Annotated in this window: 113 protein-coding genes, 3 tRNA genes and 1 other RNA gene (1 of these 117 running past the window's edge); 52 read left to right on the top strand and 65 right to left on the bottom strand. The window is 66.4% G+C overall.

Annotated elements, in window-relative coordinates:
- Together AC07U1_RS19910 and AC07U1_RS19905 are read left to right on the top strand one after the other, a co-directional pair.
- On the top strand, positions 1 to 95 hold the 3' end of the coding sequence (locus AC07U1_RS19910; protein ID WP_495177792.1) for a DUF4328 domain-containing protein. It extends 562 nt beyond the left edge of the window; only the last 95 of its 657 coding nucleotides appear in the window; its start codon lies beyond the left edge, outside the window; it ends in the stop codon at positions 93 to 95.
- A 77-nt stretch (positions 96 to 172) separates the two neighbouring features.
- On the top strand, positions 173 to 1246 hold the full coding sequence (locus AC07U1_RS19905; RefSeq protein WP_495177793.1) for a hypothetical protein: 1074 nt from the start codon (positions 173 to 175) through the stop codon (positions 1244 to 1246).
- On the opposite strand, the gene AC07U1_RS19900 is transcribed toward AC07U1_RS19905, so the two are convergent.
- From AC07U1_RS19900 to AC07U1_RS19870, 7 genes are all read right to left on the bottom strand, one after another.
- Positions 1224 to 1568, bottom strand: coding sequence for a DUF2794 domain-containing protein (locus tag AC07U1_RS19900; RefSeq protein ID WP_495177794.1), 345 nt, complete (start codon positions 1566 to 1568; stop codon positions 1224 to 1226). The genes AC07U1_RS19905 and AC07U1_RS19900 overlap by 23 nt on opposite strands.
- Entirely contained in the window at positions 1568 to 2272 is a 705-nt protein-coding gene (gene cysE / locus AC07U1_RS19895) for a serine O-acetyltransferase (RefSeq protein ID WP_056350717.1), read from the bottom strand. Before cysE ends, AC07U1_RS19900 begins: the two co-directional genes overlap by 1 nt.
- An 83-nt stretch (positions 2273 to 2355) precedes the next feature.
- Positions 2356 to 2991, bottom strand: coding sequence for a hypothetical protein (locus tag AC07U1_RS19890; RefSeq protein ID WP_495177795.1), 636 nt, complete (start codon positions 2989 to 2991; stop codon positions 2356 to 2358).
- A 134-nt stretch (positions 2992 to 3125) separates the two neighbouring features.
- Positions 3126 to 4520, bottom strand: coding sequence for a pyruvate dehydrogenase complex E1 component subunit beta (locus AC07U1_RS19885; RefSeq protein WP_495177796.1), 1395 nt, complete (start codon positions 4518 to 4520; stop codon positions 3126 to 3128).
- Complete coding sequence (locus AC07U1_RS19880) at positions 4510 to 5118, bottom strand: hypothetical protein (protein ID WP_187142072.1); 609 nt, start codon at positions 5116 to 5118, stop codon at positions 4510 to 4512. Before AC07U1_RS19880 ends, AC07U1_RS19885 begins: the two co-directional genes overlap by 11 nt.
- The gene (gene pdhA, locus AC07U1_RS19875; RefSeq protein WP_495177797.1) at positions 5118 to 6200 is read right to left on the bottom strand and encodes a pyruvate dehydrogenase (acetyl-transferring) E1 component subunit alpha; all 1083 of its coding nucleotides are present in this window, start codon (positions 6198 to 6200) and stop codon (positions 5118 to 5120) included. The genes AC07U1_RS19880 and pdhA overlap by 1 nt, the downstream gene beginning before the upstream one ends.
- 247 nt (positions 6201 to 6447) lie before the next feature.
- Positions 6448 to 6774, bottom strand: a complete 327-nt coding sequence (locus AC07U1_RS19870; protein WP_056350710.1) for an FtsB family cell division protein — start codon at positions 6772 to 6774, stop codon at positions 6448 to 6450.
- Between the two features lie 96 nt (positions 6775 to 6870).
- Between AC07U1_RS19870 and AC07U1_RS19865 the strand changes: the two genes are divergently transcribed.
- Both AC07U1_RS19865 and AC07U1_RS19860 read left to right on the top strand, forming a co-directional pair.
- A complete protein-coding gene (locus AC07U1_RS19865; RefSeq protein ID WP_495177798.1) occupies positions 6871 to 8802 on the top strand; it encodes a S9 family peptidase in 1932 nt (643 codons plus the stop codon).
- Between the two features lie 88 nt (positions 8803 to 8890).
- On the top strand, positions 8891 to 9355 hold the full coding sequence (locus AC07U1_RS19860; RefSeq protein WP_187142074.1) for a hypothetical protein: 465 nt from the start codon (positions 8891 to 8893) through the stop codon (positions 9353 to 9355).
- 77 nt (positions 9356 to 9432) lie between these two features.
- Here AC07U1_RS19860 and eno read toward each other — a convergent pair whose 3' ends face one another.
- Positions 9433 to 10707: a phosphopyruvate hydratase gene (gene eno / locus AC07U1_RS19855; RefSeq protein ID WP_495177799.1), complete on the bottom strand. Its 1275-nt coding sequence runs from the start codon at positions 10705 to 10707 to the stop codon at positions 9433 to 9435.
- 216 nt (positions 10708 to 10923) lie between these two features.
- Between eno and AC07U1_RS19850 the strand changes: the two genes are divergently transcribed.
- From AC07U1_RS19850 to AC07U1_RS19830, 5 genes are all read left to right on the top strand, one after another.
- Positions 10924 to 11457, top strand: a complete 534-nt coding sequence (locus AC07U1_RS19850; RefSeq protein ID WP_187142077.1) for a hypothetical protein — start codon at positions 10924 to 10926, stop codon at positions 11455 to 11457.
- A gap of 16 nt (positions 11458 to 11473) precedes the next feature.
- Positions 11474 to 11923, top strand: coding sequence for a phage holin family protein (locus AC07U1_RS19845; protein ID WP_495197782.1), 450 nt, complete (start codon positions 11474 to 11476; stop codon positions 11921 to 11923).
- A 44-nt stretch (positions 11924 to 11967) separates the two neighbouring features.
- Entirely contained in the window at positions 11968 to 12309 is a 342-nt protein-coding gene (locus AC07U1_RS19840; RefSeq protein ID WP_262408051.1) for a hypothetical protein, read from the top strand.
- On the top strand, positions 12293 to 12655 hold the full coding sequence (locus tag AC07U1_RS19835) for a hypothetical protein (RefSeq protein WP_056350698.1): 363 nt from the start codon (positions 12293 to 12295) through the stop codon (positions 12653 to 12655). The genes AC07U1_RS19840 and AC07U1_RS19835 overlap by 17 nt, the downstream gene beginning before the upstream one ends.
- Before the next feature lie 93 nt (positions 12656 to 12748).
- Positions 12749 to 12964, top strand: a complete 216-nt coding sequence (locus AC07U1_RS19830) for a DUF4170 domain-containing protein (protein WP_056350696.1) — start codon at positions 12749 to 12751, stop codon at positions 12962 to 12964.
- Between the two features lie 110 nt (positions 12965 to 13074).
- Here AC07U1_RS19830 and AC07U1_RS19825 read toward each other — a convergent pair whose 3' ends face one another.
- From AC07U1_RS19825 to AC07U1_RS19810, 4 genes are all read right to left on the bottom strand, one after another.
- Positions 13075 to 13353 carry an ETC complex I subunit gene (locus tag AC07U1_RS19825; RefSeq protein WP_495177801.1) on the bottom strand — a complete coding sequence of 93 codons (279 nt, stop codon included), beginning with the start codon at positions 13351 to 13353 and terminating at the stop codon, positions 13075 to 13077.
- A gap of 148 nt (positions 13354 to 13501) precedes the next feature.
- Positions 13502 to 15967, bottom strand: a complete 2466-nt coding sequence (gene hrpB / locus AC07U1_RS19820; RefSeq protein ID WP_495177802.1) for an ATP-dependent helicase HrpB — start codon at positions 15965 to 15967, stop codon at positions 13502 to 13504.
- Complete coding sequence (locus AC07U1_RS19815; protein ID WP_262408052.1) at positions 15964 to 16350, bottom strand: DUF1801 domain-containing protein; 387 nt, start codon at positions 16348 to 16350, stop codon at positions 15964 to 15966. Before AC07U1_RS19815 ends, hrpB begins: the two co-directional genes overlap by 4 nt.
- Positions 16351 to 16359: 9 nt before the next feature.
- A complete protein-coding gene (locus tag AC07U1_RS19810; protein ID WP_056350689.1) occupies positions 16360 to 17373 on the bottom strand; it encodes a polyprenyl synthetase family protein in 1014 nt (337 codons plus the stop codon).
- A 104-nt stretch (positions 17374 to 17477) separates the two neighbouring features.
- Between AC07U1_RS19810 and AC07U1_RS19805 the strand changes: the two genes are divergently transcribed.
- Genes AC07U1_RS19805 through AC07U1_RS19795 form a run of 3 tightly spaced genes read left to right on the top strand, consistent with a single transcriptional unit; the run spans position 17478 to position 18894 of the window.
- Positions 17478 to 17765 carry a chorismate mutase gene (locus AC07U1_RS19805; RefSeq protein ID WP_187142082.1) on the top strand — a complete coding sequence of 96 codons (288 nt, stop codon included), beginning with the start codon at positions 17478 to 17480 and terminating at the stop codon, positions 17763 to 17765.
- Entirely contained in the window at positions 17762 to 18451 is a 690-nt protein-coding gene (locus AC07U1_RS19800) for a glutathione S-transferase N-terminal domain-containing protein (RefSeq protein WP_495177803.1), read from the top strand. The genes AC07U1_RS19805 and AC07U1_RS19800 overlap by 4 nt, the downstream gene beginning before the upstream one ends.
- 41 nt (positions 18452 to 18492) lie before the next feature.
- On the top strand, positions 18493 to 18894 hold the full coding sequence (locus tag AC07U1_RS19795) for a hypothetical protein (protein ID WP_495177804.1): 402 nt from the start codon (positions 18493 to 18495) through the stop codon (positions 18892 to 18894).
- A 20-nt stretch (positions 18895 to 18914) separates the two neighbouring features.
- Here AC07U1_RS19795 and AC07U1_RS19790 read toward each other — a convergent pair whose 3' ends face one another.
- From AC07U1_RS19790 to AC07U1_RS19740, 11 genes are all read right to left on the bottom strand, one after another.
- Positions 18915 to 20219 carry a sensor histidine kinase gene (locus AC07U1_RS19790; RefSeq protein ID WP_056352194.1) on the bottom strand — a complete coding sequence of 435 codons (1305 nt, stop codon included), beginning with the start codon at positions 20217 to 20219 and terminating at the stop codon, positions 18915 to 18917.
- Positions 20220 to 20318: 99 nt separating this feature from the next.
- Entirely contained in the window at positions 20319 to 20984 is a 666-nt protein-coding gene (locus AC07U1_RS19785; protein ID WP_056350680.1) for a response regulator transcription factor, read from the bottom strand.
- A gap of 95 nt (positions 20985 to 21079) precedes the next feature.
- Positions 21080 to 21388, bottom strand: a complete 309-nt coding sequence (locus AC07U1_RS19780; protein ID WP_056350678.1) for a hypothetical protein — start codon at positions 21386 to 21388, stop codon at positions 21080 to 21082.
- Positions 21389 to 21463: 75 nt separating this feature from the next.
- Positions 21464 to 21538 (bottom strand) — tRNA-Val (locus AC07U1_RS19775).
- A gap of 175 nt (positions 21539 to 21713) precedes the next feature.
- Positions 21714 to 21986, bottom strand: coding sequence for an HU family DNA-binding protein (locus AC07U1_RS19770; RefSeq protein WP_037510426.1), 273 nt, complete (start codon positions 21984 to 21986; stop codon positions 21714 to 21716).
- Positions 21987 to 22143: 157 nt separating this feature from the next.
- The gene (gene lon, locus AC07U1_RS19765; protein ID WP_056352192.1) at positions 22144 to 24540 is read right to left on the bottom strand and encodes an endopeptidase La; all 2397 of its coding nucleotides are present in this window, start codon (positions 24538 to 24540) and stop codon (positions 22144 to 22146) included.
- A gap of 126 nt (positions 24541 to 24666) precedes the next feature.
- The gene (locus AC07U1_RS19760) at positions 24667 to 25002 is read right to left on the bottom strand and encodes a YbaB/EbfC family nucleoid-associated protein (protein ID WP_056350676.1); all 336 of its coding nucleotides are present in this window, start codon (positions 25000 to 25002) and stop codon (positions 24667 to 24669) included.
- Entirely contained in the window at positions 24999 to 26711 is a 1713-nt protein-coding gene (locus AC07U1_RS19755) for a DNA polymerase III subunit gamma/tau (protein WP_495177805.1), read from the bottom strand. Before AC07U1_RS19755 ends, AC07U1_RS19760 begins: the two co-directional genes overlap by 4 nt.
- 44 nt (positions 26712 to 26755) lie before the next feature.
- Positions 26756 to 26853: signal recognition particle sRNA small type (gene ffs / locus AC07U1_RS19750), an RNA gene on the bottom strand.
- 153 nt (positions 26854 to 27006) lie between these two features.
- The gene (locus AC07U1_RS19745; RefSeq protein ID WP_187142085.1) at positions 27007 to 27345 is read right to left on the bottom strand and encodes a 2Fe-2S iron-sulfur cluster-binding protein; all 339 of its coding nucleotides are present in this window, start codon (positions 27343 to 27345) and stop codon (positions 27007 to 27009) included.
- Positions 27342 to 28433: a cysteine desulfurase family protein gene (locus tag AC07U1_RS19740; RefSeq protein WP_495178463.1), complete on the bottom strand. Its 1092-nt coding sequence runs from the start codon at positions 28431 to 28433 to the stop codon at positions 27342 to 27344. Before AC07U1_RS19740 ends, AC07U1_RS19745 begins: the two co-directional genes overlap by 4 nt.
- Positions 28434 to 28621: 188 nt before the next feature.
- On the opposite strand from AC07U1_RS19740, the gene AC07U1_RS19735 reads away from it, so the two are divergent.
- Positions 28622 to 29278 carry an alpha/beta hydrolase gene (locus AC07U1_RS19735; RefSeq protein ID WP_037510410.1) on the top strand — a complete coding sequence of 219 codons (657 nt, stop codon included), beginning with the start codon at positions 28622 to 28624 and terminating at the stop codon, positions 29276 to 29278.
- A gap of 3 nt (positions 29279 to 29281) precedes the next feature.
- Here AC07U1_RS19735 and AC07U1_RS19730 read toward each other — a convergent pair whose 3' ends face one another.
- Together AC07U1_RS19730 and AC07U1_RS19725 are read right to left on the bottom strand one after the other, a co-directional pair.
- The gene (locus tag AC07U1_RS19730) at positions 29282 to 29980 is read right to left on the bottom strand and encodes a DUF3667 domain-containing protein (RefSeq protein WP_495177806.1); all 699 of its coding nucleotides are present in this window, start codon (positions 29978 to 29980) and stop codon (positions 29282 to 29284) included.
- The gene (locus AC07U1_RS19725) at positions 29977 to 30168 is read right to left on the bottom strand and encodes a hypothetical protein (protein WP_187142088.1); all 192 of its coding nucleotides are present in this window, start codon (positions 30166 to 30168) and stop codon (positions 29977 to 29979) included. The genes AC07U1_RS19730 and AC07U1_RS19725 overlap by 4 nt, the downstream gene beginning before the upstream one ends.
- A gap of 112 nt (positions 30169 to 30280) precedes the next feature.
- Here AC07U1_RS19725 and rpiB point away from each other — a divergent pair, with 112 nt between their 5' ends.
- The 7 genes from rpiB to AC07U1_RS19690 all read left to right on the top strand — a co-directional run bounded on the left by rpiB (position 30281) and on the right by AC07U1_RS19690 (position 34224).
- Positions 30281 to 30745 carry a ribose 5-phosphate isomerase B gene (gene rpiB, locus AC07U1_RS19720; RefSeq protein WP_492739254.1) on the top strand — a complete coding sequence of 155 codons (465 nt, stop codon included), beginning with the start codon at positions 30281 to 30283 and terminating at the stop codon, positions 30743 to 30745.
- The gene (gene glyA / locus AC07U1_RS19715) at positions 30742 to 32049 is read left to right on the top strand and encodes a serine hydroxymethyltransferase (protein WP_187142090.1); all 1308 of its coding nucleotides are present in this window, start codon (positions 30742 to 30744) and stop codon (positions 32047 to 32049) included. Before rpiB ends, glyA begins: the two co-directional genes overlap by 4 nt.
- Positions 32050 to 32053: 4 nt before the next feature.
- A complete protein-coding gene (locus AC07U1_RS19710; RefSeq protein WP_056350661.1) occupies positions 32054 to 32272 on the top strand; it encodes a hypothetical protein in 219 nt (72 codons plus the stop codon).
- Positions 32273 to 32275: 3 nt separating this feature from the next.
- Complete coding sequence (nrdR, locus tag AC07U1_RS19705) at positions 32276 to 32740, top strand: transcriptional regulator NrdR (protein ID WP_056350659.1); 465 nt, start codon at positions 32276 to 32278, stop codon at positions 32738 to 32740.
- 89 nt (positions 32741 to 32829) lie between these two features.
- Entirely contained in the window at positions 32830 to 33477 is a 648-nt protein-coding gene (locus AC07U1_RS19700; protein WP_235535800.1) for an RNA methyltransferase, read from the top strand.
- A gap of 33 nt (positions 33478 to 33510) precedes the next feature.
- On the top strand, positions 33511 to 33786 hold the full coding sequence (locus AC07U1_RS19695; protein WP_056350655.1) for a hypothetical protein: 276 nt from the start codon (positions 33511 to 33513) through the stop codon (positions 33784 to 33786).
- A 195-nt stretch (positions 33787 to 33981) separates the two neighbouring features.
- Positions 33982 to 34224: a hypothetical protein gene (locus AC07U1_RS19690; protein WP_056350653.1), complete on the top strand. Its 243-nt coding sequence runs from the start codon at positions 33982 to 33984 to the stop codon at positions 34222 to 34224.
- A 10-nt stretch (positions 34225 to 34234) separates the two neighbouring features.
- Here AC07U1_RS19690 and AC07U1_RS19685 read toward each other — a convergent pair whose 3' ends face one another.
- Positions 34235 to 34552: a chorismate mutase gene (locus AC07U1_RS19685; protein WP_056350652.1), complete on the bottom strand. Its 318-nt coding sequence runs from the start codon at positions 34550 to 34552 to the stop codon at positions 34235 to 34237.
- 201 nt (positions 34553 to 34753) lie between these two features.
- Here AC07U1_RS19685 and rpsD point away from each other — a divergent pair, with 201 nt between their 5' ends.
- A complete protein-coding gene (gene rpsD / locus AC07U1_RS19680; protein ID WP_056350649.1) occupies positions 34754 to 35365 on the top strand; it encodes a 30S ribosomal protein S4 in 612 nt (203 codons plus the stop codon).
- Between the two features lie 339 nt (positions 35366 to 35704).
- On the opposite strand, the gene AC07U1_RS19675 is transcribed toward rpsD, so the two are convergent.
- The 3 genes from AC07U1_RS19675 to AC07U1_RS19665 form a co-directional block, all read right to left on the bottom strand.
- Positions 35705 to 35884, bottom strand: coding sequence for a hypothetical protein (locus tag AC07U1_RS19675; protein WP_056350647.1), 180 nt, complete (start codon positions 35882 to 35884; stop codon positions 35705 to 35707).
- Positions 35884 to 36783 carry a MerR family transcriptional regulator gene (locus AC07U1_RS19670; RefSeq protein ID WP_495177807.1) on the bottom strand — a complete coding sequence of 300 codons (900 nt, stop codon included), beginning with the start codon at positions 36781 to 36783 and terminating at the stop codon, positions 35884 to 35886. Before AC07U1_RS19670 ends, AC07U1_RS19675 begins: the two co-directional genes overlap by 1 nt.
- 162 nt (positions 36784 to 36945) lie before the next feature.
- The gene (locus AC07U1_RS19665) at positions 36946 to 37092 is read right to left on the bottom strand and encodes a hypothetical protein (RefSeq protein ID WP_156377793.1); all 147 of its coding nucleotides are present in this window, start codon (positions 37090 to 37092) and stop codon (positions 36946 to 36948) included.
- 611 nt (positions 37093 to 37703) lie between these two features.
- On the opposite strand from AC07U1_RS19665, the gene AC07U1_RS19660 reads away from it, so the two are divergent.
- The 4 genes from AC07U1_RS19660 (at position 37704) to AC07U1_RS19645 (ending at position 42116) form a co-directional block, all read left to right on the top strand.
- Positions 37704 to 39392 (top strand): M28 family metallopeptidase, encoded by a 1689-nt coding sequence (locus tag AC07U1_RS19660; protein WP_200938071.1) that lies wholly within the window; start codon positions 37704 to 37706, stop codon positions 39390 to 39392.
- Between the two features lie 136 nt (positions 39393 to 39528).
- Positions 39529 to 40512, top strand: a complete 984-nt coding sequence (locus AC07U1_RS19655) for an agmatine deiminase family protein (protein ID WP_495178464.1) — start codon at positions 39529 to 39531, stop codon at positions 40510 to 40512.
- A gap of 58 nt (positions 40513 to 40570) precedes the next feature.
- The gene (gene aguB, locus AC07U1_RS19650; protein WP_495177808.1) at positions 40571 to 41422 is read left to right on the top strand and encodes an N-carbamoylputrescine amidase; all 852 of its coding nucleotides are present in this window, start codon (positions 40571 to 40573) and stop codon (positions 41420 to 41422) included.
- Positions 41423 to 41450: 28 nt separating this feature from the next.
- On the top strand, positions 41451 to 42116 hold the full coding sequence (locus AC07U1_RS19645; protein ID WP_495177809.1) for an FABP family protein: 666 nt from the start codon (positions 41451 to 41453) through the stop codon (positions 42114 to 42116).
- Between the two features lie 179 nt (positions 42117 to 42295).
- On the opposite strand, the gene AC07U1_RS19640 is transcribed toward AC07U1_RS19645, so the two are convergent.
- The 22 genes from AC07U1_RS19640 to AC07U1_RS19535 all read right to left on the bottom strand — a co-directional run bounded on the left by AC07U1_RS19640 (position 42296) and on the right by AC07U1_RS19535 (position 71649).
- A complete protein-coding gene (locus AC07U1_RS19640; protein WP_495177810.1) occupies positions 42296 to 45997 on the bottom strand; it encodes a DUF6519 domain-containing protein in 3702 nt (1233 codons plus the stop codon).
- Between the two features lie 11 nt (positions 45998 to 46008).
- Positions 46009 to 48282 carry a hypothetical protein gene (locus AC07U1_RS19635; RefSeq protein ID WP_495177811.1) on the bottom strand — a complete coding sequence of 758 codons (2274 nt, stop codon included), beginning with the start codon at positions 48280 to 48282 and terminating at the stop codon, positions 46009 to 46011.
- Entirely contained in the window at positions 48275 to 51322 is a 3048-nt protein-coding gene (locus AC07U1_RS19630) for a putative baseplate assembly protein (protein WP_495177812.1), read from the bottom strand. The genes AC07U1_RS19635 and AC07U1_RS19630 overlap by 8 nt, the downstream gene beginning before the upstream one ends.
- Positions 51322 to 53844, bottom strand: coding sequence for a baseplate J/gp47 family protein (locus AC07U1_RS19625; RefSeq protein ID WP_495177813.1), 2523 nt, complete (start codon positions 53842 to 53844; stop codon positions 51322 to 51324). Before AC07U1_RS19625 ends, AC07U1_RS19630 begins: the two co-directional genes overlap by 1 nt.
- Complete coding sequence (locus AC07U1_RS19620) at positions 53841 to 54200, bottom strand: GPW/gp25 family protein (protein ID WP_056350629.1); 360 nt, start codon at positions 54198 to 54200, stop codon at positions 53841 to 53843. The genes AC07U1_RS19625 and AC07U1_RS19620 overlap by 4 nt, the downstream gene beginning before the upstream one ends.
- Positions 54197 to 54535, bottom strand: coding sequence for a hypothetical protein (locus AC07U1_RS19615; RefSeq protein WP_056350627.1), 339 nt, complete (start codon positions 54533 to 54535; stop codon positions 54197 to 54199). The genes AC07U1_RS19620 and AC07U1_RS19615 overlap by 4 nt, the downstream gene beginning before the upstream one ends.
- A complete protein-coding gene (locus AC07U1_RS19610) occupies positions 54532 to 55050 on the bottom strand; it encodes a phage baseplate assembly protein V (protein ID WP_187142185.1) in 519 nt (172 codons plus the stop codon). The genes AC07U1_RS19615 and AC07U1_RS19610 overlap by 4 nt, the downstream gene beginning before the upstream one ends.
- Positions 55047 to 56204, bottom strand: a complete 1158-nt coding sequence (locus AC07U1_RS19605) for a hypothetical protein (protein ID WP_492739242.1) — start codon at positions 56202 to 56204, stop codon at positions 55047 to 55049. The genes AC07U1_RS19610 and AC07U1_RS19605 overlap by 4 nt, the downstream gene beginning before the upstream one ends.
- The gene (locus tag AC07U1_RS19600) at positions 56201 to 56506 is read right to left on the bottom strand and encodes a hypothetical protein (RefSeq protein ID WP_495177814.1); all 306 of its coding nucleotides are present in this window, start codon (positions 56504 to 56506) and stop codon (positions 56201 to 56203) included. Before AC07U1_RS19600 ends, AC07U1_RS19605 begins: the two co-directional genes overlap by 4 nt.
- Before the next feature lie 13 nt (positions 56507 to 56519).
- Entirely contained in the window at positions 56520 to 57173 is a 654-nt protein-coding gene (locus AC07U1_RS19595) for an SH2 domain-containing protein (RefSeq protein ID WP_056350620.1), read from the bottom strand.
- Complete coding sequence (locus tag AC07U1_RS19590; RefSeq protein WP_495177815.1) at positions 57170 to 60688, bottom strand: eCIS core domain-containing protein; 3519 nt, start codon at positions 60686 to 60688, stop codon at positions 57170 to 57172. Before AC07U1_RS19590 ends, AC07U1_RS19595 begins: the two co-directional genes overlap by 4 nt.
- Positions 60685 to 60939: a hypothetical protein gene (locus AC07U1_RS19585; protein ID WP_495177816.1), complete on the bottom strand. Its 255-nt coding sequence runs from the start codon at positions 60937 to 60939 to the stop codon at positions 60685 to 60687. Before AC07U1_RS19585 ends, AC07U1_RS19590 begins: the two co-directional genes overlap by 4 nt.
- Positions 60936 to 62828, bottom strand: a complete 1893-nt coding sequence (locus tag AC07U1_RS19580) for an ATP-binding protein (protein ID WP_495177817.1) — start codon at positions 62826 to 62828, stop codon at positions 60936 to 60938. Before AC07U1_RS19580 ends, AC07U1_RS19585 begins: the two co-directional genes overlap by 4 nt.
- On the bottom strand, positions 62825 to 64102 hold the full coding sequence (locus tag AC07U1_RS19575; protein WP_495177818.1) for a Pvc16 family protein: 1278 nt from the start codon (positions 64100 to 64102) through the stop codon (positions 62825 to 62827). Before AC07U1_RS19575 ends, AC07U1_RS19580 begins: the two co-directional genes overlap by 4 nt.
- Positions 64099 to 65022 (bottom strand): hypothetical protein, encoded by a 924-nt coding sequence (locus tag AC07U1_RS19570; protein WP_495177819.1) that lies wholly within the window; start codon positions 65020 to 65022, stop codon positions 64099 to 64101. The genes AC07U1_RS19575 and AC07U1_RS19570 overlap by 4 nt, the downstream gene beginning before the upstream one ends.
- A complete protein-coding gene (locus AC07U1_RS19565; RefSeq protein WP_495177820.1) occupies positions 65019 to 65702 on the bottom strand; it encodes a hypothetical protein in 684 nt (227 codons plus the stop codon). Before AC07U1_RS19565 ends, AC07U1_RS19570 begins: the two co-directional genes overlap by 4 nt.
- 3 nt (positions 65703 to 65705) lie before the next feature.
- A complete protein-coding gene (locus AC07U1_RS19560; RefSeq protein WP_056350605.1) occupies positions 65706 to 66239 on the bottom strand; it encodes a phage tail protein in 534 nt (177 codons plus the stop codon).
- A gap of 19 nt (positions 66240 to 66258) precedes the next feature.
- Complete coding sequence (locus AC07U1_RS19555; protein ID WP_495177821.1) at positions 66259 to 67845, bottom strand: phage tail sheath family protein; 1587 nt, start codon at positions 67843 to 67845, stop codon at positions 66259 to 66261.
- Between the two features lie 54 nt (positions 67846 to 67899).
- The gene (locus AC07U1_RS19550) at positions 67900 to 68280 is read right to left on the bottom strand and encodes a hypothetical protein (RefSeq protein WP_495177822.1); all 381 of its coding nucleotides are present in this window, start codon (positions 68278 to 68280) and stop codon (positions 67900 to 67902) included.
- A 267-nt stretch (positions 68281 to 68547) separates the two neighbouring features.
- Positions 68548 to 70371 (bottom strand): DUF885 domain-containing protein, encoded by a 1824-nt coding sequence (locus tag AC07U1_RS19545; protein WP_495177823.1) that lies wholly within the window; start codon positions 70369 to 70371, stop codon positions 68548 to 68550.
- Positions 70372 to 70628: 257 nt separating this feature from the next.
- Entirely contained in the window at positions 70629 to 71207 is a 579-nt protein-coding gene (locus AC07U1_RS19540; RefSeq protein WP_495177824.1) for a PilZ domain-containing protein, read from the bottom strand.
- 357 nt (positions 71208 to 71564) lie between these two features.
- A tRNA-Leu gene (locus AC07U1_RS19535) sits at positions 71565 to 71649 on the bottom strand.
- Between the two features lie 102 nt (positions 71650 to 71751).
- Between AC07U1_RS19535 and AC07U1_RS19530 the strand changes: the two genes are divergently transcribed.
- Positions 71752 to 72849 carry an AI-2E family transporter gene (locus AC07U1_RS19530; protein ID WP_495177825.1) on the top strand — a complete coding sequence of 366 codons (1098 nt, stop codon included), beginning with the start codon at positions 71752 to 71754 and terminating at the stop codon, positions 72847 to 72849.
- Positions 72850 to 72957: 108 nt separating this feature from the next.
- On the opposite strand, the gene AC07U1_RS19525 is transcribed toward AC07U1_RS19530, so the two are convergent.
- The gene (locus tag AC07U1_RS19525) at positions 72958 to 74412 is read right to left on the bottom strand and encodes a coniferyl aldehyde dehydrogenase (RefSeq protein ID WP_495177826.1); all 1455 of its coding nucleotides are present in this window, start codon (positions 74410 to 74412) and stop codon (positions 72958 to 72960) included.
- 198 nt (positions 74413 to 74610) lie between these two features.
- On the opposite strand from AC07U1_RS19525, the gene AC07U1_RS19520 reads away from it, so the two are divergent.
- The 4 genes from AC07U1_RS19520 to AC07U1_RS19505 all read left to right on the top strand — a co-directional run bounded on the left by AC07U1_RS19520 (position 74611) and on the right by AC07U1_RS19505 (position 77650).
- Positions 74611 to 75165, top strand: a complete 555-nt coding sequence (locus tag AC07U1_RS19520) for a DUF2939 domain-containing protein (protein ID WP_495177827.1) — start codon at positions 74611 to 74613, stop codon at positions 75163 to 75165.
- 96 nt (positions 75166 to 75261) lie between these two features.
- On the top strand, positions 75262 to 76449 hold the full coding sequence (locus tag AC07U1_RS19515; RefSeq protein WP_495177828.1) for an acetyl-CoA C-acyltransferase: 1188 nt from the start codon (positions 75262 to 75264) through the stop codon (positions 76447 to 76449).
- A gap of 191 nt (positions 76450 to 76640) precedes the next feature.
- Complete coding sequence (locus AC07U1_RS19510) at positions 76641 to 77117, top strand: hypothetical protein (protein WP_495177829.1); 477 nt, start codon at positions 76641 to 76643, stop codon at positions 77115 to 77117.
- 137 nt (positions 77118 to 77254) lie between these two features.
- On the top strand, positions 77255 to 77650 hold the full coding sequence (locus AC07U1_RS19505; RefSeq protein WP_492739226.1) for a hypothetical protein: 396 nt from the start codon (positions 77255 to 77257) through the stop codon (positions 77648 to 77650).
- A gap of 93 nt (positions 77651 to 77743) precedes the next feature.
- Here AC07U1_RS19505 and AC07U1_RS19500 read toward each other — a convergent pair whose 3' ends face one another.
- Complete coding sequence (locus tag AC07U1_RS19500) at positions 77744 to 78202, bottom strand: SH3 domain-containing protein (protein WP_495177830.1); 459 nt, start codon at positions 78200 to 78202, stop codon at positions 77744 to 77746.
- Positions 78203 to 78327: 125 nt separating this feature from the next.
- On the opposite strand from AC07U1_RS19500, the gene AC07U1_RS19495 reads away from it, so the two are divergent.
- Complete coding sequence (locus AC07U1_RS19495; RefSeq protein WP_495177831.1) at positions 78328 to 79326, top strand: 2-hydroxyacid dehydrogenase; 999 nt, start codon at positions 78328 to 78330, stop codon at positions 79324 to 79326.
- A gap of 117 nt (positions 79327 to 79443) precedes the next feature.
- Here the strand turns inward: AC07U1_RS19495 and AC07U1_RS19490 are convergent, their stop codons facing one another.
- The 4 genes from AC07U1_RS19490 to AC07U1_RS19475 all read right to left on the bottom strand — a co-directional run bounded on the left by AC07U1_RS19490 (position 79444) and on the right by AC07U1_RS19475 (position 83329).
- Positions 79444 to 79746 (bottom strand): GIY-YIG nuclease family protein, encoded by a 303-nt coding sequence (locus AC07U1_RS19490; protein ID WP_187141489.1) that lies wholly within the window; start codon positions 79744 to 79746, stop codon positions 79444 to 79446.
- Positions 79747 to 79790: 44 nt separating this feature from the next.
- Positions 79791 to 81194, bottom strand: coding sequence for an NAD(P)H-dependent flavin oxidoreductase (locus AC07U1_RS19485; RefSeq protein WP_495177832.1), 1404 nt, complete (start codon positions 81192 to 81194; stop codon positions 79791 to 79793).
- Between the two features lie 99 nt (positions 81195 to 81293).
- Complete coding sequence (locus AC07U1_RS19480; RefSeq protein WP_495177833.1) at positions 81294 to 82442, bottom strand: glycosyltransferase family 4 protein; 1149 nt, start codon at positions 82440 to 82442, stop codon at positions 81294 to 81296.
- Positions 82439 to 83329 (bottom strand): alpha/beta fold hydrolase, encoded by an 891-nt coding sequence (locus AC07U1_RS19475; protein WP_056352173.1) that lies wholly within the window; start codon positions 83327 to 83329, stop codon positions 82439 to 82441. Before AC07U1_RS19475 ends, AC07U1_RS19480 begins: the two co-directional genes overlap by 4 nt.
- A gap of 221 nt (positions 83330 to 83550) precedes the next feature.
- Here AC07U1_RS19475 and astD point away from each other — a divergent pair, with 221 nt between their 5' ends.
- From astD to AC07U1_RS19440, 7 genes are all read left to right on the top strand, one after another.
- Positions 83551 to 84996: a succinylglutamate-semialdehyde dehydrogenase gene (gene astD / locus AC07U1_RS19470; RefSeq protein WP_495177834.1), complete on the top strand. Its 1446-nt coding sequence runs from the start codon at positions 83551 to 83553 to the stop codon at positions 84994 to 84996.
- A 169-nt stretch (positions 84997 to 85165) separates the two neighbouring features.
- Positions 85166 to 85954: a uroporphyrinogen-III C-methyltransferase gene (gene cobA, locus AC07U1_RS19465; RefSeq protein WP_495177835.1), complete on the top strand. Its 789-nt coding sequence runs from the start codon at positions 85166 to 85168 to the stop codon at positions 85952 to 85954.
- Positions 85951 to 86247 carry a DUF2849 domain-containing protein gene (locus AC07U1_RS19460; protein ID WP_056350575.1) on the top strand — a complete coding sequence of 99 codons (297 nt, stop codon included), beginning with the start codon at positions 85951 to 85953 and terminating at the stop codon, positions 86245 to 86247. Before cobA ends, AC07U1_RS19460 begins: the two co-directional genes overlap by 4 nt.
- Before the next feature lies 1 nt (position 86248).
- A complete protein-coding gene (locus AC07U1_RS19455) occupies positions 86249 to 87880 on the top strand; it encodes a nitrite/sulfite reductase (RefSeq protein ID WP_495177836.1) in 1632 nt (543 codons plus the stop codon).
- Positions 87873 to 88286 carry a DUF934 domain-containing protein gene (locus tag AC07U1_RS19450; protein WP_056350571.1) on the top strand — a complete coding sequence of 138 codons (414 nt, stop codon included), beginning with the start codon at positions 87873 to 87875 and terminating at the stop codon, positions 88284 to 88286. The genes AC07U1_RS19455 and AC07U1_RS19450 overlap by 8 nt, the downstream gene beginning before the upstream one ends.
- Positions 88279 to 89070: a phosphoadenylyl-sulfate reductase gene (locus tag AC07U1_RS19445; protein WP_495177837.1), complete on the top strand. Its 792-nt coding sequence runs from the start codon at positions 88279 to 88281 to the stop codon at positions 89068 to 89070. Before AC07U1_RS19450 ends, AC07U1_RS19445 begins: the two co-directional genes overlap by 8 nt.
- A gap of 58 nt (positions 89071 to 89128) precedes the next feature.
- Positions 89129 to 89419, top strand: coding sequence for a GIY-YIG nuclease family protein (locus AC07U1_RS19440; protein ID WP_495177838.1), 291 nt, complete (start codon positions 89129 to 89131; stop codon positions 89417 to 89419).
- Positions 89420 to 89469: 50 nt separating this feature from the next.
- On the opposite strand, the gene AC07U1_RS19435 is transcribed toward AC07U1_RS19440, so the two are convergent.
- A complete protein-coding gene (locus tag AC07U1_RS19435; RefSeq protein WP_495177839.1) occupies positions 89470 to 90981 on the bottom strand; it encodes a replicative DNA helicase in 1512 nt (503 codons plus the stop codon).
- Positions 90982 to 91226: 245 nt separating this feature from the next.
- Between AC07U1_RS19435 and AC07U1_RS19430 the strand changes: the two genes are divergently transcribed.
- The 9 genes from AC07U1_RS19430 (at position 91227) to AC07U1_RS19390 (ending at position 98300) form a co-directional block, all read left to right on the top strand.
- A complete protein-coding gene (locus AC07U1_RS19430) occupies positions 91227 to 91724 on the top strand; it encodes a UPF0262 family protein (RefSeq protein WP_056350565.1) in 498 nt (165 codons plus the stop codon).
- Positions 91725 to 91726: 2 nt separating this feature from the next.
- Positions 91727 to 92488, top strand: coding sequence for a glycoside hydrolase family 25 protein (locus AC07U1_RS19425; RefSeq protein ID WP_492739216.1), 762 nt, complete (start codon positions 91727 to 91729; stop codon positions 92486 to 92488).
- A complete protein-coding gene (locus tag AC07U1_RS19420) occupies positions 92485 to 92940 on the top strand; it encodes a cytidine deaminase (RefSeq protein WP_495177840.1) in 456 nt (151 codons plus the stop codon). Before AC07U1_RS19425 ends, AC07U1_RS19420 begins: the two co-directional genes overlap by 4 nt.
- Positions 92941 to 92979: 39 nt before the next feature.
- Positions 92980 to 93534, top strand: a complete 555-nt coding sequence (dcd, locus tag AC07U1_RS19415) for a dCTP deaminase (RefSeq protein WP_056350559.1) — start codon at positions 92980 to 92982, stop codon at positions 93532 to 93534.
- A 166-nt stretch (positions 93535 to 93700) separates the two neighbouring features.
- Positions 93701 to 95437 carry a cellulase family glycosylhydrolase gene (locus tag AC07U1_RS19410; protein WP_495177841.1) on the top strand — a complete coding sequence of 579 codons (1737 nt, stop codon included), beginning with the start codon at positions 93701 to 93703 and terminating at the stop codon, positions 95435 to 95437.
- Positions 95438 to 95489: 52 nt separating this feature from the next.
- Positions 95490 to 95648, top strand: a complete 159-nt coding sequence (locus AC07U1_RS19405) for a hypothetical protein (RefSeq protein WP_495177842.1) — start codon at positions 95490 to 95492, stop codon at positions 95646 to 95648.
- 85 nt (positions 95649 to 95733) lie between these two features.
- Positions 95734 to 96246, top strand: a complete 513-nt coding sequence (locus AC07U1_RS19400; protein WP_495177843.1) for a DoxX family protein — start codon at positions 95734 to 95736, stop codon at positions 96244 to 96246.
- A gap of 73 nt (positions 96247 to 96319) precedes the next feature.
- On the top strand, positions 96320 to 97492 hold the full coding sequence (locus AC07U1_RS19395; protein ID WP_495177844.1) for a saccharopine dehydrogenase family protein: 1173 nt from the start codon (positions 96320 to 96322) through the stop codon (positions 97490 to 97492).
- Between the two features lie 7 nt (positions 97493 to 97499).
- Positions 97500 to 98300 carry an acyl-CoA thioesterase gene (locus AC07U1_RS19390; RefSeq protein ID WP_495177845.1) on the top strand — a complete coding sequence of 267 codons (801 nt, stop codon included), beginning with the start codon at positions 97500 to 97502 and terminating at the stop codon, positions 98298 to 98300.
- Between the two features lie 96 nt (positions 98301 to 98396).
- On the opposite strand, the gene AC07U1_RS19385 is transcribed toward AC07U1_RS19390, so the two are convergent.
- From AC07U1_RS19385 to AC07U1_RS19375, 3 genes are all read right to left on the bottom strand, one after another.
- Positions 98397 to 99746, bottom strand: coding sequence for an ATP-binding protein (locus AC07U1_RS19385; RefSeq protein WP_495177846.1), 1350 nt, complete (start codon positions 99744 to 99746; stop codon positions 98397 to 98399).
- A complete protein-coding gene (locus AC07U1_RS19380) occupies positions 99743 to 100477 on the bottom strand; it encodes a response regulator (protein ID WP_056350548.1) in 735 nt (244 codons plus the stop codon). Before AC07U1_RS19380 ends, AC07U1_RS19385 begins: the two co-directional genes overlap by 4 nt.
- 128 nt (positions 100478 to 100605) lie before the next feature.
- The gene (locus AC07U1_RS19375; protein WP_056350546.1) at positions 100606 to 101226 is read right to left on the bottom strand and encodes an EF-hand domain-containing protein; all 621 of its coding nucleotides are present in this window, start codon (positions 101224 to 101226) and stop codon (positions 100606 to 100608) included.
- Between the two features lie 221 nt (positions 101227 to 101447).
- Between AC07U1_RS19375 and AC07U1_RS19370 the strand changes: the two genes are divergently transcribed.
- Positions 101448 to 103271, top strand: a complete 1824-nt coding sequence (locus AC07U1_RS19370; RefSeq protein WP_495177847.1) for a DUF885 domain-containing protein — start codon at positions 101448 to 101450, stop codon at positions 103269 to 103271.
- A 155-nt stretch (positions 103272 to 103426) separates the two neighbouring features.
- Here AC07U1_RS19370 and AC07U1_RS19365 read toward each other — a convergent pair whose 3' ends face one another.
- Positions 103427 to 103600 carry a DUF1328 domain-containing protein gene (locus AC07U1_RS19365; protein WP_082545186.1) on the bottom strand — a complete coding sequence of 58 codons (174 nt, stop codon included), beginning with the start codon at positions 103598 to 103600 and terminating at the stop codon, positions 103427 to 103429.
- A gap of 190 nt (positions 103601 to 103790) precedes the next feature.
- A tRNA-Gly gene (locus AC07U1_RS19360) sits at positions 103791 to 103864 on the bottom strand.
- A gap of 100 nt (positions 103865 to 103964) precedes the next feature.
- On the opposite strand from AC07U1_RS19360, the gene dinB reads away from it, so the two are divergent.
- Positions 103965 to 105095: a DNA polymerase IV gene (gene dinB / locus AC07U1_RS19355; protein ID WP_495177848.1), complete on the top strand. Its 1131-nt coding sequence runs from the start codon at positions 103965 to 103967 to the stop codon at positions 105093 to 105095.
- A gap of 92 nt (positions 105096 to 105187) precedes the next feature.
- Here the strand turns inward: dinB and AC07U1_RS19350 are convergent, their stop codons facing one another.
- Entirely contained in the window at positions 105188 to 106786 is a 1599-nt protein-coding gene (locus AC07U1_RS19350; RefSeq protein WP_492740604.1) for a peptide chain release factor 3, read from the bottom strand.
- Between the two features lie 111 nt (positions 106787 to 106897).
- Here AC07U1_RS19350 and AC07U1_RS19345 point away from each other — a divergent pair, with 111 nt between their 5' ends.
- The gene (locus AC07U1_RS19345; RefSeq protein WP_495177849.1) at positions 106898 to 107431 is read left to right on the top strand and encodes a hypothetical protein; all 534 of its coding nucleotides are present in this window, start codon (positions 106898 to 106900) and stop codon (positions 107429 to 107431) included.
- Here AC07U1_RS19345 and AC07U1_RS19340 read toward each other — a convergent pair.
- The gene (locus AC07U1_RS19340; RefSeq protein ID WP_495177850.1) at positions 107406 to 108845 is read right to left on the bottom strand and encodes a transglutaminase domain-containing protein; all 1440 of its coding nucleotides are present in this window, start codon (positions 108843 to 108845) and stop codon (positions 107406 to 107408) included. The genes AC07U1_RS19345 and AC07U1_RS19340 overlap by 26 nt on opposite strands.
- A gap of 162 nt (positions 108846 to 109007) precedes the next feature.
- Between AC07U1_RS19340 and AC07U1_RS19335 the strand changes: the two genes are divergently transcribed.
- Together AC07U1_RS19335 and AC07U1_RS19330 are read left to right on the top strand one after the other, a co-directional pair.
- Positions 109008 to 109694 (top strand): hypothetical protein, encoded by a 687-nt coding sequence (locus AC07U1_RS19335; RefSeq protein WP_495177851.1) that lies wholly within the window; start codon positions 109008 to 109010, stop codon positions 109692 to 109694.
- A gap of 125 nt (positions 109695 to 109819) precedes the next feature.
- On the top strand, positions 109820 to 110620 hold the full coding sequence (locus AC07U1_RS19330) for an enoyl-CoA hydratase-related protein (RefSeq protein ID WP_056350503.1): 801 nt from the start codon (positions 109820 to 109822) through the stop codon (positions 110618 to 110620).
- Positions 110621 to 110728: the final 108 nt, after the last annotated feature.

Genomic DNA, 110728 nt, shown 5'->3' with positions numbered 1-110728 from the left:
CCAACCTGGCCCTTTACCCGCTCGCGCTGCGTCTCGTCGCGCGCCTTACCGAGGCGCAGCGCGACCGCCTGACCGCAGCGGGTATCTTTACCTGATTTATCGTATTGCATCACTAACACAGCTGTGCCATAAGCGCAGCGGGGCAAGGGGATCGGACAGAAGGACGACCCCAATGTATAGCGAAAGCGACCTGCAAGCAGCGGTCGACGCAAAGGTGATGACGCCGGAGGCCGTAGCGGCCTTCCGCAACCATATTGCGTCGGTGCGCGCCGCTCCCGGAGCGGATGAGGAATCATTCCGCCTCATCACCGGCTTCAACGACATCTTCGTCAGCATCGCTGCAGTGATCCTGCTCGTCGCGGTGGGCTGGATCGGCCAGTCGATCCATCCGGCGCTCGCCGGCATCGGCGTCGCCGCGACCGCCTGGGGCCTCGCCGAATATTTCACCCGCCAGCGCCGCATGGCGCTGCCCAGCATCGTCCTCGTCCTCGCCTTTGCGGCGGGCGTCTTCGGCTCAATGGTGGGTTTCCTCGTCAAGCATGGCGAAGCGATTTTCGGCAACCATCCCGCTGAAGCGACCATGGCGATCGTCGCCGCAGGCATGGCGCTCGTCACCGCGGGCGCGACCTGGTTCCACTGGAAACGCTTCATGGTGCCGATCACCGTCGCCGCGGGCAGCGCCGCGCTCGCCGGCACCGCGGTGGCGCTTGTCCTCGCGATCGTCGGCGGCAGCGAACCGCCGGTGAACCTGTTCATGACGCTGGTGCTCGTCGCCGGGCTCGGCATCTTCGCGCTCGCCATGTGGTGGGACCGCAGCGACCGGGTGCGCCAGACGCGGCGCAGCGACGTCGCCTTCTGGCTCCACCTGCTCGCCGCCCCGATGATCGCGCACCCGATCTTCCACCTGCTCGGCGTGACACAGGGCAACGACATCGGCAGCGCCGCCGCGGTGATGGTGATCGCCATCTATATCGCCTTCGGCCTGATCGCGCTCGCGATCGACCGCCGCGCGCTGCTCGTCTCGGCGCTGGCCTATGTGCTGTTCGCGCTGACCCAGTTGTTCCAGACCTTTGGCGCGGTCGAACTCAATGTCGCGCTCACCGCCTTCGTCATCGGTTCGGCGCTGCTGCTGCTCTCGGCCTTCTGGCAGAATGCGCGGAGCGTGGTGGTCGGGTTCCTGCCCACGGGCCTCGCGGACCAGTTGCCCGCGACGGTCCGGCCGGTCAGTCCGATACCAGCTTCATAAGCTTGCGTTCGACGGGGGCGAGCACATTGGCAAGCTCGTCCCCGCGCTTCAAAATCGCCCCGGCTTCGGAGACCAAGGCCCACATGCCTTGCCGGCTCCGCAAGGCGGGGCGTTTTTCTATGCGATATTCGGGGCGTTCCGATGCGCGGCGAAAGCAGGAAAACACCGCGACGTCGCGCTGGAAATCCATCGCATAGTCGCGCCACTTCCCCGCCGCGACCATGCGGCCGTAAAGATCGAGGATGCGGGTCAGTTCGCGGCGGTCGAACGCCGTCTGCTGCGGCAAGGAACTGGTATAGGGCCAGGGGGTAACGATCCCCATCAGGCGCGGCTACGTCCCTTGCGCGGAGCCGGCTCGGCGGCGACGTCCCGTTCGGCGACCAGCGCGGCGAGCTGTTTCTGCAGCTGTTCGAGCTGGCACTGGAGCAGTTCGACCTTTTGCGTCGCGGGATCGAAGGTCTCGTTGCACGTCCCATAGGGGACGAACTCGCGGGCATATTCGGTGGCGTCGACCAAAGTCGAGCGTGCCGGGATGCCGACCATCACCGCACCTTCGGGAACATCCTTGGTCACCACCGCATTGGCGCCGATGCGCGCGCGCGGGTTGACCATGACGGGACCCAATATCTGCGCGCCCGATCCGACGATGACGTCGTTCGCCAGCGTCGGGTGACGCTTGCCGCCGATGCCGTTGGCGGGATCGGTGCCGCCCAGCGTCACGCCCTGATAGATCGAGACATTGTCGCCGATCTCAGCGGTCTCGCCGATCACGACGCCGAAACCATGGTCGATGAACAGATGTTGCCCGATCTTTGCGCCCGGATGGATGTCGATCGCGGTCAGGAAGCGGGCGAAATGATTGACGAAGCGCGCGAGGAAAAACAGGTCGGCCTCGAACAGCCAGTGCGCGATACGGTGCATGCCGACCGCGAGCAGTCCCGGATAGAGCAGGATTTCCCAACGCGAGCGCGGCGCGGGGTCGCGCGCCTTGATCGAATCGAGATAGGCGACCAGCCCGTTGAACATCAATCGTCCCCTGCGACCCTATTATGTACCGCACAAGATAGATGTTTGGCGGCGCCATTTCCAGCCCCGGCGCATTTTATTCGTCAGCGGCCGATCAGCCCGACGCGAAACAGCAACAGTCCCTCGCTCCGCCAGCGCCGTTCGCCGTCCGCGGCGGCGATGGCGGCGGCCCAGCGGTCGAGCATCAGCAGGGCGCGCCGGCCCACGAAAGCGGCGCCGGTCGGAACGGGTGCCGCGCGCGCCGCGGCGAAGAGATAATGCGCATCCTCTTCCTCCGACTGCACCACCGCCCCCCACAGCAAGCCCCAGCGCGTACCGGGGCCACCGCCCGACAAGGTGAACAGCGCCGTGCCGAACGCCATCGCCGCCGCGCCGCGCGATGCTTCATCCTCGGCAAGCAACATCGCCTCGGCCGCGTCGGCGAGCGTATCGAGCCCGCCCTGCCCCGCCCAGGTCGCCTGCAGTTCGGCGAGCAAAGGTTCGCCCTTCGGCAGCGCCACCGGATCGGCGGCGAGCAGGACCATCATGTCGCGCCACCAGGCGAGCTTGATCTGTCCGATCAGCGGCTCGCGCGTTTCGATCAGCAAATTGGTGAGCCGTTCGGCCAATCCCCACAGCGCCGTCATCGCCGCACGCCGGTCGCGCGGCACCGCGACCATCACGCGCGGATCGCGGATGTCGGGGTAGAGCAGAAATTCGGGAGCAGCGGCGTCGGTCATGCGACGCGCGCTACCACCACCGCATCGTCATTGCGAGCGAAGCGAAGCAATCCAGGGCGGTTTACGCCTGCTCTGGATTGTTTCGTTCCCCCGGATCAAGTCCGGGGTCCTCGCAATGACGAGGATTCAGGCGGTCAACGGTTACAAACCGCCTTCACCGCCGCGATGACGCGCGGCGTGTCGACCAGCGCGAGCTTTTCGAGGTTCGCGGCATAGGGCAGCGGCACATCCTCGTTGCACACGCGCGCTACCGGGGCGTCGAGGTCGTCGAAGCCATGTTCCATCGCGACCATCGCGAGTTCGCTGGCGATCGAGCAGGTCGGCCAGCCTTCCTCGACGACAACCAGCCGGTTGGTCTTCTTGAGGCTGGCGAGCACGGTGACGGTGTCGAGCGGGCGCAGCGTGCGCAGATCGATCACCTCGGCATCGATGCCCTCGGCGGCGAGCGCGTCGGCAGCCTCGAGCGCGAGCCCGACGCCGATCGAGTAGCTGACGATGGTGACGTCGGTCCCCGCACGCATGATCCGCGCCTTGCCGATCGGCAGGACGAAATCGTCGACCGCCGGCACGTCGAAGCTGCGGCCGTAGAGCAGCTCATTCTCGAGGAAAACCACCGGGTCCTCGCTGCGGATCGCCGCCTTCATCAGTCCCTTGGCATCGGCCGAGTCATAGGGCGAGATCACGATCAGGCCGGGGACGCTGGCGTACCAGGGCGCGAAATTCTGGCTGTGCTGCGCGGCGACGCGGCTCGCGGCCCCGTTCGGCCCGCGGAACACGATCGGACAGCGCATCTGGCCGCCCGACATATAGTTGGTCTTGGCCGCCGAGTTGATGATGTGGTCGATCGCCTGCATCGCGAAGTTGAAGGTCATGAACTCGATGACCGGCTTGAGCCCGCCCATCGCGGCGCCCGAACCGAGGCCGGCAAAGCCATATTCGGTGATCGGGGTGTCGACGACACGGCTAGCGCCGAATTCCTCGAGCAACCCCTGCGTCACCTTGTACGCGCCCTGATATTCGGCGACTTCCTCGCCCATCACGAAGACGCGGTCGTCCTTGCGCATTTCCTCGGCCATCGCGTCGCGCAACGCTTCGCGGACGGTGGTCTTGACCATCGCGGTGCCCTCGGGGATCGCGGGGTCGGAGGCGCGCTCGACCGCGGCGGGCTTTTCCGCCGCAGGCGCGGGTGCGGGTGCCGGGGCCGGCGCAGCGGCCTTGGCTTCCTCGACCGGAGCAGGCGCCGGAGCGGCAGCCGCGGCAGCCGCGGCAGGCACCGCCGCTTCCTCGCCCTCGCCCGAAATCGTCGCGATCACGGTGCCGACCTTCACATTGTCGGTGCCCTCGGCGATCAGGATCGACGCGATCGTGCCCTCGTCGATCGCTTCATATTCCATCGTCGCCTTGTCGGTCTCGATCTCCGCGAGGATGTCGCCCGACTTCACCGTATCGCCCTCCTTGACCAGCCACTTGGCGAGCGTGCCCTCTTCCATCGTCGGCGACAGCGCCGGCATTTTCAGTTCAATTGCCATTGGAAACCTCGGTCATCGCTTGATCTTCTTTCATCGCTACCAGCGCCGTCATGGTCCCGTCGGCCAAGCGGAGACATTTCGACAATACCGCACCCGGCGGCAATTTCATTTCGCTACACTCGGACATCGGCAGCGTCTCCGAGCCAACCGGTCCGTCAAAGGTTCCCTGAGGCGGTGGCCCCGGGTCGGGCAGGACGGGAGCGGCCTGAATGGCGGCCGCCACCGCCTTGTAGTTTAGGCGTGCACCATGGGCGTCAGCCTGCAAGGCGCCGATGATGATCGCCGGGGCACCAACTGCCGAACCGTAGATGCCATGCCGGTTCATATACTGGACGAGCGGCGTTTCGGGATCGCGCAATTTCCACTGCACCCGCAGCATTTCATCGAGATGTCCGCGGAATCGCCTCGAGGCCTCTCGGTCGGCCAGCATCGTGAAATCCGCCGGAGACAGCGTGGACTTCAGGCATGCGACGGCTTCGTCTACTGTTTGCGGCACGCAAGCTGCAACCTTCTCCGCGTCGTACGACGCCGGCAGCTCGGCCATGGCGGGAACAGCACCCGCCAAACCAACCACCGCCGCAATGACGAAACGGTGCATCAATATTGCTCCACCAGCACGTCGGTATAAAGTTCATGCAACTCGGGTTCGGGCGCGCTCTCGGCGAAGTCCGCCGAGTCCGCGACGACCTGCCGGATTTCCTTGTCGATATCCTTGATCTTGTCCTCGCTGATCCCGGCGTCGAGCATCAGCTTTTTCAGATGCTCGATCGCATCGCTCTTGTCGCGCACCGCCTGCACTTCCTCGCGGCTGCGATATTTGGCGGGGTCGGACATCGAGTGACCGCGATAACGATAGGTCTTGAGTTCCATCAGCACCGGCCCCTTGCCGCTGCGCACCCAGTCGAGCGCCGCCTCGGCCGCGCCGCGCACCGCGAGCACGTCCATGCCGTCGACCTGCATGCCCGGAATGCGGAAGCTTTCGCCGCGGCGATAGAGCTGGTCTTCGGCCGACGAACGGTTCACCGAGGTGCCCATCGCGTACTGGTTGTTCTCGATCACGAAGATGATCGGCAGCTTCCACAGCTCGGCCATGTTGAAGCTTTCATAGACCTGCCCCTGGTTCGACGCGCCGTCGCCGAAATAGGCCATGGCGACCCCGCCGTCGCCGCGATATTTGTGCGCGAAGGCGAGCCCGGTGCCGAGCGACACCTGCGCCCCGACGATGCCGTGGCCGCCATAGAATTTATGCTCGACGCTGAACATGTGCATCGAGCCGCCCTTGCCGCGCGAGATCCCCGCGGCGCGGCCGGTCAACTCCGCCATGATGACCTTGGGATCGATGCCGTATGCGAGCATATGGCCATGGTCGCGGTAACCGGTGATGACGCTGTCCTTGTCGCCGTCGAGCGCCGACTGAAGCCCGACCGCGACGGCTTCCTGGCCGATATAGAGGTGGCAGAAACCGCCGATCAGCCCGAGCCCGTACAACTGTCCCGCCTTTTCCTCGAAGCGCCGGATCAGCAGCATTTCGCGGTAGAATGTCTCCAGCTCCGCCGGCGTCGCGTCATAGGGCGCGGGGTCTTGCGGGCGGTCGCGATTGGTCGCGGGCGCGGGGGTTGCGGCAGCATTTGGGGCGGGCTTTTTCGGCGCAGCAGTCTTGCGCACGGGTGCTTTGGCCAAGGCGGGTTCCTTTGCGGTTAGCCGTTACGGCAGGGCTTCCCTATAGGAGAGCCGCGCCGCACTTGGCAACGCCCGCTTGGCCCCCAAGGGGTCCAAGGATAGCTATGCAACAAGGGTGCAGCAATCGAGCCGACCCAACACCCGTCATTGCGAGCGGAGCGAAGCAATCTACAGCTCGCAGCCTTGCGCAATGCCGGCGGCTGGAGATTGCCGCGTCGCCTTCGGCTCCTCGCAATGACGGCAGCAATCAGGGCTTTTCGGCGGGGTCCATCGGAATAATCACCTCGTCGGGGTGATAGGCGCCGAGTTTCTCGCGCACATATTCCTCGGCCAGGTCGGGATCGACGCGGCGCCGGTCGAGCAGATTGACCCGGTTCTTCAGCTCATTCTGCTTCTTGGTCAGCTCGGCGAGGACGACGCGCTGCTTCTCGACCGACTGGCCGTAATCGCCCCAGGCATAGAGCCCGGTCGGACCGAAGATCGCATAGCCGATCATCGCCAGCACCGCGATCACGGCGACGGTGGGACCTATGGCCCGGTTCACCGATTTCCGTACTTTGTGGCGCTGCGTCATCCCGGCCCTTGAATCACAAGTGATTCGCCGGGTCAAGCGGCTATACTTTGCTTTTCCACACGATAGTCTGCGCATCATATAACAGGGAGTTCACCGATGCGCTCGATTCTCACCGCCATGCTGCTCGCCACCGCCGCGCCCGTCTTCGCCCAGGTCGCGACCCCCGACCGTCCGGTCACCGATCCGCGGACGATCGCCTCGCCCGCCAATCCCGACGCGAAGCCGGTGCCGCTCGACGATATCGGCGTCACCCGCGCGCTGTACGATGCGGTGTGGAGCGCCGACGGCAAAAATATCTTCATCGCCACCGACCTGACCGGCCGCGTCAACATCTGGCGCATGGATGCGAACGGCAGCTGGCCGGTGCAGCTGACCCAGTCCGACGACGCGCAATCGGGGCTGGCGACGACGCGCGACGGCCAGTGGCTCTATTTCACGCAGGATGCCGGCGGGAACGAATATTACGACATCTATCGCGTGCCCACCGTCGGCGGCGCGGTCGAGAATCTGACCAACACGCCCGACCGCAGCGAAAGCGGGCTGCTCACCGGCCCGACCGGCGGCCTCGTCGCGCTGTCGACCAAGCTCAAGAGCGAGGGGCAGAGCAATCTCGCGGTGATGGATGCGGGCGGCAAGATCCGCAACCTGACCGCCGAAAAGGACCCGCAGTTCAGCTGGGCGCCCGCGGCATGGGTCGATGGCGGCAAGGCGATCATCGCCAACCGCAGCCTCGTCGACGGGTCGGCGAGCGAGATCTGGCGCGTCGACGTTGCGAGCGGTGCCGCGACGCTGCTGCTCGGCAAGCCCAAGACCATCTATGCCGCGAGCGGCGCGACCCCCGACGGCGCGGTGCTGGCGGTGACCACCGACGAAGGCACCGGCCAGCCGCATGCCACGGCCTACACCGTCGCGACCAAAAAATGGCAGGGCCTGCCCAAGACCCCGTGGGAGGAAACGAGCGACATCGTCACCCCCGACGGCAAGGCGATGTTCGTGCGTACCAACAACGACGGGCGTTCGACATTGTCGCGTGTCGACCTTTCGACCATGGCCAAGACCGAACTGGCGCTCGACCCCGGCCGCGCGTCGATCCCCGGCCTCACCGCGATCTCGCCCGACGGGTCGAAGATGTTCGTGACGCGCAGCGGCGCGGATTCGCCGACGATGCTCTATGCCTATGACCTCGGCGCGAACAAGGCGGTGCCCGTGGTGCCGCTGGCGATGGCCAGCCTCGCCCCCGCGACGCTGCCCAAATCGCAGATCGTGACCTACAAAAGCTTCGACGGCACACTGATCAGCGCGGTCATGACGATGCCGTTCAACCTGAAACGCGATGGCAGCAACCCCGCGATCGTGATGCCGCACGGCGGCCCGACCGGCCAGTCGCAGGACGGCTTCTCGCGCTACGCCACCGCCTTCGCGACGCGCGGCTATGTCGTGATCCAGCCCAATTTCCGCGGCTCGACCGGTTATGGCAAAAAATTCCAGGAGGCCAATTTTCAGGACCTCGGCGGCGGCGACCTCAAAGACACCGTCGCGGCGAAGCACTTCCTCGTCCAGTCGGGCTATGTCAACGACAGGAAGGTCGGCATCTTCGGCGGCTCCTACGGCGGTTTCATGACGCTGATGGCGATCGGCCGCACCCCCGACGAGTTCGCCGCGGCGGTGCAATGGTTCGGCATCATCAACTGGCGCACCATGTACCGCGACCAGGACGAGTTTTTGAAAGCCTATCAGCGCAGCCTGCTCGGCACGCCGGAAAAGGACGGCGCGGTCTATGACGCCGCCTCGCCGCTGACCTATATGAAGGCAGCGAAGGCACCGCTGCTGACGATCCAGGGCGAGAATGACATCCGCGTGCCGCGCGGTCAGGCGCAGGAGGTCCACGACCTGCTCAAGGCCAAGGGCAATATCGTCGAGACGATCTTCTACCCCGGCGAAGGCCATGGTTTCCAGAAGCGCGAAAACCAGCTGGACTCGCTGCGCCGGACGATCGGGTGGTTCGATAAATATTTGAAGGGGGAGTGAGGGGACTTCGTGACCAACGGTCAACGCCCAAGGGCCTAGCCAACCTCATGACGCCCATTGATGTAGTGCCCACTGATAGGGGGACAGAATGTTCAAGAACAAGCCGCCGATCTTCAATACGAGCGGAAAACCTGAAATCTCACTCACCATGCTGCGTATCAAGGAGTGGCAGGATCAAGGATACAGCTTAGGCGCCAGCTACTACGAGTCAGGGCAAATTGAGGGTGGTCATGAAGCCACCATATCAGGGATCGCGGACGATTACTGGCGTGGCGGTAATGAGGTGGTGGGAACGAAGCTGCGGTTCCACATCAAACTGTCCAGCGATCTGTCCCGATTGCAGATGGACCAAGGCATAATAGGTGGTGGACAATTCTACGACGAGTATGTCGATGTCGACCTCAACCTAGAATCTTCTCAGCTTCGAGACATTGTTTATGAACTGCGGGTCAGCCAAGCTCGCCAAGTGCATGTTGGTGGTTACGCAATCAGCGACAAGATATTCAGAGTGACCAAGTTTGGGCTCAGCGAACCCCGCGACGGACAATCCTAGGAGAAGAAGTTGACGCAGTCGGGCGCGGCAATGGCTCCCGGATCAAATCCGGGACACCGAAAACCCTATGGAGCCGCTCACCCGAAAATCGACGCCCCCGGGTAACGCGCCATATCGCTCAGTTCTTCCTCGATGCGGATCAGCTGGTTGTATTTCGCGAGCCGGTCCGAACGCGCGAGGCTGCCGGTCTTGATCTGGCCGCAGTTGGTCGCGACCGCGAGGTCGGCGATCGTCGAATCCTCGGTCTCGCCCGAGCGGTGCGACATGACGGCGGTGTAGCGCGCGCGGTGCGCCATATCGACCGCGTCGAGCGTTTCCGACAGCGTGCCGATCTGGTTGACCTTGACGAGCAAAGAGTTGGCGAGGCCGTCCTTGATCCCCTGCTCCAGCCGCAGCGGGTTGGTGACGAACAGGTCGTCGCCGACCAGCTGGCACTTGTCGCCGATCAGGTCGGTCAAGGCCTTCCAGCCCGTGAAGTCGTCTTCGCTCATCCCGTCCTCGATCGACTTGATCGGATAGTCGTTGACCAGCGCGGCGAGATACTCCGCCATCTGTTCGGGGCTGAGCGACAGCCCTTCGCCGCTGATCTCATATTTGCCGTTCTTGAAGAATTCGGTCGCGGCGCAGTCGAGCGCGAGCACGACGTCGGTGCCGAGCTTGAACCCCGCCTCGTCGACCGACGCCGCGATGAAATCGAGCGCGGCGCGGGTCGAGGCGAGGTTCGGGGCGAAACCGCCCTCGTCGCCGACCGCGGTCGCAAGGCCCTTCGCCGACAGGCCCTTCTTCAGCGTGTGGAAAATCTCGCTGCCCCAGCGCACGGCTTCGGCGATGCTGCCGGCGCCGACGGGCATGATCATGAATTCCTGCACGTCGATCGGGTTGTCGGCATGCTCGCCGCCGTTGATGATGTTCATCATCGGCACGGGAAGCGTGCGCGCCGAGACGCCGCCGACATAGCGGTAGAGCGGCAGGCCGCGCGCGTCGGCCGCGGCCTTGGCGGCGGCGAGGCTGACCCCGAGGATCGCATTGGCGCCGAGGCGGCTCTTGTTCGGCGTGCCGTCGAGGTCGATCATCATCTGATCGAGTTCGCGCTGGTCCTCGGCATCGAGGCCGATCAGCGCGTCGGCGATCTCGCCGTTCACCGCGGCGACCGCCTTGCTCACGCCCTTGCCGAGGTAGCGGCTCTTGTCGCCGTCGCGCAGTTCGACCGCTTCATGCGCGCCGGTCGAGGCGCCCGAGGGCACCGCGGCGCGGCCGAAGCTGCCATCCTCCAGCAGCACATCGACTTCGACGGTGGGGTTGCCACGGCTGTCGAGGATTTCGCGGCCGTGAATGTCGATGATGGCGGTCATGGAGGATCGTCCTGCTGGCGGCACTGAATGGGCCGGTTGGAAAGGCGCCCGCCTGTTATCGGCGCCCTGCCCTTAGTGCAACCGTGCGCGTCGCTATTTTTGGGGGAATTTTGCCGCGCTATGGAACCATTCATCGCCTGTTGCTATATTATCGCAGAGACAGGGACAGGCGCGGCGGGCAAAGTCGCGCTTCGTATAAGAGAAGAGGACGAACCGATGGCCAAAGCCGCTACTCCCGCCGCCAAGAAGCCCGCTGCCAAGGCGCCCGCCAAGCCCGCCGCGACCAAGGCCGCGCCCGCGCGCAAGCCCGCGGCGGCCAAGAGTGCCGAGCATCCGATCCGCGACCAGCTCGCCGCCACCGGCGCGACGATCAAGAGCGAAGCCTCGAAAAAGGCCGCCTCGCTGAAGGCCGATGCGAGCAATCTTGCGGGCCAGGCGTCGACCAAGGCGCGCGAAGCCGCGACCAAGGGCAAGGACAAGGCCGCCGAAGCCGTCGGCAGCCTCGCCAAGATGCTCGAGGACAGCGCCGGCACCGTCGACAGCAAATTTGGCAAGCAATATGGCGACTACGCCCGCTCGGCCGCCTCGACCGTCGCCGGCCTGGCCACCTCGCTCGACAAGAAGGACCTCGACGAACTCGCCGCCGCGACCAAGGATCTGGTCAAGAAGAACCCGGCGGTGTCGGTCGGTGCGGCAGCGGTGCTCGGCTTTGTGCTGGCACGCCTGCTCAAGGGTTCGAGCAGCGACTGAAACCCAGCCATTCGCAATGTCACCGCCAAAGCCTGACACCCCTGCCCCGTCCGAAGAGGGCGCGTTCAACCGCGTGAGCCACGGCTATGCGCCCGACGGGCGCCCGGTCGCCCCGCCGCCGGTGCCGCTGGAAAAGATCGTCGGCGACGTCGTCGACAATCTGCAGGCGGCGGCGGAAGCCGAGGTCGCGCTGCTCAAGGCGCGCGGCGCGCTCGCCTATCATGGCGTCGGCTGGACCTCGGCCTGGGGCTTTGTCGCGGGGAGCGCGCTCGTCGTCGCGATGCTCGCGCTGGCGTTCGGCGCCATCCTCGTGCTCGCCGTCCAGGTCGGGCCGTTGCTCGCGACGCTGATCGTCGTCTCGGCGCTGCTGCTCGTCGCCGCCATTGCAGGCTGGCGGGCGAAACTCAGCTATGGCGATGTCAAAGCCGCGTTCCGCGACGATTTCCTTGCGCGGGGAGATGATTGATGCGCCCATCGCGAACCCGCCTGATCAACGCCGCGCGCCGCTCGATGATCCAGCGCGCCGAATTGCAGCGAAAGCTCGGCGCGGCGGGCGAGGCCTTCAAGCCGAAGTCGCTCTACAACCGCGGCAAATACCGCCTCGGCGCGAAGGTCGACGACACCGCGCACGCGGTACAAAAACAGTTCAGGAACAATCGCTTGCCGATCGCTCTTGCCGCGGCGGCGGGGATCGCCTGGCTGCTCCGCGACCCGATCCGGGAGCATGCCCCCCGCCTCGGCCGCCGCCTGCGCGATCTCGCCGAAGCGGGCCTCGACAAGCTACGCCCCGATCAAGGCGATGTGGGTGAAGATCGTGAAATTACGGAGGACCAGAATGAAGCCGCTCAGTGAAACCGCCCGCGAAACCACCGCCAAAGTGAGTGAAGTTGCGCAGAAGACCGCCGAAAGCGCCAAGCTGACCGCCGAGGCGGCGAAGGCGCGCATCCAGGACGGTTATGGCCGCGCCCGCGCCGCGACGAACGAGCTGGCCGCCAAGGGCGCCGAACAGGCCGGCGTCGCGCGCGAAGCCGCCGGCGAAGCGCTCGCCAAGGGCAAGGCGCAGGCGAAGCGCGCCAATTCGAAGCTCAAGGATGTTGCCGAAAAGCAGCCGATCGCGCTCGTCGCGGGCGCGGTGGCGATCGGCGCGCTGCTCGGCGCGCTGCTGCCCAAGAGCGGCGGCGGCGACAAGGACGCATAAGACAGGAAGCGGACAGCTTGCTTGCCTATTGGCGCGTAGCGGAATAGGGGCGCCCGCATCCCCTCCCCAGTCTACCAGCGCTAGGAAACCAAGATGAGCAAATTGCACCTGGTCTTCGGCGGCCGCGTCAGCGACCCGCAGGGCCTCGACTTCGTCGACCTCCACAATCTCGACGTTGTCGGCCTTTATCCCGACTATAAGGCCGCCGAAAAGGCATGGCGCAGCGCCGCCCAGCGCACCGTCGACGATGCCGAAATGAAATATGTCGTCGTCCACCTGCACAAGCTGCTGCAGCCCGAGGCGGAGTAACCAAGCCGCGTCATTGCGAGGAGCGAAGCGACGCGGCAATCCAGAGAGTAGGCGTAAACCGCCCTGGATTGCTTCGCTTCGCTCGCAATGACGAAGCTGTGATTTAAGCCTCAGCGGAAATTGTCGGCGTAGGCCTGGATCTTGAGCGTGCGCGCCGGGGTCGCGATAACCTCCGCGTAGATGCCTTCGCGCGTCGCATAGGCCACCGCCTCGTCGCGGCTCGCAAAGCCCAGCTTGAGCTGACGCTGGGTGTCGCCGCTGCCCGCCCACCCCATCAGCGGATCGGCCTTGCGCGCCTCGGCGGGGGCGAATTCCAGCACCCAGCGCTGCGTGCCTGCGCGGCCCGACTGCATGGCGTTCTTGGGCTTCTGGAAAATGCGGGCTTTCATAGTCTCGTCCTTGGATGGCGCTGTTGCCGCGCCTTAGCGCCAAGCGGGGGCGACGAAAAGAGGAAAGCCGTCGCCCCCGCGCAGGCGAGGGCCGTTGTCGGCCTTGCGCCACACCGCCAGCGGCCCCCGCCTTCGCGGGGGCGACGATCTAATGCCCATCCCTTCGCGCCTGCGCCGCCTTGGTCAACAGGGTCGGTCGCGCCGTCGCGGGGTCGTCGGGCCAGCTATGCTTGGGGTAGCGGCCGCGCATTTCGCGCGCGACCTCGTGCCAGCTGCCGCTCCAGAAGCTCGCGATGTCGCGGGTGGTCTGGATCGGGCGGTGCGCGGGCGAGGTCAGCGCGAGGACCAGCGGTACCGGCGGTTCGCCGACGGCGGGGTGGCGCGCCAGCCCGAACATCTCCTGCACCCGCACCGACACCTGCGGCCCGCCGTCGGCGCCATAGTCGATCGCATGGCGACTGCCCGCCGGCGTCGCATAAACGTCGGGCGCGCGCTTTTCGAGCAATTGCCGCGCCGGCCAGTCGAGCAGCGCCATCAGCGCATCGGTGAGCTTTCTGTCGCCGATATCGCGCAGCCCCCGACATCCGGGCAGCAGCGGCGCGAGCCAGATATCGAGGCTGTCGGCGAGGGCGGCGGTCGACAGCGCGTCGACGCCCGCGAAGGAGGCGCGCAGCCGCAGCGCCTGCGATGCCGGACCCCAGCCGATCAGCCCGAGCCCCTTGTCGCGCACCGCAGTCAGGCGCAGCGCCGCGTCGTCCCCGGCGCCCTCGTCGCGCCCGGCCTTGCCGCTGGCCAGCGCGATGGCGCCGAGCCGGCGTTCGCGGCGATGATCGACGCGGTCGTTGGATGCGTCATAGCTGCTCGCCGAATGGGCGACGATGCGATCGGCGAAGATCGCCTCGACCTCGATCTGCGCGATCGGTGCGGCGGCGAGGATGCGCACGCCCGCCGCATGGCCCTGCGCATCGGCGATCGCCAGCCATTCGCTACCCGCGAGCGGATCGAGCGGGTCGAGCTTATAGGCGCGACCGCCGACGCTGAGATATTCGCCGCGCTGGCCGGCGCGCTGGCGCGCCACGCGGTCGGGCCAGGCGGTCGCGATCCAGCCGCCGACCGAGCGCGAGGTCAGCGGCGCGCTGTCCTCGACGCGTTTTTCCGCCAGCGCGGCGAGCCGGCGCCCCAGCCGCCAGGCCCCTTCGGCGCGGTCGCCTTTCGCGCCTTTCCAGCGCTGGAGCCGCGCCTCGACATCCACGCCGCGCCCGCCGAGTCCCGGTTCGGTCAGCAACACCGCGAGCCGCGCGGCGAGTTCGGCCTCGCCCGCCGCCGCCGCGTCGAGGATCATATGCGCGAGCGGCACCGGCAGCGGGATCGCGGCCAGCGCATGGCCATGCGGCGTAATCCGCCCGTCGGCCGCCAAGGCGCCGATCGCCTGCAGCCGCGTCTTCGCCTCGGCGATCGCGGCGGGCGACGGCGGGTCGAGCCAGCCCAATTGGCGCGGATCGACGATGCCCCAGCTGGCGCAGTCGAGCACGACGGGCATCAGGTCGTTCTCGTGGATTTCGGGCGGATCGAAGGGCGGCATGCCCGTCGTCGCCGCCGCCTCCCACAGTCGGTAGGCAACGCCCGGCCCCTGCCGTGCCGCGCGGCCCGCGCGCTGGGTCGCCGAGGCCTGGCTGGCGCGTTCGGTGACGAGCCGCGCGATGCCAGCCGCCTTGTCGAAGCGCGGGCGCCGCGACAGGCCGGCGTCGATGACGATGCGCACCCCCTCGATCGTCAGGCTGGTCTCGGCGATGCTCGTTGCGAGGATCAGCTTGCGCTTGCCGTTCGCGTCGCGAACCAGCGCCGCGCGTTGCAGCGCCGGGTCGATCTGGCCGTGCAGCCGGTGGACAACGAGCGGCAGCCGCGTCTCCTCGACCGCGGTCGCCGCACGTTCGATGTCGCCGGCACCGGGCAGGAAGGTCAGCATGTCGCCCTCGGGCTCGTCGGCAAGCGCCTTGCGCACGGCCGCGAGGACGCTGACCTCGAGCCGGTCCTCGGCGCGGCGGCCGATGTGGCGCAGATCGAGCGGCCAGATCTTGCCCTCGCTCTTCACGACCGGCGCATTGCCGAGCAGCGCGCCGAAACGCGCACCGTCGAGCGTCGCCGACATCGCGACGAGCCGCAAATCGTCGCGCAGCCCCTGTTGCGCATCGATCGCCAGCGCGAGCGCGAAATCGCCGTCGAGGCTGCGTTCATGCACCTCGTCGAACAGCACCGCGGTGACCCCGGTCAGCTCGGGGTCGGCAAGGATGCGGTTACGGAACAGCCCCGGCGTCATCACCAGCAGCCGCGTGTCCTTCGACTGCTTGCTGTCGAGGCGCGTCGCATAGCCGACGAGACCGCCCACCTTCGTCCCCGTTTCCTCGGCGATGCGCTCGGCGGCGGCGCGCGCGGCGAGGCGGCGGGGCGAGAGCAACCACACGGCGCCCTTGCACCAGGGCTGTTTGAGGATTTCGGGCGCGACGCGCGTCGTCTTGCCCGCGCCGGGTGGGGCGACGACGACGGCATTGGGCTTCAGCGTCAGCGCCGCCATGATGTCGGGCAGCACCGCGTCGATCGGCAGGGTCAGGCTCATGTCCTTGTCGACGGATTGCCGAGATCGAAGTTAAGCCGATAGGCCTCCGCCGCGAGCCGTTCGACGACCGCGACATCGATGACCGTCTCTTCGGTCATGATGAGATTGCCAAGCTCATATTTGCCGCTCGCCTTGATGCGCGGCTCGATCTCGCACAGCCTCTTGCCGCGCCAGAAGCCGAGCAGCACGCGTTTCTCCTCGGCACGGATCAGGATGCAGGAACCATTCGCCAGGAAGACGAGATTGGTCCATTTGATCGTCTCTTCGAAAGCGGCAGCCCGCATCACGGCGGCGCGGAGCATCGTGCAAAGCTCGCGCTGCCAGCCCGACAAGGCGGCGATATAGGCGTCGGGGCTTTCGGCCGCGGGACCCATCATCGCCATGACCGCTCCTCAATAAGCGCGGGCGACCGCAAAGGCGACCGCCTCGGTCAGCGCCGCCTTGGCCTGGCTCGCGCGGAAGCCGCCGATCGCGTCGACCGCGCGCTGGCCATAATGGCGCGCGCGCGCCAGCGTGTCGGCGATCGTGTCGTGCTTGTGGAGCAGCGAGGTCGCATAAGCGAGGTCCTCGTCCGAGCTGCGGTGGCCGACGATCGCCTGTTTCCAGAAGTCGCGCTCTTCGGCATTGCCACGCGCATAGGCAAGGATCACCGGCAACGTCACCTTGCCGTCGCGGAAATCGTCGCCGACGCCCTTGCCCATCGTCTCGGCGTCGGAGACATAGTCGATCGCGTCGTCGACGAGCTGGAAGGCGACGCCGAGGTTGCGGCCATAGCTGTCGAGCGCCGCCTCGGTCGTATCGTCGCGTTCGGCGACGACCGCGGCGATCTTGCACGCCGCCGCGAACAACTCGGCGGTCTTGGCGTTGATGATCGCGAGATACTGGTCCTCGCTCGTTTCGATGCGGCGCTGCGCCGAGAGCTGGTTGACCTCGCCCTCCGCGATCACCGCGGAAGCGCGCGACAATATCTTGAGGACCTTGAGCGAGCCGTCTTCGACCATCACCTCGAAGGCGCGGCTGAACAGGAAGTCGCCGACGAGGACGGACGCGCTGTTGCCCCAGATGAGGTTTGCGGTCTTGCGCCCGCGGCGCAGGTCCGATCCGTCGACGACATCATCGTGAAGCAGGGTCGCGGTGTGGATGAATTCGACCGCCGCGGCGAGCTTGCAGTGGCGGCGGCCCGGATAGTCGAGCAACTTGCCGCACGCGAGCGTCAGCATCGGGCGCATCCGTTTGCCGCCGCCGGCGATCAGATGGCCGGCGAGTTCGGGGATCAGCGGCACTTCGGACTGCATGCGGTCGAGAATGACCGCATTGACCTCGTTCATGTCGGCGGCGACGAGCGCCATCATCGGGTCGAGCGAGGGGGGCTTTTCGCCGTGAAGACGGTGGATTTCAGCACTCATGACGCGGCGAGCCTTGGCCGTGCGGGGGTGAATTTGCAACGACTTTCGGCTTGCCTTGCGCCCCTGCGCGGTGCCAAGCGTGCCGGGCATCAGAGGAGCCGCGCATGGACGACCAACTCAGCCGCTATCGCCAGAGCATCGACAATATCGACGCGGCGCTCGTCTATATGCTTGCCGAGCGGTTCAAGGTGACCAAGGCGGTCGGCGAACTCAAGGCGAAGGGCGGCCTGCCCCCCGCCGACCCGGCGCGCGAGGAACGCCAGATCGGCCGGCTGCGCGAACTGGCGCGCGATGCCGATCTCGATCCCGATTTCACCGAAAAATTCCTGCGCTTCATCATCGAGGAGGTGATCCGCCATCACCAGCAGGCGAAGCGCGAGCAGGACGCATGACCCACCCGATCTTCGCCAAATGGCCCGCGCAGCATCCCGACCGGCTCCAGCTTTTCTCAGCTCCGACGCCGAATGGCGTAAAGGTCGGGATCATGCTCGAGGAAAGCGGCCTTCCCTATGAGCCGCACCGCATCGACATCATGGCGAACGAAAGCCACGACCCGGCGTTCCTCGCGCTCAATCCCAATGGCAAGATTCCCGCGATCTACGATCCCGACGGCCCCGGCGGCGCGCCGCTGGCGCTGTTCGAATCGGGCGCGATCCTGATCTATCTGGCAGACAAGTCGGGCCAGTTCCTCTCGCCCGACCCGGCGACGCGCTATGAAACGATCCAATGGCTGATGTGGCAGATGGGCGGCGCTGGACCGATCTTCGGCCAGCTCGGCTTCTTCCACAAATTCGCCGGCAAGGACTTTGAGGACAAACGCCCGCGCGACCGCTACGCGGCGGAATCGGCGCGGCTGCTCGGGGTGATCAACGACCGGCTCGCGGATCGCGAGTGGATTATCGACGAAGGCTACAGCATCGCCGACATTTCGCTGCTCGGCTGGATCCGCAACCTGATCGGCTTCTACGACGCGGCGGAGATCGTCGGGTTCGAGCGATTTGGCCATGTCCAGCGCTGGCTCGATGCTGGCCTCGCTCGCCCGGCGGTGCAGCGCGGGCTGGTGGTCACGGCGGCGTAAGGGCCCTTCAACGCCACCACTCTTTGACGGGACAGTAGCTTATGGACGTGATGGCAGAGTTGAAGCCCATTGGTGCACTATACACTGCGGGCGAATTTCGCGCGGGTCTCGAACAACTTGAGCTTCTGTGGGCGGCCGTCCCGGAGCCAAAAGCTGATACGGCCAATGCCTATCTGATCGTAGAATATGGCGCCGGGTTGTCGCTGAAAGAAAATGATCTGGATCAAGCCCAGCTATGGGCCGACAGGGCGCCGATGTTTGCTGAAAAGCGGCAGGACATGGGAGAGGTGGAGTTCCTGGTCGGCAGGGTTGCGTTCGAACGTGGAGAAATGGACAAGGCGAAAGAGCAATTTCTAATCGCCAAAAAGAAGTCCAGGGGCCGAGCGTTCATGGGTGAAGATCCACGATACAAGCAGTTAATCGCAGGAAGCTCTAAAAAATAGGCTTCGGACATTCCAACGGATTACCCGGCAGGCAACCGTAGCCGCACCAGCAGCCCCCCTAAATCCTCGCTCTCTTCGAGCGCGATGCTGCCGCCGTAAATCTCCGCCACGTCGCGCACGATCGCAAGGCCGAGGCCCGTTCCCGGCTTGCCGCTGTCGAGCCGCACGCCGCGGTCGATGACCCGGTCGCGGTCGGCGGGCGAGATGCCCGCACCGTCATCCTCGATAAGGATTTCCACCATGCCACCCTCGCGCTGGACGGTGACGAACACGCTGCCGCCGCCGTATTTTGCGGCATTTTCGAGCAGGTTTCCGATCAGTTCGTCGAGATCCTGCCGCTCGACCCGCGCGATCAGTTCCTTGTCGCCCGATGCGTCGAGCCGTGCATCGGGATAGAGCAAGGCCACGGCGCGCGACACGCTGTCGACGCTGTCACGGACGTTGGCGCGCGCCTGCGCCGCACCGCGCCGCCCGACCGCGCGTGCCCGCGCGAGGTGGTGTTCGACCTGCCGCTGCATCGTCGCCGCCTCGCGCCGGACCGTATCGGCAAGATCCGATTTGTTGCCGGTCGCGCTGTTGACGAGCACGGTGAGCGGGGTCTTCAGCGCATGGGCGAGGTTGCCGGCGTGGAGCCTCGCCTCCTCGGCCTGTTTCTCGTTATGCGCGAGCAGCGCGTTCAATTCATCGACGATCGGTTGCACCTCGAGCGGCAGCGGTGCGACGACGCGGCGTTGCTGGCCGCCGCGCATCGCGGCGATAGCCCGGCGGATGTGCCGCAGCGGCCAGAGTCCATAGAAGGTCTGGAGCGCCGCGAGGATGATAAGCCCCAGCCCGAGCAGGCCAAGGCTGGGGATCAGCGTCGCCCGCACCGCCCGCGTCTGGACCTGCAGCACCTCGCGCGACTGGGCGATCTGGAACCGCCATTTGGTTTTGCTACCGGGCAGCATGACGTCGCGCTCGGCGACGCGCAATTCCTCGTCGGGAAACTGGTTGCTGTCATAGACATGCAATTGCTGGTCGTCGTGCTTGTCCGACGTATCGAGCCGTCGTTCCCACAACGAGCGCGACGGATAGGGTTCCTGCCGCCCGCCGCTGATCTGCCAATAGAGACCGCTATAGGGTTCGAGGAAACGCGGATCGCCGAGCGGCTCGATCATCCGGACCTCACCGTCGGGGCCGATTTCCGACGAGCGGATCATGCTGAGCAGCACATATTCGAGGTTCGAATCGAAGTTGCGCGTGATCGCACCGGTCAGCACCCGGTCGAGCGCGAACCCGCCGCCGATCAACAGCACCGAAATCCAGATCGCGGCGATCGCGATCATGCGCCGCGCAAGCGAGCCGGTGATCCGGCTCGTCAGCGCCTGCGGCTTCGCGGCGTCGGTGTCGGCTACGATGGCCGGAACATCGGCCTCGGCCACGGCTTAGCCCTGCGGATCGTCGAGCTGGTAACCCAGGCCGCGGATCGTCGTGATGATGTCGGCGCCGAGCTTCTTGCGGATGCGCGTCACGAACACTTCGATCGTGTTCGAATCGCGATCGAAATCCTGATCATAGATATGTTCGATCAACTCGGTACGCGACACCACCTTGCCCTTGTGATGGAGCAGGTACGACAGCAGCTTATACTCCTGCGCCGTCAGCTTGACCGGCTCGCCGTCGAGCGTCACGCGGCCCGAACGCGTATCGAGGCGCACCTTGCCCGCGATCAGCTCGCTCGACGCGTTGCCGGCCGCGCGGCGGATCAACGCGCGCAGGCGGGCGATCAGTTCCTCGGTCTGGAACGGCTTGGCGAGATAATCGTCGGCGCCGGCGTCGAGGCCCGCGACCTTGTCCGACCAGCTGTCGCGCGCGGTCAGCACGAGCACGGGAAAATTGCGCTTTTCCTTGCGCCAGCGGTCGAGCACGGTGAGCCCGTCGATTTCGGGCAAGCCAAGGTCGAGGATCGCGGCGTCATAGCTTTCGGTCGAGCCGAGGAAATGGCCGTCCTCGCCGTCGGTGGCGAGGTCGACGGCATAGCCCGCACCCTCCAGCGTCGCCTTCAACTGCGGGCCGAGCGTGGGTTCGTCTTCGACAATCAAAATCCGCATTCAAACGCCTTTCCTAGCGCGAGCCGGTTATCCCCGGCCGCTTTGCTGCTGTGTACCACTCGCGGCGGTCATCGCAAATGTCGTTCGGGAAGATTTCAGGGCTTGCGGCCGACGATCCGGCCGGTGCGGGCATCGACATAGACGACGACCACCTGGCTGCCGTCCATGAATTTGAGCGCATATATCATGCGCTGCTGGTCGAACTGCGGGCCGCCGAGATAGGTCATGTCGCGATAGGGCGGCCGCGAACGGACGTCGGCGATCAGCTTGCCCAGCGGCACCACCTGTCCCTGCGCCGCGGCGTCGCGCAGTTGATCCTGGTCGCGATCGCCGCGCGCGACGGCGGGCGCCGCGGAAGCAAGCAGGACGGCCGAGGCCAGCGAAAATGTGAGAGTGCGGAACATGGCCGGATTCCTAATGCGAACGCATTGAATAGGCGATGAATGACCCGGTCAGCAAGGAGTCCGCCTCCGGGGTCATGGTGGGCGCGGCAAGGATTGAACTTGCGACCCCACCCGTGTGAAGGGTGTGCTCTACCACTGAGCTACGCGCCCTTCCGGACCGAAGCGGCGATGCCGCGTCCGAAAGCCGGACGTCCATAGCCGCTGCGGCGGTGAATGCAACGGGCTTTCGACAGCATTGGCCTGCCCGATGCAGAATGGGGCCGATGCAAAACGGGCCGCAGCTTTCGCCGCGACCCGAAATGTTTTCAGCAAAAGGTGCTGCCGATCAGTTGACGGCATCCTTGAGGGCCTTGCCGGCCTTGAACTTCGGCTGGTTCGATGCCGCGATGGTCATCGTTTCGCCGGTGCGCGGGTTGCGGCCGGTCGAGGCCTTGCGCTTGCTGACGGCGAACGTGCCGAAACCGACGAGGCGGACTTCGCCACCCTTCTTCAGCGAACCCGTGATCGCGTCGAAAACAGCTTCGACCGCCTTGCTCGCGTCACCCTTGGTCAGGCCGCTCGAGTCAGCGACGGCGGCGATCAGGTCTTGTTTGTTCATGCCTAAGGAACCCCTGTGATTTGTTGGTTGAATGATTCATGGCGGTGCCATGGCGCGTCACTAACGCGCTTTGCCCCCCCGTTGTCAAAGCAAAAAAGGGGCAAAAACGCGTCAAAATGACGTTTTTGCGACGAAAAGCGGTCGCGCTCAACCGCGGTCAATGGCGAATCGCTGTCTCCGGGTCGGTTGCCGTGGCGACAGGGGGCGAGGTCGCCAGTTCGTCGGCCTCGGTCCATTCGATCGGTTCGACCGGGCTGACCAACGCTTCGGCGAGCACCTGGTCGACATGACTGACGGGTATGATGTTGAGTCCGCCGGTAATGTTGGCGGGAATCTCGACCAGATCCTTCTCATTTTCCTCGGGAATCAGCACCGTCGTGATGCCGCCGCGAAGCGCCGCGAGCAGCTTTTCCTTGAGCCCGCCGATCGCCAGTACGCGGCCGCGCAGCGTGACTTCGCCGGTCATCGCGACGTCGCGGCGCACCGCGATGCCGGTCAGCGTCGAGACCATCGCGGTGACCATGCCGACGCCCGCCGACGGACCATCCTTCGGCACCGCGCCTTCGGGCAGATGGATGTGGATGTCCTTGCGCGCGAACAGGCTCGGCTTGATGCCATAGCTCGGCGCGCGCGCCTTCACGAACGACAGCGCTGCCTGCACCGATTCGGTCATCACTTCGCCGAGCTTGCCGGTGGTGCGGACCTGGCCCTTGCCGGTCACGGTGACCGCCTCGATCGTCAGCAATTCGCCGCCGACCTCGGTCCAGGCGAGGCCGGTGACGGCGCCGATCTGGTCCTCGAGGTCGCCCATGCCATGCTTGTATTTCCGCACGCCCGAATAATCGGCGAGATTGTCGGGCGTCACGACGACGCTCTCCATCTTGCCTTCGAGGATGCGGCGCAGCGCCTTGCGCGCGAGCTTGGCGATCTCGCGTTCGAGGGTGCGGACGCCCGCTTCGCGGGTGTAATAGCGAATGAGATCGCGCAGGCCTTCGTCGGTCAGTTCGAACTCGCCGGCCTTCAGGCCATGCGCCTCGATCTGCTTGGCGATCAGGTGGAGCTTGGCGATCTCGACCTTCTCGTCCTCGGTATAGCCTTCGAGCCGGATGATCTCCATGCGGTCGAGCAGCGCCTGCGGCAGGTTGAGCGAGTTCGCCGTGGTCACGAACATGATGTCGGAAAGGTCGACGTCGATCTCCAGATAATGGTCCTGGAACTTGCCATTCTGTTCGGGGTCGAGCACTTCGAGCAGCGCCGAAGCCGGATCGCCGCGGAAATCCTGGCCAAGCTTGTCGATCTCGTCGAGCAGGAACAGCGGGTTCATCGTGCCGGCCTTTTTGAGGTTCGTCACGATCTTGCCCGGCAGCGAGCCGATATAGGTGCGGCGGTGGCCGCGGATTTCGGCCTCGTCGCGCACGCCGCCGAGCGACTGGCGGATGAATTCACGCCCGGTCGCTTTCGCGATGCTCTTACCGAGGCTGGTCTTGCCGACGCCCGGCGGGCCGACGAGGCAGAGGATCGGCCCCTTCAGCTTGTTGGTGCGCGCCTGGACCGCCAGATACTCGACGATCCGGTCCTTGACCTTTTCGAGCGCATAATGGTCGTTGTCGAGCACCGCCTGCGCCGCCGCGATATCCTTTTTCAGCTTCGACTTCTTGCCCCACGGCAGGCCGATCAGCGTGTCGAGATAGTTGCGCACGACGGTCGCCTCGGCCGACATCGGCGCCATGCCGCGCAGCTTCTTCATTTCGGCCTGCGCCTTGGCCTTGGCTTCCTTGGACATTTTCATGCCCTCGATCTTGGCCGCCAGTTCGGCGAGGTCGTCGCCGCCCTCGCCATTGTCGTTGCCGAGTTCGCGCTGGATCGCCTTCAACTGCTCGTTGAGGTAATATTCGCGCTGGCTTTTTTCCATCTGGCGCTTGACGCGGCCGCGGATCTTTTTCTCGACCTGCAGCACGCCGAGCTCGCCCTCCATGAAGGCGAAGACCATTTCGAGCCGCTTGGCGGGCTGGCCCTCGACGAGCAGCGCCTGCTTGTCCGAGACCTTGATGTTGAGATTGCCCGCGACCGAGTCGGCAAGGCGCGAGGCGTCCTCGATCTGCGACAGCTGTACCGCGGTTTCGGCGGGCATCTTCTTGTTGAGCTTGGCGTAATTTTCGAACTGGTCGACGACCGAGCGCATCAGCGCCGCCGTATCGACGCTGTCGTCCTCGGCATCGGCGATCGGCGTCACGCGCGCGACCACCGCCTTGTCGTCATTTTCGAGCGCGACGAGCTTGGCGCGCTCCTTGCCCTCGACGAGCACGCGGACGGTGCCGTCGGGCAGCTTCAGCAGCTGGAGCACGGTGGCGATGACGCCGACGTCATAGAGGTCGTCGCGCTGCGGATCATCCTCGCCCGGATCGAGCTGGGCGACGAGGAAAATTTCCTTATCGGCTTCCATCGCGACTTCGAGCGCGGCGACCGAGCGATCGCGGCCGACGAACAGCGGCACGATCATATGCGGGAAAACAACAATGTCGCGCAGCGGCAACAGGGGGAAAGTCTGGCTCATCATGGCTCCTGGACAAGCGCCCGCGACCGGCACGCCGTCCTTCTTATAGGGTCTTCAACCGCTAATATGGCGTAACTTGCCGCGCATTCAATGTCGCTGCGCTGAACGGCGCGGGAGCGCGCGCGTTCAGAAAGGCAGTTTGAAGCCCGGCGGTAGTTGCAGGCCGCTCGTCATCTTGCCCATTTCGGCATTGCTCGCCTGATCGGCCTTTTCGCGCGCGTCGTTGAACGCGGCGGCGAGCAGGTCTTCGAGCATCTGTTTGTCCGAAGGAACCATCAGGCTGTCGTCGATCGAGATCGCCTTGATACGGCCCTTGGCGCTCGCGGTGATGCGGACGAGTCCGCCACCCGAGATGCCTTCGACCTCGACGCTGTCGAGCTTCGCCTGCGCCTCCGCCATCTGCGCCTGCACGGTTTCGGCGGCTTGCTGCGCCGCCTTGAGCATTTCTTCCATCGATTTCATGGAGCGGACCTATGCCGCGTCTCGTCGCCCTCGACAAGCCTCGCGTCAGGAAAAGCCGCCAATGCGGCCTTGACGACGGGCAGTTCGCGGATGCGCTGGTCGTTGTCGGCGAGCGTCGCGGCGCGCACCTGCCCGAGGCTCGGTCGCCCCTCGCCCTCGCCGGTCCGCACCTGCCAGCGGCTGCCGGTGGCCGAAAGCAAGGCGTCGCCGAGATCGCGCGCGAAGCCGCCGTCGAGCGCTGCGACGGGGACAAAAACGATCGCGCCGGGTTCGAGGGTGATGATCCGCAGATGATCGTGCACGTCGACCGCGAGCCGATGATTGCCAGTGCTTTCGAGCAATTGATGAATTTGCGCCACGGTGAGCGCCGAAGCGGGCGTCTCGGCGGGCGGCACGGTTTCAGCGGCGACCGGTTCGGGCGCCTGCGCGGTCGCATCCTGCGCCGGCGCGGCGAGCGCGGGCAGCGGCGTCGCGGGGAAATGGCCGGTTTCGAGCAGCTTCGCGAGTTCGCCCGGATCGGGCATCGCGGCGGCATAGATTACCCGCAGCAGCAGCATTTCCAGATGCTCGAGCGGATTGTTGGCGCGCAGCACCTCGTCATGACCTTTGAGCAGCAATTGCCACAGCCGGTTGAGCGGCGCGAAGCCGAGCTTCTGCGCCCAGTCGCCGATCCGTTCGCGGTCGGCCTCGGCGAGCGCGGGATCGTCGTGGCGCGACACCTTGGCGAGGGTGATCGCGTGGGTCAGGTCCATCAGCCCGCGCACCATCGCGACGGGTTCGATGCCCAGCGCATATTGCGCGCGCGCGAGATCAATCGCGGCGCCGGCATCGCCCTCGAGGATCGTCGCCATCAAATTCGCGATCGACGAGCGGTCCGACAGGCCGAGCATGACCCGCACCTGCGCCGCGCCGATCATGCCGCCGCCATCGAGGTCGGCGTGCGCGATCGCCTGGTCGAGGATCGACAGACCGTCGCGCACCGAGCCTTCGGCGGCGTTGGCGATCAGCCAGATCGCGGGCGCTTCGGCCTCGACGCCTTCTTTTTGCAGGATCGAGCTGAAATGGCTGAACAGCATGTCGGGGGTGATGCGGCGGAGGTCGAAGCGCTGGCAGCGCGACAGCACCGTCACCGGGACCTTGTTGACCTCGGTCGTCGCGAACAGGAATTTGACGTGTGGCGGCGGTTCTTCGAGCGTTTTCAGCAGCGCGTTGAACGCGTTGCGCGACAGCATGTGCACTTCGTCGATGATGTAGATCTTGTAGCGCGCCGACACCGCGGCGTAGCGCACCGCCTCGATGATCTCGCGCACGTCGTCGACGCCGGTGTTCGACGCGGCGTCCATCTCGATCACGTCGATATGGCGGCCCTCGGTGATCGCGCGGCATGGTTCGCAGATGCCGCAGGGGTCGATCGTCGGCCCGCCCTGCCCGTCCGGGCCGATGCAGTTCAGCGCCTTGGCGATCAGCCGCGCGGTCGAGGTCTTGCCGACCCCGCGCACCCCGGTCATCAGGAAGGCGTGCGCCAGCCGGTCGCGCGCGATCGCATTGCCGAGCGTGCGCACCATCGCGTCCTGACCGATCAGTTCGGCAAAGGTTTGCGGGCGATATTTGCGCGCGAGGACGCGGTAGGGGCCGCTCGAAGCGGGCGCCGCGGTGGTCGGCAAATCCATGCCCAGCATCGGTGGTTCGTCGTCGGCGGAATCGCTCATGCGATCCGTATTAGGGACGGTCGGCGCGCTTGTCGAAGGGGGAAATGGGTGGGAGCCGGAACGACCCGCGGCGAATTCGTTGCGGCTGCTTCCTTCCGGACCTGACCGGGTTGGCGAAGACCACGTCCGCCCGACTCCCGGCGCGCATATGGCGGGGGCGGCGGAGAAATGCAAGTTGCGTCGACCCTTCTTCCCTTTCTCACATCGTCATCCCGGCGAAGGCCGGGATCTCACCGTTGCGTCAGGAAGCGAGGTCGAGATCCCGGCCTTCGCCGGGATGACGGTCGATTTGCGGTTAGCGCGGCCCCTGCATGTTGCGGCTTTCGGACGGAATATGGACGGTCAGCCCGTCCATCGCTTCGGTCAGCACAATCTGGCACGCAAGGCGGCTGGTGCGCCGTGCACCGGCGGCGAGGTCGAGCATATCCTCTTCCATCTCGGTCGCTTCGGGCAAACGGTCGAAATCTTCTTTGGCGACGATGACATGGCAGGTCGAGCAGGCCATCTGACCCTCGCAAGTCCCTTCGAGCGGCATCAGATGCGCTTGCGCGACGTCGAGCAGGATCGAACCCGGCGCCGCCTCGACCTCGGTCCGTCCCTTGCCGTCGGCGTGGATGAAGGTGACGCGCATCAATTGACCCCCTGGAGCCGTGCCGCTTGTTTGATCGCGTCGAGCCCGTCGCGCAACTCGGCTTCGGTCGTGTAGCGGCCCCAGCCGAGACGGATCGAGGCGCGCGCGTCGGCTTCGCTCATTCCCATGGCGCGCAGCACATGGCTGACCTTGCCCGACCCGCTGCCGCACGCGCTGCCGAGCGAAAAGGCGATATTGCGCGCGTCGGACATCAGGCGGAGACCGTTGACGCCTTCGCGGCGGACATTGAGATTGCCGTGGTAACGCTGTTCCGTGGAGCCGTTGATCGTCCATTCGGGCAGCATCGCGCGCGCGATCGACCAGAGGCGTTCGACATGCGCCGCGTCAGCATCGAACCGCTCGGCCGCAAGCGACGCCGCGGCGCCGAACCCGGCGCAGAGCGCGGGCGAGACGGTGCCCGAGCGCATGCCCTGTTCCTGCGCGCCGCCGAACATCAACGGCGGCAGGTCGACTCCGTCCTTGACCCACAGCGCACCGATGCCCTTGGGGCCATGGATCTTGTGCGCCGAAATCGCGATCAGGTCGGGGCCGTCGGGAATGGCGACGCGGCCATAGCCCTGCACCGCATCGCAGAGCAGCAGGCTGTTCTTCGCATGGGCGGCGGCGACGAAATCACCGACCGGCTGGATGGTGCCGACTTCGTTGTTCACCAGCATCGCCGCGACGATGCCGTTTTCGGGAATCAACGCGGCGTCGGGCGCCAGCGCGACACCCTCGCCATCGACCGGCAGGATCGCGGCGTTCAACCGTTCGAGGCATTGCAGCGACGCGGCATGTTCGATGCTCAGCCCCGCGACCCCGTCGGGCATGACCTCGGCGCCGCGCAGCAGCGCCCAGTTGAGCGCCTCGGTCGCGCCCGAGGTGAAGAAGACGCGCCCGCCCTTCGGCAGCAGCGCCGCGACCTGATCGCGCGCGACCTCGACCGCGGCGGCGGCGGCGCGGCCGCCTTTGTGCGAACTCGACGGATTGGCGAAACCGTCGCCGTCGCCGGGACCCGCCAGCCAGCGCAGCATCGCTTCGCGCGCCTCGGGAGCGAGCGGGGTGGTCGCCTGATAATCGAGGTAGATCATGGGCGGCATCTGCCCTCTAATCCCGGTCGTGTCGAGCGGCGGAAAATGGAAAGCGCGTGCAGTCTTATTGCGAGCGATTCGCAAAAGTTGCAACTTGCTACTCATTTTCTATATAGGCCGCGCCTTCGCTCCGCCACCCCGCCGCTCCGGCGATTCGGCTCCGAGCCCAAAACATAAGAGGTGCGCCCATGCCCGACGTGATTTTCCCCGGCCCCGAAGGCCGTATCGAAGGCCGTTTCTCGCCCCCGCCGCGCCCGCGCGCGCCGGTCGCGCTGATCCTGCACCCGCATCCGCAGGGCGGCGGCACGATGAACGACCGCATCACCCAGGCGATGTACAAGAGCTTCGTCGCACGCGGCTTCGCGGTGCTGCGCTTCAACTTCCGCGGCGTCGGCCGCAGCCAGGGCACGTTCGACAATGGCATCGGCGAGTTGAGCGATGCCGCGTCGGCGCTCGACTGGGTGCAGTCGATCCACCCCGAGGCGCAGACGACCTGGATCGCGGGCTTCAGCTTCGGCGCGTGGATCGGCATGCAATTGCTGATGCGTCGCCCCGAAATCCGCGGCTTCCTGTCGGTGGCGCCGCCGGCGAACATGTACGACTTCAGCTTCCTCGCCCCCTGCCCCTCCTCCGGCATCATCGTCGCGGGCGGCCAGGACGAGATCGTGCCGCCGAGCGCGGTGCAGAAGCTGGTCGACAAGCTGCGCACGCAAAAGGGCATCACGATCCATCACGACGAGATCCCGCGTGCCAATCACTTTTTCGAGCATGAGCTCGACCAGTTGATGAAGTCGCTCGATAACTATCTGGATATGCGGCTCGCTCCCGATTCGCCGATCCGCTGAGGGCTAGAAAAACCCGGCCTTGTCGATCAGCGATGCGGGCATGAAGATGAACAGGATCAGCGCGAGTTCGCAGCCAATCACGGCGGCGACCGCGCGGATCCAACTGCCGCGTCCCTCACCGGCGTAAAATTGCCGCACCGCGAAGATATTGAAACCGAGTCCCAGGGCATAGCGGATCGAGACGCGCTCCATTCCGCGCTCGGATGTTAAGACCTCCATCAGCAGGTCGGCGAGAAGCATCAGGAGCGTCGCTTGCGCCACGACATAAAGGCGCATCACCGTCGCTCCGAAAAAGCCGGCCGGCGACCGGCGATAAAAGATGAAATGGAGCACCAGCGACGAGGTCAGGGCAATGATCAGCGGCAGGATGACGGGCTCGTTGCGCAGTTTTTCGATCAGGCCGATGGTGGTGGTATCGCTTCCCGGCAGGACGCGCGCGCGGACCAGATAATTGACCGCAAGGATCACCGCGACATAGGGAATCGGCTTGACGAGAAGGTCGCGATCCACCTCGATATAGCGGCGGATCAGTATGCCCGGCTGGCGGAACAGTCCGACCAGCGTGTGAAGCACGCCCTTTTCCCACCAATTTTCGGCGAGCTCTCCGAGTACCGCGCGGCGGTCGATGGCTAGCGGACGCAAATCCTTGCCGCAGTCGGGACAAAAGCGCCCATCGCCGCGGTGGACGCAGTCGTCGCTCATTCGGTGGCGGTGCTCGCGGGAGTGTCCTTGACCGGCACCAGCCAGACCGCGACATTGGCGAACATCACGAGCGCCGCGACGAGCATCAGCAGCGCACGGCGCCGATCACCCTTGCGGAAAATATAGATGGCGCCCCCCGTCAAAACGGCGCCGGTGAGCATCAGCACGGACATGATCGTGTCGGACATGGCGAGGCTTTATCGGCTGCGTCACAAATTTGCCACCTCGCTTATGGCCATATGCAGCGCCTTCGCCTAAAGGCCGCTCATCGATTCCCTCCAGCCTTGCGGGAGCCGCATCATGCGCATCGCCATTGCCTCCGATCACGCCGCTTATGAGCTGAAAGCCCAGCTTGCGGACTGGCTGCGCGAGCAGGGCCACGAGGTCGAGGACCTGGGCACCAACGGCCCCGACAGCGTCGATTATCCCGATTATGGCTACGCCCTGGCCGAAGCCGTCGCGAGCGGTCGGGCCAAAAAGGGCGTCGCACTCTGCGGTTCGGGTATCGGCATCTCGATCTCGGTCAACCGCAACCCGGCGTGCCGCTGCGCACTCGTGTCCGAACCGCTCTCGGCCAGCCTGTCGCGCCAGCACAATGACGCGAACGTCATCGCGATGGGCGCGCGACTGACCGGAATCGATATGGCCAAGGCGTGCCTCGACGCGTTCCTGACCACCGATTTCGCCGGCGACCGCCACGCGCGCCGCGTCGACAAGCTTTCCAAGCCTCCCTTCAATTTGGCCCAACTGGAGACCAGCCGATGACCACAGACACGCTCGCCAAGCCCATCAAATCGGCCGGATATTTCACCGACGGCGTCGACACGGTCGACCCCGCGGTCGCAGCGGCGATGAAACATGAGATGGAGCGCGAACGCTATCAGATCGAGCTGATCGCCTCGGAAAACATCGTCTCCAAGGCGGTGCTCGAAGCGCAGGGGTCGGTGTTCACCAACAAATATGCCGAGGGCTATCCGGGCCGCCGCTATTATCAGGGCTGCGCGCCGTCGGACGAGGTCGAGACGCTGGCGATCGACCGCGCCAAGAAATTGTTCGACTGCAATTTCGCCAACGTCCAGCCGCACTCGGGTGCGCAGGCGAATGGCGCGGTGATGCTGGCACTGACCAAGCCCGGCGCGACGATCCTGGGGATGAGCCTCGACGCCGGCGGTCACCTGACCCACGGCGCGCCGCCCGCGATGTCGGGCAAATGGTTCAACGCGGTTCAGTACGGCGTGCGCCCCGACGACCATCTCGTCGACTTCGACCAGGTCGAGGCGCTGGCGAAGGAACATCGCCCCGCCCTCATCATCGCGGGCGGCTCGGCCTACCCGCGCACGCTCGATTTCGCGCGTTTCCGCGCCATCGCAGATGATGTCGGCGCGCTGCTGATGGTCGACATGGCGCATTTCGCGGGCCTCGTCGCCGGCGGCGCCCACCCCTCGCCGATGGAGCATGCGCATGTCGTCACGACGACGACGCACAAGACGCTGCGCGGCCCGCGCGGCGGGATGATCCTGACCAACGACGAAGCGATCGCCAAGCGCATCAATTCGGCGGTCTTCCCGGGGCTGCAGGGCGGCCCGCTGATGCACGTCATCGCCGCCAAGGCGGTGGCGTTCGGCGAGGCGCTGCGCCCCGAGTTCAAGGATTATGCGAAGGCGACGATCGCCAACGCACAGGCGCTCGCGAACCGGCTGAAGGCGCGCGGCGCCGATGTCGTGGCGGGCGGCACCGACACGCATCTCGCGCTGATCGACCTGCGCCCGCTCGGCATCACCGGCCGCGACGCCGACGAGGCGCTCGAGCGCTCGGCGATCACCTGTAACAAGAATGGCGTGCCCTTCGACCCGCTGCCGCCGGTGAAGACCAGCGGCATCCGCGTCGGCTCGCCCGCCGGCACGACACGCGGTTTCGGCATCGCCGAGTTCGAGGACATTGGCGACATGGTCGCCGACGTGCTCGAAGCGCTGCGCGACAAGGGCGAGCATGGCGACGCCGATGTCGAGGCCGATGTCCGCAAGCGCGTCCGTGCGTTGTGCGAACGCTTCCCGATCTACGAAGGCTGAACCCGTGGCACGTCCCAATCCCGAAGAGCCGACGCTGGTCGAAGTCGCGATCGAAGAGGTCAAGGCGATGGGCAAGCAGGGGATGCAGCATCCTTCGACAAAGCCCGTGCTGACCGGCGGCGCGATCGGCGCCGTCGCGGGGATCGTGCTGCCCGTCATCAGCTGGCCGGTCGGCCTGTTCGCGGGCGCCGCGATCGCGCTTTACAGCCGGGTGAAACGCTGACCGATGCGTTGTCCTTATTGCGGCCATGAAGACAGCCAGGTGAAGGACAGCCGTCCGACCGAGGATGGCGCGGCGATCCGGCGGCGGCGGCAATGCGAGGATTGCGGCGCGCGCTTCACCACCTTCGAGCGTATCCAGCTGCGCGAAGTCGCGGTGCTCAAGGCCGACGGCGGCCGCGAGCCGTTCGACCGCGAGAAATTGATGCGCAGCGTCCAGATCGCCTGCCGCAAGCGCCCAATCGACGCCGCGCGCATCGAGCGGCTGGTGTCGGGCATCCAGCGCCAGCTCGAAACTTCGGGCGACAACGAGGTCAAGGCATCGCAGATCGGCGGCATGGTGATGGAAGCCCTCAAGGGCTTCGACAGCGTCGCCTATATCCGCTTCGCCAGCGTCTATCGCGAATTCACCGAGGCGAAGGATTTCGAAGAATTCGCCTCGACGATCAACGAGGCGGCGCACAAGGGGTGAACAAGCAAACCGCCCCCGACGCCCCGCCTCCCGTCATCGTCCTCGTCCGCCCGCAGCTTGGCGAGAATATCGGCAAGGCGGCGCGCGCGATGCTCAACTTCGGGCTGACCGAGTTGCGGCTGGTGACCCCGCGCGACGGCTGGCCCAACCCCGACGCCGGCCCCGCCGCGTCGGGCGCCGACATCGTGCTGGCCGAGGCGCAGGTGTTTGCCAGCCTCGCCGAGGCGACCGCGGACTGCACGCACATCTATGCGACCACCGTCCGCAAGCGCGGCGTGATCAAACCCGTGCTGACCCCCGAAGCCGCGGCGCGGCAGGTTCATGCGACGGCCGGACGCTCGGCCTTCGTTTTCGGCGCCGAGCGGTCGGGGCTGGAGACCGACGATGTCGCGCTGGCGCACAGCATCGTCACCGTGCCGATCAATCCCGAATTCGGATCGCTCAACCTGGCACAGGCGGTGATCCTGCTCGCCTATGAATGGTCGAAGGGTCAGGATCTGGCGCAGCCGCCCGTCGCGGAACTCGCGCCGACCGCCGAGCATGCCGAATATGAAGAACTGATCCAGCATTTCGTGCGCGATCTCGACGCAGCAGGCTATTTCTTTCCCGAAAACCGTCGCGCGGCGACGCTCCGAACATTACGCACCACGCTCACCAAGACGGGCTGGTCGTACAATGATATCAGGATGATGCACGGCATCATAACGGCTCTTGGCCGAACGCCGAAAAACCGTTAAGGAGCGCCAAATCGTTTCAGGAGTTACTTTCCCATGATGACCCTCATCCTGTCGCTTGCACTCGCCGCCGCGGCCGCCGAAACCCCGCCCGCCGACGGAGCGACGACCGCCCAGCCCGCGAAGCCCGAAAAGCCGAAAAAGATCTGCAAGGCCACCAAGATGACCGGCAGCTCGATCGGCCGCCGCGTCTGCAAGACCCAGGAACAGTGGGACGCCAGCCAGTCCGCGAACATCGATGCGATCAACCAAGGCTATAAGCAGAATGTCGGCGTCGGCGATTCGCCGCTTGGCGGCGGCGGCAACAACTAAGCGCATCGCTCAGCAAACCCATCGATTGAAAAGGCGGTCCATGCGTTTCGCTTGGCCGCCTTTACTCATACCCCCTTCCACGACTGGACAAGCTGTCCGCATCACGGATAGCATCGACCTCATGAATCGGCTCGGGGAATTGGCCGGCATATGGAGAGGTCCTGTCGGCCATATTCGCTAGGAGTTTGACTACCCATGATGACATTGCTGCTCTCTCTCGCCCTGGCCGCCGCCGGGACGACCGGTCCGGATACCGCCGAACGCCCAGCGAGCGGACAGGCTGCCAAGCCGGCGAAACCCAAGAAGGTCTGCGAACGGATCGAGTCGACGGGCAGCAGCGTGCCCAAGAAGGTCTGCCGCACCGTGCAAGCGCCGAAGGCCGCAATCGACGCCGCCAACACGGTTCCGGAAAAGCCCGCGGGCAACAGCACCAACTGATCGCGGCGGGTCAGGCCGGATCGGTACGAATCCGGTCCCAGCGGACCATCTCATACGCGATCGACTGTTCGACCAGTTCGTCCCACACCGCACGCAGCCGCGCGGGCTCCAGCCCGGCGGCTTCGGCTTCGCGCGCCACATTGTCGAGCACCTGCGCCTTGCGCGGCTCGTCGCGGACGACATTGCGGTCGGTCTTGATGCGCGCTGCGGCGTCCATATAGCCGAAACGGCGAACCAGCAGCGCGACGAGTTCGCGGTCGACCTCGTCGACCCCGGCACGGACGTCGATCATCGTTTCGCACTGTTCGGGAGATTTGGCAGCGGTCATGCGCGCTGGCTTTAGCGGCTTTTTCCCGCCTGTCGAGCCGGCGCGGCAATGCTTGACTTTCCCCACTGCCCCGTCTAACCGCGCGCCTTCGCAATGGACCCCGCACCCCGGTGAAGCGGCGGTCGCATATGGCATCTGCCCATATGGTGCGACCCGGGAACCGCCGAAATCCTTCGGCACACAGCATATTGGAGACGACAAATGTCGAAGCGCCAGAGCGCCAAGTATAAACTCGACCGCCGGATGGGCGAAAACATCTGGGGTCGCCCCAAGAGCCCGGTCAACCGCCGCGAATATGGCCCCGGCCAGCACGGCCAGCGCCGCAAGGGCAAGGTGTCCGATTTCGGCATCCAGCTCCGCGCGAAGCAGAAGCTGAAGGGCTATTACGGCGACATCACCGAGAAGCAGTTCAAGAAGAACTATTTCGAAGCGTCGCGCATGAAGGGCGATACCGGCCAGAACCTGATCGGCCTGCTCGAGCGCCGCCTCGACGCGGTCGTCTATCGTTCGAAGTTCACCCCGACGATCTTCTCGGCGCGCCAGCTCGTCAGCCACGGCCACGTCTATGTGAACGGCGTGAAGTGCAACATCGCGAGCCGCCTCGTGAAGCCGGGCGACGAAATCACCCTCGGCAAGAAGGCGCAGGAAATGGCGCTGGTCGCCGAAGCGCAGAGCCTGCCCGAGCGCGACCTGCCCGAATATCTCGCCATCGACGGCACCAAGGCGACCTATGTCCGCGTTCCGACGCTCGACGAAGTGCCTTATCCGGTGAAAATGGAACCGAATCTGGTCGTCGAATTCTATTCGCGCTGATCCGGCGGTTCATCGCAGGATACAAAAGGGGCGGTCCGCAGGCGGGCCGCCCTTTTTCCGTTGGGCGACGAGCCCCGAATATTCGAGTTGATGTTAGTCAGAAGCCTATATTGATTCCAAACATCGCCTCTGAGCTGATATCTTCCCCAATGCCTGCTTTGCGCCTCCAATCAAACTTCGGTGTGGGGATTTGATCGCTACAAAGCTACCGCGTTTCTGATGACTATTATGTCTGCTTCCGGCGATGAAGGCTAAGTCCAGGGCATCATGAAGTTGGATAGGGCGACGTACGGGTAATGGACAGTGCCCTAAGGGATAAGTCGGTGGCGGTTGCCGGCCTTATCCCAGCTTCGCAAGGATCACTGACGCCGCCGGCAGCGCCAAGGCAAGGAGGGTCGGCAGGCGATAGTGGGCACGCTTTGGATCGCACCGGAGCGACCAGATCACCGCCGAACTGCCCATCATTGCGAGCAGGAGAGTGGCGCCAATAGCGAGGATGATCTGGGCAGCGGGATCCATCAATCAGACTCCTCGATGATACGCCTGATGGCGGCAGCACTATGGCCTCCGGCCTGCAACTCACGAACGCGCTCCAAGCGTTTTCGGTGCGCGATCTGGACATCCGACGGCGGCAGTTCGTGAATGAGAATGGGCTGGACACTCTCGCCCCAGACATGGGCGAAGATCGCCTCGGGCGCGAGGAAGAGGCCGCTTCGGATCCGGTCCTCATTTTTGCCCAAGATGGCATCTTGGCCGGATACGAAAACAAAGCGGAGACCACCGTCCTCGAGCGGAATCACGACCCATTCCTGACTGCCCCAAGTGCCGATGCGGCCGTCGTAGACATATCGATATGCGCTCTGGTTGAGGTCGATGAACAATTGGAGCGGGAGGCGGTCCTCCTCTTTCAGACGCGCGGCAAACGCTGTGATGTTTGAGACTTCATCATGAAAATTGTGGATGTCGAAGGCTGCGGAATCGAGGATGTCCTGCTCCGACATCGCGAGCCGGTCCGGCTTTTTGACGGCGTCGCGCGTACCGAAACGCTCGTCCCAGCTCTGCGTCCGCACCTCGACCTCTCGCCCGGCGCGGTAGTGCTGGAGGTCGGAATGCACAGTGAGCGCATCGTACAGGCCTAGGAAGTTGCATTCCGCTCCGAGCGCTAGCTCGGTGCCGCGTTGCAGAAGGGCCGCCATTTCGCGGAGAACGGCGATGTTCACGCCGAAGCGTCGCATCTCGAACAGCACCGCGGCGATATTTACCTGGAAGATATCGAACTTGCGATGGCGGCCTTTCCCGGCACCGCCGCGTGAAGGGACCAAGAGACCACTCTTGAGCCAGAAGCTCATAACATCATCGCTGGCGCCGATGCGCTCGGCGATCTGCTGGCGGGTAAAGTCGATCTCGAGATACTGCATATGGCCTCGGGCACGCCAATAAAGGTCCATGAGTCCTTTGTAAAGGTCTATCGGTCTTTTGTTAGTTTGCGGCGATGAAAGGTTCGGATGGTGCTCGAGTCATCAGCCTGACTGGGCTGCGACGTCTCGCGGCGCTGGGGATCCCCATCGTCCATACCTTGCTCAGGCCCGTCGGCGCGGCATACCGGGATCTGGCATCTTGTAGTGAGTGCTGTCGGGCTTGCATCGCACAGACCAGATGATGGCGGGCAGAGAGCGCATCAGTTCCCGGATGGCGATACATCCGACAATCAGCAGCAGTTCGGTCATTGGGAAACTCCTGAATTAATCTGAGCGCAGTGTCATTTGTCACTGAAGCGCGTTACCGCCGTCAGATAGCCGATTTCTGGTGGACAGAATCCCATCCGCCAGCCGATGTTCTCGATGGAATCACTAGCCTCGGTCCGCTTGCGGCTCGAGTTGATACTGGACAGTGAAACCGCCAATCTACGGCTTTGCACACCGATTTTCCGCTTTGTGTTTTGTAGGAAGAATGTACTAGCACGGTGCTCAAGGACAGGTCTGTCCGAGCAATAAACCAAGAACGGTCAGTTCCGTCCGGGGCGAACGGCTGAGGTTGGCGCGTTGTCATCGCCGCTCGCCTAGAAGAGCAAACATTCTCGCCCATATGCTCGGAAGCCGCGATCTTGGATTTCTAAATTGGTGTCCGCTTTCCCGATGCGGACTGTGGAAGCGGACGTTCTCTTAGCGACCAATCCAAATCATTCGTCGAATAACCGCCATCTGGCATCCAAAACACGCTGTCCGAAAGCCAGCCAATCCGATGTCAACGCACGGTTCGCAGCCCCCCGCCCTTGCATCCCCCTGCCCCGGCTGGCACAAGCCCGGTCGTCGCAAACGAAACCATTCAAGGACATTCCATGCTGCGTTCCCCCCGATCCGCCGCGGCCTTCGCGGCCCTTCTGTCGCTTGCCGCATGCGGCGGCGGCGACAAGACGGCAACCGATACCGCCGCCACCGCCATCCCCGACGTCCAGATCCCCGAACTGTCGCTGAAGACGCTTCAGGACGTGACCAAGGAATTGTCGTCCGACGCCTATGAAGGTCGCGCGCCGGGGACGCCGGGCGAGGAAAAGACCGTCGCCTATATCATCAAGAAATATGAGGAAGCGGGCCTGAAGCCCGGCAACAACGGCCAATGGACGCAGGACGTGCCGCTGGTCGAGATCACCGCGCAGAACGCGACGCCGCTGTCCTTCACCGGCGGCAAGACCCCGGTGACCGCGCAATATGCGAAGGACTATGTCGCGTTCAGCTATCGCGTGACGCCCAAGACCGCGATCAAGGACAGCGATGTCGTCTTCGTCGGTTACGGCATCAACGCCCCCGAAAAGGGCTGGAACGACTATGCCGGGCTTGATGTGAAGGGCAAGACCGTCGTCGTCCTCGTCAACGATCCCGACTGGCAGACCAAGGAAGCCAAGGGCGAATTCAACGGCCGCGCGATGACCTATTATGGCCGCTGGTCCTATAAATATGAGGAAGCCGCACGGCAGGGCGCCGCGGCGGTGCTGATCGTCCACGACACCGAACCCGCCGCCTATGGCTGGAACGTCGTCGAATCGAGCAACACCGGCACCCAATATCTCGCCGAGAGCAAGGACGGCGGCGCCAGCCAGACCGTCGCCAACGGCTGGATCCAGCTTGCCAAGGCCAAGGAACTCTTTGCGAGCGCCGGCCTGGATTTCGACAAGCTGCGCGACGCGGCGAAGGTCAAGGGCTTCAAGTCCGTCGCGCTGACCGGCGTGAAGGCGAACTTCTCCTTCGACAACCAGATCGCCAAGAAGATGTCGCGCAACGTCATCGGCGTGCTGCCGGGCGCCAAACGTCCCGACGAATATGTGCTCTACACCGGCCATTGGGATCATCTGGGCCGCTGCACCCCGGTCGCGGGCGACGACATCTGCAACGGCGCCGTCGACAATGCGAGCGGCATCGCCGGCCTGGTGACGCTGGCGCAGGCGTTCAAGACCGCCGGCGCGCCCGACCGGAGCATCGTGTTCCTCGCGGTCACGGCCGAGGAATCGGGCCTGCTCGGCTCGAAATTCTACGCCGAAAACCCGATCTTCCCGCTCGCCCAGACCGTCGGCGGGGTGAATATGGACGCGCTCAACGCGGTCGGCCCGACGAAGGACATCGTCGTCGTCGGCGGCGGCAAGTCCGAACTCGACGCCTATGTCGAAAAGCTCGCCAAAATGAGCAACCGCGTGATCAAGGCCGAACCGACCCCCGAAAAGGGTTTCTATTACCGGTCGGACCATTTCAGCTTCGCCAAGCTCGGCGTCCCGATGTTCAACTTTGGCAGCGGCGACGACCTGGTCGTCGGCGGGGTCGAGGCGGGCAAGAAGGCCTCCGAAGACTATGAAAAGAACCGCTATCACGCGCCGGGCGACGAATATGAGGCGATCACCAACTGGGACGGCATGATGTCGGACCTGCGCCTTTATTATGCCGCAGGGCGGATGTTGGCGATGACCGACGCCTGGCCGAACTGGGTTGAGGGCGACGAATTCCGCGCCGCCCGCGACAAGTCGCGCGCCGGCAAGTAACGACGACAACCGCTCCTCCGCGGTTGCGGGGGGCTTCAAGTTCCGGCAATCCAGAATGGCAGAGGCCGTTCTGGATTGCTGCGTTCTGGATGACACGGTCGATGCCGTCGGCATCGAGGCAGAGGACCTTCACGCGATGACATTGCGCATGCCCGCCGAATGGGCGCCCCACGACGCCGTCTGGATCGGCTTTCCCCATATGGCCGAGGAATGGTCGGGGCAGATCGACGCGGCGCTGCGCGATGTCGCCGCTTTCGCCAACGCCGTCCATGACGGCGGGCGCGGCGAAAAAGTGCATCTTCTCGTCCGCGACCATGACAATGCCGATATCGCCGAGGCGCTCGTCGATGAGGGCGTGCAGTTGTTCGTCGCCCCCTTCGGCGATATCTGGCTGCGCGACACGGGCCCAATCATCGTCGGCACCGGCACCCAGCGCGAGGCGCGCAATTTCGACTTCAACTGGTGGGGCAACAAGTTCGTGATGCCCGGCGACCGTGAGATCGGGGCGATCCTGGCCGCGCACGCGGACCTGCCGACGCAGCACCTCGACTGGGTGCTCGAAGGCGGCGGCATCGACGTCGACGGCGCGGGCCTGTGCGTCACCACCGAAGAATGCCTGCTCAACAGCAACCGCAACCCGTCGCTGACGCGCGAGGATATCGCGGCGCGGTTGCACCAGTCGCTCGGCATCGAGCGGCTGCTGTGGCTCGGCAACGGGCTGGTCGGCGATCATACCGACGGGCATGTCGACAATCTCGCGCGCTTCGTCGGCGAAGGGCGGCTGGCGATCCCGGTCGCCGAGGGCGATGAGGATCCCAACGCGCATATCTACGCCGACGCGCGCGCGCGCGCCGCAGCATTCGGTGGGGTCGAGATCGTCGACCTCCCCTCGCCGGGCCGGGTCGAGATCGACGGCGAAATCGCGGCGGCGAGCTATATGAACTTCTACATCGGCAACAGCACAGTGGTGGTGCCGACCTATGGCGTCGCGAACGATGCGGCGGCGGTCGAGGCACTGGCTGCGCTCTTCCCCGATCGCCGCGCGGTCGGGGTGCCCGCGCTTGGCATCATCGCCGGCGGCGGCAGCTTCCATTGCTCGAGCCAGCAGCTTCCGGCCTAGCATCGCGCGCGAAGCCGCTTATATTCGGCTCGATTTGATTTCCATCACGGATCCCCGAATGACCCGCACCCTTACCGTCGCCGCACTTCAACTCGCCCTGCCCGGCCCTGTCGAGCCGAATATCGAGGCGGTTACCGCGCTCGTCGAGGAAGCCGCGGCGAAGGGCGCGCAGGTCATCCTGCCCCCCGAATTGTTCGAAGGCCCCTATTTCTGCCAGGTCGAGGACGAGGCGCTGTTCGCAACCGCGCGGCCGACCGCCGAGCACCCGAGCGTGCTTGCGATGCAGGTGCTGGCGGCAAAGCTGAAGGTCGCGATCCCGACGAGCTTTTTCGAGCGCGACGGCCATCATTATTACAACACGCTGGCGATGATCGGTCCCGATGGCGACATCATGGGCACGTACCGCAAATCGCACATCCCCGATGGCCCCGGCTATGAAGAGAAATATTATTTCCGCCCCGGCAACACCGGGTTCAAGGTTTGGGACGTCTTCGGCGCCCGCATCGGCGTCGGGGTGTGCTGGGACCAATGGTATCCCGAATGCGCGCGCGCGATGGCGTTGATGGGCGCCGAACTGCTTTTCTATCCGACCGCGATCGGCAGCGAACCCTATGACGCCGATCTCGACACCAGCCGCATGTGGCGCCGCGCGATGCAGGGCCATGCGGTGTCGAACTGCATGCCGGTGATCGCCGCGAACCGCATCGGCACCGAGGGCGAGGCGAACTTCTATGGACACAGCTTCATCAGCGACGAATGGGGCGATCTGACGCAGGAGTTTGGCGCCGCCGAGACCGGCGTGCTGGTCGAGACGATCGACCTCGACCGCGCGGCGAAGCACCGGGCGGGGATGGGGTTCTTTCGCGATCGTCGCCCACATCTCTATGGTCGATTGGTCGAGGATATCTAGTTTCTATACTAGTTTTGGGGGCCAAGCAGTGGAATTACCGGACGATATTTTTACCGAACCCGAGGATGTCGATCCCGAGACCCTCGCCAATCTCGGCCCCCTCGCGCGGTTCGCCGGGATCTGGGAGGGCCAGCGCGGGGTCGATATCAATCCCAAGGCGGATGGCCCTGAAACCCGGGACTATTATGAGCGGATCGAGATGCAGCCGATCGACCCGCAAGCGAACGGCCCGCAGCTTTTCTATGGCCTGCGCTATCACCTCCACGTCAACACGCGCGAAGAGGACATCAGCTTTCACGACCAGGTCGGTTACTGGCTGTACGAACCGGCGACCGGGCTGATCCTGCAGACGCTGGCGATCCCGCGCGGGCAGATCGCGATCGCGGCGGGGCATGCGGCGCCCGATGCGACGAAGCTGGTCCTCAAGGCGACCCGCGGGCAAACCGAATATGGCATTTGCTCGACGACTTTCCTCGACCTGGCCTTCACCACCGAATCCTATGAGATTTCCGTGGAGTTCCATAAAGATGGGACATGGAGCTATGTCATCGACACGACCCTGCTGGTGAAGGGTCGCGACGAACCCTTCCTCCACCGCGACCGGAATCACCTGTCCAAGATCGGCGAACCCGACCTCAATCCCTGGGCGAAGATCGCGCGCGGACTCGCCCCGTCGGTCGAGAAGGCAGAATAGCGAGCGAAAGAGGCCCAACGAGTAAGGGCGAGCCCCTGTGGACTCGCCCCATGACCCCAAAAGGGACTCGAACCCTTAACGGCACCAAATCACACTGCCGATTTATCAATCAAGGCCAAGTGGAACATGGCCGATTCTCGCCGAAATTTCAAGAAAATTCGCGAAATCCGGCGAGAATTTCAGGGCCGATTGTCGCGGCGCAACAGAAACTCCGGCGCCCGGATCACATTGTTCGAGGACACATTCTCGACCAGATTGTCCGACGCGACCCACAGGAAATGGCTGGTACTTTCGAATTCGAGAATCGGCTGCACCGCGATGCCGATCCGGCCGACCGAAATGCGATTGTCGGCGATCTTGAGATAGGTGCCGATGTCGCCCCACACCCGGATGCCATGCTGGATTGGCGTCCTGGCGCCGCGCCCCGCCCAATCGAGCGTGTTGCGCTGGATCCGCAGCGTATCGACATTGCCGACGAACAGTCCCATCGACACATAGACGTCGTCCCCCGGCTTGCGCAGCGACAGGTGATTGTCGGCGATCGAGACCGTGCCGGCTCGGATCATCTTCGGATCATTCCGGCTGACCCCGACATGGACACCCCGCAGGAAACCGAAAACCTTGTTGCCGCGAATCGTCACGGTGGTGAGCGTCGTGCCGCCGCAGGTGATCGCCTGCCGCGCATAGCTGGGCATGTCGCTGGTGAAGCGGCCGAACCAGGCGACCGCGGTCGGCAGCGTTTCGCGGAAGCGATCATTGGATGCCATCAGCGAAGCGAGACGCTGAAGATAGCGGATCAACGCCCTGCCAGTATCGACATTTTCGGGCGGGGGCCGCAAATCCAGCGCCTTGTTCCAGTCGGCCTGGCTGATCGGCGAATCGAAGCTGACCGCGACCGACCCGACCTGCACGGTCACCTTGCCCCCGCTCGCCGCCTCGCCGCGCGCGCGTTCGGTGCGCGCCGCTGGCTCGCCGATCAGCACCAGCGAACGCTTCACCTCGTTGTCGAGGGCCGCCATGCGCGTGTCGCCGATGCGTGTCCCGAGCGTGCGGATTGCACGGCGAAAGGTCGGTGCCCGGTCGGCGTCGGCGATGACGACATCGCTGAGCCGCTTGATATAGGACTGGACCCCGGCGATCGTCCGGCTTTCATCGGAACGCGGCGGCTCGGCGGTATAGAGCGCTTCCCATTCGGCCTGCGGCATCGGCGATTCGAATTCCGCGACGAGCGTCCCGACGCGAAAAAAGCGCTTGTCCCCGCGGCCCTCGGCCTCGACCTCGGCGGCATTGGCGACGAGCAGGTTGATCACATGCTTGCGCCAACGCGCGTTTTCGAGCTGCTGCCCGGGTGTCAGCCCCGCCTTGCCCGCGACCACCGCCAGTTCGTTGTCGGCGATGACGGTGCTGACCGCATTGGTGACGAGAATGCCGTCCTGCGCCAGCCCGATCGCGAGTTGGTTGTTGGTCACATGCACCGAATCGAGCGGCTTTTCGTCCGATCCGCGGATCGCGAGGCCGGTGCGCTCGGTCTCCGCACCGCCGCCGCAGCGCAGCGACAGCCCCGAAACTTCGACCGTCGGTGTATCGAGGATCGTCACCACACCCTGGCGGAACTGGATCTTGCCGATTGCTCCCGATCCGTCGGGCGCCGCGACATCGAGGTCGCGCAGCGTCACGCTCTTGCACCCTTCGAAATGGAGCGCGCATTCGGCGCGCCGCGCGACGATCCGCGTCCCCGCACCGGCGCCATGGATGGTGAGGTGCCCCTTCCCCGTCAGTTCGACCCGCGCGTCGGTTTCATAGGTGCCGCGCTGGAAGCAGATGGCGGCGTCCTCGTCATCCTTGATCGAGTTCAGTATCGCGACCCAGTCGCTGCCTTCGGTGATGACATAGGTCGAGCAGCCAACCTGCGTCAGCGTCGCGAGCTTTTCGATCGCTTTTTGCACCGTATTCTCGCCCGCCAGCGCCGGGGTGTTCACCGGATCGAACGAGGTCGCCGCGGCGGTGCTGAGGTTGGCGTCGAAGTGGATCGGCAGGTGGGTCGGATTGCCCGCGGCGTCGAGCAGGCGCGCGATGACGCGCTGGTTCGGCATTGCGGCATCGAGCGACCAGTCGATCGTCGCGACCCCGTCGGGACCGGTGGTCGCCTTGCGCATCTTCAGATTGTCGGCCTCTGGACCAAGGCGACCGTCGCCACCGGTGATCTCGAACTCGACGTCGAGTCCCGGCAACGGCGTCTTGCCCCGGATCACCCCGACGCGCAACGGCGCCGCGAGCGGCAGGCGTGTCGCTGGCGCGAGCGGGTTCGGCATCGCCTCCTGCCCGTCGCCGCCAAGGTAGAGGAAGCTGCGCAGCGCGGTGAGCGGCGGGAAGATGTTGCGGCAATCGCTGCCGACCGACCATGTGCCGTTCGCCGCGCGGTTGACCAGCGCGAGCGCGGCATAATGATGGACGATCCCCCTGGGCGGCAGCAGCGCCTCCGCCCCCGTCGCCTCGTCGGCCGGCCATTCGATCGTCGCGGCGAGCGAGCGCGCCGGGATCTGCCAATGGTCGCCGGTCGCGAGCCGTCCGGCGGCGAAGAAGACCTCGATCCCCTGCTCGACCGCCACCCAGCCGCCGGGCACGATGTCGACCGGCAAGCCACCCTCCCAGCGCCGGACGATGCCGCGCGCCGGCAGTCCGCCAAGGTCGGGGGCGCCCGATCCGTCGGTGAGTGCGACGAGCGTGTCGGGGTGGCGTATTTCGCCCAGGCTGGCGCGGGTGCCGTTGATATCCGAAAGGCGCGCGAAGAAGCCCGGCTGGCCGCTGAGCAGCCGGGCCTCGTCGACGATCTCGACCCAATCGTCGCGCTTAAGAGCGCTCGGCTCGTCGGGGCCGAGGCTGTCGAGGATCAACGCGCCATTGTCGATTTCGGCATAGCGCGCCTCGCGCGTGCCATTGTCGCGCGACCATTTCCAGCGCCCGCCCGCCGCGCCGCCATTGTGAACCTCGATGCGGTAAAGATGGTTTTCGAGGCTGCGATAGCCGCCGGTCGCGGGGAGCGCGCACGGATCGGCGACCGCCGCCGCGGCGCGGGCGCGCGCCGCGATCCGCCCCGCCGCCGCGGGGCCGAAGGGCGACCAGCCGGGGGCGAAGCTGGTGCAACTGATCGGCGCGGTCGCCGCATTCGCCGCGATCAGATCGGCGAAGCTCGCGAATTTGACCTGCCAGACGATCTGGTCGCGGATCGCGGTGTCGGGGCCGCCGAAGGCGCTTTCGCGGATCAGCGGATCGTCGGCGGCGGTGACCGGCCGTTCCCAGACGTCGAGATAGGCGAGATAGTCGCCTTGCGCCTGAGGCAACGCATTGGCGGGCCAGAAGGGCTGGCTTTCGGCGCTGCGATACAGGTCGGCGGCGATGCCGTTCGCCGCCGACAGCGCCGCCGCGGCGTTGAAGGTCTGGAGACCGTCGACATCGTCGAGCAGCGTCGCGACGCGCACCGCCTGCGCGAGCGTGTTGCCCGCAAGCACCAGATAGTCGCCGACCGCCACCCGCGCGCCGCCACCGACCCGCCAGCGCGTCGCCGCGCCCGCCCCCGACTGCCGCGTCAGCGCCAGCCGGACCGGCGCGGCGTGCGACAGGCCGATGCCGTCGACATAGGCCTGTCCGCCACCAATCAGCAGGGTTTGCGCGCCCGCCCCGGCGAGGATGGCGAAGCCCGGCGCGTCCTCGGGAAATCCGCTGGCGCCGATCACCGAGCGCGCGGTGGTGCGCAGCGCGCCGCGGTGGATGTCGCCCTCTTCATTCCAGTCGGCGTCGGTGAACAGCCGCCCCTGCTGCATCCGCACGCTGCTGTACCCCTTGGCGGGGCGGAAGGTGTCGCGGGTGAAATCGCCAGTCATCGTCTTTGTCCTCAGGTCTGGAACAGGGGTGCCGCCACCAGTCCGAACGGCAGATATTCGTCGAGCATGTCGTCAAGATTGGCGCGCCGGAACGGCACACCGGCGCCGAAGCCGGCGCCCATTTCGGCGCCGCCGAAGGCGCCCGCCGCCACCGCATCCGGACAGGCCAGTGCGAGCTGTCCGAAGGCGCTGGCGGGATAGGCGCTGGCGGTGAAGATTGGCGTCACGCTGCGCGCGAGGCGCCGCTTCTCGGTTTCGGGCAAGGGCGCCGGGGCGCCCTGCTCGGCGTAGGCGATGACCATGTCGGGCTGGCAGCGGTAGCGGCGCGGGACGCGGGAGGTGAGCGGCGCGTAACAGAAGCGCACGCAGCCGCGCTGGCGCTGCGCGGCGCGCGCGGTGCCGAGGAACAGGCTGTTCTCGGCCTCGATCGAGCGGACTATGGTCCGCCCGAAGACCGTGCTGCGCGCGATGTCGGCGTCCGCGGCAGGCGCATCGACCACGAGGGCGAGCAGGTCGGGATCGGCCTGCAGGTCACGATCCTCTCCGATGATCGAGTCGGCGATGCGAAGTCCGCCGCCCGCCGGGCCGAGCGCGAGCGGGCCGGTGATGCTATGATCGACCATGACCGCAAGTTCGCCATTTTGCGAAATCACGCGCAGCCCCTTGGCCAGCCCCGCCGCCGATGCGCCGATCGTGCAGTGGCGCAGATCGAGCGAGCCGAGCGCGCCCGCCATGATCGCCACCTCGCCCTCGACCAGCAGACCATCGAGAATGAGCCGTCCGGCCTCCTGCCCCGCCCCCGGCGCGATGCCGCGCACGCGCAGGTCGCCGCGGATATGCGGGCGGCGATACATCGGCGCGAGCGCCGTGAGGTCGCGTTCGATCACCCCGCCGGCGCGTTCGACCGTCGGCCAGGCCATCGCCGCGATCGCCAGCCGCGCGCCCGCGGGGATCTTCAGGATATGCGCGGCATCGCTGAGGTCCTCGGCATAGCTCGCATTGTCGAGCATCAGGATCAGCCCACGCGTGCCCGCGCTCGCCGCCGCATTCCAGCGGGCGATCGCTTCGGCGAGCGACGCGACCACCACCCCGCCCTGCAACACATTGTCGGTCTGGTCCTCGGCGCGCGCCGAGACGCCGATCACCCACGGTGCTGTAGCGCCTTCGACAAAGAGCTCCTCGCGCCAGGCGGCGACGCTGGCGGTCCGGTCGTAGGGACCGCCGCCGATCGGGAACGGCGCGGCGAAGGCGCAGCTCGTCTCGACGCTTTTGCCCTGATCGGTCGCGTGGAGCGCGAGGCGGCCGAGTTCGGGATCGAACAGGACATGCCCGGCCTGTTCGGGCCGCCGCCAGGTCGGGTTGCCCCCGCCATCGTCGCGCGTTTCGAGGTTGCAGCTGTGCAGCCGCTCGGGCGGCACCTCGGCGCCGCCGAGCCGGATGCGGAGCACCGGCGCCTCGTCGAACCAGCCGCTCTGTCCGCCGTCGCGGAGCCGGTTGAGGTCGCGGTGGAGCAGCCGCCGGTCGAGCGGCGCGGGGACCATGCGCATATCGACGCGCCCGGCGATCGAGCGGTCCGCCTTGGGCCGGTTGAACAAAGCGCGGTCGGCGCCGAGCGGGTCGAAATGGCGGAAGCCCGGGCCGATCGCCGAGGCGCGCGGCACCAGCCCGCCGACATAGCCCGCCGCCGCGTTCGAGAGGAAGCCGAGCGGAAAGGCGTCGAGCCGCCAGATGAACAGCCCGACATGCGGGATCGCGTGGCGCCCCGACAGGCTGTCGGCGGGTCCGGCGGCGGCGCTGTGGCACGCGGTGCCGAACGCCCCTTCGCTCAGCCGCGCGGCCTCGGCATCGCGGATCGACGCGGTGCCGAGCGCGCCGGGGCGGACATGGTTGACGTGCTGGCTCCAGATCAACTTCTGGAAAAATTCGACCGCGACGACTGGCCAGCCGGTGACGTCGCGCGCGATCTGTTCGATCGCGGCGGCGGTGCCCTTCGCCTGGCGATAACCGAGGGTGTTGGCGATATAGCTGCGCAGGCCGACCTCGCCGGCGCCGAAGCTGCGCATCGGCCGCGCCCCGATCAGCGCGCCGATATAGGGGATGACCCAGGGTTCGCAGCTTTCGATGAACCAATTGTCGTAGAGCTGGTCGAGGTCGCGCTCGACCACCGCGAGTTCGCCGGCGAGCAGGCCCATCAGCGCTTCGAGCGCCCGGCCCTCGCCGGCGTCGCGGTTGCGCAGATGCTGTGGCAGCAGTTCGATCAGCGGCACGGGCGGACGATTATGCACGGGCGGCCTCCACGGTCAGCGCGATGCCGGCTTCGAGCAGGGTGACGAGTTCGGCGGCGGCGAAGTCGGCGTTTTCGGTCGCGGGCAACAGCCGCGCCCCCTGTGCCGGCAGCACGGTCGCGAGGCTCGCCGCGCCAACCGGCGCACCGCCGTCGGAGATCAGCGCGAGCTGGTCGAGATCGACCCCGACGACGCCGGGCACCGCCTGCAGCGCCGCGATGACTTCGGCGGCGCTGACGACCTGGCCGATATTGCGGCGCGCGAAGCCGAAGGTGTCGAGCAGCAGCGCCCTCGCCGCGAGATCGACATCCTCGGCGCGATAATCCGGGTGGTGGAACAATCGCGCCGCCAGCTGGAAGAAACGCCGCGCCGCGGGCATGACGACGAGCCGGTGCGACCGGTCGCGCGCGGCGTCGGCGGCGGCCTGGAGGTTGGCGATGACCGGCGCATCGTCGTCGAGAATGACGTCGCTGGTGCCGGTGATGCTGACGAGGACGAGCTGGCGGCTGCCCGACCAGAGCTGCGCCGCCAAAGCCTTGCCGACCCCGGCGAAGTTCGCGGCGAAATCGCGATAGTCGATCAACGAGACGATCCGCCCCAGCGTCTTGACGTCGCGCGGCGCGCCCTGGCGAATGTCGGCGAGGCTCTCGGGTGCGGCGCTGCCGCTCGCGCGGCTGGGATTGACCACCGAGCGGATGCCGAGCGGGCGGGTCTTGAGCTGGATGATCGCCTCGTCGGCGACCTCGCCCGCAAGGCCGATGCCGGCGCGATAGGTGGCGATAATGTTGAGTTGTCCGGTCGGCAGGCGGCTGCCGCGAAGGCCGTCGCCGAACTGCACCCATGTATTGCCGTCATCCTCGCCGCGCACCGCATAGACGCGGTCGTCGGGTCCGGCGTCGTAGAGCGTCGGCACCTCGTGCCACAGCAGCCCGTCGACGCGGATGGCGAGCGACGAGGCGCGGCCGGTCGGCGTCTCGGCGCTGACATAGGTGAGCGGCGCCTTGGTCAGCTTGAAGCGCTGGAAAATCTGCGCGGCATCGCCCGAGCCCAATTGCTCCTCATAGGTCTCGCCATGAGTCGCGGCGGCCATGTTGGCGTTCACGGTGACGGTCGGGCGGCGATAGCTGTATTCGGGGCCGCTCTTGAGCAGCAGCCGGGTGAAGCCGCCGATATGGACGACGTCGCTGACCGTCAGCGTCTCGCTTTCCGCGAGGCCGTCGGCGTCGCTGCGGTCGCCGGCGATCGAGATCGTCTGGCCATCGACGAGGTCGAGATAGAGCGCATCGAGATCGATCGCATCGGCCCCGGCGGCGATGTCGTCGCGGATCGGGGTACCGGCGAGGGCGAGCGGCGCGCTGGCGCCGAAGAGATGCGCGGTGCGGAAGAGGAAGTCGTTGAGCGGCGACGCGTCGCCCGGCGCGGGGATCGTGAGCGCGCTGCCGTCGGGCTGGCGGAAGCTGACCCCGCTGCTCTTGCCGGTGAGCGCGAAGTCGGCGCGCGCTTGCGTCGCCACCGCCGCGACGCGGAACACCATCGCCTCGCCGTCGGGCGTCTCGATCGCCGCCCAGCCGTCGGGGACGATCTCCTTCACCTCGCGCTCGAGGAAGACATGCGCGCCGGTTAGTTGAACGCCCTGGCTGTCGGTCCAGATCGCCACGTCGCCCGAATCCCAGCTGGCGCCATGGCCATGACCGGCGGGGAGCGAGGCATATTTGGGCGCGGCTGAGCCGAAGAAACTGCAATCGTCGCGCAGCACATAGAGGCCCGGCCGCGCTTCGGAGGTTTGCGGCGCGTCGACCTGTTTCTGGCGGCGAACGAGATGCATCAGCTTGACCCGCGACCAGGACTGGCTCTTGACCAGCGCGGTCAGCGCGGGACCGGTCCACACCGCCTGGCGCACGACAGTCTTCACCGTGTCGCTGGTGAACGCGAGCCGCACGGTGGGCATCGCCAGCCGTTTGAAGCGCGGCGAGCGGCGCGCGGGCGATCGTTTCACCGCGTCGGGCGTTTCGCCGCCGCGCGTCGCGATGAGCCGGGTGACGCCAAAGTCGCGATCGTCGGCCGCGCTGACCACGCGCAGCGTCGAAGCCGCGACCTGCCGCGTGTCGTCGGCGGCGACGATGACCCCGACAACGACGATACGCTGTCCGGGCCGCAGCCCCAGCCCGGTGCCGCGCAAATATATCTCGTCGACCGGCAGCGCGCGCAGCACCGGCTCGACCTCGGGATTCAGCGCATGGGCAGCGATCCGTTCGGCGAGTTCGCCGGCGAGGTCGGTGTCGCCATCGATCGGATGATAGGGCGCCAGCGCCGCGACGTCGCTGAACAGGCGCGGCGCCACCTGCCCGGGTTCCAGCGGCTCGCCCGGCACCGGCAGCTTGAAACTATTGTCGAGGTCGAAGAGGAAGATATTGCCGTTGTCGGCATGAGCGGGATTGCCGCTATCGTGGAACAGCGCCAGCGGCTGCTGGTACAGCGTGCGCGCCGGCATCGCATTCCATTCGGCGCGTGCGGTGATCGGGGCGACGGTTTCGAACACCTGCGGCAATTCGCCCTTGCGCGTCGGCACCGACATCGCCTGCACCCCGACGGGGATCTCGACGGCGCGATAAGGATCGTCCGACGCCTCGACGGTGAAGGACAAGGCGACCGACGCCGCAACCCCGGGAGCAGGCTCGTAGCCGATCATCCGCGCCATTTCGACGAGCGAGCGGCGCTGCGTCGCGGTGCCGACATAGGCTTCGTTGGCGACGCGCTCGCTGTAGAAACTGAGTATGTCGAGCGTCGCCGCGAAGCCGTCGAACAGCGCGATTGTCGGATCGTCGGTCGCGCGCGTGCGTAAATCCGCCAGCGGCTGGAGAGCGGCCTTGCTGTCGGGGTCGATCACGGTCTGGCGCGGCAATTGCCACAACATACGATCGATGAATTCGGGATAGGTGCCGATGCGATAGGCGATCGAGGCGAGCCCCGGCCGGTTGTCGGGGCGCTTTTCGTCGCGGTCGGTCGCGCCGCAGATATTGGCGGGGGGCTTGTGCGCCATCAGCGTCCTCCCGCCATCAGAAAGGCGATGCGCCCGAAATCGGGAAAGGTCGGATCATTGTCGAGCCGCGCGACCTCGTTCGGCGCGATCGGAATTTCGGCGTCGTCGGCGAAATCGATGCCGGGCTGGTCGAGCCGCCCGAAGCGGCCCTTGACCGCCCCTGCCCCGTCGCGCGTGCCGATCCATTGCACCCCGGTCACCTGCATCGCGCGCGCAATGATCGGTGAGAGCAGGATATTGTCGCCGAAGCTGAAATTGTCGGGATGGAAGAAGCCGGGCCGGCCATCGCGCATCAGCCGCGCGGAGAAGATGTCGAGCAGGTCGCGCTCCACATCGCCGGCATAATGATCCGAGCAGACGCAGACGAAAAGCCTGATGTCGAGCGGCACGAAGCGCGGCGGCACGATTTCGAGGTCGTGACCCGCGAGGCGATAGCTGGCGAGATGATCGCGCAGCGCGCCTTCGAACGCCTCGTCGACCGCGCCGCCGCCGCGGCGGTCGATCGCGAGGAAGATGGTGTTCCAGCTGCCGGTCCAGCGCCGTTCGCCATAGGCGCGCTGGACTTGCGGATGTGTCTCGGCGGCGGCGACATAGTCGCCGGGGGTGACGGCGCGGCGTTGTTTGCGAAAGTGCTGCGGAGCGGCGACGCGGATCGCGGCGGCGGGTTCGCGGTCGCGGCCGCCGATACCCGCCAAGGGATTGCGAACGCCCGCGATTGCGCCGCCGTCGTCGGTCACGACATGCGCGATCGCGTTGATCCCGATGTTGCCGCGGCGGCCGCCGCCGTGGCGGATGCGCGCGGTCATCGCCGCGCCGTCGGTCGGGCGCCGCCCCGCCGAGCCGTCGCCGAAGCGCGCATAATGGGCGGCGTCGGTGGCCTCGATGACGAATTCGGGGGCGAAGGGATCGGAGGCGAGCAGGTCGGACACCGCGCGCCAGCTTTCGCCGTCGCCGGCAAGTTCGACCGCGGCGAGCGGCTGGCCGGCGGGCGCAAGCGCCACGCGCGCGGACTGGCCCCGCGCGGCCTCGCCATCGTAGCCGACGCCATGGACGATCGCGTCGGCGGCGAGGCGGTAGCGCAGCAGCGCGCCCGGGCCGTCGTCGGGCGCGAGCCCCGAGCGGTCGGGACCGCCGACCGCGATACCGTCCTCGCGCGCCTGGGCCGGGGTCAGCCCATAGTCGATCGTGCGGCCCTCGTCGGCGAGGATGATGTTGCCGTGCGCCAGCGCGCCATTGGGGGTGAGGTTGAGCGGGAAGGTCAGCGCGTCGTCGGCGAACCAGTCGATGCGGACCAGCGCCTTGGCCATCACCGGATCGACGACATCGACCGGGTCGGCGGACAGCCGCACGAGCTGGCGGTGCGCCGGATCGGGCGGGTCGGCCTCGCCGCCGCCGAACGGGATGCGTTCCTTGAACAGGATCAGGTCGCCGCGCGCGAGGCCGAGCGCTGCGCGGGTGCCGACGAGGAAGGCGGTGGTCGACCCGGCGGGCAGGCAGCAGGCGGCATCGCCCCAGTCGTGGAGCCGCATCGCGTTGCGCGCGACACGCAGCGAGCGCAGGTCCTGCAGCGTTTCGAAGACCAGCGCGCCGCCGCCGACCAGTTCCTCGAAAATCTCGGGATCGCGCGGCTGGACCGGCGCGAAGGTCGCGGGAAGATCGATCGGGCTGGTCAGCAGGCGGGTGCCGACGGGCAGGATCGGCGGCTGCCCCGCGGCGCGCGTGACATTCGACCGCGCGGTGACCATCACCGGCACCCGCGCATTGCAGCCTTCGGACGCGCTGTAGCCGAGCAGCCGGGCGTGGCGGAGGATCGACTGGCGCAGCCGGGCGCGACCAAAAAACGCCTCGGTCCCCACCGCGTCCTGGAACCAGCTCGTCTGGTCGGCGGCATAGGCCAGCGCCTCGACCAGCGTCACGCCGAGGTCGGCGGGGCTGCGTTCGGTCCAGCCCGGCAGGCTGACCGCCATGCGGTCGAGCATCAGCTGGCGGAAACTGTCATAATCCTTGGCGAGATAGTCGATCGGCGGGCCGAAGGCGCGCGGCGCGCCGGGCCCATCGGGCGCGGCGCAGTCGAAGGCCGAGGGGCATTCGGCCTTGAAGCTGAAATCGAGCGCGGCGAGCATCGGGTCGAGGAAGGGCGGCACCGTGTCATTGACCGCCCCGAGCCGCACCGACAGCCGATAGGGCGAATAATCGCCCGCGGCGTCGAGCGTCAGCGTCAGGCTGTGCGCCACCGGCCCCGCCGCGACATCGGTGACGCGGATGCCGGTGACGCGGGTGCCGCCGTCGATGCGAAAATTGTCGGCGTCGAGCAACGGCACCCCCGCCGCGAGAACGCCGTCGTCGCGCAGGAAGACGAGCGTCAGCAGCCGCTGGCGCAGCTCAGGAGTCGGCGCGTCGCGGTCGACGACCTCGAGATAGTCGATTCCGTTCAGCAGCACCCCGCCGCCGGTGTCGACATTCGCCTCGGCGACGCGCTGGCGGCGGCGCTCGGTGCCGCAATATTGGAAGGCGGCGGTCAAAACACCTGCTCCACGGTGACGACACGCTCTCGCGCCTCGTCGAGCGGACGGTAGCGGACGGTGATCGCGAGGCGGCTGTCCTCGGCGGCGGTTTCGACCCCGCGCACCTCGATCGCGCCCGACAGCCATTGTTGCAGCGCCGCCATCACCATATGCTGCGCCGCCGCCGCGAGTTCGGGCGCGTTTTCGGAGAAGACAAGGTCGTTGACCCCGGCGCCGAAATCGGGGCGGTTGACGCGCTCGCCGCGCCGCGTGAACAGCAACAGCTCGATCATCTCGCGGATATGCGCCTCATGCGCCGCGCCCGCGGTGCCACCATTGGCGTCGATGCGATAGGGAAAGCCGAAGTGGGTCATAGCGCGAGCACCTTGGTCTGGACGCTCGCCCACACGACCGGACCCTGCGGCGCCTGGGTCGCGGCGATGCCGAGGTCGCCGGGGTTCATCTTGAGCGCGGGCTTGCCCTCGACCATCACCTTGCTCGACGCGCCGAGCAGTTGCAGCGTGACGCAGGGTGACGGCGTCGGACCCGCGGGAAGCTGAAACGGGCAGCCCGCGACCATGCCCTTGTCGCCCATCACCAGCGGCGGCGCGCCAACGACCAGCACCTTCGACGCCGACGACAACAAGGTGCCGGGGATGGCGTGCGGGCATTGGGCGACCGAGGCCATGGTGACGAGCGGGATCGTCATGGCAATATCTTCAAATTGGCGCCGTTGATCGACACGCCGTCGATCGCGAGCTTCACCGTGCTGGCGCCGTGGGTGATGGTGAGGCCGGTGGGATCGGCCTCGATCTTGGCGGGCCCCATCGCGGTGGTGAGTTCGAGCGCCAGCGTCGGGGCGCCGGGGATGTCGAAGATTTCGAGGCTGAAATTCTCCCCCTTCCACGCCTTGGTCAGGAAACCGACCGGTCCCGGCGGCGCGGGGGTGTCGCCAAGGTCCCAGAAGCCGCCCGACCAGATCGGATAGTCGGGATTGCCGCCCTCGAACTCGACCCACACTTTCGCGCCCTTGGGCGGGATCGCGTAGAGGCCGACGCCGGGGCCGGCACCGGGCAGGCACGGCATCGCCCAGGCGAGCGTGCCGTCGCCGAGCACCCCCGGCACGCTGACCTGGATACGGCCGATGCCCTGCAGGTCGGCGGGGTTTTCGACCGTGCCGCGATATTTGCCGTAAAAGGTCGGGCAGGCGTCGGCGGGGTTCATGGCAGCACCATCGGCGCCATCGGCAGGCGGTCGCCACGGGTCAGCATGAACTGCTGCTCATAGCTGCCCGGCCTGATCAGGTGGCGGACCTCCGACACCTTGTAGAGCCCGCCATAGCTGAGCCCGGCGCCGCGCAGGAACACCAGGTCGCGTGCCTTGAGCGCGGCGTTGTAGCGCGTCGAATCGAGGGTGCCCGACACGGTGAAGGCCTTTTTCGCGCCTTCGTCGATCTTGGCCTGCGCTTGCCCCATCGCCTGGCCGATGTTGAGCCCGGTGGTGGTGATCGGCTCGCTGCGCGTCGAACCGAACCGCGCGACGGTTTCGGGGATTGCGCCGAGCGGCGGATTGCTGCCGACGAGCGCGATCACCGGCATTTCGACCCCGGTGATCCGGTCGAGCACCTTGGTCTCGACCGAGGTCAGCACGGTGTCGTCCTCCGACGTCGTGACGTCATAGGCGTCGGACCCCGGCCCCATGTCGACCGTCAGCGTGCGTTGCGGCACCCCCGGCTTGACCGGCGGCCCCCAATAGAGGGTGTTGATCCCCGGCACCGGGCCGGGGTCGATATAGGTTTCATAGCCATGGCGGCGCGCCATCTGGTGCAGATAGGCCCAGTCCGAACAGCTTTGCTGCGGCACCCGGTCGATCGGGATCGGCGGGTCGATGAATTTGGGCGGCAGCACCATCGGCAGCATGCCGAACTGCGGATAGGACACGGCGATCAGCGTCGCGATCATCGTTTCGTCCATCGCCGGATGCTCGGTCTGCTTGACCTCCTTGTCGAGTTCCATGCTGAGATCGCGGCCGAACAGCGTCAGCACCCCCGACCGCGAACCGTTGCCCGGCGTATATTCGCGCTTGGTCACCAGCCCGTCGAAGATCACATAGGGGATCACGTCGAAGATCATGGTGACGATGGCGCGGCAGCCGCGCTGGAGTTGCGGGTGCATGATCAGCGGCGATTCGAGGAAATCGGTCGGGCCGGTGCGCCCGGTGTTGATCGACAGCTTGAAGCCCGATTCGGTGGTGTCGGTCAGCTTAACCTCGAGGTCGGCGATCGCATTCATCACGTCGGCGGGCGCCGGCAGCGCGACCGGGCTGGGCCCGATCAACAGGTTGAGGCGGATGCCGAGGATGTTGCCGAGCAGGCTCATCCGGCGGCCCTTCCCGTCCCCGGCACGGGGATCAGCGTGATGTCGCCCGGCTGACCGGGCAGCGCCGCGGGATGGGTCACCCGGTTGGCGTCGGCGATCATCCACCAGGCGGTCGGGCTGGCGAGGTTGCGCCAGGCGAGCAGGTCGATGCGGTCGCCGTCGACGGCGCGGTGGCGCGTCGCGATCAGCGTGTCAGCGGGGTCGGGCAGGATGCGCGGCAGCACGTAACGCACCGTCACCCCGTCGCCGCGGTCGGCGGTGAGCACCGGCTGATGGGCATAACGGCTGGTGAGCGTGAACATGCGGTGCGGCCTTTCAGAACAGTTTCACATCGCCGCCGAGCATCGCGCCGACATTGTCGACGCTGGCGACGGTCGCGAGCACCTCCTTGACCACCTGGTGCGCCATGAACGCCCAGAAGCCGGGGTGGGTGACCGCGAGATCATTGTAGGTGAGCACCTTCATCGACACGGCGACGTCGGCGCGGATCGGATTGAGGTCGGGATCGTGCATCGTCTCGGTGATCGACAGGCTTTCGATCTTCACCGGCACGACGCGTTTCCAGCCGTAGATGAACAGGGTGAGCGGGGCGACCGGCGGGATCACCTCCATCGTGCCGACCTGCAGCAATATCTGGTTGGCGGCGACGAGCAGCGACTTGGGATAGACCAGCATTTCCATCGCCGCGAGATAGCCGGTGATTCCGGCGCCGAGCGGCCCGGCGTCGCCGCGTTCCATCTGGTCGATCAGGTCGAGGCTGAGGTTGGCGCTGATCGTTTCGGTCGGCGGCCCGGCGAGCCGCAATGCCTCGGCCCGCCCGCCCCCGGCCTCCGAATATTGCGGCGTCAGGCTGCGTGAAATCTGTTCGGGATTATATTGGAAGATCGCGACCGAGGCGAGCGGGTTGAACAGGTCGAGCCCGACGATGGCGCCTTTGATCGTTTTGGGGGAGCCGGGGAAGTTGGTCATTTCCCGCTCCCCCGGATCGGGAAGGCCGCGCTGTGCTTGGGCCCGCGATTGGGGCTCCAGTTATAGGGATCCTGACCCGGCAAGGTGATGACGAACGTGCCTTCGCTCTTTTTCAGTTCGGCATCGTCGGGGAAGTAGAAATAGGCGAGCTTGCCGCCGCCTTCGGCGGGGCCGAGGTTGACGACGCGGATCGTACAGGGCTGGTCGCGGATGATGCGGTCGCCGAGGTTGATCGTGATGCGGACCTTCACATTTTCATTGTTGTAGGCGCGCTGCCAGTTGATCCCCGATTCGATGAAGCCCGAACCGACCTTGGGATCGCCGGTGACGACGGTGCCGCCCTTGACCGAGCTGGTGCCCGCGGGCGGCGACGCGCCGCCCTTGCTCTCGGCCTCGCCGCCGCCGCCCGCGATGCCGGGGGTGCCGGTCGATCCGCTTTGCCCGCTGTCCTTGGCCGGCGTCTCGCCGCCCTGCTCTTCGCCCTTGCTACCGCCGCCATCGGCGGCATCGCCCTCCTGTGCCGCCGGTCCGCCGCCGTCGCCGCTGCCGCCGCCTTCGCCTTCACCGTCGGACTCGTCGCCGGCGCCCGTCTTGCACTGATAGTCCTTCAGCTCGACGTCCTCGGCCACCATCTTGTCGATGTCGCACAGCATCGGCTGGATCGGCGCGGGCAAGATCTCCTTGAGTTTTGCCAGGATCTTCTGCGCCAGCACGGTCGGCAGCTTGCGCACCGTGTCGACCGCGAGGATCGCCTTGGCCATGACCTGGCGCGCGGGGCAGCTCTTCATCATCCGCTGGACGAGCCAGTCGAGCGGCGAGTAGCCGAATTTCGACGCGACATAGTCGGCCAGCGACAGGATGCAGGTCACTATCGCGCCGACCCCCGCAGCCCCAAGCCCGGCAAGGCAGAATCCAAGGCGGACGACCTTGATCGCCTCGACCACCGCGCCGGTGATGCTGGCGATCATCTTGGCACCGCTGACGATCTCGTCGAGTTCGTCCTTGAACGGCTTGATGATCGCGCCGAACTCGGTCTCGATCGTCGCGAAGATATCGTCCTTGATCTGGGTGATGAATTTTTCGGCTTCGGCGGCCTGGGCCAGAAGATCCTCGAGCCCGCCTTCGACCTTGGACTTGATGAAATTGACGAAGCCGCTTTCGATGCATTTGACGACGGCGGAGGTCGTCTTGGCGATCACGATCTTGCCGATCGTCATGAAGACCGCCTTGGCGACCCGCATCGCGGCCTGCGCCGCGGGCGAGCTGTTCGACGTCTTGAACGGCGCGCCCTTGAAGGTCGCGTGGAACTTCGCCTTGACCTTTTCATAGGCCTGCGCCGCCTTGATGAACACGCCGCCGAGCGTCTTGCGCAGGATGCCGAAGATCCGCGCGACGTCGCCTACCGGGGTTTCCCCGGCCCAGAACATCATCTTTTCGAGCAGGTCGCGGCCCGCGACCATGGCGTCCGAATCCTTGGGTTTGGGACGTTCGACGCCGAGCGACTTTTTCATCCAGTCGATCGATTCGATCGCGCGACCCTGGAAGCGGATCTTTTCGCGGACGTCCTTTTTGAAATCCTTGTCGAGTTGGGTCTTGAGGCTGACGCCCTTGCCGCTCCCCGCCGTGCCGCGGCGCAGATTGTTCCAGTTTTCGAGGTTGAAATGGTCGGTCTTGGGGACCGGAGTCTTGCGCTGGACGCGAACGGGCGCGGCCGAGCGGGCGAGCGGGCGGCGATGGGCCTTGGGCAGCGGGCGCTTGCACGCAGCCTTGCGGCTCGACGGCGGGGCGGTCAGGCAGCCGATGATCTTGTCGATCTTGGCCTTGGCCGATTTCACGCCATGCTTCTTCGCCTCGGGCGTCTTCATCGCGGCGGCGAGGCTGGCGGGTTCGGGGGCGAGGAAATAGGTCCAGATGCCGCTGTTGATCGGGTCCTTGGCGATCGACCAGCGGCCCTTGATTCCCGGCGGCGAAAAATCGTTGAGCGGCCCCATGTGCAGCCGGATATTGTTGACCGGCCAGTCGCCGCCCGTCTGGTTCGGATCCCATTTGCCCGGGATGTTCGGCATCAGCGTCTGCGGCATCAATTTCGGATTGCCAAACTGGTAGATGCTGGCGCCGCCAGCCGCGCGCGCCTTGTCGCGCACCAGCGTCATGCCGTCGAAATAGCTGTTGATCTGTTCGACGCCCTTGGCGCGCGCCGATTCATTGTGACCGGGCTTCATGTCGGCAAGCTGGATGCCCGAGATGCTGCCGACCGGCGCGCCGGCGGCCAGCGTCGGCGCCCGCCCGCTGCCCGTCGAGGCCCCCGCGACCGCCGCTCCCTTCGCGGCGAAGGCGCAGCTCGACGTTGTGGTGGCATCGAAGACTTTCAGGCCCGCCGCCGCTTTCGGTGCGGTCGGCGGTTCGGTCTTGCCGCAATCGAGTTCGACGCCGGGGACGGTGCCCTGATCGGAGCGATAGAGGTCGGCAAAGCCGCAGAGTCCGCAACCCGCGCCATCGGCCTTAGCGTTGGGCATCATGACCTCGGTCAGGATATTCGAGCCGCTGTTGGCCTTGGCGAGCGCGGTGACCGCGGCATGATGCTTGCCGGTGTTGGTCATCAGCGCCGACACCGGCTCTGCCGCGCCGGGCAGCGTGAATTCGGCGGGGAGCCAGAAGGGCACGCTGGCGCGGCGGACGCGCGGGTGCGCGGCGCTGGCGGGACGGCGGGCCACGCCCGGTCCGACCGGCCCCGGCGCGGTCTGTTGCATCACATGCGCGAGTTCATGCGCCATCGTGAAGCTGGGCGCGGCGCTTTCGCCGGCGCCGAGCCAGACATGGTTCTTGTAGGTGAAGGCACGCGCCGAGATGCTGGCGTTTTTCGCCGACGCGTCGCCGCCGCTGTGGACACGCACGTCGCCGAGGTCGCGGCCCATGCGGCTTTCGAAAAAGCTCCGCGTCGCGGCGGGCAGTTCGCTGCCGCCGCTGGTCAATTGGGTATCCGACGCCGCGATGGTTTCGTCGCCGCCGTCGCGGCGGGCCCGGACCTTGCCCGCCTTTTCCTCCTCGGGATCGGCGAAGCGGCGGGCGCGGGGTTCTTCGGACGAGGAGGAACAGGCGCCGCACGCCCGCTGCACCGCGCCGCCGGTCGTCGAGGCGTCGACCGGCGCGGCATCGGGATCGCGCATTGCCATCACCTGCGCGGCGATGCCGTCGGCTTCCTGTTCGTAGCGGTCGCCGACGGGGCCGACTTCGAGCCGCGGCTGGACGCCGCTTTCCTGCTCTTCGCTGTCGCAGGCGGCGCATTTGCGCTGGACCGAGGCGGCGCTCGCCGCCGCATTGGCGCGGCGCTGAAGACCGGGTTCCTTGTCCTCGGTCTCGCAAGCGTCGCACTCGCGCTGCACCGCGGGGATGGCGGCGAGCGAGGCGATCGGCGGGGCGGCGTAGCGGGCTTGCGGCGCCGCGGCGCGCATCACCGGAGGGGCCGCTTTCGGCGCAGAATGGGCCTTCGCGGCGACGGCGTGGGCGGTGCTCATCGCCCTGCCCCCGCCAATTGGCCGCCGATCGCGCGTCCCGCCGCATGGCCGAGCGCGGCAGGACCGTGCACCGGCGCGATGGTCAGCGACAGGCGCGAACGGTCGCCGGTCAGCGTCGCCAGATCGGCGCCGGCGAGCCGCGCCTCGACCGCCGCGACGAGCGCGCGGCGCACCGCTGCGGCATCGCCGGGCGCGACGCCGACCAGCGTCAGCCGGTCGATCGTCAGGCGGATGCGCTGCGGCGCGGTCACAACAGCCACCCCTTGAGCTCGGCGCTGGTCAGCGAGCGACCGCTCTTTTCATATTCGAGCCGCGCGGCGGACAGGATATGCGCCATGCCGACATCGTGGCCGCGATCGGCGGCGGCGAAGGCGGCGCCCATCGCGACGTTGCGGATCGAGCCCCCCGACAGGTTGAGCTGCGACAGCCGGTCGAAATCGAGCGCGGCGCGCGGGGTCGATTGGGGAAAGATACGCTGCCAGATTTCGGCGCGCTCGGTCTGCCCCGGAAAATCGAAATCGATGATGAAACGCAGGCGGCGCAGGAAGGCGCTGTCGATGTTCGAGCGGAAGTTCGTCGTCAGGATCGACAGCCCGCGATATTCCTCGATCCGCTGGAGCAGATAGCTGACCTCGATATTGGCGTGACGGTCGCGGCTTTCATTGATCTCGCCGCGCTTGCCGAACAGCGCGTCGGCCTCGTCGAACTGGAGGATCGCGGCCCCCTCCTCGGCGGCGTCGAACAGGCGGCGGAGGTTCTTCTCGGTCTCGCCGATCCATTTCGACATCATCGACGACAGGTCGATACGATAGACGTCGAGCCCGAGTTCGGCGCCGAGGATTTCGCCCGCGAGCGTCTTGCCGGCGCCCGACGGCCCGGAGAAGAGCACGCTGATGCCCAGCCCGCGCCCGGCGCTGCGTTTGGCGAAGCCCCAGCTTTCGTAAACGGTCGGGCGGTTGCGGACCTGCGCGATGATCGCCTTCAGCACGTCCTTTTGCGCCGGCGGCAGGACGAGGTCGTTCCACTTCGCCTCGCTGTCGATGCGGCGCGCGAGGTCCTCCATGCGCGGGCGCGCGAACCGCCGCGCGGCATCCCAGGCGATATCCTCGATCTTGGGCGCGCCCTTCTTCGGCTTCGCCGCCGGGTTCGGCGCGAGCACCGCGAGTTCGGCGGCGACGCTCTCGGCGAGTTCGGGCGACACCGGGAAATGGCCCGCCAGCCGCTCGATGGTCCCGTTGAGCTTCTTCGCATAGGGACCAAGCCGGTCGCGCCACAGCGGCACTTGTTCCTGCGCGGTGAGCCGCGGCATGTCGAGCCGCACGGTCGGCGCCTGACCCAAGGCCAGCGCATCGGGCGAACCGACAATCAGCGGCTGCTGGACCAGCGAGGCGAAGAGCGCGAGCGATGCGGGGTCGCTCAGCCGGTCGGCATCGACGAACAGCGCGCCGCCGGTCAGCGTCAGGTCGCGGCGCCACAATTGCGCGAGCCGCGCGATATCGGCGGGCGCGCCGGGCAGGACCGCGGCGCCGATGGCGTAGAGCGGCCGCTTCGCCGCCTTGAGCGCCGCGGCGGCGGCCTGTTCCTTGCCGAGCGGGTCGGCGCCGCAGAGTTGCAGCGTCATGTCGGGTTCGCCGACGATGCGCAGCGCGACGGCATCGGCGAGGCGCTGGCGCGATGGCGACAGGGTTGCGGGCGGATCGACGCGGCGCGCCTGCAGCGCCAGTTCCTCGGTCAGCGACGGCGCGTCGACGAGCGCGAGCAGCAGCGCCTCGGCCAGCGAAAAGGGTGTCGCCCCCAGCCCTTCGCGGCTGTCGATGCGAATGAGGCCGAAACCGCGCAGCGGTGCATCGGCGCCGAGCGCCGACCAGTTCGCGCCGGGCAGTTTGACCAGCGCCAGCCCAAGCGACGGCACGGTGCGGCCCGGATCGCCGTGCAGCGCCGCGATCTTGTCGCCCGCGACCGGATCGAGCGCGGCCCAGGCCCCGAGCAGCAACAGGTTGCGCCCGAAGGCGTCGAGTCCGAAGCGTTCGGCGATGACATCGGCGCGGGTGCGCGGCGCCGCCGCCTTGCCGCCGTCGAGCCAGCCTGCCACTGCGGCAAAGGCATCGGCGAGCGGCCGCAATTTCGCCGTTCCCGTCATGACAGGTCGACCAGCGGGCCGATGATGCGGCCGAAGTTGGGTTGCTGGGGATCGGTGCCGACCTCGGGCTGCGAGGCGAAACCGTCGACATCGACGCGGGCGAGATAATCCCCGGCGACGAGGTCGGTGAAGGCGAAGTCTAGCTGGCTCGCGGGGAAGGCCGCGGGCGCGACCACCTCGATCGCGGCGTTGCCGAGCTGGCCGGGGCCGAAGGCGTTGAGCAGCAGGGTCGCCGACTGGCCGGCGCGCAGCGGCGGATCGATGTTGACGGTAACGGTCCCCGAGCGCAGTCCGGCGGCGCTGCCCGGCCCGGTCGCCGCGGCGACCTGGGTCATCACCGGCAGGATCGCGAAGGCAACGACGTTCGACCCGCGCCGCAGCCGTTCGGGCATCGCGGGATCGACCGGCGCGGCGACCACCTCAAGCTGATGCGCGCCCGCCCTGGGCACCACGCCGCCGAACAATGCGGCGTCGAGCGGCAGCGCGAGCGCGTCGCCCGAGATCCCATCCTCATCGAGCGCCAACGGCTGGCCGTCGATGCGCAGGCTGTTGCCAAAGCGCGCGATGCCGGTGCCGGTGAGGTGCAGCGTGCCGCCCCATGGCGCGGGGCCGGTCTGGCCCTCCGATGGCCCGATGCTGCGGATCTGCAGCGGCCCCATCGGCGCCGCGAAGATTTCGGGGGTCGCGACCGGGGTCGGCGGACCCGGATCGTCCTGCGTCTCGATCGCGACGTTGCGCACGACATAGGTCGCCGACAGCGCATAGGGCACCTGGAAGAAGACCGACCACAGCTTCGACCAGTCCTCGAGCGAGGGCTGTTCGGGTTCGAGGCCGATCGCCCGCCCCTCGGCGGCGAGATCGGCGGCGGCCAATATCGTCTGGTTCGCGGCATCGGCGCTCGCCGCCTCCATCGCGGCGACCGACAGGCCCGGCGCATGCTCCAGCGCGAGCGCGGCGGCGCCGTACAGCCGTTCGGGCTCGAACTTGGCGGCATCGCCATAGAAGCTGAGCACATAATGAAGGTCGAGATGGACGCGGGCGCGCGCGCGCTGATTGCCGCCGCCGTCGCGCGACGGGAAATGGTCGTTGCGATGCTGGGTGTTGGGCAGGACACGGAAGAGGAAGAGGTTGATCAGCGGGCTGCCGTCCTCGGCGAGCTTCGCGGTCGGCGCCCCGACGCGCACATCGGCCTGCCCGACCGCCTGGTTCGCCGCATCCTGCAGCACATGTTCGAGCGTCGCGGTGACCACGGCGAGGGCGCGAAAATTGCTCATCGCCCCCTCCCCTGCGCGAGGAAGGCGTCGAGCGAGGTCGATGTCGGTGCGGGCGGCGCGGCGGGCGCGGCGGCAAGCGGCGCAGCGCGAACCTCGACGCTGCCGATATGGATTTCGACCACCGGCGGTGCGGCGGCGGGCGCCGGCGGCGCGGCGTGCTGGAAAGCGGGGGTAGCCGGGGCGCGCTCGGCGGGGCGGCTCGCCTCGATCGGGACGATGCTTGTCGCGAGGTCGCTCGCGGCGGGGAGTTCCGGCGCCGCGAAGGGAGGCGGCCCCGGTTCGATGGCGCGTGCCGGTGCGGCGACCGGCACCGGCGGGACCGGGGCCACGATCGATGGAGCGTCCGCCGCATCGACGCGGGCGGACTCCGCGGCTTCGGCGACGATGCGCGGCGAAGCGGATTGCGGTGCGGGGGGCGTTGCCGCCGTGCTGGCGATACGCACCGCGACGAGCGGGCTTGCCCGCTCGCCGGGCAATGGAGCGGTTTCGACCGGGGGGACGGCCCCGACCGCGACCGGGCGCGGCGCATCGGCGGGCGCGGGCGACGGGCCGGATGCATGAGGTGCGAGCGCGGCGCGGCGCTGCACCGCTGCCGCAGGGGCCGGCGTGGTGATCGGCGCCGCCGGAATGGCAGCTGGCGACGCGGCGGCGGGCATCGATGCGGGCGTCAGCGGCACGGATTCGGCGGCCATCGCTGCGGGAGGGACAGACGCGGGCGCGGGCGCGGCCCTGGGTGCGATCGACTGGATGCCTGCGGGGGATGGCGGCGGCGGCGGCACCGGCGCCCCATGTGGCGCGGGCGCGGGTTGCGGCACGCCCAACTCCTCGGGCAGCGGTTCGAAACGCGTCGGGATGCGCGGCGCCGCGACGGGCATTTCGCCAGTGGCGCGCGCCGCCATGCGGGCGAGCAGGCCGGTCATGCGCGCACCCGCGACAGGTAAAAGCTGCGCCGCGACGCGGTCAGCGCCAGGATGTCGCGTTCGGACCAGTGAAAGGCGTGCGCGAGGTCGGCGACGTCGTCGAGCAATCGCGGCACCCGCAGCAGCAGTTCGTCCCAGAAAAAGGCGGCGATATCGAAGGCCAGCGCCTGTTCGCCGCCGCACGCCGGGCAGGCGACCGCGATGTCGAGTTCGGTATCGGGGTCGAGATTGGCAAGAATGGCGTCGAGGCGGTCGTCGTCGATCTTGTCGCCATCGGGTGCGACGCGGCTGCGCAGGATTTGCCGCGCCGCCTCGGCATTGCCCCCCTGCTCGCATGCCGCGAGGTCGCCGGCGCTGATCGCGCGGACCGCGACATCATCGACCGTCGCGACAAGGGCGCCCGCGTCCGCCGCGGCGTCGCGCCCGAGATCGGCGGCGGTGAGCGCGAACTCCATCGTCTCAGCGCAATGGGTGCAGGCCTGCGCGACCTCCATCCGCGGCCCGAACTGCGCGGCGCGCAGGGCGAACAGCGCCCGGTCGCGCCCCCCGACGGGCAGCGCTTCGGCCGCATCGCGGGGCCAGCCTCCGGCGGCGAGCAACAACAGCCCGCGGCCGGCGGGTCCCAGCGACGCGCCGCTTTCGCTGATCTCGATCAGCTCCAGGGCGGTGAACCGGCGCATCGGTTACAACGTCGGTTCGGTGAAGCTCGGCTCGGCGGGCTCGGCGACGTCATAGTCGCGTTCCCAGCCCTCATTCTCCAGCTTGAGCGTCTGGATCGCGACCGCGCTCGCCGAGGCGTCAAGGTCGGGGAAAGCCACGAATTCCGACGGCCAGCAGCGGAACAGCCGGTAGGCGAGCGCGAGTTGCCCCGCCTCGTTGTAGATTTCGAGGACGAGGTCCTTGCGGAAATCCTTGAGCGAGACCTCGGCGCCGAGACCCGAGCCGAAGTTCCACACCTTGTTCGCCCATTGCTCGAACGTCGTGTCGTGGGTGACCCCGCGTTCGAGCGTCACCGCTTCATATTCGGTCTGCCCCGGCGACTTGCGCGAGGTCGACGGGTCGCCGCCTTCGCGGAACTTGACGACTTCGGTGCTGCGCTTGAGCGCGCTCATCTTGCTGAGGCCCGCAAGATAAGCGCCGTCGGGCAGGCGCAGGCGGAACTTGTAGGTCTTGTAAGGGTCGCGCCGCTCGGCGTTGACGCTGAAAGGTGGTGCCATGATCGCTCTCCCCTATGGGTCAGGCCGCGTTGCGGATCTGCTGGATGGAAATGACGACGAATTCGGCCGGCAGCAGCGGCGCGAAGCCGACGACGATGTTGACGATGCCCTGGTTGCGATCGTCCTGCGTCGTCGTGCTGCCGTCGCATTTGACGAAATAGGCGTCGCGCGGGCTGGTGCCCTGGAACGCGCCCTGCTTGAACAGGCGCTGCATGAAGGTGCCGACCGACAGACGGATCTGCGCCCAGAGCGGTTCGTCGTTGCCCTCGAACACCACCCATTGGGTGCCGCGATACAGGCTTTCCTCGATGAACAAAGCGAGGCGGCGGACCGCGAGATATTTATAGTCGTCGGAGAGCTGGTCGGACCCGCGTAGCGTGCGTGCGCCCCACACCGTCAGCCCGGTGCCGGGAAAGCTGCGCAGGCAATTGACCCCGATCGGGTTGAGCAGGCCGTTCTCTTCGTCGGTCAGCTTGACCGACAGCCCCTCGACCCCCGCCAGCGTCGCCGACATGCCGGCGGGCGATTTCCAGACGCCGCGGTTGGTATCCGTGCGGGCGATGATTCCCGCCACCGCGCCGCACGGGACGAAGCTGTCGATCTGGCCGCCGCGCTTGGGATCGCGGCGCAGGATCCGCGGAAAATAGAGCGCGGCATTGTCGGCGAAGGAGAGCGAGAGCACCGAGGTCGCGCCGTCGAGTTGCTTCGTCTTGACCAGCCCTGCCGCCTCGTCGGGTTTGTCGTCCCAGTCGGCGGGCGGATCGACGATGAGGACCGCGCGCTCTTCCTTGCAGAATTGCGCCGCTTTCTCGTTCACCGTGCGCGGCAAGGTGCCGTCGCGCTCGTCGGGCGGGATGCAGAGCAGGTTGAAGATGTCGGCTTTCTTCAGCGCATAGATGCCGGTCTTGGTCGCAGCGTCGCCGATATAGTCGGTATCGAGCAACGCCGCGCCGTCGTTGCCGTCGGCGCCGGCGCCGGTCGCATTGTTCGACGGCCGGTTGCCGAGCTTCGGGGTGCCGTCGATGTTGAGCTGGCACTGGACGAGGCTCGATTCGGCGGCGAGCACGCGGTCGAAACGGCGCGCGCCGCCGGTGGCCTTGACGGTGAGGTTGCGGAAGATTTCGACCGCGCCGGTCGTCTTGTCCTCGATGCGGATGTCGAACAGGTCGGCGACGTCGAGGCCATATTTGACGGCGGCGGCCGCCGCACCGACCGGGTCGGCGATGTCGGGGTGGGTCGCGGTGCCCGCCAGCGCATTGCCCCAGCTTCCCGGGCTTGCGGCGCGCAGCGCCAGCGCGCCGATTTCGAGCAATGCGATGCCGTCGTCATCGGGGGCGTTGGGCTTGAACAGGCGGACGATCTCGGCCTGTCCGCCGCCGTTTCCGTAGAAATCGTCGACGGCATAAGACATCGGCCCGCTCGCCCACAGGCCGCCGAAGCGGCGGGTGAAGTCGCCATAGTTGAAACAGGTCAGCGGCTGGTTCACCGGACCGCGCAGCGCGCGCCCGACAAAGGCCGCGATCGAGGTCGCGACGCCGCTGACGGTGCGCACTCCCGATGGCAATTCCTGGATATAGACACCGGGATAGGTCACGGACACGGGCATGGCAGCACTCCCTTTTCGCCAGTCGGATGGCGGCCCCTCACGGGACCGAACTAGTCAGTCGAGCTTGAAGCCCATCAGGATGGTGATCTCGGCGGCGTCGGTCGCCGAACTGTTGCGGAGGCTGAGCGTCTGGAGATCGCCCGCGAACAGCGCGATCGCCTCGCCATAAAGGATCAGCGGGCCGGTGAGTTTGGTGCGCGTCGCGCTGTCGGCCTTCACATCGACCGAGCCGTCGTTGAGCGACGAGGTCATGATGAAGAAGGCGAGTTTTTCGATATCGTCGATCTGCAGCGCGAGATCGCGGTCGGCGGGCATCGCCTTGACGAGGGTCACCGCAGCGCTGGTGATCGCGTCGATCTCGGCGCTGCCGCTGTTGTTGACGCCGGCACCGGAGGGCGCGCCCCCGCTGAACGACCATGAGAATTTCTGGGACATAACTGCACAACCTCCCTTTGCCGAAACGCAAGCGACGAAGTTTGTGCGACCAAAGCTTTTTTGATTGAGCCTCAGGCTACCATGGGTCGGCCCGGACTCTATTGGACGAATACGCCAAGAGCGATGAACCGTTCGCGTGGAGCGACGGTTCGGCAAATAAGGCGCGTCATCAGTATTTTGGGCAGTCAGGCAATCATATGTCGACCCGGGGACACTGTGCCCCGGATCTTAAACAAAGCTGACCGCATATAGTTAACCGAAGATGTTCTATGCTTTGGCGGGACTCGCGATCCAGCGGTCGACCTGCGCCTCGAGGACCGGCAACGGCACCGACCCGCGGCCCAGCACGATCTCGTGGAACAGCTTCTGATCATAGCGGTCGCCGAGCGCCGCCTTCGCCTTTTCGCGCAGCGCGAGGATGCGCTGCATGCCGACCTTGTACGAGGTCGCCTGCCCCGGCATCACGAAATAGCGGCGGATTTCGGAGCGGATCTTGGCCGTAGGCTGCGGCGAATTGGCGCTGTAATAAGTGAATGCCTGTTCCTCGCTCCACCCCTTGGCATGGATGCCGGTGTCGACCACCAGGCGGATCGCGCGCCAGATCTCGCGCCCCAGCCGCCCGAAATCGCTGTAGGGATCGGTGTAGAAGCCCATCTCCTTCGCCAGCCGCTCCACGTAAAGGGCCCAGCCCTCGCCATAGGCGCCGTAGAAATAATTGTTCCGGAACTGCGGCGTGCCGGTCATTTCCTGCGCAAGCGCGATCTGCATATGATGACCGGGCAGGCCTTCATGATAGGTCGTGCCCTCGATCTCGTAGATCGGGGTCGCGCGCGTGTCGGCGAGGTGGACATAATAGATGCCCGGGCGCGAGCCATCGAGCGCGGCGGGCGAATAATGCGCCGCCCCGCCCGGCTCCTCGCGAAACGCCTCGACGCGCTTGACGATCAGGTCGGCCTTGGGCAGCCGCCCGAACTGTTCGGGCAGCCGCGCGCGCATGCCGTCGAGATAGTCGCCCGCCAGCTTGAGATAGGCGGCGCGGCCGGCATCGTCGTTGGCGACGTAGAAACGGTCGTCGCTGCGCAGGAAGACAAAGAAGTCCTCGAGCTTGCCCTCATAGCCGATCTTCGCCTTCAGCGCCTCCATCTCGGCGCGGATGCGCGCAACTTCGGCGAGACCGAGGTCGTGGATTTCGTCGGCGGTCATGCCGGTCGTGGTCTGGAGCCGCAGCATCGCATCATAAAAGGCCGCGCCATCGGGCAGCGCCCCTGCGCCGCGCGGTTCGGCGCCGGCCTTCGCGCGGTCTTCGGCAAGCCAGCCGGCGATGCGGTCATAGGCGGGCTTGAGCGAGCCGGTCATCGCCTGGGCGATGCGCGCGGTGAAGGCGTCGGCAGCGGCCGCGTCGATCTTCCCGGCGGTGACAAGGCCCGCCGCCTTTTCTTTGGCATCGGCAAACAGCGCAGCGTCTTCGCCCTTTCCGAATGGCGCGCCGGTGGTGAGCCGCCCGATCAGTTCGATCGACTGGTCATAGGCGAAGCCGGGCATGCGAATGCCCTTGACCGCCGCCGCCTGCGCGCGGCCGAGGTAGATGTCGAGCGTCGGGCCGAGCGCGGTGACGCGCGCCACATAGGCCTCCATGTCCGCAGGCGTGTCGACCCGGTGCTGGTTGATCAGGAAATTGGGCAGGCCGGTGTGCGGCCCGTTGCGGTCGAAGATATAGCCATGGTCGCGCCATTTGGTCGACGCCTCGGCGCGTTCGAGTTCGAGCGCCCACATGTCATAGGACACGCGCGCATCCTCGCCGAGCTGCGCGCGGTCGAACTGCTTCTTCATCGCGGCGACGCTGCCGCGTCGCCATGCGAGCCGTGCCGCCGCCGCCGCGTCGCTGGGGTCGGTGAAGCGGTCCTGCTGTTCCTTGCGGCCGAGTTGGGTCAACTGCTCGGGATCGAGCGCGATTTCGGCCTCGAACGCCGCATCGAGGAAGGCAGTGAGCGCCGCGTCGGCGCTGCCAGCGGGCGTCGCCGCGCGCACCGTCGGGGCGGCGAGGATGCTGGCGCCGATGGCCAGCGAGAATTCGCGTCGGGAAAGCTGCATGGGACCCCTTTCGTTTGAAAGGGCTATAGGGGGGATGGCGGGAGAGGCAAAGTGCGGGTTCGAAGTGGGAAACGGCGATTGCCGCTCCTCCCTGTCGCGCAGCGATGGGGAGGTGGCAGCGCGAAGCGCTGACGGAGGGGCTATCACGCGATCGTTGCGGCCCCTCCACCACGCCCTCCGGGCGCGGTCCCCCTCCCCGTGGCTTCGCCACAGGGAGGATTTATATCGCGCTCCCTCCCGCTATCGCCGTCCCACCCTCACGCCTTGAAATGCCGGATACTCTCCAGATCCGCCCGCCCCAGCGGTTCAGTGAGCCACAGCCCGCCGCGGCCGCCGCGCGACCAGCGGACGATCGCCTGACGGCGGATATCGCCGGGCAGCACGAGTTCGAGCGCCTTGCCCACCTCCATCGGGACATCGTGCAGGAAACCGGCGCCGCTTTGCGACAGGTCGGCGAGTTCGATGTCGCTGACCGCGCCGTCGGTTATCAGTTGCGCGCGGGTGTGCACCGGCAGGCGCGGGGCGCGATAGTCGCCCGACTGCTGTTCGGCGGCGAGTTGCCGGAGCACTTCGCTGCCGTCGACCGCCGCGTCGAAGGCGACGCCGCAGCGCCCCTCTTCGCACCAGGCGACGCGGCCCTGGATGACGATGGTTTCGGACAGCGCGATTTCGAGCCGTTCGCCGACCGACACCGGCACCTCGACCGCGAGCATCATGCCGCCGTCGGACATGTTGCGCACGCGCCACAGCCCGGCCGCCGTCGCGGGTGACCTTCGCGATGCGCCACACGGTCCGGAACCGGTCGCCGCCACGGCGATCGGCGTCGGTGTCGCCATCTTGATCTTCCCCGGGGGCAGAGAAGCGGGGTTCGTTCATGCCTTCCTCCTGATTCCAACAGCGCCCAGAAGAGACATTCAAGCTGCTAAAATTCATTCACTTAGCTTATTACCCCACCCTTCCCCGCCGACGCGGCCGCTCCTCAACCCGGCTGGTCCACCGGTCATCGTTAAGGACAACGAAACGCGCCCATCGGGGCTTGGCCATAGAATGCCCTTAGATTATGAATAATTTCCAACGATCGCGCGTTAATTATCGCCAATATTGAAGCATCGGCGCCGAAACGGCGGATCGGGGCCCAATCGGGCGAAGTCCGAACCGTCAGAACCAAAGATACGGTTCGCACGAAACGATTATGGTGCCCCTGGCCGGACTCGAACCAGCACTCCTTGCGGAACTCGATTTTGAGTCGAGCGCGTCTACCAATTTCACCACAGGGGCCCGTGGACGCGGAGCCGTTGCCACAAAAGGACCGTCCGCGTCCAGCGCGAAAGATGACAAGCGGACGGTTGCGCGCTCGAATGCTGCCGATAAGGTGCCACGATGACCGACAAGCCCCCGCCCGCCCGCGCGTCCTCCGCCAAACCCCGCGCCAGGACCGAAGCGGCGGCGCCTTTCAGTCCCGGCCGGATCGCCGGCGCGGCGCTGATCGTCCTCGCGCTGATCGCGGTCGCGTGGCTGCTGATCAGCCTGACGCGATTCTTCATGCTCGTCTTTGCGGCGGTCGTGCTCGGCGCGACCTTCGATGCGATCGCGGGCTGGATCGTCCGCCGCACCGGGATGAAGCGCGGCTTCGCGCTCGCGCTGTCGGTCGCGGGGATCGTCGCGATCTTTGCCGGGGCTTTCATGCTGTTCGGATCGCAGCTCGCCCGCGAGGTCGACACGATCCGCGAACAGATTCCGCAGGCCCTGCGCGGCGTAGAGGCGTTTCTCGACCGCTATGGCCTGGGGCAGCGGGTGCGCGAGCTGGCCGCGGTCGGCAGCGAGGACATCTCGCGCCTCGCCTCGCAGGCCGGGGGCTATGCGCTGGCGGCGGGGAGCGGCATCGCCGATTTCGTGCTGGTGCTCGTCGCGGCGATCTTTCTCGCCGGCGATCCCGCGACCTATCGCCGCGGGCTGTTGCTGCTGATGCCCGCCAGCGCCGAGGAGACCGCATCGCTCGCGCTCAGCGACGCCGCGCGCGGACTGAAAGGCTGGATGGTCGGGCAGGCGGTGTCGTCGCTGGTCGTCGCCGCACTGACCTGGGCCGGGCTGGCGCTGCTCGGTGTGCCGGCGGCGGGCGGGCTCGGGCTGATCGCCGGGCTGCTCGACGTCATCCCGATGGTCGGGCCGATCATCGCGGGCATTCCCGCGGTGCTGCTGGCGTTCACCGTGTCGCCGATGACCGCGCTGTGGACGCTTGTCCTGTTCCTGGTGATCCAGCAACTGCAGGGCAATTTCCTGCAGCCGATGATCCAGAAACAGGCGGTCGACGTGCCGCCCGCGGTGCTGCTGTTCGCGGTGGTCGCGGCGGGCATCCTGTTCGGCTTCCTCGGCGTGCTGCTCGCGGCGCCGCTGACCGTGGTGGTCTATGTGATGGTGCAGCGGGTCTATGTGAAGACGCTGCTGGGCAAGGATATCAAGATCGCCGGGCAGGATTGAACGACCTCGTCATTGCGAGGAGCGAAGCGACGCGGCAATCCAGAGTGTGCGTAAGCCGCTCTGGATTGCTTCGCTTCGCTCGCAATGACGCGGTTTAGAAATCGAAGCCTATTTCTTCAATTCCTTCGCCAGCGTCTTCGCGGTCGCCTTGCCATAGGGCGGTTTGAAGCCCGCAAGACCCGCGACGTCGAGCTTCGGCTGGCGATACACCGCGCGGGCGTGGCTGAAGGTCCGGAAGCCGTCGAGGCCGTGATAATTGCCCATGCCTGACGGACCGACGCCGCCGAACGGCAGATCCTCCATCGCATTGTGGAACAACACGTCGTTGACGGTGACGCCGCCCGAGATGGTACGGGTGAGGACGCGGTCCTCCTCGCTCTTGTCCTGCCCGAAATAATAGAGGCCAAGCGGGCGGTCGTTGGCGTTCACATAATCGATCGCCTCGTCGATGCTCTTGTAGGTCTTCACCGGCAGGATCGGGCCGAAGATTTCCTCCTGCATCACCTTCATGTCGTCGGTCGGGTTGCGCACGATGTGGAGCGGCATCTTGTGGCCGTTGGCGCTGGCGAAATCCTCACCGCCCGGATTGACCTCGATCACCTCGGCGCCTTTTTCGCGCGCGTCGGCGAGGTAGCCCTGCAGCCGGTCGTAGTTGCGGACGTTGACCACCGAGGTGTAATCGTCGTTCGCCAGCATCGTCGGATAAAGCGCCGCGGCGCCCTTCGTGATGCTGTCGATCACCTCGCCCTCCTGATCTTCGGCGACGAGCAGATAGTCGGGGGCGAGGCAAATCTGCCCCGCGTTCATCAGCTTGCCGAGCGCGACACGCTGGCCCGCTTGCTCCTTATTGGCGCTGCGCCCGATGAAGGTCGGCGACTTGCCGCCGAGTTCGAGCGTCACGGGGACGAGATTATCGGCGGCGGCGCGCATGATATGCTTGCCGACGCTGGTCGCGCCGGTGAAGATCATATGGTCGAAGGCGAGCTTCGAGAAGGCGACCCCGACATCGGCATCGCCGGTGAACACCGCCATCTCGCCCTCGTCGAAATAATCGGGGACCAGCCGCGCGATCAGCGCCGAGACATTTTCGGTATATTCGGACGGCTTGATCATCGCGCGATTGCCCGCCGCAAGCACGCCCGCCATCGGCACGAACACCATGCCGACGGGGAAGTTCCATGGCGCGACGATGCCGACGACGCCCTTGGGCTGATAGACGACCTCGGCCTTCGCGCCGAGCAGCCCGAGCGGAAAGGTGGGCTTGCGCTTCTCGCCCTTCGACCAGGCGGCCATATGCTTTTTCGCGTGCTTAAGCGCGCTGACCGAGGGCATGATGTCGGTCATCAGCGTCTGCTCGCGGCTGCGGTGACCGAAATCCTCGCTTACCGCCTTGGCGAACTCCTCGGCATTGTCGACCAGCAGGGCGATCGCACGGTCGATGCGATCGGTCCGCACCGCGAGGCTTTCGGGCATGGCGGCGGTGAAGCTCGCCTTCTGCGCGGCGAGCACCTCGCCCATGCGCTGCGTTTCGCCCGCGATATCCTGCTTGATGGCGGTGGCCATGACCCGTCTCCCTGATTGATTTGCGCGATGTTTGATCATGGCGCGCAGCGGGTTGCAAGATGAAACGTTATTGAAGGCAGCGACGGCGCTCGCACGAGGGCGGGCGAAGACGGCCGTTGCCGCGCTATAGGATATGTAGGTAATGAGCGTTGCCATGGCGATAGGCCACATGGAGCGAACATAAAAAGGGGGCGGACGATGAGTAAGAAATGGGCGATCATCGTGGCGATAGTCGTCACATTATTTGCCGGACTCTATTTTGGATCACCTTATTGGGCCGTGCGAAACTTCCAGGCGGCAGCGAAATCGGGTGATGTCGATGCTCTGGAAGCAACCGTGGACTTCCCCGTCGTGCGCGAAAATCTGAAATCACAACTTACCAGCGCACTGGTCGACAAGCTGCAGAATGACCCCGAGATGGCAAAGAATCCGTTTGCCGGCCTTGGCATGATGATGATGCCGGCAATGGTCAACGGGATGGTGGACGCCTTCGTCACACCCGAGGGAATCGCCCGGCTGGCGAAAAGTGGACATGTCCAGAAGCAAGCAGACGAAAACGAGCCGGTCGACGGGGCATCGCAACCCGACATAAGCTACTCTTATTCAGGACTTGACCGGTTCCGGGTCACAATGAGACCCAAGGACAAGGCCGACGACAAGCGCGATGTCGGCCTTCTGTTCGAGCGGCGCGGGCTGTTCGGTTGGAAGATGATCCGCATCGAGATTCCCGATGAGGCGTTTACAGAGAAATGATGCCTGCCGCGCGCCAAATGGACTCGCCCCTTTCGCAAATGCAGCATTGTCACTAGATAGGCGCCGATCCACTTTTCCCCTACGGAGTCTCTCGCCATGACCGCCACCGATCCCGTCGTCTTCCTCTCCTATGCCCGCACCCCGATGGGCGGCATGCAGGGCGCCTTGTCCGACGCGAGCGCGACTGATCTCGGCGCCACCGCGGTCAAGGCCGCGGTCGAACGTGCGGGCGTGTCGGGCGACGATATCGAGCGTATCTATATGGGCTGCGTGCTCCCCGCCGGGCTCGGCCAGGCGCCGGCGCGCCAGGCCGCGATCAAGGCGGGCCTGCCAAAGTCGGTGCAGGCGACCACGGTCAACAAGGTGTGCGGCTCGGGCATGCAGACCGTCATCATGGGCGCCGAGGCGCTGGCGTCGGGAAGCATCGACCTGGTCGTCGCGGGCGGCATGGAATCGATGACCAACGCGCCGTACCTGCTCAAGAAGCACCGCTCGGGCGCGCGTATCGGCCATGACACCGCCTATGACCATATGTTCCTCGACGGGCTGGAAGACGCCTATGAGGCCGGCCGCGCGATGGGGACGTTCGCGCAGGACACCGCCGACGCTTACCAGCTCTCGCGACAGGCGCAGGACGAGTATACGCTGGAATCGCTGAGCCGCGCCAAGGCCGCGATCGCCGACGGCGCCTTCGCCAGCGAAATCGCGCCGGTGACGATCGCGACCCGCAAGGGCGACGTCGTCGTCGATACCGACGAAGCGCCGGGCAAGGCGATGCCCGACAAGATCCCGACGCTGAAGCCCGCCTTTGCCAAGGACGGCACGATCACCGCCGCGACCAGCAGCTCGATTTCGGACGGCGCCGCCGCGGTGGTGCTGACCCGCCAGTCGGTTGCCGACGCCAAGGGCGCCAAGCCCGTTGCGCGCCTCGTCGCGCATACCGCGCATGCACAGGAGCCGAAGGATTTCACCGTCGCCCCGGTCGGCGCGATCAACAAATTGCTCGCCAAGACCGGCTGGTCGATCGCCGACGTCGACCTGTTCGAGGTCAATGAAGCCTTTGCCTGCGTCGCGATGTTCGCGATGCACGACCTGGGCATCCCGCGCGAGAAGATCAATATCCATGGCGGCGCGACCGCGCTCGGCCACCCGATCGGCGCCAGCGGCACGCGCATCATCACCACGCTGATCGCGGCGCTGCAGCGCCACGGCAAGACGCGCGGGATCGCGAGCCTGTGCATCGGCGGCGGCGAAGCGACCGCGGTGGCGATCGAACTGGTCTGAACCGGCTTTTCGACGAAAGTTCCGGGGCGTCGTCGCAAGACGGCGCCCTTTCATCGTTCCGATGCGACAAACTGCGACACTAATGTCCTGAAAATAAACGCCGCATTCCGCGTCCGTTCAAATCGACTCGCCTATTCCAGCATCAGTCATCGGGCAGATCCCCTCCCCCTGACGGAAAAAGGAATGGCACAATGAAGAGCAAATTTCTCACCGCCGGCCTGATCGCCGCGATGATGGTTCCCGCCACCATGCCGGTCGCCGCACAGGCGCAGACCCGCGAAATCCGCAATGATCGCCGCGACGTTCGCGAAGAACGCCAGGAACTGCGCGACGCCCAGCGTCATGGCAATCGCCACGACGTCCGCGAGGAACGCCGGGACTATCGTGGCGCCAAGCAGGACCTGCGCAACAGCAAGCGCGACTGGCGTCAGGACAACCGCTATTCCAACTATCGCGCGCCGTTCAAATATCAGCAGTTCCGCGTCGGTTCGACGCTGCGCTCGAACTATTATGCGCCGAGCTATCGTCCGAGCTGGGATAGCCGCTGGGGCGTGCCGCGCGCCGGTCGCAACCTGACCTATGTCCGTCATTACAACGACCTGTTGCTCGTCAACGAGCGCAATGGCCGGGTCGTGAAGGTCTATCGCAACCACTTCAACTGGCGCTAAGCGACCTTGATCGCTGAAGAGGGCCGGACGGGAAACCGTCCGGCCCTTTTTCACGGGCGCGACGCCGCTCGCGATTCCCGTTGTTGCACCGGGCGGAAAGGCATAGCCTGCGCCCCGCAACACGGGGAGAATATGTCATGAAGAAGCTTGTCCTGCTCGCCGCGCTCGCCGCGCTGTCGGCCTGTTCGCAAAAGACTGAAGAGAAAAAGGAAACCCCGGCCGCGCCGACCGAAACCGCGGCGCCCGCGCCCGCGACCGACTCGGGAACCGCGCCCGGAACCTATGACGTCAAAATGGCCGACGGCACGGTGGCGACGACCACGATCAACGCCGACGGCAGCTATGTCGACACCGATGCCAAGGGCAAGCAGGTCAAGGGCCTGTATGCCACGCACGACGGCAAGGATTGCTTCGACCCCGAAGGCGACGCGCCGGGCATGTGCTGGGCGGTGACCAAGCCGGGCGCCGACGGCAGCTTCACCGCGACCGCTGACGATGGCACGGTCGTGACGGTGACGCCGAAGAAGAGCTGAGCGGCGTATCGGATCGGACTTTGGGATGGTGATGAGACCATCCCATCTCCGTTCGTGTCGAGCGAACTTTGCGGATACCCTCTCAACCCGCCGTCAATCGCCCCAGATATGATCGGTTTCGATCCAGCCGCGGCGGCCCTTGACGTCGAACTGGCACCAGCCATTAGCACAGTCGGTGATCCGGCCGACGACGCCCGGTTCGGCGCGATAGACAATCGCCGCCGACACGCTCGCCGCTTCGCGCATCGGGCGGACCTCGCCGGTGACGATTGCGGTACGCGTGCGGCTGAGCAGCCGCGCCGCCATCCAGCCCTGCGTCCCGTCGGGATCCTCGATCTTGCGCCAGGTTTCGAACCGGGCGACGACCCGGACCGGCAAATCCTTGCGCCGATATTCCCAGATGACGGGGACGTCGGGCGAAGGCCCCTTGCGCATCCGCGCCTCGTCGACGCTGATCGAGGCCCAATAGGGCAATTCGGGGTCCGATTGCGCCGCCGCCGGGGCGACGACGGCAAAACAAAGTGCAAGCATCAGGATTTTTTGGCTGGTCATGGCTAACCCTTGTTGCAATCGGCGCGGTTTTTCAACCGTCGGCAGCCGCCCGGCCGCGCCTTTCCCACAGCGCTAACACGCGCGGCCCCCTTGACCGTTCCCGCACCGCGCGCTCTATCGGCGCCATGCCCGATTCTTCCCGTCCCCGGCGCCCGCGCGTCATCGTCACCCGCCAGTTGATGCCGCATGTCGAGGCGCGCATGGCCGAACTGTTCGACGTTGCGCTGTCGGCGCGGGATCAGGCCTTTACCAAGGACGAACTGAAGGCTGCGGTCGCCGATTGCGACGTGCTGGTGCCGACGGTGACCGACGAAATCGATGCCGAGGTGATCACGGCCGCGGGCGAACGGCTGAAACTGATCGCCAATTTCGGCGCCGGGGTCGACCATATCGACCTGTCGGCGGCGCGCGCCAAGGGCATCATGGTGTCGAACACGCCGGGGGTGTTTACCGAGGACACCGCCGACATGACGATGGCGCTGATCCTCAGCGTCCCGCGCCGGCTGGCCGAGGGCGAAAAGCTGATGCGATCGGGACTGTGGCAGGGCTGGGCGCCGAGCGGCATGCTCGGCCACCGCGTCGGCGGCAAGTTGCTCGGAATCATCGGCATGGGGCGGATCGGCCTCGCGGTCGCGCGCCGCGCCCGCGCCTTCGGCCTGTCGATCCATTATCACAACCGCCGCCGCCTGCCCGCAGGACAAGAGGAGGAATTGGGCGCGAGCTACCATGCCAGCGTCGACACGCTGCTGCGGATCAGCGACGTGGTGACGGTCCATTGCCCGCACACGAACGAGACGCACGAACTGGTCAACGCCGCGCGCATCGCATCGATGAAGCCGACCGCTTATCTGATCAACACCGCGCGCGGCGAGATCGTCGACGAGAGCGCGCTGGTCGCGGCGCTGAAGACCGGGCGCATCGCAGGTGCGGGACTCGACGTCTATACGCACGAACCCGCGGTCGACCCGGCACTGCTCACGCTCGACAATGTCGTGCTGCTGCCGCACCTCGGCTCGGCGACGATCGAGGGACGCGAGGCCTCGGGCGAAAAGGTCATCGCGAATATCCGCGCGTGGAGCGACGGGCATCGCCCGCCCGATCAGGTGCTGGAGGGGTGGGCTTAATTGGGTCCACAGGTGTCAGTGCCGGACCGCTCTGGATTGCTTCGCTTCGCTCGCAATGACGGAGTGTTATAAAGCCTCGTCATTGCGAGGAGCGCAGCGACGAAGCAATCCAGAGTGTCATTCGCTGCCGTCGAGAATAGTGGACCACAGATCGCGCCAAAGCGGATTGTCCGCCTCGATCAAGGCCAGCTTCTTCAACCGGCTGCCGCCCTTGATCTGCTTCTCGCGCGCGATGGCGTTCACCATCGTCGCGTGCATTTCGAACCAGACGAGCAGCTTGCAATCATGGCGTTGCGAGAAGCCGGCGATCCCCTCGCGATGCTGCCAGACGCGGCGCACCAGATTGGACGTCACGCCGACATAAACCGTCCCGTTGCGCCGGTTCGCCATCATGTAGACTGCTGGCAGACGTTCGCGCATAGCCGCTCTGGATTGCTTCGCTCCGCTCGCAATGACGAAGTGTCTTAGTCCCCCGTCAAAATCCGATCGACGAGCTGCTTCACCGTCGGGGTGAAGTTGTTCGAATAAAAAGGGTCTGTCTTGAAGTTGAACGCGGCGTGGCCCGCGAACATCAGATTCTGTTCGGGGTCGCCGCCATGCGCGATGTCCTGCAGCGTTTTCTGGATGCAAAAGCTGCGCGGGTCGGCGAGGTAGCCGGTGGTGTAGTCGTCATGGTCCTTCCACGACGAAAAGCCGCAATGCGACAGGCATCCCATGCAGTCGGTCTGGTCCTTGCGGATGGTCGCCTTGTCCTCGGGCGTCACGAACACCACGGTGTTGTCGGGGGTTTTCAACGCATCGGTATAGCCTTCGGCGGCCCAGTCGCGCGCGCGGGCGCGGTCGTGCGGGGTGACCCAGAAATTCTTGCCCTTCACCCCGACGTCGAGCTGGACGATATGGTCGCCCGCTTCCTGCTTCGAGTAAGGGATCTGGCGTTCCGAGCGCGCCTCGAGGTCGCGCAAAAAGGGCGTGCGCACAGCGCTCGAATAGAAACCGGTCGGCGAGAAGCGGTGAAGCAGCACGTCGCCGTCGTCGAGCGTGCGCAGGCGATCCTTCCACGCCTGCGGGATCGGGCTTTCCTCGGTCAGCAGTGGACGGGTGCCATATTGGAAGACGATCTGGCCAAGCTCGGGATTGTCGATCCAATCCTCCCAATCGCGCAGGTACCAGACGCCGCCGGCCATCACGATCGGCACGCTGTCGGAAATGCCCTCGGCGCGCATCGTTTCGCGCACCGCGGCGACGCGCGGATAGGGATCCTGCGGCACCAGCGGGTCTTCGGCGTTCGACAGGCCGTTGTGGCCGCCGGCGAGCCAGGGATCTTCATAGACCACCGCGCCGAGCAGGTGCGGGACCTTGTGATAGGCGCGCTTCCACAGCGCGCGAAAGGCGCGCGCCGAACTGATGATCGGAAGGTACATGACATTGTGGCGCTCGGCGATTTCGCTGAGCTTGTACGGCATGCCCGCGCCGCAGGTGACACCGGCGATCATGCCCTTGGTGCGTGCCAGCACGCCTTCGAGGATCTGCTGCGCGCCGCCCATTTCCCAGAGCACGTTGATGTTGATCGCGCCCTTGCCGCCCGACACTTCATAGGCGCGTTCGACCTGTGCGACGGCGCCTTCGATTCCATACTGGATCAGCTCTTCGTGGCGTTCCTTGCGGGTCAGCGCATTATAGACCTGCGGGACGATCTTGCCCTCGGCGTCATAGCTGTCGGCGTTGACCGCCGACACGGTGCCGATGCCGCCCGCCGCAGCCCAGGCGCCGCTCGACATATGGTTGGTCGCGGACACGCCCTTGCCGCCCTCGACCAACGGCCAGACTTCGCGACCGCCATAAAGGATGGGCTTCAAACCTTTGAACACAAAAACCTCTTTCTCTCCGCCCGGCTGCGTGTCGCGACCAGGCCTCCTTTGCCGCTTCCGTAAGCGGAAGGCGGCGATGAAAGTCAATGGACGCTGCCCCTAATCCCCGGAGAAGAGGCGGCGGCCTTCCAGCGCACGACCATAGAGGTTTTCATAGGCGGCGACCATGATAGTTTCATCGAAGCGTTCGACCGCGACACGGCGGTTTGCGGCCCCAACCATCGCGCGCAGCGCCGGGTCGTCAGCCAAATCGGCAAGCGCCGCGCGGAATCCCGTTTCGTCATCGGCGATGAAGCGACAATTTTCGGCGGAAACCATTTCGACCACGTCGCCGACAGCCAGACTGGCGACCGGCAGACCCGCCGCCATCGCCTCGATCACCGCGATCGGCGCCTGTTCGCTGAGCGACGACAGCGCGAGCAGGTCGAAATGACCGATCCAGTGCGCCGGCTGCGCCATGAACCCCGGCATGACCAACCGGTCGGCCATGCCGCACGCCGCGGCTTCGGCGCGGATCGCATTGCGCTCGGGCCCCTCGCCGACGATGACGAGGCGAACGTTCGCGGGCAGCGGCGCGACCGCGCGAACGAGGCGCGGCAGGTCCTTGACCTTGCGCAATCCCGCGACGGTGCCGATCACCACCTCGCCGGGGCGGCGTTCGAAGCCAGGGATCGGAACGTCCGGCCCGCCGGCATAGGCGGCGACGTCGATGCCGTTGCGGATCAGCTGCGTGCGCCGCGCGGCGCCCCATTCGGCGGCAGCGATCCGTTCGAGCAGCCGAGACGGCACGACGAGCGCCTCCGCCGTCGACAGCGCGAGGCGGCGGAAGCCGTTGCGCTTCCAGTTGCGCCGGACGGTCTCGTCCTCGTTGAAGCCATCCTCGTGATGGATCAACGGCGGCAATCGGCGACGCGATGCGAACAATCGGTGCGCCATCACCCCGTCCATCGCGCCCCAATTGTAACTGAGCAGCAGGTCGAACCCCGCCATATATCGTGCCAGCGCCCGATAGCGCGCCAGGCCGGGTTTGCCGTGCAGCGCCGGTGCGGCGTCGCCCGGAAATTCGACATCGATGCCCGGATCGATCGCCGCGCGCGCGCCGAGCGCATCGGGCACCGCCGACAATATGCTGTGCCGCGCCCGGCCGCCCATCACATTCATCAACCGCGTCGCACGCGCCTCCTTGCCGCCGAGCGAAAAGCTCGAATGCAAATGGAGGATGCGAACCGGACGCCCGTCGTCGATCACGTCGCGGGCAATTCCGCCAGCCAGCCGTCGATCGCGGCGACCGCCTCGGCCTCGTCCATTGTCGGCGCATGGCCGACCCCCGGCACCTCGGCCAGCCGCGCCCGCGGCAGTTCGGCCGCCATCTTCTCGGCCGCGCCGCGCGCGAGGATATCGGACAGTTCGCCGCGCAGCACGAGCAGCGGAATCCCGTCGAGCGCGCGATAGGCGGGCCACAGGTCGATCCCGGCATCGCCGCCGTTCGGCACGCGCAGCGGCGCCGCGATCTGCTTGTCGTAATCGGTGACGATCCGGCCCTCGGCGGTCAGCCGGTGGGTGCGCTTGGTCAGCCGCAACCAGTCGTGGATTTCGTAACCGGGGTAAACCGCGCCGTTGAGTTCGCTCACCGCCCGCGCCGCGTGGATCCACGTCGGCTGGCTGCCGCCGGACCCGATATAGTCGCGAATGCGTTCGAGCCCCGCGAGTTCGAGCTCGGGGCCGACGTCATTGAGGACGGCGCCGACCAGCCGTCCCGGCTGGGTCGCCGCGAGCAGCATCGAGACAAGCCCGCCGAGCGAGGTCCCGACGGTCGCAAAACGATCGACCTTCAGGTCATCAAGCAGGGCGATGACGTCCTGGACATAGGTCAGCGGGACATAGGTCATCGGATCCTTGGCATAGGCGCTCTCGCCCCGGCCGCGAAACTCGACGGCAACGACGCGGCGATATTGCGCCAGATGCGGTGCGAGCTGTTCGAAATCGCGGGCGTTGCGGGCCAGGCCGGGCAGGCACAGGATCGGCGGCGCGTCCGCCGCGTCGGCGGGGCCGGCATAGACACGCGCGTGCAGCCGCACCCCGTCGAGCGACCACCAATAATGGTCCGACCAGTCGCGGCGCCCGTCGCCGCGAATATCCTGCTTGACCGAAATACCGGCTTCCCTTCTTCGCCTGCCGCGCGCCCGCGGATTCGCGCCATCTATCGCCAACCCGGCGCGGCCGCGCAAGCGATGCTTGGTCCTCGGCTTGCCGCCCCAAGTTTTCACCGATAAGAGGTTGGGGCAATGCAGCGACCGCTTCCCGACATCACCCTCGTCCATCCCCGCAAAGACCGCCGGGCGCGGTGCATGACGTCATGACGGCGGAGCTCGTCAGCCACGAACCGGCGACCGGCGACGAAATCTGGCGCCGCGCAATCAGCGACGTCGATCATGAGGTCGAAATCGGCCGCCGCGCCTGGCCCGAATGGGCGGCAAAACCCCTCACCTTCCGCACCGAAACGCTGCGCCGCTTCGCCGACCGGGTGAAGGCCGAGGCCGAGACGCTGGCGACTTTGATCTCGCGCGAAACCGGCAAGCCGCTCTGGGAAGCGCGCACCGAGGTGGAATCGGTCGCGAACAAGGTCAATATTTCGATCAACGCCTATGCCGAGCGCACCCCGAACCGCCGCATCGAGGGTGCGATGGGGCTGCGCAACGCGGTACGCCACAAGCCGCACGGGCTGCTCGCGGTGCTCGGCCCCTATAATTTCCCCGCGCATCTGCCGAACGGCCATATCGTCCCGGCGCTGATCGCGGGCAATTCGATCGTCTTCAAACCGTCCGAGAAAACGCCCGCGACCGGCGCGATGCTCGCCGACCTGTTCCATAGCGCCGGTGTGCCGAAAGAGGTGCTGCGCCTCGTCATCGGCGGCCCCGACGAGGGCAAGGCGCTCGCGGGCCATGCGGGCATCGACGGGCTGCTGTTCACCGGATCGGCGCGCACCGGGCTCGCGCTCAACCGCCAGTTCGCCAACCGCCCCGACAAGATCCTCGCGCTCGAAATGGGCGGCAACAACCCGGTCGTGGTCTGGGACACCCCCGACCTCCACACCGCCGCGATCCTCGTCGTCCAGTCGGCCTTCCTCAGCGCCGGGCAGCGTTGCACCAACGCGCGCCGCCTGATCGTCAAGGACAGCATGGCCGACCGGTTGGTCGAGGAGGTGCGCAAGCTGACCGGACGGCTGATCGTCGACGAACCCTTTGCGACCCCGCCGCCCTATATGGGCCCGGTGATCGACAATGAGGCGGCCGACGGCCTGACCGAGAGCTTCCTGATCCTGATGTCGAACGGCGGCAAGGTGATCCGCCACATGACCCGCCCGGTGCAGGGCCGTCCCTTCCTGACCCCGGGTATCATCGACGTCACCGACATGCCCGAGCGACCCGACATCGAATTGTTTGGCCCCCTGCTGCAAGTCGTCCGCGTCGACAGTTTCGAAGCCGCGATCGCCGAGGCGAACAACACCGCCTTCGGCCTGTCGGCGGCGCTGATCGGCGGCTCGCCGCAGCTCTACGACCAGTTCTGGGCCAATGCCCGCGCGGGTGTCATTAACTGGAACCGTCCGACCAATGGCGCTTCGTCGGCGGCGCCCTTCGGCGGCATCGGCCTGTCGGGCAATCACCGACCGAGCGCCTTCTATGCCGCGGACTATTGCGCCTATCCGGTCGCGAGCAGCGAAAGCGACGCGGCGCGCGCCTCGATCGGCGTCGGACTGCGCGATCCCGAGGAATCGCAGCTGGTGACCAAGAAATATCTCTGAAACCGCGTCATTGCGAGCGAAGCGAAGCAATCCAGAGCAGGCGTAAACCGCTCTGGATTGCTTCGCTTCGCTCGAAATGACGATGGGAAGAGGTCGGGGCAATTTTACCTTCATCAGCGTCAATAAAGCCTGTTTTGCCATATCGGCGGGCGGAGACCATCTACGCTGCATGGAAAAGACTTCTTCTCCCGCAGGCAAATTGTGGCTCGTAGGCGCCGGTCCCGGCGATCCCGACCTGCTGACGCTGCGCGCCGCGCGGCTGCTCGCGAACGCCGACCTGGTCGTCCATGACGGGCTGGTCGGCGACGGCGTGCTCGCGCTGATCCCGCCGCATGTCGAGCGGATCAGCGTCGCCAAGCAGCGCAGCCGCCACACGATGAAGCAGGAACTGATCAACGACCTGCTCGTCCGCGAGACGCTCGCCGGCAAACAGGTCGTGCGGCTGAAAGGCGGCGATCCGTTCATCTTCGGGCGCGGCGGCGAGGAACTCGACGCGGCACGCGAAGCCGGGGTCGCCTGCGAAGTCGTGCCAGGCATCACCGCCGCGGCTGGCTGCGCCGCGCAGGCCGGCCTTCCGCTCACCCATCGCGACGATGCGAGCGCGGTCAGCTTCGTCGCGGGCCAGTGCAAGAACCTCAGCGATCAGGACTGGTCGGGACTTGCCGGGCATGGCCGCACCCTCGTCATCTACATGGGCCTCGCGACCGCCAGCGCGATCGCCGACAAGCTGATCGCCGATGGTGTTTCGCCGGGCCTGCCCGTCGCGGTGATCGAGCGCGGCACCACCGCCGACGCGCGCGTGCTGCGTACCCTGCTCACCGACCTCGGCGACCTCGTCGCGCGCGAGGAGGTCGCCAGCCCCGCGCTCATCATCGTCGGCAAGGTCGCGGCGCGCGCCGACGCGCTCGACTGCCTCGGCGCGCCCGGCGTCGCCGCTTTAACAGGAAATCTCGCATGAAACTGCTCACGGGCAATGATTTGAAGACCGGGTTCGTGACCTGGTGGACCGGCAGCGACTGGTCGCTGCACATCGAGGACGCCGCCGATGTCGGCGAGCATGGCGAAGCGACCCTCGCCGCCGAGGAAGGCGCCCGCCGCGTCAACGCGCCCTATATCATCAACGGCGAAGCGACCGCCGAAGGCCCGCGCCCTGCGCATATCAAGGACCGCATCCGCGCGCTCGGCCCCACCGTGCGCCCCGACCTGACACTGAAACCCGCCGATCCCGCGGCCGGCGACTGGGTGATCTGACATGTATAAATATGACGAATATGACCATGCGATGGTCGCCGCCCGCGTTGCCGAATTTTCGGATCAGGTGAAGCGCCGCCTGGCGGGGGAAATCACCGAGGACCAGTTCAAGCCGCTGCGGCTGATGAACGGGCTCTATCTCCAGCTTCACGCCTATATGCTGCGCGTCGCGGTGCCCTATGGCACGCTCGACAGCCGCCAGATGCGCATGCTCGCGCATATCGCGCGCAAGTACGACCGCGATTACGGCCATTTCACCACGCGCCAGAATATCCAGTATAACTGGATCAAGCTGGAGGACGCCCCCGCGATCCTCGAGGACCTCGCGTCGGTCGAGATGCACGCGATCCAGACAAGCGGCAATTGCATCCGCAACATCAGTTCGGACCAGTGGGCGGGCGCCGCCGCCGACGAGATCACCGATCCGCGGCCCTGGGCCGAGCTGCTCCGCCAATGGTCGAGTTTCCACCCCGAATTCAGCTATTTGCCGCGCAAGTTCAAGATCGCAGTGATCGCCGCCGACGAGGATCGCGCCGCGATGCGGCTCCACGACATCGGCATCCAGATCGTCGAGAAGGACGGTGTCCACGGCGCCGCCTTTTACGTGGGCGGCGGCATGGGCCGCACCCCGATGATCGCGCCGCTGATCAAGGATTTCGTGCCGCTCGACGACATGCTGAGCTATGCCGAGGCGTGCCTGCGCGTGTACAACCGCTATGGTCGCCGCGACAATATCTACAAGGCGCGGATCAAAATCCTGATCCACGAGCTGGGCGCCGATGAATATCGCCGTCAGGTCGAGGCAGAATTCGTCCATGTGAAGGCGCTGGGCATCGACCCGCCCAAGGCCGAGTTCGACCGCATCGCCGCGCAATTCGCCCCGCCGCCGCTCGATGCTGCGGCGCCCGACGCGATCGATCGCAGCGATCCCGACTTCGCCGTGTGGGTCGACCAGAATGTTGCCAAGCACAAGGTGCCCGGCCATGCGATCGTCAACATCAGCCTGAAGCCCGTCGGCGGCATCCCCGGCGACGCGTCGTCGGCGCAGATCGACCTGATGGCCGACCTCGCCGAACAATATAGCCATGACGAACTGCGCGTCACCCATGCGCAGAACATCGTGCTGCCGCACGTCCGCAAGGCCGACCTCCATGCCATCTGGCAGGCGCTCGACGCCGCGGGGCTGGCGACGCCGAACCTCGACCTGATCAGCGACATCATCGCCTGCCCCGGTCTCGACTATTGCAGCCTCGCCAACGCGCGCTCGATCCCGGTCGCGCAGAAGATCGCGACGCGCTTTTCGGACCTTGGCCGTCAGAAGGAACTCGGCGAGCTCAAGCTTAAGATTTCGGGCTGCATCAACGCCTGCGGCCACCACCACGCGGGCCATATCGGCATCCTGGGGGTCGACCGTAAAGGCACCGAAAACTACCAGCTGTCGCTCGGCGGATCGGGCGCGGAGGACGTCAGCCTCGGCACGATCACCGGCCCCGGTTTCGATGAGGACGGCATCGTCGACGCCGTCGAACGCGTCACCGACAAATATCTCGCCGAACGGGCCGAAGGCGAGCGCTTCGTCGACACCTATCGCCGTATCGGCATGGCCCCGTTCAAGGAGGCGATCTATGGTTGAGCATGTGCACGCCGACGGCGAAGAACCCGCCGTCACTCTAGACGCCTTTCTGTCGCAGTCGAACGCGACCGCGGTGCGCCTCGAACCCGATGAAGATGCGCGCGCGCTGATCCCTCATCTCGACCGGCTCGCGCTGATCGAGGTCGCCTTCCCGAAATTCCGCGACGGCCGCGGCTATTCGTCGGCGCGCATCCTGCGCGAGGCGGGCTATGTCGGCGAACTGCGCGCGCAGGGCGACGTGCTGGTCGACCAGATCGCCTATATGAAGCGCTGCGGTTTCGACAGCTTCGCCGCCGAAAAGGACCTCAACCCCGCCGATGTCGAAGCGGCGCTGGCGCGCTGGCCCGAACATTATCAGGGCGCCGCCGACGGCGCGGTGCCGATCTGGAAGCTGAGGCATGGCTGAGGTGAGGAGTTCTCCGGACGACCGCTCCCGCGACCGGATCGACGTGGCGCCGCGTTTCACGCAGGCCGACGTCATTCGCCTGAACAACCTGTTCCGCGGCCAGGACGCCGCCGAGGTGGTGACCAGCGTGATCGGCGCCGGGCTGCTGGGCGAAACCGCGATCGTCTCGAGCTTCGGCGCCGAAAGCGCCGTGCTGCTCCACCTCGTGAGCCGCGCCGCACCCGACATGCCGGTGCTGTTCCTCGACACCGGCAAGCATTTCCCCGAAACGCTGGCGTACCGCGACGACCTCGCGGCGCGGCTCGGCCTCAATATCGTCAACCTGACCCCCGATGCCGCGGACCTGGCGGCGAAGGACGCGACCGAATTGCGCTGGTCCTACGACCCCGACGGTTGTTGCGAGATCCGCAAGGTCAAGCCGCTCGAAAAGGCGATGACCAATTTCGACGCCTCAATCACCGGCCGCAAGGGTTTCCAGTCGGCGACGCGCACCGGCCTGCCGCGCTTCGAGCTCGATGGGTCGACCGGCCGCCTGAAGTTCAACCCGCTCGCCAACTGGACCCGCGAACAGCTCGACGCCTATTTCGAAGCGCACGACCTGCCACGCCATCCGCTGGAGGCCGAAGGCTATCCGTCGATCGGCTGCTCGCCGTGCACGTCGAAGGTCCTGCCGGGCGAAGACCCGCGCTCGGGCCGCTGGCGCGGCTGGGACAAGACCGAATGCGGCATCCACGAAGTGGTGTCGCCGATCGACGACGATCCGGCGAACGACCCGGCGTTCTAGAATCTCGTCATCCCAGCGAAAGCTGGGATCGCTGGCGTCCTGATGCTAGCCTGCCGGCATGAGCAAGCGCGGCTGGGTATATATCATGACCAACAAGCCAGCCGGCGTTCTATACATCGGCGTAACCGCCGACCTGCCGGCTCGCATCTACCAGCATAAAACGGGGCAGGGCTCGGCCTTTTGCCGCAAATATGGACTGACGCGATTGGTGCTGGTCGAGGAGTTTTCGACCATTGGCGAAGCGATCGCGCGCGAAAAAGCGATGAAAGCATGGCAACGCCAGTGGAAAATCGAGCTGATTGAAGCGAGTAATGCCGACTGGTCCGATTTGTCGATCGCGATGATTTGAGAACGCCAGCAATCCCAGCTTTCGCTGGGATGACGGTGGTTTAGTGGCACTCACTCATAATCGTCATACGCCTGCCCGTCGTCGGCGAGGTCGCTGAACTTGGTCGTCTTCGCCTCGAAGTGCATACGGATCTTGCCGGTCGAGCCGTGACGCGATTTGGCGACGATGACTTCGGCGAGGCCGAAGACGCGCTCCATTTCCGCCGCCCATTCCTCATGCTGAGCATGGATTTTGACGTCGTCGCCCTCGACCGGGCGCTTGGGTTCTTTCGCGGCGACATAATAATCCTCGCGGAACACAAAGAGCACCATGTCGGCGTCTTGTTCGATCGAGCCCGATTCGCGAAGGTCGGACAGCTGCGGGCGCTTGTCCTCGCGGCTTTCGACCTGACGGCTGAGCTGCGACAGCGCCATCACGGGAACATGAAGCTCCTTTGCCAAGGTTTTGAGACCACGCGAAATTTCCGAAATTTCCTGCACACGATTGTCGCCGCTCTTCGACGATCCCTGCAAGAGCTGGAGATAGTCGACGATGATGAAGCCGATGCCGTGGCGGCGCTGCAGGCGGCGCGCGCGGGTGCGCAGGCCGGCGATCGTCAGCCCCGGCGTATCGTCGATATACAGCGGCAGCGTCTGGAGCGTCTGCGCCGCGCGGCTGAGCTGCTGAAACTGATCCTTACTGATCTTGCCCATGCGCAGCGCCTCGCCCGACACCCCCGACTGTTCGGCAAGCACGCGCGTCGCGAGCTGGTCGGCGGACATTTCGAGGCTGAAGAAGGCCACTTTCGCGCCCATATTCTTCTCGGGCGGAATGCCGTCCTCCTCGTCGCGGCGAAAGCGTTCGGCGGCGTTATAGGCGATGTTGGTCGCGAGCGAGGTCTTGCCCATGCCCGGACGTCCGGCGAGGATCATCAAATCGCTGTTGTGCATGCCGCCGATCTTGGCGTTCATGCTGCCGATGCCGGTGGTGATCCCCGACAGGTGACCACCCGAATTGAGCGCGCGTTCGGCCGCCTGCAGCGCGACGAGGCTCGCCTGACTGAAGCTCTTGACCGTTCCCATCTCGGCCTCGCCGCCCGCGACGCGGTAGAGCGCGGTCTCGGCCTCCTCGATCTGCGACTGCGGGTCGACGCGCTCGCTGGTGTCGAGCGCATTGTCGACGAGCACGCGGCCGACGCCGACGAGTTCGCGGAGCAGCGCGAGGTCGAAAATCTGCCGTGCGAAGTCGCGCGCGCCGATCAGCCCGGCACCGCTGCCGGTGAGCTGCGCCAGATAGCCGGGACCACCGACCGCCTTCATCGCCTCGTCGGCCTCGAAAAAGGGCTTGAGCGTCACCGGGGTCGCGATGCTGTTGCGCTCGATCAGCGCCATCGTGTGCTGAAAGATGCGCCCGTGCAGCGGTTCGAAGAAATGGTCGGGGGTGAGCGCGACGGGCAGGTCCTCGACGACTCGGTTGTCGATCAGGATCGCACCCAGAAAGGCGGCTTCCGCTTCAATATTGCGCGGCAATTGGCGGTCGTCCCCGGTCGGGGACGGGGTGGGAAACAGGGCTAACTCTGGCATGAGGTCACCATGCTACTGACACGCGGCGGGCGCAACCGGTCTTGCTTTGCCCTTCGACAGAGCTGTGGGGCGCCTTGGGGATAAGTCTGGAAACCCCCTCCCGTTTGTGTCGAGCGAAGTCGAGACACGTGAAGGCACGCGCTCCTTATGGGTGTCTCGACTTCGCTCGACACGAACGGGGATGTGGAGCGCATCGCGGATGTCCTCTTGCCCTTCATGCCCGGCCAAGTAGAAGCACCGACAGCATGACCGACGCCGACCCTTCCCAACAGCGCATCATCTCGATCGAGCTCGACGAAGGTTCGATCGTCTGGCGCAACGCCGACGTCGAGCAGGAGCGGCGCGTCGCGATCTTCGACCTGATCGAGGACAATAAGTTCGTGCCCCAGCGCGGCCACGCCGACGGCTATGCCGGCCCGTACCGGCTGACCCTGCGCGTCGAGGAAGGCCGGCTGATCTTCGAAATCGCGCGCGAGGACCATTCGCCGCTCGAGGCGATCATCCTCGGCCTCGGGCGTTTTCGCCGCCCGATCCGCGACTATTTCGCGATTTGCGATTCCTACTATCAGGCGATCAAGACCTCGACCGCGCAGCAGATCGAGACCGTCGACATGGCGCGGCGCGGGCTGCATAATGAGGCCGCCGAAATGCTGATGGACCGGCTCGACGGCAAGATCGCGGTCGATTTCGACACCGCACGGCGGCTGTTCACGCTGATCTGCGTGCTGCATATCAAGGGCTGACGATGGCGACGAGGGCGATCAAGAGCGGCGGGAAAGGTCCGGCCAGGCCGAAGCCCGACTGGCGCGGCGCGCTGCTGCGCCTGCTGAAGCGCACCGGCGCGGCGCTGCTGCTGATCCTGCTCGGCGTCGGCCTCGCCTTGTGGTGGGCCGCGCGCTGGGCGCCGGCGCGCGATCAATATCCCTGGCAGGGGGTGACGATCGACGCATCGAACGGTTCGGTCCAATGGGGGTCGATCAAGGCCGCGGGCGCCGATTTCGCCTATATCGCCGCGACCGGCGGCGCCGACCGCGCCGACCCGATGTTTGCGCGCAACATCAAGGGCGCGGCGGCGGCGGGGGTCCAGTTCGGTCCGATCCACCGCTACGACCTCTGCCGCCTCGCCACCGATCAGGCGGCGAATTTCATCCGCCATGTCCCGCGCCGCGCCGACGCGCTGCCCGCGGCGGTATGGCTCGACTATGACGACCGCTGCCCCGATCGGCCGACCCGCGCGCTGCTGCTGAGCGAACTCGCCACCTTCCTCGCGCAGATCGAGGCGCATATGGGCAAGCCGAGCCTCGTCGCGCCCAGTCCGGCGTTCGAGGCCGATTACCGCGTCACCAGCGGCATCGCGCGGACCGCCTGGCTGCGCCGCGACTTCTTCGCGCCCGATTATGGCGCGCACCCCTGGGCGATGTGGCAGGCGAACGACTATATGCGCATTGCGGGCGCCGACGGCACCGTCGGCTGGAACGTCGTGCGCCCCGACGGAGATATCCAATGAGCGACGAGACGGTCGAGGCGCTGATCGATGCGGCGCGCGATGCCGCGAGCCGGGCCTATGCGCCCTATTCGGGCTTTCATGTCGGCGCCGCGCTGCTGCTCAAGGACGGCAGCCTGGTGACCGGTGCCAATGTCGAAAATGCCAGCTATGGCCTGACGCTCTGCGCCGAAACCTCGGCGATCGCCAAGATCGCCAACGAAGGCTGGATCGGCGAGCTGGTCGCGGTCGCGATCATCGGCGGGCGGCCCGATGGCGACGCGCTGCTCGGCAGCGATCCGGTGCATCCGTGCGGACGCTGCCGCCAGATCCTGAACGAGGCCGCCGAACAGTCGCAGACCGACATCGCCGTCCATTGCGCCTCAGGCGATGGTTCGACGGTCGCGAGCTACAGGCTCAGCGAATTGCTGCCGCACAGTTTCGGACCCAAGGATATCGGCTTCGTTCGCGACTGACCGCTTGCGCGAATCCGCCCGCGCCGACAAGACAGCGCCATGGCCATTCTTTCCGACCGCTGGATTCGCGAAGCCGCCCAGACGCAGGGCATGATCGAACCGTTCGTCGAGGCGCAGCGCCGCGACGGGTGCATCAGTTACGGCCTCTCCTCCTATGGCTATGACGCGCGTGTCGCGCCCGAGTTCAAGATCTTCACCAACGTCGACTCGACGATCGTCGACCCCAAGGATTTTGACCCCAAGAATTTCGTCGACCGCGAAACCGACGTCTGCATCATCCCGCCGAACAGCTTCGCACTCGCCCGCACGGTCGAATATTTCCGCATCCCGCGCGACGTGCTCGTCATCTGCCTCGGCAAGTCGACCTATGCGCGCTGCGGCATCATCGTCAACGTCACCCCGCTCGAACCCGGCTGGGAAGGCCATGTGACGCTCGAGTTTTCGAACACCACCCCCCTGCCCGCCAAAATCTACGCCAATGAGGGCGCGTGCCAGTTCCTGTTCCTGCAAGGCAACGAGCCGTGCGAGATCAGCTACGCCGACCGCGCGGGCAAATATATGGGGCAAAAGGGCGTGACGCTGCCCAAGCTTTAACCAGCATCGTCATTGCGAGGAGCCGAAGGCGACGCGGCAATCCAGAGTCGCGTAACCCGCCCTGGATTGCTTCGCTACGTTCGCAATGACGAGGTTTAGAAACCGATCATTGCCCTACCATCAAAATTTGATAACGTTCCCATAGATCACAAACGGGGATGCCATCATGAAATTCGGGTCGGTCGCACTGGCGCTTGCCGCACTGTTTTCCCCCACCTCGGCCCATGCCGGGGGTTATCTGAAGGTCGAGGGCACGCAGATCGTCGATGACAGCGGCCAGCCCGTCATCCTGCGCGGCATGGGACTCGGCGGCTGGATGCTGCAGGAAGGCTATATGCTGAAGCTCGGCGAGCTCGGACAGCAGCACCGCATCCGCGCCAAGCTGGTCGAACTGGTCGGCGAGGAGCGGACGGCGACCTTCTACCGCGCCTGGCTCGACAACCACACGACCGAGGCCGACATCGCGCAAATGGCGGCATGGGGCTTCAACTCGGTGCGGCTGCCGATCCATTTCGACCAGCTGACCCTGCCGGTGGACAGGGAGCCGAAGGCGGGTATCGATACCTGGCACGAGGAGGGTTTCGAGCGCATCGACAAGCTGCTCGCCTGGAGCAAGGCGCACCACATCTACCTGATCCTCGACCTGCACGCCGCGCCCGGCGGGCAAGGCAATGACCTTGCGATTTCCGATCGCGATCCGGCGAAGCCTTCGCTTTGGGAGAGCGAAGAGAACCAGCGCAAGACAGTCGCGCTGTGGACCAAACTCGCGGCGCGCTATGCCGGCGAGCCGTGGATCGGCGGCTACGACCTGATCAACGAGCCCAACTGGAGCTTTGCGACGCCGGGCAAGGGCAATGGCTGCGACGAGACCGAGAACAAGGCGGTCTGGGACCTGCAGCAGCGGATCACCACCGCAATTCGCAGCGTCGACCGGAAGCACATCGTGATCGTCGAGGGCAATTGCTGGGGGAACAACTACAAGGGCCTGCCCGCGGCATGGGACGCCAATATGGTGCTCAGTTTCCACAAATATTGGAACCGCAACGACGCCGCGAGCATCGCCGACATTGTCAAGCTGCGTGAGAGCTATGGCAGGCCCGTGTGGCTCGGCGAGTCGGGCGAGAACAGCAATGTCTGGTATCGCGACGCGATCAAACTGGTTGAGGGCGAAGATATCGGCTGGAATTTCTGGCCGCTCAAGAAGATCGGCTTCAACCAGCCGCTCGAGATCGTCGCGGGCGACGGCTGGATGAAGATCACTTCCTGGGCGACCGGCAAGGGGCCGAAACCCGGCGCCGACGAGGCCTTTGCCGCGATGATGCGGCTGGCCGAAAACACGCGCTTCGAAAACAATATCGCGCATCCCGATGTCATCGACGCGATGATCCGCCAGCCGCACGATGCCAGCGCAAGGCCCTTCACCGCGCGTCGGCTGGACGGTGCGCCGCTCACCATCCGCGCGGTCGATTATGACCTGGGTCCGGCAGGCGTTGCCTATCGCGACAGCGTCGATGCCAATTATCATGTGGCGACCGGCGGCGAACGCACCCCCTGGAACAATGGCACAACCTATCGCAACGACGGCGTGGACATCGCGCGCGACGCCGACGGCAGCCCCTATGTCGGCGACTTCGTCACCGGCGAATGGATGCGCTACAGCCTCGACGCGGCCGCCGCCGGACGCGGCAGCGTGATGATCCGCGCGCGCTCGGCGAAGGGCGGGCGCATCGCGCTCGGCGACCGCGAAGCCACCCTCACCCCAAGCACCGGCTGGCAGGCGGTCACCCTGTCCGATATCGCGCTTCCGCGCGGCACCAGCGCCCTCACGCTGCGCGCCATCGCCTGCGATGATTGCGAAATCAGGGATTTGACGGTCGATCGCCAGCAATCGGGCGCTTCTTGACCCTATCCCGGCTTTCTCGCATATTCGGCCTTGTCCTGGAGGGGTTCATGACATGATCGATCAGGTTGTTCACGATGCCGATGAAGCGGGCGACGCCCGCAAGCACTGGTCTGTGCCGCGCCTGCGCAGCATCGTGCCCGCGCGCCGCACCCGAGGGGGAAGCGGAGAGCGGAACGGCGATGTCGACGACATCATCTACGACCTGAGCTGAGCTTCCCGCCCTCGCGGCGGAACCTCCCCGCCTCCCGCGCGTCCTGTCTGCACAAGCGGACGGGGCGCTGAGTGGAGGATGACCCATGTCCATGATCGCCGTCTTTATCGGCCGCCTGTTCATTGCCGTGATTTTCGTTGTGTCGGGGATCAACAAACTGATCCACGTCGCCGATACCAATGCCATGATTTCGGCGGCAGGACTCCCCGCCGGACTCGCGATCCCGACCGGCCTGTTCGAACTGGTCGCGGGCGTGTGCATCGCGCTCGGCATCGCGACGCGGCTGGTTTCGATCCTGCTCGCGGGTTTCGTGCTGCTCACCATCCTCTTTTTCCACCGCGAATTCACCGATCCGATGCAGGCGATGGCGGCGATGAAGAATCTGGCGATCGCCGGCGGGCTGCTCTGCCTGTTCGGCTATGGCCATACGCGCTGGAGCTATGACGCGCTGCGCCAGCGCCGCCGCGACGAACTGGCGCGCCACAATGCCGAAGCGCGCCTGACCGAAGCCGAATTGCGCGCCGCACGCGCCGAGGGCCGCGCCGAAGCCGTCGGTGCCCCGGTGGTCGTGGAGAAGCGCCCGTTCTGGCGGCGCTGACCCGCTTCGCGCTTGGCAAGGCGGTCGGCCTGCGCTAGCCTCCACTTAACGTTTACGTAAAGGGAGGTTTGCCATGGCCGGCGGGCGCGAGTTCGATATCATCGTCTATGGCGCGACCGGCTTTACCGGCCGCCTCGTCGCCGAATATCTGGTGCAGCATTATGGCTGCCGCGCCGACGCCCCCAAATGGGCGATGGCGGGGCGCAGCGCCGACAAGTTGGCCGAGGTGCGCGACCTGATCGGCGCGCCCAAGGACACACCGCTGGTCGTTGCCGACGCGGACGACCTCGCCAGCCTCGACGCGATGGCGGCGCGGGCGTCGGTCGTGCTGACCACGGTTGGCCCCTATCAGCTCTATGGCAGCGACGTCGTCGCGGCGTGCGTCAAGGCGGGCACCGCCTACGCCGACCTCTGCGGCGAGCCGGGCTGGATGCGCGAGATGATCGACGCGCATCAGGACGCGGCGAAGGCGTCGGGCGCGCGCATCACCTTCAGCTGCGGTTTCGATTCGATCCCCTTCGATCTCGGCGTGCTGTTCCTGCAGGCCGAAGCGGTGAAGCGCCACGGCCAACCCGCCCCGCGCGTCAAGGGCCGGGTGCGCAAGATGGCGGGCGGCGCATCGGGCGGCACGATCGCCAGCCTGACCGAAACGCTGAAGGCGATCGCGAAAAAGCCGTCGCTCGCGCTGCTGCTCAAATCCAGCTTCGCGCTCACCCCCGGTTTCGAGGGGCCGTCACAGCCGACCGGGTTGATCCCCGAATATGACGGCGCGACCGGCACCTGGACCGCGCCCTTCGTGATGGCGCCGATCAACACCAAGAATGTCCATCGCACCAATTTCCTGCTCGGCCACCGCTGGGGTGCCGACCTTGTCTATGACGAGATGGTGATGACGACGATCGGCGACGCCGGCAAGGCGATGGCCGAAGCGATGGCGAAGGCGAACCCGTTCGGCGAATCCAAGCTCAAGCCCGGCGAAGGCCCGAGCAAGGACGAGCGCGAGAATGGTTTCTACGACATATTGTTCGTTGGCGAATATCCCGACGGCACCAGCATCCGCGCCAGCGTCCAGGGCGACCGCGACCCCGGTTACGGCTCGACGTCGAAGATGCTTGCCGAAACCGGCATCGCGCTGCTCGCCAACAAGGGCGACGGCGGGGTGTGGACCCCCGGGGCCTTGCTCGGCGAGGCGCTGATCGACCGGCTTACCGCCAACGCCGGACTGACCTTCCAGATCGAGGAATAAGACCAGGATGACCACCTCTCCCAGCGCGCTCGACGCGCTGCTTTCGACGCTGCGTACCGAAGAGGGCGTGGCCAGGGCGCATATCGACGATGGCTGGATGCAGGGCCGCACCGCCTATGGCGGGATCAGCTCGGCGGTCGCGCTCGCGGGCGCGATGGCGCTGCACCCCACCGACACCCCGCTGCGTTATGCGCAGATCAGCTTCGTCGGCCCGGTCGGCGGCGATTGCACCGTCGCCACGCGCGTGCTGCGCCAGTCGAAATCCTCGCTGTTCGTCGATGCCGGGGTGTCGAGCGACATGGGCTTCGGCACCGCCGCGACCTTCGCTTTCTCGGGCGACCGGCCAAGCCACCTCGACCACAACAGCCTGACGATGCCCGACGCGCCAGCCCCCGAGAGCCTGCAGCCGGTGCCCGACCACAAGGCACGCCCCAGCTTCGTGCGCCATTTCGACATGCGTCCGACGACCGGTCCGCGTTTCGACTGGAAAAGCGACGTCGGCGACTATCTGACCTGGGTGCGCTTCGTCGAGGAGCCGGAATGCCATCCCGCGGTCGCGCTGCTCGCGATGGGCGACGCCCTGCCCCCTGCCGCGATGGCCTTGTTCACCGAGTTCGGCCCGATCAGTTCGATGAACTGGACGGTCAACATGCTGACCGGCAAGCCCGAAACCGACGACGGCTGGTGGCTGCTGTCGGCAAAGACCGGCTTCGCGCGCGGCGGTTTTTCGGTGCAGGACATGATGATCTGGAACCGCACCGGCGAGCCGGTGATGAGCGGCAGCCAGGGGATCGCGATTTACGCATAACGAACGTCGCCCCCGCGAAGGCGGGGCCCGCTGTCGCTTTGTGCCTCGGTCGCTGCTCCGGGCGGACTGCGGCCCCCGCCTGCGCGGGGGCGACGGTTAAACCGGCAGCACGATCGCCGCGTCCAGCCCCGACGTATCGTCGCGGTTGGCGATCACCAGCCGCCCGCCCTCGCCTTCGGCCAGCGCGTTTGCGATCGCGAGGCCCAGCCCCGCGCCCCCCGTCGCGCGATTACGCGACGCCTCGCCGCGCGCAAAGGGTTCGACGAGGTCGGCGATCAGCGCCGGGGCGATGCCCGGACCGTCGTCGCGGACGACCAGCCGCAGCTCGCCGCCGCTTTGCTCGACCAGCAGGGTCGCGCTGCCCGCATAAGCGAGCGCATTGTCGATCAGGTTGCGCAGCGCGCGCCGCACCAGCAGCGGCCGGCCGCTCAGTGGCGGCAGTGGCGGCAGCGCATCGGGGCCCGTCACCGGCTTGCCCATCACGCGATATTCCTCGCCCATCTGCGCGAGCAGTGTCGCGACATCATAGCGCTCCGCCGCCTCCTTGCCTGCGCCGCTGCGCGCGACCGCGAGGATATCGGCGAGCATCGCGGTCATTTCGTCGATCGTCGCGATCATCTTGTCGCGCAGTTTTTCGTCCGCGACCGCCTCGACGCGCACGCGCAGGCTGGCGAGCGGGGTGCGCAGGTCGTGCCCGACCGCGCCGAGCATCCGGTCCTTGTCGGCGAGCATCGTCCCGATCCGCGCCCGCGAGGCGTTGAAGGCGCCGATCACGTCGCGCACGTCCGACGGCCCCTGCTCGATCAGCGGCGGACCATCGCCCATCGGGTCGCGCCGCACCGCCTGCGTCAGTGCGCGCAGCGGCCACGCCGCGCGCCACGCGATCAGCAATATGGGAACGAGGATCAGCACATAGAGCAACAGCGTCTGCCAGATCAGGAAGCCCTGCAGCCTTTTGCCCTCGGCGGGAAGCCAGCTGCGCACCACGACATAACGCCCGCCGATCTTGGCCGAGACGATCGCGGTGCGCGCGGGACCGCGCATCTTTTCGGTCTTGTGCCGTTCCGGCAGCACCCAGGCGTGAACCTGTTCGGCGTCGAGACCCGCCTCATCCAGTTGCGCCGCGACATGCGCCGCGAGGTCGGCGTCGACGCGCGCGCGCGGCGGCGGCGCGAATGGCGTATCGCGGACCTGCAGCCGCGGATGGCGCTTTTCAGGGGACCGGCCGGGCGGGCCTTCGTCGGGATCGGCCATCGCGCCGCGCCGGTCGCGTTCGAGCGCGTCGATGATGCGCGCCACCGCCATGCCGCCGCCATTGGCATAGACCTGTTGCCGCTGCCCGCGCGCGAGCAGCGTGAAATTGATCGCCTGCGCGACAAACAGCGCCACCGCGACCGCGAACACCATCTGGCCGACGAGGCTGCGGGGCCACAGCCGCAATGTCACGCCGCGCCGCCCAGCCGCTTGACCTCGCAGGCGAGCGTATAGCCCCCGCCCCACACGGTCTTGACCAGCTGCGGATGGGCGGGGTCCGCCTCGATCTTCTTGCGCAACCGACTGATCAGATTATCGATCGCGCGGTCGAAGATATCGGCCTCGCGACCGCGCACGAGGTCGAGCAGCCGGTCGCGGCTCATTACCTGCCGCGGATGGCGCACCAGCGCGTGGAGCAGGTGATATTCACCCGACGACAGCGCGACCTCTTCGCCCGCCTCGTCGACCAGCACGCGTTCGACTTCGCGGAGCACCCACGGACCAAAAGCGAAGGCGGTGCCGCCGGGGTCGAGCGTGCGTCCGCCCGCCTGCGTCCGGCGCAGCACGGTGCGGATGCGCGCGACCAGTTCGCGCGGGTTGAAGGGTTTGACGACATAATCGTCTGCGCCGATCTCCAGCCCGATGATCCGTTCGGTATCCTCGGCGCGCGCGGTCAGCAGGATGACGGGAATGCTGCTCGTCTCGCGCAGATGGCGGGTCAGCGACAGCCCGTCCTCGCCCGGCATCATGATGTCGCTGACGACGAGGTCGATGCTTTTCGCGCGCAGCACCGATCGCGCCTCGGCGGCATTGGCGGCGTCGGTAACGGCGAAACCCTGCGCGGTCAGATATTCGGTCAGCGGCTCGCGGATCGACGGTTCGTCGTCGATCAGCAGGATGCGCGGCGCGTCGCTGTCACTCATCGAAATCGATCCTGCAAATGGTTCGCCCACCGGTCGGGGGACCGGTGGGCGATAGCTGGCAGGGACCAGCGGCAAAGGCAATGCCAGGGAGGGGAAAGAGCCTGCCGTTGCAGCCGGTCCGCTGCCGATTATTGGGCGGCGGGAGCCGCCGGCGGAGCGGCGCGCTTGGCCTTCCATGCGGCGCGCTGTGCCTGGCGTTCCTCGGCGGTCACCTGACCGTCCTTGTTCGCGTCGGCGGCGTCGAAGCGGGCGAGCGCGGCGGTCTGGAATTCGGCCTGGCTGATCGCCTTGTCGCCATTGGTGTCGGCCTTCATCATCATGCCGCCGCGACCACCGGGACCGCCATGATGGCCGCCACGCTTGCCGTGATGCCCGCCCATGCGGTGACCATCGCGCTTGCCGGGTTCGCCGGCCTCGGCGCGCTTCTCGCCACGTTCGGCACGCTTGGCGGCGCGGTCGGCCGATGCCTGATCCCATTCGGCCTTGCTGATATTGCCATCCTTGTTGGCGTCGAAGCGGGCGAAGGCGGCCGCCTGCATTTCGGCGCGCTTTGCGGCGCGGTCAGCGGCGTCGAGCTTACCGTCCTTGTTCGCATCCATCTTGGCGAACATCTCGGTTGCGCGGGCCTGCGCTTCGGCGCGGGTCACGGTGGCATTGCCGTCGGCCTTGGCGCCGATGCCCGGAGCGGCAAGAACGGGCACGGCGATCAGCGCGGCGCCCAGCGTCAAAAGGGTGAATTTCTTTCTCACGTAACGAACTCCTCGGGTCGCGGAGCCGAAGGGGGCCGGCTCTCGATGACACCCTTCTAGGCGCCACTTGTCCCAGCACCGTGCCGGTTTGGCGAAAAATTGTCGCAAAGTGTCGCAGAACGGTGGCGCGGTTCATGCTGCCGCAAGCGCGCGCGGCGCCGCCACGGTTGCGGCAATCGGACCCCGACCCTAGGCTTGCCGAAATCCAGGAGGAGAATCGCATGACCGACTACGCGCCCGATCGCCGTACCCTGTTGGCCGGCCTCGGCGGTCTTGCCGTCGCCGGCATCGCCGGGCCGGTCGCCGCGAAGGAGAGCGTCAGCGCCGATGCGCGGCTCGATACGTTGCTCTCCGCCCAATTCGAGCAAGGCCTGCGCGACGACCCGACCCGCGCGACGTCGCTCGGCCTCGACACCGGTGCCCGCGCCGCGCTGCGGGCGCAATTTCCCGACTGGTCGGCGGCCGGACGCGCGGCGCAGGCACGGCGCATCGACACCGACCTTGCCGCGGTTCGCGCGATCGCCGCCGATACGCTCGGCGATACCGCCCGCGTCGCCCACGATAGCGCCGAATTCGAGCTCGCGGCGCGCCAGCGGCTCGCACGCTTCGCCTATCACAGCGGCGGTTTCGGGCATCGTCCCGGCCCCTATGGCGTCACCCAGCTCGGCGGCTTCTACACCGGGGTCAGCACCTTCATGGACAGCCAGCACCCGGTGAAGGACCGAGCCGACGCCGACGCCTATATGGCGCGGCTCGCGGCGATCCCTGCCCTGCTCGACGCCGATACCGCCATCGTCAAGGCGAATGCCGCGATGGACGTCGTCGCCCCGCGCTTCATCCTCGACCAGGCGCTCCAGCAACTCGCGCGGCTGCGCGACGGCGATGTCGCGGGCAAGACCCTCGTCGCCTCGATCGCCCGGCGCAGCGCCGAAATCGGCCTCGGCGGCTATGGCGATCGCGCCGCCGCAACATTCGAAGGACCGATCCGCGCCGCGCTGACCCGGCAGATCGAGGCGCTCACCGCGCTGCTTCCGCGCGCCGGCGTCGTGGCGGGGGTCGCCCGCCTGCCCGATGGCGAGGCCTATTATGCCGCGACCCTCGCCCAGCATACGACGACCAGCCTGACCGCCGCCGAAATCCACCGCATCGGGCGCGAACAGGTGGCCGACCTGACATCGCGCATGGACGTGTTGCTGAAGGCGCAGGGCTATAAGGACGGCAGCATTCGCGACCGGCTCGCCGCGCTCGGCAAGGCCGAGGGGCAATTGTTCGCCAACGATGACGCCGGCCGCGCCGAAATGCTCGCCTATCTGAACGGCTTGCTCGTCACCGTGCGCGGCAGGCTGCCGCAGGTGTTCAGCCGCATGCCCAAAGCGCCCTATGAAATCCGCCGCGTCCCGCCCGAGATCGAGATCGGCGCGCCCGGCGGGTCGGCGCAGGCGGGAACCCCCGATGGGTCGCGTCCGGGCATATTCTTCATCAACCTGCGCGATACCGCCGAATGGCCACGCTACACGCTGCCGACCCTCGCCTATCATGAAGGCGCGCCGGGGCATTTGTTCGAGGGCGCGCTGAAATATGAGGATGCCGAGTTGCCGCTCTATCGCCAGGCGTCGTCGGTGACCGCCTATGGCGAAGGCTGGGGCCTTTATGCCGAACAGGTTGCCGACGAACTGGGCCTGTACGACGACGACCCGCTCGGCAAGATCGGCTATCTTGCGTCCTACGCCTTTCGCGCCTCGCGGCTGGTGGTCGACACCGGGCTGCACGCGATGGGGTGGATCCGCGAGCAGGCGATCGACTATATGGTCGAAAATTCCTCGACCTCGCCGACCGCCTCGCGGACCGAGATCGACCGCTATATCGTCTATCCGGGGCAGGCCTGCGCCTACAAGGTCGGCCAGATCGCGATCAGCCGCGTCCGCGACGAGGTCGCCGGCCGGCCGGGTTACGACATCAAGCGCTTTCACGATGTGGTGCTGGGGGCCGGACGGGTGCCGCTCGCGGTGCTCGAACGCCGCGTCCGCGCCGCCTTTCCGGCCTGACGCACCGCCTGAAACAGGTAAGCCCTGTCGCATCTCTGCGGCGGGGCTCCCTAGGTTCAGTCCGAAAACAAGAACCGATTTCCACTCTCACTTTCGGTCAAGCAGACCCATGAAACGCCGCGGGTCGCGATGGGTTCCCGGCGACGCCGAATTTTTTACACCACCTTCTTGGCGGCGAATGCGCCCATGATCACGAACAGCGCAACGAACGCCAGGCCGACGAAGAACAGGATCTTGGCGATACCGGCCGACGCGCCGGCGATGCCGCCAAAACCCAGGACCGCGGCAAGCAGCGCGATCACGGCGAAGATCAAAGCCCATTTGAACATATCAAGTCTCCTCAACGATCTGCACAGCGATGAGCGCGCGGCACCCGCCCCCGACGCGGCGCGATTGCGCCCCGTCGGAGAAAAACGACCCGCGGCCGCGCCTCGACAATCTGAATAATGAGTGCCTTAGCTAAACGGCGACCATCCGGAAAAGTTCCGGGATCGGATGCGGCGGCGATGTCGGGAGACCTGGAGCGGGTAGCGGGAATCGAACCCGCCTAGCTAGCTTGGAAGGCTAGAGCATTACCACTATGCTATACCCGCTCACCAAGGCCGGCGGCGATTGCCATTTTGGTCCGCCTTCGTCAAGCGCCGCGTCAGGCACGGCATTGAGAACATTTTGGCAACATGCTAGGCTGCGGACGTGGAAGACGGCGACGATCAGGCTGTGGACGCCGCGGACACCCGGGTCCGCAAGATCATCCATGTCGACATGGATGCCTTTTACGCGTCGGTCGAACAGCGCGACGACCCGGCCTTGCGCGGCAAGCCGGTTGCGGTCGGCGGGTCTTCGCGGCGCGGCGTGGTCGCGGCCGCGAGCTACGAAGCGCGCAAATTCGGGGTACGGTCAGCGATGCCGAGCGTCACCGCGAAACGCCAATGCCCCGGCCTCATCTTCGTGCAGCCGCGCTTCGAGGTGTATCGCGACATTTCGCACCAGATCCGTGCGATCTTCCGCGACTATGCCGACGAGGTCGAGCCGCTGTCGCTCGACGAGGCCTATCTCGACGTGTCCGCCGACAAGGGCGAGCTGGGCAGCGCGACCGCGACCGCGAAGCTGATCCGCCGCCGCATCCGCGACGAAACCGGACTCACCGCCTCGGCGGGCGTCTCGTACAACAAGTTCATCGCCAAGCTGGCGTCGGACCAGAACAAGCCCGACGGCATCACCGTCATTCCCCCCGGCAAGGGCGCGGCGTTCGTCCAGACGCTATCGATACGCCGCTTCCACGGCATCGGGCCGGTGACCGCGGCGAAGATGGAGGGGCTGGGCGTGTTTTCGGGCGCCGATCTCGCGGCGAAAGACCCGATGTGGCTGGCCGGGAATTTCGGCAACAGCGCCGAATGGCTGTTCAACCTGGCGCGCGGCATCGACCATCGGCGGGTGAAGTCGAACCGGCCGCTGAAGTCGCTCGGCGGCGAAAGGACCTTTTTCAACGATCTGATCGGCGACACCGAAATCCGCGAGGCGCTCGCGCATGTGTGCAGCGTGGTGTGGGACCGTGCCGCCAAGAAAGGCGCGCGCGGGCGGACAGTGACGCTGAAGCTGCGCTACGCCGATTTCAGGACGATCACGCGCGCGAAGTCGGTGCCGGCGCCGATCCTCGACGGCGCGGCGCTGCTCGCAGCGGGCGAAGCGATCTTGGCGCCGTTGCTGCCGACCGAACAGGGAATCCGGTTGCTGGGGCTAACGTTGAGCAAGTTCGAGGGCGAGGATGACGACGAGGATGGCGACGAAGCGGCGGGACCGGCCGATCTGCTGAGCCTTATTTGATCGTCATTGCGAGCGAAGCGAAGCAATCCAGAGTGGCGTAAACCGCTATGGATTGCTTCGCTTCGCTCGCAATGACGCGCTTATTGAAGGCCCTATTCCGCCAACGCGCCCAACCGCCGCTCCTTCGTCGCCGTAAAGCGGATGTCCGGATTGCGCTGGGTGATATAGCCCACCTCCCAGCCGTCCTTCGCCATGAACACCGGCGCGCCATCGCGGTCGGTGGCGCTCGCGCCGCGGTGCTCGGACTGGAACGCCTTGAGCTTCGCCGGATCGTCGCAGGCGATCCAGCGCGCGGTTTCCCAGGGCGACTGCTCGAGCTTCGCCTCGACCTTGTACTCGGCGTCCAAACGGCTGATCAGCACCTCGAGCTGCAACTGCCCGACGACGCCGACGATCATGTTCGCCCCGATTTCGGGATAGAAGACCTGGATGATCCCCTCCTCGGCCATGTCGTCGAGCGCCTTGCGCAATTTCTTGGTCTGGGTCGGATCGACGAGAGCGACGCGGCGCAGCAATTCGGGGGCGAAGTTCGGCAGCCCGGTGATCGTGATGTCGGTGCGTTCGGACAGCGTATCGCCGACGCGCAGCGTGCCATGGTTCGGGATGCCGATGATGTCGCCGGGGAAAGCCTCCTCGGCCATTTCGCGGTCCTGCGCGAGGAACAGCATCGGGCGGCTGATCGCGATCGCCTTGCCCGTGCCGCCCTGCATCAGCCGCATGCCGCGCTCGAACTTGCCCGAACACAGCCGCATGAACGCGATGCGGTCGCGGTGCGCGGGGTTCATATTCGCCTGCACCTTGAACACGAAGCCGGTGACGGCATCGTCGGCCGGATCGACCGGCGCCGGTTCGGCGGGCTGCGGCTGCGGTCCCGGCGCGTGGTTGGCGAGCGCCGACAGCAGGTCGATGATGCCGAATTCCTTGAGCGCCGATCCGAAATAGACCGGAGCCAAGTCACCGTTGCGGTATGCCGCAACGTCGAAGGGCGCGTAGCAGGCCGATGCCAGCTCGGTTTCTTCCTTGAGCAGCGCGAGCGCGCGCTCCGAAAGCTCCGCTGCCAGCGCCGGGTCGTCCAGCCCCGCAACCTTGGCGCGGTGACCTTCATACATCCGCGACGCGTCGCCACCCGGCTTCATGATCGCGGGATCGACCAAATCGTAAATCCCCTCGAACTGTCCACCCATCCCGGCCGGCCAGTTCATCGGGCACACGTCAAGCGCCAGCCGCTCGGCGATCTCGTCGAGCAGCTCGAACGGCGGCAGGCCCTCGCGGTCGACCTTGTTGATGAAGGCGATGATCGGCACCGAACGCAGCCGGCACACCTCGAACAGCTTCAGCGTCTGCGGTTCGATGCCCTTGGCGGCGTCGATCACCATCACCGCGCTGTCGACCGCGGTCAGCGTGCGATAGGTATCCTCGCTGAAATCCTCATGCCCCGGGGTGTCGAGCAGGTTGAAGATGAGCCCCGCATGCTCGAAGGTCATCACCGACGAGGTCACCGAAATCCCGCGCTGCTGTTCGATCTTCATCCAGTCGGAGCGCGCGCGCCGCGCGGCCCCGCGCGCCTTGACCTCACCCGCGATATGGATCGCGCCGCCGGCGACGAGCAATTTCTCGGTCAGCGTCGTCTTGCCCGCGTCGGGATGCGAGATGATGGCGAAGGTGCGGCGGTCGGGATGCGGAGCGATCATGGCGCGCGCCTAGCAGCGGCGCGGCGGCGTGGGAAGGGGCTGGCCTTTAGCGATTGCCCGGCGCTGCGATGTCTGGCATCTTTTGCCGACGGAGAGAAATGGAGGCGACCAATGTCCCTGTTCCCGCGGATTCAAAGCCCCTGCCCCTATAAGGGCAAGCTCAGCGACATCATGGACGGCGACACCTGCCGCCTCTGCCACCGCGAGGTGCATGATATTTCCGATCTGTCAGGCGCGGCGCGCCAGGCGCTGGTCGCGGGATGCAGCGACGAGATTTGCGTGAGTTACAAGGTGCCCGTGAAATCGGCGCTTGCCGCGATGGCGCTGAGCGCGAGCATGGCCACCCCGGCCTATGCCCAGATCGACGAGGTGCTGGCGGTCGACGGTGAACCGACGAGCGGCGAATATTGCCTCGAGGATAATTATATCATCGTCGGCGGGCTGAAAAAGCCGGGCGAAGTCGAATGGCTGACCGCCGATCTGGACAGCAGCCTGCCCGACATGCCGGTCGTCTATGACGACGAACCGGCGCCGACGGCCAAGGCGACACCTGCGTCCGCGCCCGTCGATGCCCTGGCGGACACCAAGGCGCGCGACGATCGCGATCCGCCGCCTTTGGTCAAGAATCGACCGGCCGCTTCCTGACCTCGGATATCGCGCGCCAGTCGAGCAGCGCCGCGATCTGGTTGGCCTCGACCATCGCCTCGGGTTCGCCATCGCCGAGGCTGAGCGCGATATGCGTCGCGTCGAAGCCGTTCAGCGAGATGTCGTAGCTTTTCCAGCGCCCGTCGACAAAGGCGATCACCCAGCTGTGCGGCATGAAGGCGTTGCTGGCGCCATGATAGCGCCCCGGCGAAAACACCAGCCCATGGACGACGCGCACCGGAATATCAGCCGCGCGGCCAAGCGCCGCGAGCAGCAGCGCATCCTCGGTGCAATCGCCGGCGCGACGCCGCCAGGCGGTGCGCGCCGAGACATAACCGTCGAAATCGATGCGCGGCAGCCGCGCCCGCGCGACGATCGCGAGCCGCGCCATCACCGCATCGTCGCTCTTCGCGCCGCGCCGCGCCTGCGCCGCCTTCTCCTTGAAGGCGGCATCGTTGCTCTGAACCCACTGGCTCGGCCGCCGCCAGCGTTCGAGATCGGCCGCCGCCGGGGCGGATGCCGGACCGCAGTCCTGGCAGATGTCGACCTGCCAGCCGTCGCCATCCGACTTGACGCGTTGCTCGCCGGTTTCGGGGACGGTGACGGGCACGTCCGCGGGAAGCCCGAAAACATAGCGCATCTGCCCGAGCGCCGCGCGCTGCGTCATATGGATATTGGGGCGATATTGTTCATGCGCGACGATGCGACCGCGCGAGAGCATATCCGCTTTGGTCAGCGGCCCCTCGTCGCGACGCCACGACAGCCCACTGCCGAGCAGCGGCTGGCGCGCCGCCGCCAGCTTGCCATCCGCATAGTCGAGCCAGCGCACCGACTGCAGCCGCCCGCCGCGCGAAAGCCTCAGCACCCAGGCATGATCGGTGCCGCTGCGTTTCGCCAGCGCCAGCCCGACCGGCCGGAATTGCAGCGACACGGGGTCGAATTCGGCGATCGACCAGCTGCGCGGCGCGGACGGTTCGGTCAAAAAAGGCGCCAGCGTGTCGGGATCGCCGATCGGCAGCACCGGCAGGACGGCGCTCACCGCGTGCCGTTCGTCCTCGTTGACGGCCTGCCCCTTCAGCGCGCCGTCCGACCGTTCAAGTTCGACGGTGAGTATCCGGCCATTGACGCTGCGCCGCCACCGCCAGCGTTGCGGGCGGCCATCGGCATCGACCGCGATCCGCAGCGTATCGCTGAGTTCGGTCGGGCCGTGGCCCGAAACCGTATAGGCGGTTTCGAGTTGCCGAACGCTTTCGCTGCCGCCTGCGGTCACCACGGTCCGCTCGGTCTGGCGACCGATCAACTGGTCGCTCTCGCCGCTGATGGCGATCGCAACCTCGTCGCTCGCGGCCGCCTGCCCGTCCGCCGTGACCGCGCCCGACAGCAGCAGTCCCGCCAGCGCTGCAGGGCGGAGCATGGAATTCGTGCGCGTTGCCGCCTTCGTCATCGTCCGCCATCGCCCCCTTGCAAATCGATCCCGTTCGCGCCCGCAACGTCGCGACCGTCCGCGTCGCTGTCAAAGGAAAAGGCGCGCCAGATCGGGCTGGATTCGCGGTGCAAACAGGCGCACGCTGGGCGCATGCGGAACCTCTTCCTCGCCCCGTTCGCCATGTTCCTGTCCGCCTTGCCGACCATCGGCGCGTCGGCTCAGCCGCCCGCCGTCCCCGCCACGGCAGCGCCCGGCCTGATCGGCGAATATCAGCTTGCCGAAGGTCCCGACGTCGGCGGGGGGCTGGAGATCGCGCCCGACGGGACCTTTCTCTATGCGCTCTACGCCGGCGCACTCGACGAGCGCGCCGGCGGGCGCTGGGAGCAGAGGGGCGACGCCGTCTGCCTGTTCACCGAACCCCGGCCGGTGCCGCCCGCCTTCGAAAAGGCGCCTCTGGTCGATGTCGACGGCGCGCAACCGACGATCTTCGTCAGCTGGCCGACCGGCGAAGGCGTTGCGGGGGTCACCTTCACCATCGGCTTCGACAGCGGCGACCCGGTCGAGGATTATACCCAATATTATGGCTGGACGATGCCCGAGGACGACAGGCGCGTCCCGCGCTGGGTCGAAGTGCACGAGTCGATCTATGATGTGACCGCGCCGCGCTATGAACTCGGCCCCGAAGACAAGGGGCGGCTGCATGTGCGGCTGGTGCCCAATGACATGGGCGTGGTCGATTTTCGGGGCGCCTGCCTCAGCGCCAGCGGCGACCGCTTCGTCCTGCGGCGCCGCGACGGCGAACTGCGCTTCGCGCGCGTGCGGGTGGGCGAAGAATAAGGCCCCTTCGGCCCACCGCTATCAAATCCACCCACCCGTCGCCCCTTGCACTTCCGATGCAAATCGGTCACAACTTTACGTGAACGTAAAGGTAAAGCCAAAACCCGCGAGAGGAGTTCTTCCCCATGACCACCCCCACCTATGAGATGATCAAGCTCGAAGTCGCCGACCATGTCGCGACGATCACGCTCAACCGCCCCGAGCGGCTCAATTCGATGCCCCCGGCGATGGCCGACGAGATTCGCGACGCGCTCGATCACCTGCCCGTCCTCGGCGCGCGCGCGCTGCTGATCACCGGCGAGGGGCGCGGTTTCTGTTCGGGGGCCGACCTTGGCGGCGACCGTGCCGCGTCGGCGGTCGGCGGCGGCGCCAACAGTCGCAAGGCGCTGCGCAACCACTATAACCCGATGCTGCTCGCGCTCGCCAATCTGAACATCCCGGTCGTCACCGCGGTCAACGGCCCCGCAGCGGGCGTCGGCTGCAGCTTCGGCCTGTCGGGCGACTTCACCTTGGTCGGCAAGTCGGCCTATTTCCTGCAAGCCTTCGTCAACATCGGCCTCGTCCCCGATGGCGGCTCGTCGTGGCTGCTGCCGCGCCTGATCGGCCTGCCGCGCGCGACGCAGATGATGATGCTGGGTGAAAAGATCGGCGGCGAACAGGCGGCCGAATGGGGCCTCGTTTACAAGTGCGTCGACGACGCCGACCTGCTGACCGAAGCGCGCGCGCTCGCGACGCGGCTGGCGAACGGCCCGACGGTGTCGCTCGGCACGATGCGCCAGATTTTGCGCGCCGGCCTGTCGCAAAGTTTTTCGGAAACACTGGACGCCGAAGCCAAGGGCCAGTTTGTCGCGGGTAACAGCGAGGATGCGGTCGAGGGCGTGCTCGCATTCGTCGAGAAGCGCAAGACGGCCTTCAAGGGGAAATAAGGAGAGCGTCGCCCCCGCGCAGGCGGGGGCCTGTATCTTACACACATCTGACGCTGCCGACGACAGAAGTGGTGTGTAGATCTCGGTGGTCGCCGTATCATTAAAAAA

Source organism: Sphingopyxis sp. GW821-FHT02C12 (assembly GCF_059421785.1).
The sequence above is the reverse complement of the archived record's forward strand: the minus strand, read 5'-3'. Positions and strand labels throughout refer to the sequence as shown.

Excerpts from the sequence above, each read along its gene's own strand:
- AC07U1_RS19545 (WP_495177823.1), bottom strand. The coding sequence starts at position 70,371 with ATGCAGCTTTCCCGACGCGAATTCTCGCTGGCCATCGGCGCCAGCATC.
- AC07U1_RS19575 (WP_495177818.1), bottom strand. The coding sequence starts at position 64,102 with ATGAGCAATTTTCGCGCCCTCGCCGTGGTCACCGCGACGCTCGAACAT.
- AC07U1_RS19685 (WP_056350652.1), bottom strand. The coding sequence starts at position 34,552 with ATGACCGCTGCCAAATCTCCCGAACAGTGCGAAACGATGATCGACGTC.
- AC07U1_RS19555 (WP_495177821.1), bottom strand. The coding sequence starts at position 67,845 with ATGCCCGTGTCCGTGACCTATCCCGGTGTCTATATCCAGGAATTGCCA.
- AC07U1_RS19670 (WP_495177807.1), bottom strand. The coding sequence starts at position 36,783 with ATGCAGTATCTCGAGATCGACTTTACCCGCCAGCAGATCGCCGAGCGC.
- AC07U1_RS19565 (WP_495177820.1), bottom strand. The coding sequence starts at position 65,702 with ATGCGCCGGTTCACCGCCCTGGAGCTGATCGAGATCAGCGAAAGCGGC.
- AC07U1_RS19520 (WP_495177827.1), top strand. The coding sequence starts at position 74,611 with ATGAGTAAGAAATGGGCGATCATCGTGGCGATAGTCGTCACATTATTT.
- AC07U1_RS19700 (WP_235535800.1), top strand. The coding sequence starts at position 32,830 with ATGCTCAACTTCGGGCTGACCGAGTTGCGGCTGGTGACCCCGCGCGAC.
- AC07U1_RS19840 (WP_262408051.1), top strand. The coding sequence starts at position 11,968 with ATGATCCAGCGCGCCGAATTGCAGCGAAAGCTCGGCGCGGCGGGCGAG.
- AC07U1_RS19835 (WP_056350698.1), top strand. The coding sequence starts at position 12,293 with ATGAAGCCGCTCAGTGAAACCGCCCGCGAAACCACCGCCAAAGTGAGT.
- AC07U1_RS19570 (WP_495177819.1), bottom strand. The coding sequence starts at position 65,022 with ATGACCGGCCTGCTCGCCCGCATGGCGGCGCGCGCCACTGGCGAAATG.
- AC07U1_RS19410 (WP_495177841.1), top strand. The coding sequence starts at position 93,701 with ATGAAATTCGGGTCGGTCGCACTGGCGCTTGCCGCACTGTTTTCCCCC.
- glyA (WP_187142090.1), top strand. The coding sequence starts at position 30,742 with ATGACCACAGACACGCTCGCCAAGCCCATCAAATCGGCCGGATATTTC.
- hrpB (WP_495177802.1), bottom strand. The coding sequence starts at position 15,967 with ATGAGCCTGACCCTGCCGATCGACGCGGTGCTGCCCGACATCATGGCG.
- AC07U1_RS19505 (WP_492739226.1), top strand. The coding sequence starts at position 77,255 with ATGAAGAAGCTTGTCCTGCTCGCCGCGCTCGCCGCGCTGTCGGCCTGT.
- AC07U1_RS19390 (WP_495177845.1), top strand. The coding sequence starts at position 97,500 with ATGACCACCTCTCCCAGCGCGCTCGACGCGCTGCTTTCGACGCTGCGT.
- AC07U1_RS19630 (WP_495177812.1), bottom strand. The coding sequence starts at position 51,322 with ATGGCGCACAAGCCCCCCGCCAATATCTGCGGCGCGACCGACCGCGAC.
- AC07U1_RS19440 (WP_495177838.1), top strand. The coding sequence starts at position 89,129 with ATGAGCAAGCGCGGCTGGGTATATATCATGACCAACAAGCCAGCCGGC.
- AC07U1_RS19345 (WP_495177849.1), top strand. The coding sequence starts at position 106,898 with ATGTCCCTGTTCCCGCGGATTCAAAGCCCCTGCCCCTATAAGGGCAAG.
- AC07U1_RS19330 (WP_056350503.1), top strand. The coding sequence starts at position 109,820 with ATGACCACCCCCACCTATGAGATGATCAAGCTCGAAGTCGCCGACCAT.
- AC07U1_RS19740 (WP_495178463.1), bottom strand. The coding sequence starts at position 28,433 with ATGATCTACCTCGATTATCAGGCGACCACCCCGCTCGCTCCCGAGGCG.
- AC07U1_RS19620 (WP_056350629.1), bottom strand. The coding sequence starts at position 54,200 with ATGACCCACTTCGGCTTTCCCTATCGCATCGACGCCAATGGTGGCACC.
- AC07U1_RS19615 (WP_056350627.1), bottom strand. The coding sequence starts at position 54,535 with ATGACGATCCCGCTCGTCACCATGGCCTCGGTCGCCCAATGCCCGCAC.
- AC07U1_RS19760 (WP_056350676.1), bottom strand. The coding sequence starts at position 25,002 with ATGAAATCGATGGAAGAAATGCTCAAGGCGGCGCAGCAAGCCGCCGAA.
- AC07U1_RS19445 (WP_495177837.1), top strand. The coding sequence starts at position 88,279 with ATGGCTGAGGTGAGGAGTTCTCCGGACGACCGCTCCCGCGACCGGATC.
- AC07U1_RS19380 (WP_056350548.1), bottom strand. The coding sequence starts at position 100,477 with ATGAGTGACAGCGACGCGCCGCGCATCCTGCTGATCGACGACGAACCG.
- AC07U1_RS19350 (WP_492740604.1), bottom strand. The coding sequence starts at position 106,786 with ATGATCGCTCCGCATCCCGACCGCCGCACCTTCGCCATCATCTCGCAT.
- AC07U1_RS19675 (WP_056350647.1), bottom strand. The coding sequence starts at position 35,884 with ATGGATCCCGCTGCCCAGATCATCCTCGCTATTGGCGCCACTCTCCTG.
- AC07U1_RS19690 (WP_056350653.1), top strand. The coding sequence starts at position 33,982 with ATGATGACATTGCTGCTCTCTCTCGCCCTGGCCGCCGCCGGGACGACC.
- AC07U1_RS19805 (WP_187142082.1), top strand. The coding sequence starts at position 17,478 with ATGGACGACCAACTCAGCCGCTATCGCCAGAGCATCGACAATATCGAC.
- AC07U1_RS19795 (WP_495177804.1), top strand. The coding sequence starts at position 18,493 with ATGGACGTGATGGCAGAGTTGAAGCCCATTGGTGCACTATACACTGCG.
- cysE (WP_056350717.1), bottom strand. The coding sequence starts at position 2,272 with ATGTTCAACGGGCTGGTCGCCTATCTCGATTCGATCAAGGCGCGCGAC.
- AC07U1_RS19590 (WP_495177815.1), bottom strand. The coding sequence starts at position 60,688 with ATGAGCACCGCCCACGCCGTCGCCGCGAAGGCCCATTCTGCGCCGAAA.
- AC07U1_RS19610 (WP_187142185.1), bottom strand. The coding sequence starts at position 55,050 with ATGAACCCCGCCGACGCCTGCCCGACCTTTTACGGCAAATATCGCGGC.
- AC07U1_RS19890 (WP_495177795.1), bottom strand. The coding sequence starts at position 2,991 with ATGACCGACGCCGCTGCTCCCGAATTTCTGCTCTACCCCGACATCCGC.
- AC07U1_RS19580 (WP_495177817.1), bottom strand. The coding sequence starts at position 62,828 with ATGACGGGAACGGCGAAATTGCGGCCGCTCGCCGATGCCTTTGCCGCA.
- AC07U1_RS19495 (WP_495177831.1), top strand. The coding sequence starts at position 78,328 with ATGCCCGATTCTTCCCGTCCCCGGCGCCCGCGCGTCATCGTCACCCGC.
- AC07U1_RS19395 (WP_495177844.1), top strand. The coding sequence starts at position 96,320 with ATGGCCGGCGGGCGCGAGTTCGATATCATCGTCTATGGCGCGACCGGC.
- AC07U1_RS19335 (WP_495177851.1), top strand. The coding sequence starts at position 109,008 with ATGCGGAACCTCTTCCTCGCCCCGTTCGCCATGTTCCTGTCCGCCTTG.
- AC07U1_RS19735 (WP_037510410.1), top strand. The coding sequence starts at position 28,622 with ATGCCCGACGTGATTTTCCCCGGCCCCGAAGGCCGTATCGAAGGCCGT.
- AC07U1_RS19755 (WP_495177805.1), bottom strand. The coding sequence starts at position 26,711 with ATGAGCGATTCCGCCGACGACGAACCACCGATGCTGGGCATGGATTTG.
- AC07U1_RS19515 (WP_495177828.1), top strand. The coding sequence starts at position 75,262 with ATGACCGCCACCGATCCCGTCGTCTTCCTCTCCTATGCCCGCACCCCG.
- AC07U1_RS19770 (WP_037510426.1), bottom strand. The coding sequence starts at position 21,986 with ATGAACAAACAAGACCTGATCGCCGCCGTCGCTGACTCGAGCGGCCTG.
- AC07U1_RS19825 (WP_495177801.1), bottom strand. The coding sequence starts at position 13,353 with ATGAAAGCCCGCATTTTCCAGAAGCCCAAGAACGCCATGCAGTCGGGC.
- AC07U1_RS19885 (WP_495177796.1), bottom strand. The coding sequence starts at position 4,520 with ATGGCAATTGAACTGAAAATGCCGGCGCTGTCGCCGACGATGGAAGAG.
- AC07U1_RS19435 (WP_495177839.1), bottom strand. The coding sequence starts at position 90,981 with ATGCCAGAGTTAGCCCTGTTTCCCACCCCGTCCCCGACCGGGGACGAC.
- AC07U1_RS19900 (WP_495177794.1), bottom strand. The coding sequence starts at position 1,568 with ATGGGGATCGTTACCCCCTGGCCCTATACCAGTTCCTTGCCGCAGCAG.
- AC07U1_RS19405 (WP_495177842.1), top strand. The coding sequence starts at position 95,490 with ATGATCGATCAGGTTGTTCACGATGCCGATGAAGCGGGCGACGCCCGC.
- AC07U1_RS19850 (WP_187142077.1), top strand. The coding sequence starts at position 10,924 with ATGGCCAAAGCCGCTACTCCCGCCGCCAAGAAGCCCGCTGCCAAGGCG.
- AC07U1_RS19510 (WP_495177829.1), top strand. The coding sequence starts at position 76,641 with ATGAAGAGCAAATTTCTCACCGCCGGCCTGATCGCCGCGATGATGGTT.
- AC07U1_RS19725 (WP_187142088.1), bottom strand. The coding sequence starts at position 30,168 with ATGTCCGACACGATCATGTCCGTGCTGATGCTCACCGGCGCCGTTTTG.
- dcd (WP_056350559.1), top strand. The coding sequence starts at position 92,980 with ATGGCCATTCTTTCCGACCGCTGGATTCGCGAAGCCGCCCAGACGCAG.
- AC07U1_RS19810 (WP_056350689.1), bottom strand. The coding sequence starts at position 17,373 with ATGAGTGCTGAAATCCACCGTCTTCACGGCGAAAAGCCCCCCTCGCTC.
- AC07U1_RS19790 (WP_056352194.1), bottom strand. The coding sequence starts at position 20,219 with ATGATCGCGATCGCCGCGATCTGGATTTCGGTGCTGTTGATCGGCGGC.
- AC07U1_RS19600 (WP_495177814.1), bottom strand. The coding sequence starts at position 56,506 with ATGTTCACGCTCACCAGCCGTTATGCCCATCAGCCGGTGCTCACCGCC.
- AC07U1_RS19870 (WP_056350710.1), bottom strand. The coding sequence starts at position 6,774 with ATGACGCAGCGCCACAAAGTACGGAAATCGGTGAACCGGGCCATAGGT.
- AC07U1_RS19400 (WP_495177843.1), top strand. The coding sequence starts at position 95,734 with ATGTCCATGATCGCCGTCTTTATCGGCCGCCTGTTCATTGCCGTGATT.
- AC07U1_RS19490 (WP_187141489.1), bottom strand. The coding sequence starts at position 79,746 with ATGCGCGAACGTCTGCCAGCAGTCTACATGATGGCGAACCGGCGCAAC.
- AC07U1_RS19845 (WP_495197782.1), top strand. The coding sequence starts at position 11,474 with ATGTCACCGCCAAAGCCTGACACCCCTGCCCCGTCCGAAGAGGGCGCG.
- AC07U1_RS19780 (WP_056350678.1), bottom strand. The coding sequence starts at position 21,388 with ATGTTCCGCACTCTCACATTTTCGCTGGCCTCGGCCGTCCTGCTTGCT.
- AC07U1_RS19880 (WP_187142072.1), bottom strand. The coding sequence starts at position 5,118 with ATGCACCGTTTCGTCATTGCGGCGGTGGTTGGTTTGGCGGGTGCTGTT.
- AC07U1_RS19550 (WP_495177822.1), bottom strand. The coding sequence starts at position 68,280 with ATGTCCCAGAAATTCTCATGGTCGTTCAGCGGGGGCGCGCCCTCCGGT.
- AC07U1_RS19500 (WP_495177830.1), bottom strand. The coding sequence starts at position 78,202 with ATGACCAGCCAAAAAATCCTGATGCTTGCACTTTGTTTTGCCGTCGTC.
- nrdR (WP_056350659.1), top strand. The coding sequence starts at position 32,276 with ATGCGTTGTCCTTATTGCGGCCATGAAGACAGCCAGGTGAAGGACAGC.
- AC07U1_RS19450 (WP_056350571.1), top strand. The coding sequence starts at position 87,873 with ATGGTTGAGCATGTGCACGCCGACGGCGAAGAACCCGCCGTCACTCTA.
- AC07U1_RS19595 (WP_056350620.1), bottom strand. The coding sequence starts at position 57,173 with ATGACCAACTTCCCCGGCTCCCCCAAAACGATCAAAGGCGCCATCGTC.
- AC07U1_RS19460 (WP_056350575.1), top strand. The coding sequence starts at position 85,951 with ATGAAACTGCTCACGGGCAATGATTTGAAGACCGGGTTCGTGACCTGG.
- AC07U1_RS19860 (WP_187142074.1), top strand. The coding sequence starts at position 8,891 with ATGTTCAAGAACAAGCCGCCGATCTTCAATACGAGCGGAAAACCTGAA.
- AC07U1_RS19665 (WP_156377793.1), bottom strand. The coding sequence starts at position 37,092 with ATGACCGAACTGCTGCTGATTGTCGGATGTATCGCCATCCGGGAACTG.
- AC07U1_RS19640 (WP_495177810.1), bottom strand. The coding sequence starts at position 45,997 with ATGACTGGCGATTTCACCCGCGACACCTTCCGCCCCGCCAAGGGGTAC.
- rpiB (WP_492739254.1), top strand. The coding sequence starts at position 30,281 with ATGCGCATCGCCATTGCCTCCGATCACGCCGCTTATGAGCTGAAAGCC.
- AC07U1_RS19430 (WP_056350565.1), top strand. The coding sequence starts at position 91,227 with ATGACCGACGCCGACCCTTCCCAACAGCGCATCATCTCGATCGAGCTC.
- cobA (WP_495177835.1), top strand. The coding sequence starts at position 85,166 with ATGGAAAAGACTTCTTCTCCCGCAGGCAAATTGTGGCTCGTAGGCGCC.
- AC07U1_RS19530 (WP_495177825.1), top strand. The coding sequence starts at position 71,752 with ATGACCGACAAGCCCCCGCCCGCCCGCGCGTCCTCCGCCAAACCCCGC.
- AC07U1_RS19655 (WP_495178464.1), top strand. The coding sequence starts at position 39,529 with ATGACATTGCGCATGCCCGCCGAATGGGCGCCCCACGACGCCGTCTGG.
- AC07U1_RS19340 (WP_495177850.1), bottom strand. The coding sequence starts at position 108,845 with ATGCTCCGCCCTGCAGCGCTGGCGGGACTGCTGCTGTCGGGCGCGGTC.
- AC07U1_RS19800 (WP_495177803.1), top strand. The coding sequence starts at position 17,762 with ATGACCCACCCGATCTTCGCCAAATGGCCCGCGCAGCATCCCGACCGG.
- AC07U1_RS19785 (WP_056350680.1), bottom strand. The coding sequence starts at position 20,984 with ATGCGGATTTTGATTGTCGAAGACGAACCCACGCTCGGCCCGCAGTTG.
- AC07U1_RS19370 (WP_495177847.1), top strand. The coding sequence starts at position 101,448 with ATGACCGACTACGCGCCCGATCGCCGTACCCTGTTGGCCGGCCTCGGC.
- AC07U1_RS19730 (WP_495177806.1), bottom strand. The coding sequence starts at position 29,980 with ATGAGCGACGACTGCGTCCACCGCGGCGATGGGCGCTTTTGTCCCGAC.
- AC07U1_RS19540 (WP_495177824.1), bottom strand. The coding sequence starts at position 71,207 with ATGGCGACACCGACGCCGATCGCCGTGGCGGCGACCGGTTCCGGACCG.
- AC07U1_RS19605 (WP_492739242.1), bottom strand. The coding sequence starts at position 56,204 with ATGAGCCTGCTCGGCAACATCCTCGGCATCCGCCTCAACCTGTTGATC.
- AC07U1_RS19830 (WP_056350696.1), top strand. The coding sequence starts at position 12,749 with ATGAGCAAATTGCACCTGGTCTTCGGCGGCCGCGTCAGCGACCCGCAG.
- AC07U1_RS19365 (WP_082545186.1), bottom strand. The coding sequence starts at position 103,600 with ATGTTCAAATGGGCTTTGATCTTCGCCGTGATCGCGCTGCTTGCCGCG.
- AC07U1_RS19525 (WP_495177826.1), bottom strand. The coding sequence starts at position 74,412 with ATGGCCACCGCCATCAAGCAGGATATCGCGGGCGAAACGCAGCGCATG.
- AC07U1_RS19455 (WP_495177836.1), top strand. The coding sequence starts at position 86,249 with ATGTATAAATATGACGAATATGACCATGCGATGGTCGCCGCCCGCGTT.
- aguB (WP_495177808.1), top strand. The coding sequence starts at position 40,571 with ATGACCCGCACCCTTACCGTCGCCGCACTTCAACTCGCCCTGCCCGGC.
- AC07U1_RS19695 (WP_056350655.1), top strand. The coding sequence starts at position 33,511 with ATGATGACCCTCATCCTGTCGCTTGCACTCGCCGCCGCGGCCGCCGAA.
- astD (WP_495177834.1), top strand. The coding sequence starts at position 83,551 with ATGACGGCGGAGCTCGTCAGCCACGAACCGGCGACCGGCGACGAAATC.
- eno (WP_495177799.1), bottom strand. The coding sequence starts at position 10,707 with ATGACCGCCATCATCGACATTCACGGCCGCGAAATCCTCGACAGCCGT.
- AC07U1_RS19905 (WP_495177793.1), top strand. The coding sequence starts at position 173 with ATGTATAGCGAAAGCGACCTGCAAGCAGCGGTCGACGCAAAGGTGATG.
- AC07U1_RS19815 (WP_262408052.1), bottom strand. The coding sequence starts at position 16,350 with ATGGCGATGATGGGTCCCGCGGCCGAAAGCCCCGACGCCTATATCGCC.
- AC07U1_RS19660 (WP_200938071.1), top strand. The coding sequence starts at position 37,704 with ATGCTGCGTTCCCCCCGATCCGCCGCGGCCTTCGCGGCCCTTCTGTCG.
- rpsD (WP_056350649.1), top strand. The coding sequence starts at position 34,754 with ATGTCGAAGCGCCAGAGCGCCAAGTATAAACTCGACCGCCGGATGGGC.
- AC07U1_RS19560 (WP_056350605.1), bottom strand. The coding sequence starts at position 66,239 with ATGGCACCACCTTTCAGCGTCAACGCCGAGCGGCGCGACCCTTACAAG.
- AC07U1_RS19420 (WP_495177840.1), top strand. The coding sequence starts at position 92,485 with ATGAGCGACGAGACGGTCGAGGCGCTGATCGATGCGGCGCGCGATGCC.
- AC07U1_RS19425 (WP_492739216.1), top strand. The coding sequence starts at position 91,727 with ATGGCGACGAGGGCGATCAAGAGCGGCGGGAAAGGTCCGGCCAGGCCG.
- AC07U1_RS19865 (WP_495177798.1), top strand. The coding sequence starts at position 6,871 with ATGCGCTCGATTCTCACCGCCATGCTGCTCGCCACCGCCGCGCCCGTC.
- lon (WP_056352192.1), bottom strand. The coding sequence starts at position 24,540 with ATGAGCCAGACTTTCCCCCTGTTGCCGCTGCGCGACATTGTTGTTTTC.